This is a genomic window from Janibacter sp. YB324, assembly GCF_014217915.1.
Classification (GTDB): domain Bacteria; phylum Actinomycetota; class Actinomycetes; order Actinomycetales; family Dermatophilaceae; genus Janibacter; species Janibacter indicus.
The window spans coordinates 450109-563799 of sequence record NZ_CP060120.1 but is presented as its reverse complement, the minus strand read 5'-3'; the positions used below and the strand labels follow the sequence as shown (position 1 = coordinate 563799).

104 protein-coding genes, 4 tRNA genes and 2 pseudogenes (2 of these 110 cut by a window edge) are annotated in these 113691 nt (G+C 71.6%); 27 read left to right on the top strand and 83 right to left on the bottom strand.

Annotated features, from left to right (window positions below):
• Both H7A72_RS02775 and rpoB read right to left on the bottom strand, forming a co-directional pair.
• Positions 1–1815, bottom strand: a pseudogene (locus H7A72_RS02775) (DNA-directed RNA polymerase subunit beta') (it extends 2062 nt beyond the left edge of the window).
• A gap of 138 nt (positions 1816–1953) precedes the next feature.
• Complete coding sequence (gene rpoB, locus H7A72_RS02770) at positions 1954–5436, bottom strand: DNA-directed RNA polymerase subunit beta (protein ID WP_185221560.1); 3483 nt, start codon at positions 5434–5436, stop codon at positions 1954–1956.
• 367 nt (positions 5437–5803) lie between these two features.
• On the opposite strand from rpoB, the gene H7A72_RS02765 reads away from it, so the two are divergent.
• Positions 5804–7060 carry a phosphatidylserine/phosphatidylglycerophosphate/cardiolipin synthase family protein gene (locus H7A72_RS02765; protein ID WP_185221559.1) on the top strand — a complete coding sequence of 419 codons (1257 nt, stop codon included), beginning with the start codon at positions 5804–5806 and terminating at the stop codon, positions 7058–7060.
• Between the two features lie 84 nt (positions 7061–7144).
• On the opposite strand, the gene rplL is transcribed toward H7A72_RS02765, so the two are convergent.
• From rplL to H7A72_RS02730, 7 genes are all read right to left on the bottom strand, one after another.
• Positions 7145–7537 carry a 50S ribosomal protein L7/L12 gene (gene rplL / locus H7A72_RS02760; RefSeq protein ID WP_007929164.1) on the bottom strand — a complete coding sequence of 131 codons (393 nt, stop codon included), beginning with the start codon at positions 7535–7537 and terminating at the stop codon, positions 7145–7147.
• Positions 7538–7610: 73 nt separating this feature from the next.
• The gene (rplJ, locus tag H7A72_RS02755) at positions 7611–8231 is read right to left on the bottom strand and encodes a 50S ribosomal protein L10 (protein ID WP_185221558.1); all 621 of its coding nucleotides are present in this window, start codon (positions 8229–8231) and stop codon (positions 7611–7613) included.
• A 311-nt stretch (positions 8232–8542) separates the two neighbouring features.
• Positions 8543–9286, bottom strand: coding sequence for a 50S ribosomal protein L1 (rplA, locus tag H7A72_RS02750; RefSeq protein WP_185221557.1), 744 nt, complete (start codon positions 9284–9286; stop codon positions 8543–8545).
• Between the two features lie 65 nt (positions 9287–9351).
• Positions 9352–9786: a 50S ribosomal protein L11 gene (gene rplK, locus H7A72_RS02745; protein WP_084450009.1), complete on the bottom strand. Its 435-nt coding sequence runs from the start codon at positions 9784–9786 to the stop codon at positions 9352–9354.
• 85 nt (positions 9787–9871) lie between these two features.
• On the bottom strand, positions 9872–10741 hold the full coding sequence (nusG, locus tag H7A72_RS02740) for a transcription termination/antitermination protein NusG (RefSeq protein ID WP_185221556.1): 870 nt from the start codon (positions 10739–10741) through the stop codon (positions 9872–9874).
• Positions 10742–10814: 73 nt separating this feature from the next.
• The gene (gene secE, locus H7A72_RS02735; RefSeq protein WP_072623745.1) at positions 10815–11072 is read right to left on the bottom strand and encodes a preprotein translocase subunit SecE; all 258 of its coding nucleotides are present in this window, start codon (positions 11070–11072) and stop codon (positions 10815–10817) included.
• Between the two features lie 55 nt (positions 11073–11127).
• A tRNA-Trp gene (locus tag H7A72_RS02730) sits at positions 11128–11200 on the bottom strand.
• Between the two features lie 158 nt (positions 11201–11358).
• On the opposite strand from H7A72_RS02730, the gene H7A72_RS02725 reads away from it, so the two are divergent.
• From H7A72_RS02725 to H7A72_RS02710, 4 genes are all read left to right on the top strand, one after another.
• Entirely contained in the window at positions 11359–12657 is a 1299-nt protein-coding gene (locus H7A72_RS02725; protein ID WP_185221555.1) for an aminotransferase class I/II-fold pyridoxal phosphate-dependent enzyme, read from the top strand.
• 2 nt (positions 12658–12659) lie between these two features.
• Entirely contained in the window at positions 12660–13169 is a 510-nt protein-coding gene (locus H7A72_RS02720; RefSeq protein ID WP_185221554.1) for a DUF5709 domain-containing protein, read from the top strand.
• Complete coding sequence (locus H7A72_RS02715) at positions 13166–14221, top strand: adenosine deaminase (RefSeq protein ID WP_255494293.1); 1056 nt, start codon at positions 13166–13168, stop codon at positions 14219–14221. Before H7A72_RS02720 ends, H7A72_RS02715 begins: the two co-directional genes overlap by 4 nt.
• A 136-nt stretch (positions 14222–14357) precedes the next feature.
• Positions 14358–15851, top strand: coding sequence for a S8 family serine peptidase (locus H7A72_RS02710; RefSeq protein WP_223277753.1), 1494 nt, complete (start codon positions 14358–14360; stop codon positions 15849–15851).
• 81 nt (positions 15852–15932) lie between these two features.
• Here H7A72_RS02710 and H7A72_RS02705 read toward each other — a convergent pair whose 3' ends face one another.
• From H7A72_RS02705 to H7A72_RS02665, 9 genes are all read right to left on the bottom strand, one after another.
• Positions 15933–17009 carry a UDP-N-acetylmuramate dehydrogenase gene (locus H7A72_RS02705; RefSeq protein WP_185221553.1) on the bottom strand — a complete coding sequence of 359 codons (1077 nt, stop codon included), beginning with the start codon at positions 17007–17009 and terminating at the stop codon, positions 15933–15935.
• Entirely contained in the window at positions 17009–17434 is a 426-nt protein-coding gene (locus tag H7A72_RS02700; protein ID WP_185221552.1) for a MaoC family dehydratase, read from the bottom strand. Before H7A72_RS02700 ends, H7A72_RS02705 begins: the two co-directional genes overlap by 1 nt.
• 2 nt (positions 17435–17436) lie before the next feature.
• A complete protein-coding gene (locus tag H7A72_RS02695) occupies positions 17437–17883 on the bottom strand; it encodes a MaoC family dehydratase N-terminal domain-containing protein (protein ID WP_084450002.1) in 447 nt (148 codons plus the stop codon).
• A 98-nt stretch (positions 17884–17981) separates the two neighbouring features.
• Positions 17982–18152 (bottom strand): 50S ribosomal protein L33, encoded by a 171-nt coding sequence (rpmG, locus tag H7A72_RS02690; RefSeq protein ID WP_084450001.1) that lies wholly within the window; start codon positions 18150–18152, stop codon positions 17982–17984.
• Between the two features lie 172 nt (positions 18153–18324).
• A tRNA-Met gene (locus tag H7A72_RS02685) sits at positions 18325–18398 on the bottom strand.
• A gap of 39 nt (positions 18399–18437) precedes the next feature.
• A tRNA-Thr gene (locus H7A72_RS02680) sits at positions 18438–18510 on the bottom strand.
• A gap of 116 nt (positions 18511–18626) precedes the next feature.
• Entirely contained in the window at positions 18627–20222 is a 1596-nt protein-coding gene (locus H7A72_RS02675; RefSeq protein ID WP_223277752.1) for a choice-of-anchor I family protein, read from the bottom strand.
• A 57-nt stretch (positions 20223–20279) separates the two neighbouring features.
• Positions 20280–20711: a thioesterase family protein gene (locus H7A72_RS02670; RefSeq protein WP_223277751.1), complete on the bottom strand. Its 432-nt coding sequence runs from the start codon at positions 20709–20711 to the stop codon at positions 20280–20282.
• Between the two features lie 102 nt (positions 20712–20813).
• A tRNA-Tyr gene (locus H7A72_RS02665) sits at positions 20814–20899 on the bottom strand.
• 68 nt (positions 20900–20967) lie between these two features.
• On the opposite strand from H7A72_RS02665, the gene H7A72_RS02660 reads away from it, so the two are divergent.
• Positions 20968–21462 (top strand): YajQ family cyclic di-GMP-binding protein, encoded by a 495-nt coding sequence (locus H7A72_RS02660; protein WP_072623735.1) that lies wholly within the window; start codon positions 20968–20970, stop codon positions 21460–21462.
• A 30-nt stretch (positions 21463–21492) separates the two neighbouring features.
• Here the strand turns inward: H7A72_RS02660 and H7A72_RS02655 are convergent, their stop codons facing one another.
• From H7A72_RS02655 to H7A72_RS02610, 10 genes are all read right to left on the bottom strand, one after another.
• On the bottom strand, positions 21493–22842 hold the full coding sequence (locus H7A72_RS02655; RefSeq protein ID WP_185221550.1) for an MFS transporter: 1350 nt from the start codon (positions 22840–22842) through the stop codon (positions 21493–21495).
• Positions 22843–22946: 104 nt separating this feature from the next.
• Positions 22947–24608, bottom strand: a complete 1662-nt coding sequence (locus H7A72_RS02650) for an AMP-binding protein (RefSeq protein ID WP_185221549.1) — start codon at positions 24606–24608, stop codon at positions 22947–22949.
• Positions 24609–24623: 15 nt separating this feature from the next.
• The gene (locus H7A72_RS02645; RefSeq protein WP_185221548.1) at positions 24624–27824 is read right to left on the bottom strand and encodes a carboxyl transferase domain-containing protein; all 3201 of its coding nucleotides are present in this window, start codon (positions 27822–27824) and stop codon (positions 24624–24626) included.
• Between the two features lie 7 nt (positions 27825–27831).
• Positions 27832–29028: an acetyl-CoA C-acyltransferase gene (locus H7A72_RS02640; protein ID WP_185221547.1), complete on the bottom strand. Its 1197-nt coding sequence runs from the start codon at positions 29026–29028 to the stop codon at positions 27832–27834.
• Positions 29029–29087: 59 nt separating this feature from the next.
• On the bottom strand, positions 29088–30191 hold the full coding sequence (locus H7A72_RS02635; RefSeq protein ID WP_185221546.1) for an acyl-CoA dehydrogenase family protein: 1104 nt from the start codon (positions 30189–30191) through the stop codon (positions 29088–29090).
• Positions 30188–31375 (bottom strand): acyl-CoA dehydrogenase family protein, encoded by a 1188-nt coding sequence (locus H7A72_RS02630; protein WP_084449989.1) that lies wholly within the window; start codon positions 31373–31375, stop codon positions 30188–30190. Before H7A72_RS02630 ends, H7A72_RS02635 begins: the two co-directional genes overlap by 4 nt.
• Complete coding sequence (locus H7A72_RS02625; RefSeq protein WP_084449988.1) at positions 31368–32585, bottom strand: acyl-CoA dehydrogenase family protein; 1218 nt, start codon at positions 32583–32585, stop codon at positions 31368–31370. Before H7A72_RS02625 ends, H7A72_RS02630 begins: the two co-directional genes overlap by 8 nt.
• Before the next feature lie 17 nt (positions 32586–32602).
• Positions 32603–34129: a class I adenylate-forming enzyme family protein gene (locus tag H7A72_RS02620; protein ID WP_185221545.1), complete on the bottom strand. Its 1527-nt coding sequence runs from the start codon at positions 34127–34129 to the stop codon at positions 32603–32605.
• Complete coding sequence (locus H7A72_RS02615; protein ID WP_223277750.1) at positions 34126–34944, bottom strand: SDR family oxidoreductase; 819 nt, start codon at positions 34942–34944, stop codon at positions 34126–34128. Before H7A72_RS02615 ends, H7A72_RS02620 begins: the two co-directional genes overlap by 4 nt.
• Complete coding sequence (locus H7A72_RS02610; protein WP_185221544.1) at positions 34944–35705, bottom strand: SDR family oxidoreductase; 762 nt, start codon at positions 35703–35705, stop codon at positions 34944–34946. Before H7A72_RS02610 ends, H7A72_RS02615 begins: the two co-directional genes overlap by 1 nt.
• A gap of 107 nt (positions 35706–35812) precedes the next feature.
• On the opposite strand from H7A72_RS02610, the gene H7A72_RS02605 reads away from it, so the two are divergent.
• A complete protein-coding gene (locus H7A72_RS02605; RefSeq protein WP_072623725.1) occupies positions 35813–36283 on the top strand; it encodes a MaoC family dehydratase in 471 nt (156 codons plus the stop codon).
• Here the strand turns inward: H7A72_RS02605 and H7A72_RS02600 are convergent.
• The 3 genes from H7A72_RS02600 to H7A72_RS02590 are packed head-to-tail and all read right to left on the bottom strand — an operon-like array spanning position 36273 to position 38745.
• Positions 36273–36782 carry a thioesterase family protein gene (locus H7A72_RS02600; protein WP_084449985.1) on the bottom strand — a complete coding sequence of 170 codons (510 nt, stop codon included), beginning with the start codon at positions 36780–36782 and terminating at the stop codon, positions 36273–36275. The genes H7A72_RS02605 and H7A72_RS02600 overlap by 11 nt on opposite strands.
• Entirely contained in the window at positions 36779–37732 is a 954-nt protein-coding gene (locus H7A72_RS02595) for an NADPH:quinone oxidoreductase family protein (RefSeq protein ID WP_185221543.1), read from the bottom strand. The genes H7A72_RS02600 and H7A72_RS02595 overlap by 4 nt, the downstream gene beginning before the upstream one ends.
• Before the next feature lie 11 nt (positions 37733–37743).
• Positions 37744–38745 carry an NADP-dependent oxidoreductase gene (locus H7A72_RS02590; RefSeq protein WP_185221542.1) on the bottom strand — a complete coding sequence of 334 codons (1002 nt, stop codon included), beginning with the start codon at positions 38743–38745 and terminating at the stop codon, positions 37744–37746.
• A 135-nt stretch (positions 38746–38880) separates the two neighbouring features.
• Between H7A72_RS02590 and H7A72_RS02585 the strand changes: the two genes are divergently transcribed.
• Positions 38881–39666, top strand: coding sequence for an SDR family oxidoreductase (locus tag H7A72_RS02585; RefSeq protein WP_185221541.1), 786 nt, complete (start codon positions 38881–38883; stop codon positions 39664–39666).
• 18 nt (positions 39667–39684) lie between these two features.
• On the opposite strand, the gene H7A72_RS16580 is transcribed toward H7A72_RS02585, so the two are convergent.
• The 4 genes from H7A72_RS16580 to H7A72_RS02565 form a co-directional block, all read right to left on the bottom strand.
• On the bottom strand, positions 39685–40095 hold the full coding sequence (locus H7A72_RS16580) for a TetR family transcriptional regulator C-terminal domain-containing protein (protein WP_223277749.1): 411 nt from the start codon (positions 40093–40095) through the stop codon (positions 39685–39687).
• Positions 40096–40374: 279 nt separating this feature from the next.
• Positions 40375–41394: a phosphotransferase family protein gene (locus H7A72_RS02575; RefSeq protein ID WP_185221540.1), complete on the bottom strand. Its 1020-nt coding sequence runs from the start codon at positions 41392–41394 to the stop codon at positions 40375–40377.
• On the bottom strand, positions 41391–42611 hold the full coding sequence (locus H7A72_RS02570; protein ID WP_185221539.1) for an acyl-CoA dehydrogenase family protein: 1221 nt from the start codon (positions 42609–42611) through the stop codon (positions 41391–41393). The genes H7A72_RS02575 and H7A72_RS02570 overlap by 4 nt, the downstream gene beginning before the upstream one ends.
• A 39-nt stretch (positions 42612–42650) precedes the next feature.
• Positions 42651–43319: an HAD family phosphatase gene (locus H7A72_RS02565; protein ID WP_185221538.1), complete on the bottom strand. Its 669-nt coding sequence runs from the start codon at positions 43317–43319 to the stop codon at positions 42651–42653.
• 155 nt (positions 43320–43474) lie between these two features.
• On the opposite strand from H7A72_RS02565, the gene H7A72_RS02560 reads away from it, so the two are divergent.
• The 3 genes from H7A72_RS02560 to H7A72_RS02550 are packed head-to-tail and all read left to right on the top strand — an operon-like array spanning position 43475 to position 46240.
• The gene (locus H7A72_RS02560) at positions 43475–44773 is read left to right on the top strand and encodes an MFS transporter (RefSeq protein ID WP_185221537.1); all 1299 of its coding nucleotides are present in this window, start codon (positions 43475–43477) and stop codon (positions 44771–44773) included.
• Entirely contained in the window at positions 44770–45582 is an 813-nt protein-coding gene (locus H7A72_RS02555) for an enoyl-CoA hydratase-related protein (protein WP_185221536.1), read from the top strand. Before H7A72_RS02560 ends, H7A72_RS02555 begins: the two co-directional genes overlap by 4 nt.
• A gap of 55 nt (positions 45583–45637) precedes the next feature.
• On the top strand, positions 45638–46240 hold the full coding sequence (locus tag H7A72_RS02550; protein WP_185221535.1) for a dienelactone hydrolase family protein: 603 nt from the start codon (positions 45638–45640) through the stop codon (positions 46238–46240).
• A gap of 3 nt (positions 46241–46243) precedes the next feature.
• Here the strand turns inward: H7A72_RS02550 and H7A72_RS02545 are convergent, their stop codons facing one another.
• The 3 genes from H7A72_RS02545 to H7A72_RS02535 are packed head-to-tail and all read right to left on the bottom strand — an operon-like array spanning position 46244 to position 49152.
• The gene (locus tag H7A72_RS02545) at positions 46244–47203 is read right to left on the bottom strand and encodes a phosphotriesterase (RefSeq protein ID WP_185221534.1); all 960 of its coding nucleotides are present in this window, start codon (positions 47201–47203) and stop codon (positions 46244–46246) included.
• Between the two features lie 55 nt (positions 47204–47258).
• The gene (locus tag H7A72_RS02540) at positions 47259–48599 is read right to left on the bottom strand and encodes an MFS transporter (protein WP_185221533.1); all 1341 of its coding nucleotides are present in this window, start codon (positions 48597–48599) and stop codon (positions 47259–47261) included.
• A gap of 28 nt (positions 48600–48627) precedes the next feature.
• Positions 48628–49152: a methylated-DNA--[protein]-cysteine S-methyltransferase gene (locus H7A72_RS02535; RefSeq protein ID WP_185221532.1), complete on the bottom strand. Its 525-nt coding sequence runs from the start codon at positions 49150–49152 to the stop codon at positions 48628–48630.
• Positions 49153–49231: 79 nt separating this feature from the next.
• Between H7A72_RS02535 and H7A72_RS02530 the strand changes: the two genes are divergently transcribed.
• On the top strand, positions 49232–50221 hold the full coding sequence (locus H7A72_RS02530; protein WP_223277748.1) for an NADPH:quinone oxidoreductase family protein: 990 nt from the start codon (positions 49232–49234) through the stop codon (positions 50219–50221).
• Between the two features lie 77 nt (positions 50222–50298).
• Here the strand turns inward: H7A72_RS02530 and H7A72_RS16575 are convergent, their stop codons facing one another.
• Both H7A72_RS16575 and pepN read right to left on the bottom strand, forming a co-directional pair.
• Positions 50299–50853 (bottom strand): ERAP1-like C-terminal domain-containing protein, encoded by a 555-nt coding sequence (locus H7A72_RS16575; RefSeq protein ID WP_223277747.1) that lies wholly within the window; start codon positions 50851–50853, stop codon positions 50299–50301.
• Entirely contained in the window at positions 50772–52778 is a 2007-nt protein-coding gene (gene pepN, locus H7A72_RS02525) for an aminopeptidase N (RefSeq protein WP_223277746.1), read from the bottom strand. Before pepN ends, H7A72_RS16575 begins: the two co-directional genes overlap by 82 nt.
• A 134-nt stretch (positions 52779–52912) precedes the next feature.
• On the opposite strand from pepN, the gene H7A72_RS02520 reads away from it, so the two are divergent.
• Together H7A72_RS02520 and H7A72_RS02515 are read left to right on the top strand one after the other, a co-directional pair.
• Entirely contained in the window at positions 52913–55231 is a 2319-nt protein-coding gene (locus H7A72_RS02520) for a molybdopterin cofactor-binding domain-containing protein (protein ID WP_185221531.1), read from the top strand.
• Positions 55232–55241: 10 nt separating this feature from the next.
• A complete protein-coding gene (locus tag H7A72_RS02515; RefSeq protein ID WP_072623712.1) occupies positions 55242–55718 on the top strand; it encodes a (2Fe-2S)-binding protein in 477 nt (158 codons plus the stop codon).
• Between the two features lie 25 nt (positions 55719–55743).
• Here H7A72_RS02515 and htpX read toward each other — a convergent pair whose 3' ends face one another.
• The 12 genes from htpX to H7A72_RS02455 form a co-directional block, all read right to left on the bottom strand.
• The gene (gene htpX, locus H7A72_RS02510; protein WP_185221530.1) at positions 55744–56595 is read right to left on the bottom strand and encodes a zinc metalloprotease HtpX; all 852 of its coding nucleotides are present in this window, start codon (positions 56593–56595) and stop codon (positions 55744–55746) included.
• 24 nt (positions 56596–56619) lie between these two features.
• A complete protein-coding gene (locus H7A72_RS02505; RefSeq protein ID WP_185221529.1) occupies positions 56620–58116 on the bottom strand; it encodes a proton-conducting transporter membrane subunit in 1497 nt (498 codons plus the stop codon).
• Positions 58113–59597 (bottom strand): NuoM family protein, encoded by a 1485-nt coding sequence (locus tag H7A72_RS02500; RefSeq protein ID WP_185221528.1) that lies wholly within the window; start codon positions 59595–59597, stop codon positions 58113–58115. Before H7A72_RS02500 ends, H7A72_RS02505 begins: the two co-directional genes overlap by 4 nt.
• A complete protein-coding gene (locus H7A72_RS02495; protein WP_185221527.1) occupies positions 59594–61438 on the bottom strand; it encodes an NADH-quinone oxidoreductase subunit L in 1845 nt (614 codons plus the stop codon). Before H7A72_RS02495 ends, H7A72_RS02500 begins: the two co-directional genes overlap by 4 nt.
• Positions 61438–61659: an NADH-quinone oxidoreductase subunit K gene (locus H7A72_RS02490; protein ID WP_223277745.1), complete on the bottom strand. Its 222-nt coding sequence runs from the start codon at positions 61657–61659 to the stop codon at positions 61438–61440. Before H7A72_RS02490 ends, H7A72_RS02495 begins: the two co-directional genes overlap by 1 nt.
• 75 nt (positions 61660–61734) lie before the next feature.
• A complete protein-coding gene (locus tag H7A72_RS02485) occupies positions 61735–62241 on the bottom strand; it encodes an NADH-quinone oxidoreductase subunit J (protein WP_185221526.1) in 507 nt (168 codons plus the stop codon).
• Positions 62238–62771 carry an NADH-quinone oxidoreductase subunit I gene (locus H7A72_RS02480; RefSeq protein ID WP_084449965.1) on the bottom strand — a complete coding sequence of 178 codons (534 nt, stop codon included), beginning with the start codon at positions 62769–62771 and terminating at the stop codon, positions 62238–62240. Before H7A72_RS02480 ends, H7A72_RS02485 begins: the two co-directional genes overlap by 4 nt.
• The gene (gene nuoH / locus H7A72_RS02475; RefSeq protein WP_185221525.1) at positions 62768–63724 is read right to left on the bottom strand and encodes an NADH-quinone oxidoreductase subunit NuoH; all 957 of its coding nucleotides are present in this window, start codon (positions 63722–63724) and stop codon (positions 62768–62770) included. Before nuoH (H7A72_RS02475) ends, H7A72_RS02480 begins: the two co-directional genes overlap by 4 nt.
• Entirely contained in the window at positions 63721–64881 is a 1161-nt protein-coding gene (locus H7A72_RS02470) for an ATP-binding protein (protein WP_185221524.1), read from the bottom strand. The genes nuoH (H7A72_RS02475) and H7A72_RS02470 overlap by 4 nt, the downstream gene beginning before the upstream one ends.
• Positions 64882–64943: 62 nt before the next feature.
• Positions 64944–65468, bottom strand: coding sequence for an NADH-quinone oxidoreductase subunit C (locus H7A72_RS02465; protein WP_185221523.1), 525 nt, complete (start codon positions 65466–65468; stop codon positions 64944–64946).
• Between the two features lies 1 nt (position 65469).
• Positions 65470–66051, bottom strand: a complete 582-nt coding sequence (locus tag H7A72_RS02460) for an NADH-quinone oxidoreductase subunit B (RefSeq protein ID WP_185221522.1) — start codon at positions 66049–66051, stop codon at positions 65470–65472.
• A gap of 9 nt (positions 66052–66060) precedes the next feature.
• Positions 66061–66417 (bottom strand): NADH-quinone oxidoreductase subunit A, encoded by a 357-nt coding sequence (locus tag H7A72_RS02455; protein ID WP_084449960.1) that lies wholly within the window; start codon positions 66415–66417, stop codon positions 66061–66063.
• Between the two features lie 130 nt (positions 66418–66547).
• Here H7A72_RS02455 and H7A72_RS02450 point away from each other — a divergent pair, with 130 nt between their 5' ends.
• From H7A72_RS02450 to H7A72_RS02430, 5 genes are all read left to right on the top strand, one after another.
• Positions 66548–68227 (top strand): M20/M25/M40 family metallo-hydrolase, encoded by a 1680-nt coding sequence (locus H7A72_RS02450; RefSeq protein ID WP_223277744.1) that lies wholly within the window; start codon positions 66548–66550, stop codon positions 68225–68227.
• Entirely contained in the window at positions 68224–68652 is a 429-nt protein-coding gene (locus tag H7A72_RS02445; RefSeq protein WP_185221521.1) for a DUF4870 domain-containing protein, read from the top strand. Before H7A72_RS02450 ends, H7A72_RS02445 begins: the two co-directional genes overlap by 4 nt.
• Positions 68653–68665: 13 nt before the next feature.
• Positions 68666–69115, top strand: a complete 450-nt coding sequence (locus tag H7A72_RS02440; RefSeq protein WP_185221520.1) for a hypothetical protein — start codon at positions 68666–68668, stop codon at positions 69113–69115.
• A 123-nt stretch (positions 69116–69238) separates the two neighbouring features.
• A complete protein-coding gene (locus H7A72_RS02435; protein WP_185221519.1) occupies positions 69239–71116 on the top strand; it encodes a 2-oxoacid:acceptor oxidoreductase subunit alpha in 1878 nt (625 codons plus the stop codon).
• Positions 71113–72213: a 2-oxoacid:ferredoxin oxidoreductase subunit beta gene (locus H7A72_RS02430; RefSeq protein ID WP_084449957.1), complete on the top strand. Its 1101-nt coding sequence runs from the start codon at positions 71113–71115 to the stop codon at positions 72211–72213. Before H7A72_RS02435 ends, H7A72_RS02430 begins: the two co-directional genes overlap by 4 nt.
• A 25-nt stretch (positions 72214–72238) precedes the next feature.
• On the opposite strand, the gene H7A72_RS02425 is transcribed toward H7A72_RS02430, so the two are convergent.
• Both H7A72_RS02425 and H7A72_RS02420 read right to left on the bottom strand, forming a co-directional pair.
• Positions 72239–73549 carry a D-arabinono-1,4-lactone oxidase gene (locus H7A72_RS02425; protein ID WP_185221518.1) on the bottom strand — a complete coding sequence of 437 codons (1311 nt, stop codon included), beginning with the start codon at positions 73547–73549 and terminating at the stop codon, positions 72239–72241.
• Positions 73546–74703, bottom strand: coding sequence for an alanine racemase (locus H7A72_RS02420; protein ID WP_223277743.1), 1158 nt, complete (start codon positions 74701–74703; stop codon positions 73546–73548). The genes H7A72_RS02425 and H7A72_RS02420 overlap by 4 nt, the downstream gene beginning before the upstream one ends.
• Positions 74704–74757: 54 nt before the next feature.
• Between H7A72_RS02420 and H7A72_RS02415 the strand changes: the two are divergent.
• The 3 genes and pseudogenes from H7A72_RS02415 to rarD all read left to right on the top strand — a co-directional run bounded on the left by H7A72_RS02415 (position 74758) and on the right by rarD (position 78650).
• Positions 74758–76895, top strand: a pseudogene (locus H7A72_RS02415) (PhoX family phosphatase).
• 250 nt (positions 76896–77145) lie between these two features.
• The gene (locus tag H7A72_RS02410) at positions 77146–77670 is read left to right on the top strand and encodes a class F sortase (protein ID WP_185221516.1); all 525 of its coding nucleotides are present in this window, start codon (positions 77146–77148) and stop codon (positions 77668–77670) included.
• A 41-nt stretch (positions 77671–77711) separates the two neighbouring features.
• A complete protein-coding gene (gene rarD, locus H7A72_RS02405; RefSeq protein ID WP_185221515.1) occupies positions 77712–78650 on the top strand; it encodes an EamA family transporter RarD in 939 nt (312 codons plus the stop codon).
• Positions 78651–78678: 28 nt separating this feature from the next.
• Here rarD and H7A72_RS02400 read toward each other — a convergent pair whose 3' ends face one another.
• From H7A72_RS02400 to H7A72_RS02320, 17 genes are all read right to left on the bottom strand, one after another.
• Positions 78679–79683 (bottom strand): polyprenyl synthetase family protein, encoded by a 1005-nt coding sequence (locus H7A72_RS02400; RefSeq protein ID WP_185221514.1) that lies wholly within the window; start codon positions 79681–79683, stop codon positions 78679–78681.
• Between the two features lie 2 nt (positions 79684–79685).
• Positions 79686–81251, bottom strand: a complete 1566-nt coding sequence (gene nuoN, locus H7A72_RS02395; RefSeq protein ID WP_185221513.1) for an NADH-quinone oxidoreductase subunit NuoN — start codon at positions 81249–81251, stop codon at positions 79686–79688.
• Positions 81251–82906, bottom strand: a complete 1656-nt coding sequence (locus H7A72_RS02390; protein ID WP_185221512.1) for an NADH-quinone oxidoreductase subunit M — start codon at positions 82904–82906, stop codon at positions 81251–81253. The genes nuoN and H7A72_RS02390 overlap by 1 nt, the downstream gene beginning before the upstream one ends.
• Positions 82906–84789 (bottom strand): NADH-quinone oxidoreductase subunit L, encoded by a 1884-nt coding sequence (gene nuoL, locus H7A72_RS02385; RefSeq protein ID WP_185221511.1) that lies wholly within the window; start codon positions 84787–84789, stop codon positions 82906–82908. The genes H7A72_RS02390 and nuoL overlap by 1 nt, the downstream gene beginning before the upstream one ends.
• A 9-nt stretch (positions 84790–84798) precedes the next feature.
• Positions 84799–85098 carry an NADH-quinone oxidoreductase subunit NuoK gene (gene nuoK / locus H7A72_RS02380; protein WP_072623687.1) on the bottom strand — a complete coding sequence of 100 codons (300 nt, stop codon included), beginning with the start codon at positions 85096–85098 and terminating at the stop codon, positions 84799–84801.
• Positions 85095–85862, bottom strand: a complete 768-nt coding sequence (locus H7A72_RS02375) for an NADH-quinone oxidoreductase subunit J (RefSeq protein WP_185221510.1) — start codon at positions 85860–85862, stop codon at positions 85095–85097. The genes nuoK and H7A72_RS02375 overlap by 4 nt, the downstream gene beginning before the upstream one ends.
• A complete protein-coding gene (gene nuoI, locus H7A72_RS02370) occupies positions 85859–86458 on the bottom strand; it encodes an NADH-quinone oxidoreductase subunit NuoI (RefSeq protein ID WP_084449947.1) in 600 nt (199 codons plus the stop codon). The genes H7A72_RS02375 and nuoI overlap by 4 nt, the downstream gene beginning before the upstream one ends.
• Positions 86451–87833, bottom strand: coding sequence for an NADH-quinone oxidoreductase subunit NuoH (nuoH, locus tag H7A72_RS02365; RefSeq protein WP_072623684.1), 1383 nt, complete (start codon positions 87831–87833; stop codon positions 86451–86453). Before nuoH (H7A72_RS02365) ends, nuoI begins: the two co-directional genes overlap by 8 nt.
• Entirely contained in the window at positions 87830–90214 is a 2385-nt protein-coding gene (locus H7A72_RS02360) for an NADH-quinone oxidoreductase subunit G (protein WP_185221509.1), read from the bottom strand. Before H7A72_RS02360 ends, nuoH (H7A72_RS02365) begins: the two co-directional genes overlap by 4 nt.
• Complete coding sequence (gene nuoF / locus H7A72_RS02355) at positions 90211–91530, bottom strand: NADH-quinone oxidoreductase subunit NuoF (protein WP_185221508.1); 1320 nt, start codon at positions 91528–91530, stop codon at positions 90211–90213. The genes H7A72_RS02360 and nuoF overlap by 4 nt, the downstream gene beginning before the upstream one ends.
• Positions 91527–92384, bottom strand: coding sequence for an NADH-quinone oxidoreductase subunit NuoE (gene nuoE / locus H7A72_RS02350; protein ID WP_185221507.1), 858 nt, complete (start codon positions 92382–92384; stop codon positions 91527–91529). Before nuoE ends, nuoF begins: the two co-directional genes overlap by 4 nt.
• A complete protein-coding gene (locus H7A72_RS02345) occupies positions 92384–93736 on the bottom strand; it encodes an NADH-quinone oxidoreductase subunit D (RefSeq protein ID WP_185221506.1) in 1353 nt (450 codons plus the stop codon). The genes nuoE and H7A72_RS02345 overlap by 1 nt, the downstream gene beginning before the upstream one ends.
• Entirely contained in the window at positions 93736–94551 is an 816-nt protein-coding gene (locus H7A72_RS02340; protein ID WP_185221505.1) for an NADH-quinone oxidoreductase subunit C, read from the bottom strand. Before H7A72_RS02340 ends, H7A72_RS02345 begins: the two co-directional genes overlap by 1 nt.
• The gene (locus H7A72_RS02335; protein ID WP_084449941.1) at positions 94548–95135 is read right to left on the bottom strand and encodes an NADH-quinone oxidoreductase subunit B family protein; all 588 of its coding nucleotides are present in this window, start codon (positions 95133–95135) and stop codon (positions 94548–94550) included. The genes H7A72_RS02340 and H7A72_RS02335 overlap by 4 nt, the downstream gene beginning before the upstream one ends.
• Before the next feature lie 19 nt (positions 95136–95154).
• On the bottom strand, positions 95155–95517 hold the full coding sequence (locus H7A72_RS02330) for an NADH-quinone oxidoreductase subunit A (protein WP_185221504.1): 363 nt from the start codon (positions 95515–95517) through the stop codon (positions 95155–95157).
• A gap of 81 nt (positions 95518–95598) precedes the next feature.
• On the bottom strand, positions 95599–96909 hold the full coding sequence (locus tag H7A72_RS02325; protein WP_185221503.1) for a geranylgeranyl reductase family protein: 1311 nt from the start codon (positions 96907–96909) through the stop codon (positions 95599–95601).
• A 95-nt stretch (positions 96910–97004) separates the two neighbouring features.
• Positions 97005–97697: a demethylmenaquinone methyltransferase gene (locus H7A72_RS02320; protein WP_072623676.1), complete on the bottom strand. Its 693-nt coding sequence runs from the start codon at positions 97695–97697 to the stop codon at positions 97005–97007.
• A 41-nt stretch (positions 97698–97738) separates the two neighbouring features.
• On the opposite strand from H7A72_RS02320, the gene H7A72_RS02315 reads away from it, so the two are divergent.
• Positions 97739–99040, top strand: a complete 1302-nt coding sequence (locus tag H7A72_RS02315) for an isochorismate synthase MenF (protein WP_185222263.1) — start codon at positions 97739–97741, stop codon at positions 99038–99040.
• Here H7A72_RS02315 and menD read toward each other — a convergent pair.
• The 7 genes from menD to H7A72_RS02280 form a co-directional block, all read right to left on the bottom strand.
• The gene (gene menD, locus H7A72_RS02310) at positions 99037–100758 is read right to left on the bottom strand and encodes a 2-succinyl-5-enolpyruvyl-6-hydroxy-3-cyclohexene-1-carboxylic-acid synthase (protein WP_084449938.1); all 1722 of its coding nucleotides are present in this window, start codon (positions 100756–100758) and stop codon (positions 99037–99039) included. The two genes, H7A72_RS02315 and menD, sit on opposite strands and share 4 nt — an antisense overlap.
• A gap of 48 nt (positions 100759–100806) precedes the next feature.
• Positions 100807–102261, bottom strand: coding sequence for a hypothetical protein (locus tag H7A72_RS02305; RefSeq protein WP_185221502.1), 1455 nt, complete (start codon positions 102259–102261; stop codon positions 100807–100809).
• On the bottom strand, positions 102254–102571 hold the full coding sequence (locus H7A72_RS02300; protein ID WP_072623673.1) for a hypothetical protein: 318 nt from the start codon (positions 102569–102571) through the stop codon (positions 102254–102256). Before H7A72_RS02300 ends, H7A72_RS02305 begins: the two co-directional genes overlap by 8 nt.
• 89 nt (positions 102572–102660) lie before the next feature.
• Complete coding sequence (locus H7A72_RS02295) at positions 102661–103650, bottom strand: o-succinylbenzoate synthase (RefSeq protein WP_185221501.1); 990 nt, start codon at positions 103648–103650, stop codon at positions 102661–102663.
• A complete protein-coding gene (locus H7A72_RS02290; protein ID WP_084449934.1) occupies positions 103647–104054 on the bottom strand; it encodes a VOC family protein in 408 nt (135 codons plus the stop codon). Before H7A72_RS02290 ends, H7A72_RS02295 begins: the two co-directional genes overlap by 4 nt.
• Positions 104055–104063: 9 nt before the next feature.
• Positions 104064–105056, bottom strand: coding sequence for a GTP pyrophosphokinase family protein (locus tag H7A72_RS02285; protein WP_185221500.1), 993 nt, complete (start codon positions 105054–105056; stop codon positions 104064–104066).
• A gap of 37 nt (positions 105057–105093) precedes the next feature.
• The gene (locus H7A72_RS02280; RefSeq protein WP_072623669.1) at positions 105094–105927 is read right to left on the bottom strand and encodes an oxidoreductase; all 834 of its coding nucleotides are present in this window, start codon (positions 105925–105927) and stop codon (positions 105094–105096) included.
• Positions 105928–106019: 92 nt separating this feature from the next.
• Between H7A72_RS02280 and H7A72_RS02275 the strand changes: the two genes are divergently transcribed.
• Genes H7A72_RS02275 through radC form a run of 4 tightly spaced genes read left to right on the top strand, consistent with a single transcriptional unit; the run spans position 106020 to position 109496 of the window.
• On the top strand, positions 106020–107441 hold the full coding sequence (locus tag H7A72_RS02275; RefSeq protein ID WP_185221499.1) for a GntP family permease: 1422 nt from the start codon (positions 106020–106022) through the stop codon (positions 107439–107441).
• A 44-nt stretch (positions 107442–107485) separates the two neighbouring features.
• Positions 107486–108442 (top strand): 1,4-dihydroxy-2-naphthoyl-CoA synthase, encoded by a 957-nt coding sequence (locus H7A72_RS02270; RefSeq protein ID WP_185221498.1) that lies wholly within the window; start codon positions 107486–107488, stop codon positions 108440–108442.
• Complete coding sequence (locus H7A72_RS02265; protein WP_200811147.1) at positions 108442–108786, top strand: DUF3024 domain-containing protein; 345 nt, start codon at positions 108442–108444, stop codon at positions 108784–108786. Before H7A72_RS02270 ends, H7A72_RS02265 begins: the two co-directional genes overlap by 1 nt.
• 53 nt (positions 108787–108839) lie before the next feature.
• Positions 108840–109496 (top strand): DNA repair protein RadC, encoded by a 657-nt coding sequence (gene radC / locus H7A72_RS02260; protein WP_223277742.1) that lies wholly within the window; start codon positions 108840–108842, stop codon positions 109494–109496.
• On the opposite strand, the gene H7A72_RS02255 is transcribed toward radC, so the two are convergent.
• From H7A72_RS02255 to hsdR, 5 genes are all read right to left on the bottom strand, one after another.
• The gene (locus tag H7A72_RS02255) at positions 109480–110607 is read right to left on the bottom strand and encodes a restriction endonuclease subunit S (protein WP_223277877.1); all 1128 of its coding nucleotides are present in this window, start codon (positions 110605–110607) and stop codon (positions 109480–109482) included. The two genes, radC and H7A72_RS02255, sit on opposite strands and share 17 nt — an antisense overlap.
• Before the next feature lie 11 nt (positions 110608–110618).
• Positions 110619–112115 (bottom strand): class I SAM-dependent DNA methyltransferase, encoded by a 1497-nt coding sequence (locus tag H7A72_RS02250; protein ID WP_223277741.1) that lies wholly within the window; start codon positions 112113–112115, stop codon positions 110619–110621.
• Positions 112112–112852, bottom strand: coding sequence for a nucleotidyl transferase AbiEii/AbiGii toxin family protein (locus H7A72_RS02245; RefSeq protein ID WP_185221496.1), 741 nt, complete (start codon positions 112850–112852; stop codon positions 112112–112114). Before H7A72_RS02245 ends, H7A72_RS02250 begins: the two co-directional genes overlap by 4 nt.
• 113 nt (positions 112853–112965) lie before the next feature.
• Positions 112966–113562, bottom strand: coding sequence for a hypothetical protein (locus tag H7A72_RS02240; RefSeq protein WP_072623663.1), 597 nt, complete (start codon positions 113560–113562; stop codon positions 112966–112968).
• Between the two features lie 49 nt (positions 113563–113611).
• Positions 113612–113691, bottom strand: partial view of an EcoAI/FtnUII family type I restriction enzme subunit R gene (gene hsdR / locus H7A72_RS02235; RefSeq protein ID WP_185221495.1) — the final stretch only. The gene runs 2317 nt beyond the window's last position; 80 of the gene's 2397 nt are visible here — the last part of the coding sequence; the start codon falls outside the window, past its right edge; the stop codon is at positions 113612–113614.

The window sequence follows — 113691 nt, the reverse complement described above, 5'->3', positions numbered from 1 at the left end:
TCGGCCGTCGTCGCAAAGGCGCGACGGTGCTCGGTCTCCAGCTCCACCTCGGAGGAGAGGTGGAACAGACCGATGACCATGTCCTGCGTCGGCATGGTGACGGGGCGACCGTCGGCCGGCTTGAGGATGTTGTTGCTCGAGAGCATGAGGATCCGGGCCTCGGCCTGGGCCTCCGCGCTCAGCGGCAGGTGGACGGCCATCTGGTCACCGTCGAAGTCGGCGTTGAAGGCCGTGCAGACGAGCGGGTGGATCTGGATGGCCTTGCCCTCGACGAGCTGCGGCTCGAAGGCCTGGATGCCCAGACGGTGCAGCGTGGGCGCGCGGTTGAGCAGCACGGGGTGCTCGGTGATGACCTCTTCGAGGACGTCCCACACGACGGAGCGCTGACGCTCGACCATGCGCTTGGCCGACTTGATGTTCTGGGCATGGTCGAGGTCGACGAGCCGCTTCATGACGAAGGGCTTGAACAGCTCGAGCGCCATGGCCTTGGGCAGACCGCACTGGTGCAGCTTCAGCTGCGGTCCGACGACGATGACCGAACGGCCGGAGTAGTCGACGCGCTTGCCGAGGAGGTTCTGACGGAAGCGACCCTGCTTGCCCTTGAGCATGTCCGACAGCGACTTCAGCGGGCGGTTGCCCGGGCCGGTGACCGCACGACCGCGACGACCGTTGTCGAAGAGGTTGTCGACGGCCTCCTGCAGCATCCGCTTCTCGTTGTTGACGATGATCTCGGGCGCGCCGAGGTCGAGCAGTCGCTTGAGGCGGTTGTTGCGGTTGATGACGCGGCGGTAGAGGTCGTTGAGGTCGGAGGTGGCGAAGCGGCCACCGTCGAGCTGGACCATCGGGCGCAGGTCCGGCGGGATGACCCGCGTCCAGGACCATGCCAGCCGGCTTGTTGTCGGTGGTGAGGAAGGCGGTGACGACCTTGAGGCGCTTGAGGGCGCGGGTCTTCTTCTGACCCTTGCCGGTGGCGATGATCTCGCGCAGCTTTTCGGCCTCGGCCTCGAGGTCGAAGGTCTCCAGACGCTTCTGGATCGCCGCGGCACCCATGCCGCCCTCGAAGTACAGACCGAAGCGGTCACGCATCTCGCGGTAGAGGACCTCGTCGCCCTCGAGGTCCTGGACCTTGAGGTTCTTGAAGCGGTCCCAGACCTGCGCGAGGCGCTCGACCTGCTGGTCGGCCCGCTTGCGGATCTGGTTCATCTCGCGCTCGGCGGAGTCGCGGACCTTGCGCTTGGCGTCGGACTTGGCGCCCTCGGCCTCGAGCTCGGCGATGTCCTTCTCGAGCTTCTGGGCGCGGGTCTCGACGTCCGCGTCGCGGCGGTTCTCCAGCTCGCGCTTCTCGGCCTCGATCTGCGCCTCGAGCGAGGGCAGGTCGCTGTGCCGCTGGTCCTCGTCGACGCTCGTGATCATGTAGGCGGCGAAGTAGATGACCTTCTCGAGGTCCTTCGGCGCCAGGTCGAGCAGGTAGCCGAGGCGGCTCGGGACACCCTTGAAGTACCAGATGTGGGTGACGGGGGCGGCCAGCTCGATGTGGCCCATCCGCTCACGACGCACGCCGGCGCGGGTGACCTCGACGCCGCAGCGCTCGCAGATGATGCCCTTGAAGCGGACTCGCTTGTACTTGCCGCAGGAGCACTCCCAGTCCCGGGTGGGGCCGAAGATCCGCTCGCAGAACAGGCCCTCCTTCTCGGGCTTGAGGGTGCGGTAGTTGATGGTCTCGGGCTTCTTGACCTCGCCGTGGCTCCAGTTGCGGATGTCCTCCGCGGTGGCCAGGCCGATGCGCAGCTCGTCGAAGAAGTTGACGTCCAGCACTTCGTGCTTCCTTCTCTCGTTGTCGAGGATGACTCGATAAGTTCTGTGGCCCGGTGACGATCACGAAGGGCGACCGTCTGGGCTTCTGGAGGGTGCTCGGGGGACCCGGACCGGGGCGGGCCCGGGTCCCCCGGGCTCTCAGACCTCTTCGACCGAGCTCGGCTCGCGCCGGGACAGGTCGATGCCGAGCTCCTCGGCGGCGCGGAAGACGTCGTCCTCGTTGTCGCGCATCTCGATGGTGCCGCCCTCGGAGTTGAGGACCTCCACGTTGAGGCAGAGGGACTGCATCTCCTTGATGAGCACCTTGAAGGACTCCGGGATCCCCGGCTCGGGGATGTTGTCGCCCTTGACGATGGCCTCGTAGACCTTGACGCGACCGGTCACGTCGTCGGACTTGATGGTGAGCAGCTCCTGGAGCGCGTAGGAGGCGCCGTAGGCCTCGAGGGCCCACACCTCCATCTCGCCGAAGCGCTGGCCACCGAACTGGGCCTTACCACCCAGCGGCTGCTGGGTGATCATCGAGTACGGACCCGTGCTGCGGGCGTGGATCTTGTCGTCCACGAGGTGGTGCAGCTTGAGGATGTACATGTAGCCGACGGACACCGGGTCCGGGTAGGGCTCACCGGTACGGCCGTCGAAGAGGTTGGCCTTGCCGGAGCGGTCGATGAGCCGCACGCCGTCGCGGGTCGGGGTCGTCGAGTCGAGCAGACCGGTGATCTCCTCCTCGCGGGCACCGTCGAAGACGGGGCTGGCGACGCGCGTGTTGGCCGGGGCCTGGCGCGCGTCCTGCGGGATCATCTCGGCCCACTCGGGCTCGCCCTCGATCTGCCAGCCGCGGCTGGCGGCCCAGCCCAGGTGCAGCTCGAGGATCTGACCGATGTTCATGCGGCCGGGGACACCGAGCGGGTTGAGCACGACGTCGACCGGGGTGCCGTCCTCGAGGAAGGGCATGTCCTCGACAGGCAGGATCTTGGAGATGACGCCCTTGTTGCCGTGACGGCCGGCGAGCTTGTCACCGTCGGTGATCTTGCGCTTGTTGGCGACGTAGACGCGCACCAGCTGGTTGACGCCCGGGGGCAGCTCGTCGCCCTCGTCCTTGTCGAAGACCTTGACGCCGATGACCGTGCCGGTCTCGCCGTGCGGGACCTTCATCGAGGTGTCGCGGACCTCGCGCGCCTTCTCGCCGAAGATCGCGCGGAGCAGACGCTCCTCGGGGGTCAGCTCGGTCTCGCCCTTGGGCGTGACCTTGCCGACGAGCAGGTCGCCGTCGCGCACCTCGGCACCGATGCGGATGATGCCGCGCTCGTCGAGGTCCGCGAGGACCTCCTCGGAGACGTTGGGGATGTCGCGGGTGATCTCCTCGGGGCCGAGCTTGGTGTCGCGGGCGTCGACCTCGTGCTCCTCGATGTGGATCGAGGAGAGGACGTCGTCCTGCACCAGACGCTGGCTGAGGATGATGGCGTCCTCGTAGTTGTAGCCCTCCCAGGGCATGAAGGCCACGAGCAGGTTGCGCCCGAGGGCCATCTCGCCACCGTCGGTCGCGGGACCGTCGGCGATCAGCTGGCCGGCTTCGACGCGGTCACCCTCGGAGACCATGACGCGCTGGTTGTAGCTGTTGCCCTGGTTGGACCGGGAGAACTTCATCATCTTGTACGAGCGCGAACCGCCCTCGTCCTGCGTGACGGTCACCAGGTCGGCGGAGACCTCGGTGACGACACCCGCCTTCTCCGCACGGACGACGTCACCCGAGTCGAGCGCCGCACGGTGCTCCATGCCGGTCCCGACGAAGGGGGCCTCGGCCTGGACGAGCGGCACGGCCTGACGCTGCATGTTGGCGCCCATGAGCGCGCGGTTGGCGTCGTCGTGCTCGAGGAAGGGGATCATCGCGGTCGCGGCGGAGACCATCTGGCGCGGCGAGACGTCCATGTAGTCGACGTCCTCGGCCGGGATCTGGTCGACCTCGCCACCCTTGGTGCGGGCGAGGACCCGCTCCTCGGCGAAGGTGCCGTCGTCGAGGAGGACGGCGTTGGCCTGGGCCACGATGACCTTGTCCTCCTCGTCCGCCGAGATGTAGACGATCTCGTCGGTGACCCGACCGGCCTCGACCTTGCGGTACGGGGTCTCGATGAAGCCGAAGGCATTGATCCGGCCGTAGCTGGCCAGCGAGCCGATCAGACCGATGTTGGGACCCTCAGGGGTCTCGATCGGGCACATGCGGCCGTAGTGCGACGGGTGGACGTCACGGACCTCCATCTGCGCGCGGTCACGGGAGATACCGCCCGGGCCCAGCGCGTTGAGGCGACGCTTGTGCGTCAGCCCCGACAGCGGGTTGTTCTGGTCCATGAACTGCGACAGCTGGCTGGTGCCGAAGAACTCCTTGATGGAGGCGACGACCGGCCGGATGTTGATGAGCGTCTGGGGCGTGATCGCCTCGACGTCCTGGGTCGTCATCCGCTCGCGCACGACGCGCTCCATCCGCGACAGGCCGGTGCGGACCTGGTTCTGGATGAGCTCGCCGACGGAGCGCAGACGACGGTTGCCGAAGTGGTCGATGTCGTCGGTCTCGACCGGCACCTCGAAGGGCTCGCCGTCGCGGACACCCGGGAGCGTCGGCTGGTCGGCGTGCAGGGCGACGAGGTACTTGAGCGTCGCGACGATGTCCTCGAGCGTGAGCACCGAGGAGTCGAGGTCGGCCTCGACACCGAGCTTGCGGTTGACCTTGTAGCGGCCGACCTTGGCCAGGTCGTAGCGCTTGGGGTTGAAGTAGAGGTTGTCGAGCAGGTTCTGCGCGGCCTCACGGGTCGGCGGCTCGCCGGGGCGCAGCTTGCGGTAGATGTCGAGCAGCGCGGCGTCCTGGTCCTCGACGGTGTCCTTGTCGAGGGTGGCGCGCATCGACTCGTAGTCGCCGAACTCCTCGAGGATCTCCGCGGAGGTCATGCCCAGGGCCTTGAGCAGGACGGTGACCGACTGCTTGCGCTTGCGGTCGACGCGGACGCCGACCATGTCGCGCTTGTCGACCTCGAACTCGAGCCACGCACCGCGGCTCGGGATGACCTTGGCCGAGTAGACGTCCTTGTCGGAGGTCTTGTCGGGGGTGCGCTCGAAGTAGACGCCCGGGCTGCGCACGAGCTGCGAGACGACGACGCGCTCGGTGCCGTTGATGATGAAGGTGCCGCGCTCGGTCATGAGCGGGAAGTCACCCATGAAGACCGTCTGGCTCTTGATCTCGCCGGTCTCGGCGTTCATGAACTCGGCGGTGACGAAGAGGGGCGCGGAGTAGGTCTGGTCGCGCTCCTTGCAGTCGTCGACGGAGTACTTCGGCTCCTCGAAGCGGCTCTCCCGGAAGGAGAGGCTCATCGAGCCGGAGAAGTCCTCGATCGGGGAGATCTCCTCGAAGATCTCCTCCAGCCCCGGGTGCTCGGGGACGTCACGTCGACCGGCGTCGAGAGCGTCGGCGAGACGCTCCTGCCACTTCTCGTTGCCCAGGAGCCAGTCGAAGCTCTCCGTCTGGAGGGCCAGGAGGTCGGGGACCTCGAGGGGCTCGCGGATCTTTGCGAAGGACAGACGGCCACTGGCCGTCCGTGCGGTGGACATCGGGGAAGCGGTGCGCGAGGCAGCCAAGGATGGATCCTTCCACGGGCCTTGAGAGTCGGGCGGTGCCACCGGGCCCAGATCGCGTCCCGGCGGGCTCTCGACACCCTCGGGAACGAGGGGGTGTGAGCGGTCCGACCGGGGTCACGACAGGAACAAGGCAGCGCAAAGCGACAGCGTAGTCCACAAACACACAAGTGTCCAACCCGGTCGAGCCGACGGCTCGACGGTGGTCCACGGCGCCTCTCCCGCAGACGCGGTGGGGCCGGATCAATCGACGCCATGAGGATGGACGACGGCAACCGCCACGTCAAGGCACGTCCCCGGCGGGTCGCGAGCCGGTGCCCCGACCTGGCCGGCGGGATCCCCCCTTCGGCCCGGGCCCTAGGGTGGGGCCATGAATGCGCGCTCGATCCGCCGACGCCGACGCCGGCTCGAGGTGCGACGTGCGGTCCGGCGCACGGCCGGCGCCGTCGTCGCGACCCAGCTGCTCACTGCCGCAGGCCTGCTCGTCTTCGACAGCCAGCGCCGCAAGGACCGTCCGGACAAGGAGTTCCCGCACCAGCAGGGCGGTCCGGTGCCCGTCCCCGGCGGCGACGTGCGCATCTACACCTTCGGCGAGCACCTCTTCGAGGACATGCTCGCCGACATCGACGCGGCGCAGGAGCGCATCTACTTCGAGACCTACATCTGGAAGGACGACGCCATCGGGCAGCGCTTCCGGGACGCGCTCGTCGCGGCCCACGAGCGCGGCGTGCGCGTCTTCGTCGTCTACGACACCTTCGCCAACCTCGTCGTCCCGCGCCGCTTCTTCCAGTCGCTGCCCGAGGGCATCCACGTCAAGCGCCACCCGCTCGTCACCGGGGGCCTGAACTTCTTCCACCCCAGCCACTGGGGACGCAACCACCGCAAGCTCCTCGTCGTCGACGAGACGGCCGCCTACCTCGGCGGCTACAACATCGGCCAGGACTACGCCAACCGCTGGCGCGACACCCACGCCCGCTATGCCGGCGACATGGTCGTCGAGCTCGAAAATGCCTTCGTCGACTACTGGAACATCTACGACGGCAGCCCCGCGCTCCCCCAGCCGAGCCGCCGCACGTGGAGCCGCGACATGCGCATCCACCGCAACCTGCCGGCCGACATGGTCTACCCGATCCGCAACATGTACCTCGAGGCGATCGACCGGGCGAGCGAGCGGGTGTGGCTGACGACCGCCTACCTCATCCCCGACGACGCCTTCATCCGCAGCCTCGTCAACGCCGCCGAGCGCGGGGTCGACGTGCGCGTCATCGTGCCGCACTTCAGCAACCACATCGTCGCCGACTGGCTCAGCCGCGTCGCCTACGAGCGGCTGCTGCGCGGCGGGGTGCGCCTGCTGCGCTTCGAGAATGCCATGGTGCACGCCAAGACGGCGACGATCGACGGGCTGTGGTCGACCATCGGCACCGCCAACATCGACCGGTTGAGCCTCGCGGGCAACTACGAGGTCAACATGGAGATCCTCGACGCCGACGTCGCCGCCCGGATGGAGGAGATCTTCACCCTCGACTCGGGCAACACCACCGAGCTGACCCTCGAGGAGTGGACCCGTCGCCCGCTCATCAGCCGGGTCACCGAGGGCATCCTCTCCCCCTGGCGCCCGCTGCTCTGACGAGGCACACGCCGAAGGGCGGGTCGCACCAGGTGGTACGACCCGCCCTTCGGCAGATCAGTGCTCGTCAGTGACGAGCCGAGATCACTTGAGCTCGACGGTGGCGCCGGCGCCCTCGAGGGCCTCCTTGGCCTTCTCCGCGGCGTCCTTGTCGACCTTCTCGAGGACGGGCTTGGGGGCGCCGTCGACGAGGTCCTTGGCCTCCTTGAGGCCGAGGCTCGTGAGCGCGCGGACCTCCTTGATGACCTGGATCTTCTTGTCGCCGGCCGCGGCGAGGATGACGTCGAACTCGTCCTGCTCGGCGGCGGCGTCGCCACCGGCGTCGCCACCGGCGGCCGGGGCGGCACCCGCGACGGCAACCGGGGCCGCGGCGGTGACCTCGAAGGTCTCCTCGAACTGCTTCACGAACTCGGAGAGCTCGATGAGGGTCATCTCCTTGAAGGCCTCAAGGAGCTCGTCGGTGCTGAGCTTCGCCATGATGGGCGTCCTTTCTGATCAAACGTGTGTGCCGAAAGTGGCGGGGTCGTGCAGTGGCCGTGAGGCGGGTGCCTCAGGCCTCGTCGCCACCCTCGGGGGTGGTCTCGGTGGAGGCGTCGGCCTCGGCGGCCGGCTCCTCGGTGTCCGCAGCGGGGGCGTCGGTCGCGACCGGGCCCTGCTCCTCGACCTTCGCGCGCAGCGCGTCGACGACGCGAGCCGTCTGCGCGAGCGGCGCGTTGAAGAGGTACGCGGCCTGGGTGAGCTGGGCCTTCATGGCGCCAGCCAGCTTGCCCAGGAGAACCTCGCGGGACTCGAGCTTCGCGAGCTTGTCGATCTCCTCCGGCGTGAGCGGGTTCCCGTCGAGGATTCCGCCCTTGATCACCAGGAGAGGGTTGTCCTTGGCGAAGTCACGCAGACCCTTGGCAGCCTCGACGGGGTCGCCCTCGACGAAGGCGATCGCGTTGGGGCCGACGAGCTGGCCCTCGAAGGCGGACTCGACGCCCGCCTCCTTGGCAGCGCGCTCGGTCAGCGTGTTCTTCACCACGGAGTAGGTGGCGTTGCCACGAAGCTTGCTGCGCAGCTCGCCGAGCTGCGCCACGGTCAGACCGCGGTACTCCGTGATCACGGCCGCGCTGGAGCTGCGGAACTTCTCCGCGAGCTCGGCGATGGCGGCGTCCTTCTGGGGGTTCGCCATGCGGGCCTCCTTCTCGTGTGGTGCCACCGGGGCCCGGAACGAGAAAAGGAGCCCCGGCGCAGGCACGGGACTCCGGCACGCACGTCACGAGGACGGGTGCGAATCAAGTGGCCTGCGCGGGTCGCCCGCTCTCGCGGAACCTTGGGTCACGATCACGTGGATCACGACAACCGGCGGTCAATGGTCGGGAGCAACAGTACGGCAGGTGGACCGGTGGGGACAAATCGTCGCCGGCGCAGCCTGGCGGACATGACGAAGGGGGTCGCACCCGGGCGGGTGCGACCCCCTTCGAGGTCACGCGAGGGCGTGGGTCACTCCGCGGCGGGGACCTCGTCGGCCGCCACCGGGGCGGTCTCCTCGAGGAGGTTCTTGACCCGCGAGGAGTCCAGGACGATGCCCGGTCCCATGGTCGTGCTCAGCACGGCCTTGGTGATGTAGCGGCCCTTGGAGGCGGACGGCTTGAGACGCAGGATCTCCTCGAGCGCCGTCTGGTAGTTCTCCACGAGCTGCTTCTCGTCGAAGCTCGCCTTGCCGATGATGAAGTGCAGGTTGGCGTGCTTGTCGTTGCGGAACTCGATCTTGCCGCCCTTGATGTCGGCAACGGCCTTGGCCGTGTCCATCGTGACGGTGCCGGTCTTGGGGTTGGGCATGAGACCACGGGGGCCCAGGACCTTGCCGAGACGGCCGACCTTGCCCATGAGGTCCGGGGTGGCGACGACGGCGTCGAAGTCCATCCAGCCGCCCTGGACCTTCTCGAGCATGTCGTCGGACCCGACGAAGTCGGCGCCGGCCTCACGGGCGGCGTCGGCCTTGTCGCCATTGGCGAAGACGAGGACGCGGGCGGTCTTGCCCGTGCCGTGCGGGAGGTTGACCGTGCCGCGGACCATCTGGTCGGCCTTGCGGGGGTCGATGCCGAGACGGAAGACGACCTCGACGGTCTCGTCGAAGCTCTTCTTCGCGCCCTCCTGGGCGAGGCGGACGGCCTCGAGGGGGGCGTAGGCGAGATCGCGGTCGACCTTGTCCGCCGCGGCGCGGTAGCTCTTGCTGCGCTTCATGGGTACTCCTTGGGTGGTGGTGGAGGTGTGGTGCGGGCCAGCGCAGGCCCTCCCACGGGTCGGGCTCAGATGCCCGGGGTCTCGATGCCCATCTGACGCGCGGTGCCGGCGATGATCTTCATCGCGGCGTCGATGTCGTTGGCGTTGAGGTCGGGCATCTTGGTCTCGGCGATCTCGCGCACCTGGTCCTTGGTCAGCGAGGCGACCTTGACCTTGTGCGGCTCACCGGAGGCCTTCTTGACGCCCGCGGCCTTCTTGATCAGCTCGGCGGCCGGCGGGGTCTTGGTGATGAAGGTGAAGGAGCGGTCTTCGTAGACCGTGATCTCGACCGGGACGACGTTGCCGCGCTGGTCCGCCGTGGCGTCGTTGTACGCCTTGACGAACTCCATGATGTTGACGCCGTGCTGACCCAGCGCCGGACCGACCGGCGGGGCGGGGGTGGCGGCACCAGCCTGGATCTGCAGCTTGATGTAGCCGGAGACCTTCTTCTTGGGGGGCATGCGATGTTCCTACTTCCGTGTTGTGGGCCGACGCCGTGGGCGATGACCCGGTTGCAGATGCGCCGCCAGTCGGCGACGCGGCTTCTCAGAGCTTGGCGACCTGGTGGAAGCCGAGCTCGACCGGGGTCTCCCGGCCGAAGATGGAGACGAGGACCTTGAGCTTCTGGCTCTCGGGGAGGATCTCGGAGATCGTCGCCGGCATGGTCTCGAAGGGCCCGTCCATGACGGTGACCGACTCGCCGACCTCGAAGTCGACGTCCACCGGGGCGGCGGGGGCGGACAGGCCGTCCTGCGTCGGGGCGGCCCCGGCGGCCGCCGGGGCGGCGGCCTTCTCGAGGTCCGCGGGCTTGATCATCGTGAAGACCTCGTCGAGGCTCAGCGGCACCGGGTCGTGCGCATTGCCCACGAAGCCCGTGACACCCGGCGTGTGCCGCACGGCGCCCCAGGACTCGTCGGTGAGGTCCATGCGCACGAGGACGTAGCCGGGCATGCGCGGCTGCTTGCGCACCTTCTTCTGACCGGACTTGATCTCGGTGACCTCGTCGATGGTGACGGCCACCTCGAAGATGTAGTCCTCCATGTCGAGGTTGGCGACACGGGTCTCGAGGTTGTGCTTGACCCGGTTTTCGTAGCCCGCGTAGGTGTGGATGACGTACCAGTCGCCGAACTTGCCGGCGAGCTCGTCCTTGAAGGCCTGGACCGGGTCGGCGCTGTCCTCGGGGAGCACGTCACCGTCGGCGTCGCTCTCGCGGGCCTGCGGCTCGGCGGGGGCCTCGTCGGCCTCCTCCGCAGCGGCCTCCTCGAGGGCCTCGTCGGCGGCGCGGGCGTCGTCGGCCTCCTGTGCCGAAGGGAGGTCCGCCGGCGGCTGCGCAGCGTGCTCGGCCTGCTCGGCGGCGATGACGCTCGAGGTGCCCTCGGTGTCCTGGGACTCGGGGGTCGGGGCCTGCTCGGACATGACCTGTTTCCTCACTTCAGCTTCGTACGTCGGCGCGGGAGCGCGCCCGGTCTGCGGGTGTGGTGCGGCGGCGTCAGCCGCCGAACACCCAGAGCACTGCCCGGGTGAACGCCGCGTCCAGGCCCGAGACGATGAGCATCATCACGGAGACGAAGACGATGACCACGAGCGTGTAGTTGATCAGCTCGGACCGGGTCGGCCGGACGACCTTGCGGAGCTCGTCGAGCACCTGGGCAAGGAAAAGGCCGATGGAGCCGAAGAAGCGAGAGATCGGGTTGCCGCCCTTCGGCTCGCGCCGCGCCTTGGTCGGCTGCGCTCCGAGCTGGCTCACGTCGTCTCTTCTCCGTCGGGGTCTCACCTGGCTGCGCAACGGGTGTCGTGCAACGCAGGGCAGGAGGGACTCGAACCCCCAACCGCCGGTTTTGGAGACCGGTGCTCTACCAATTGAGCCACTGCCCTTCGGAAGGTCGCGTTGGGGGCGGCCTCCCGTGGCCGTCTCGGACCGTCTCCCCCGATGTGCGGGCACGCCGGAGAGTCTGGTCCAAGTCAACCGAGGGATCACTGTACGTCACGGAGGCACCGCACCGCGAACCCACGCGAGGTGGAAGACTGACGGCGTGACTTCGACGCCCGACGCTCGCCCCCTGTCCGACCTCTCCGCGCAGGAGCTGCACGCCCTCGCGCAGACCCAGCGCGAGGCCCACGCCGCGCAGGCCGCCAAGGGCACCAAGCTCGACGTGACGCGCGGCAAGCCCAGCTCCGCACAGCTCGACCTCGCTGACCCGATGCTCTCCCTCCCTTCGGCCACCACGGACCGCGCCGGCACCGACGTGCGCAACTACGGCGGCCTCACCGGGCTGGCCGAGCTGCGCGAGATCTTCGCCGAGCTGCTCTGGGTCGAGCCCGAGCAGATCGTCGCCGGCGGCAACTCCTCGCTGACGATGATGCGCGACGTGCTCGTCGACCTGCTCCTCTTCGGGGCCATCGACTCCCCGCGCCCCTGGGCCAAGGAGGACAAGGTCACCTTCATCTGCCCGGTGCCCGGCTACGACCGCCACTTCGCGCTCCTCGAGGACCTCGGCATCGAGATGGTCACCGTGCCGATGACCGACGAGGGCCCCGACGTCGAGGAGGTCGCCCGCATCGCCGGCTCCGACCCGTCGGTCAAGGGCATCTGGATCGTCCCGACCTACGCCAACCCGACCGGTGCGGTCGTCAGCCACGAGGTGGCCAGCCGGCTGGCGGGCATGGAGACCGCGGCGCCCGACTTCAAGATCTTCTGGGACAACGCCTACGCGGTGCACCACCTCACCGAGGACGAGGCCAAGAGCGCCGACGTCATCACGCTGGCCTCGGGCGCGGGCCACCCGCACCGCGCGGTGATGTTCGCCTCGACCTCCAAGATCACCTGGGCCGGCGCGGGCGTGGCCTTCCTCGCCTCCTCGGTCGAGCAGGTCGCCTGGTACCTCGAGCACCTCGGCAAGGGGTCGATCGGCCCGGACAAGATCAACCAGCTGCGCCACGTCGAGTTCTTCGGCGACGCCGACGGGGTGCGGGCGCACATGCGCAAGCACGCCAAGATCATTGCGCCGAAGTTCGCCGAGGTCGACCGCGTCCTCACCGAGCGGCTCGGCGGTCGCGGCGTCGCGACGTGGAACCGCCCGACGGGCGGCTACTTCGTCAACCTCGACGTCCTGCCCGGCACCGCCTCGCGGGTCGTCGCGCTGGCCAAGGAGGCCGGGCTCTCCCTCACTCCTGCGGGGGCGTCCTTCCCCCACGGCACCGACCCGCAGGACACCAACATCCGCCTCGCCCCGACGATGCCTCCGATGTCGGAGCTCACCGAGGCGATGGAGACGGTCGCGACCTGCGTCCTGCTCGCAGCCGCGGAGCACCTGGAGACCACCAAGGAGTGATGATGAGCGAACGCGAGGACCTCGACACCGACCTGACGAGCTACAGCCTCGACGACGAGGACCAGCTGCAGCCGGGCGACAGCCTCATGGGCACCGGCGCCGGAGACGAGGACGCGCTCGACGCGGGCTACTCCCCGCCCGACTCGGCCCGCGGCTCCTACGCCCACGGCGTCACCGCGGCGGAGCAGCGCGAGGGCGAGAGCATCGACCAGCGGCTCAAGCAGGAGGATCCCGACACCCGGTGGGGTGACCCGGACGAGCCCGGGCGTCGCGGCGACGACCGCGTGGGCGGCGACGACCCGGACTCGATCGCTGCCGAGGACGACTGGATCGGCGACCAGGAGGTCGGTGACGCCCGCGCCGGACGACTCGTCAGTCCCGACGAGGGCAGCCACGCCGACGTCGACGACCAGGCCTGGGGACGCGACGTCGGGGTCGACGGCGGCGCCGCCTCGGCCGAGGAGGCCGCCGTGCACGTCATCGACGGCCGGGCCGAGGAGGAGGAGGACTGACCTCCTCGACCCGCGACCTGCGGGCCCTGCCCAAAGCCCACCTGCACCTGCACTTCACCGGCTCGATGCGGGTGGAGACCGTCCGGGACATGGCGGCCGCGCAAGGTCTGCGGTTGCCCGACTCCCTTCGCTCGGCCTATCCCCCACGACTGTCCGCGGCCGACGAACGGGGGTGGTTCCGCTTCCAGCGGCTCTACGATGCGGCCCGCCACTGCGTGCGCGGCGAGGCCCAGATGCGCCGGATCGTGCGCGAGGCGGCCCTCGACGACGGCGCCGAGGGCTCGCGCTGGCTCGAGATCCAGGTCGACCCGACGTCGTACGCCCCCTTCGTCGGTGGCATCACCCCCGCGATGGAGGTGGTCCTCGACGAGGCCCGCTCCGTCAACGCCACGGCGGACGAGACGGGGTCGGCGCGGGTCGGCGTCGTCATGGCGGCCAGCCGCATCCGCCACCCCCTCGAGGCGCGCACCCTGGCCCGGCTCGCGGCCCGGCTGGCCGACCGAGGGCCAGAGGGGGTCCTCGGCTTCGGCCTGTCCAACGACGAGCGCCGCGGGTCCACCCCCGACTTCGCCCCGGCCTTCCGCATCGCCGAGCGGGCCGGGCTGATGCTGGTGCCGCACTCGGGCGAGCTGCTCGGCCCGGACGCCATCGCCGAGACCCTCACGAGCCTGCGCCCGCAGCGGCTCGGGCACGGCGTGCGCAGCACCGAGGATCCTCGCGTGCTCGAGGCGCTCGTCGCCGCCGATGTGGCCCTGGAGGTCTGCCCCGGGTCCAATGTCGCTCTCGGGGTCTACCGCGAGGAGCACGACGTGCCGCTGCGCACGGTGCTCGACGCCGGCGCCACGGTCGCGCTCGGCGCCGACGACCCGCTGCTCTTCGACTCGCGCCTCCTCGCGCAGTACGAGACCGCCCGGTCGGTGCACGGCCTCGACGACGCGCAGCTCGCCGAGCTGGCGCGCGGCTCCTTCCGCGCGAGCCGCGCCCCGCGTGAGGTCGTCGACTCCGCGATGGCCGACATCGACGAGTGGCTGGCGACTCCCCCTTCGTCCTGAGCCAGCCGGGCCCTGACGAAGGGAGATCTGCCGAAGATCCTGCGGCGTTCGACGCGCACGACGCGTGATCTTCTGCCAAGATCGCCGGTGCCGCGGCTCGATCCCCGGCCCGCGGTCACCAAGGGAGGAAATGCACATGGCTTCACGCATGCGACCGCGCGGCGCTCGACTGGCGGCTGCTGCCGCCGTCGTCGGCCTCGGCGTCATCGGCGCCCAGTCGGCCACCGGAGCGACCCAGGACGAGCCGGTCTCGACCCCGGTCCCGATCTCGACCCCTGAGGGTCAGATCTCCAGCTACGTCATCAACACCAAGATCGTCAGCCCCGGTCAGGTGCGCAAGGTCGAGCGTGCGGTCCAGTCCGCCGGCGGGGTCGTCGTGCAGTCCTGGCCGCAGATCGGCGTCGTCGTGGCCCACTCGACCAAGGCCGACTTCCGCACCGCCGTGGCCTCCGCGGCCGGCAGTGCGGTCGAGTCGGTCGGCCCGACCCGGTCGGTCGCCGTCAGCGAGGGCACCCCGGCGGGCGCCCAGGCCCCGTGGGGCCCGGGCAAGGGCCAGCTGAAGAAGGCCCTGACGAAGAAGGGCGACGTCTCCGAGGGCACCGCCGCCACGAGCACCGACCCGCGCGAGGGCGAGCAGTGGGACATGCAGATGATCAACGTGCCGCAGGCGCACGAGATCACCACCGGCTCCCCTGACGTCACCGTCGGCGTCCTCGACTCGGGCATCGACCCCGACCACCCGGACCTGGCCAACCAGATCGATCGCGCCAACTCGGTCGGCTGCACCGACGCGGGCCGCCCGGCGACCGGCGAGTCCGCCTGGGCCCCGACGACGAGCGACCACGGCACCCACGTCGCCGGCACGATCGGCGCCGAGCGCAACGGCGTCGGCATCGTCGGCATCGCCCCGGGGGCGAAGATGGCCTCGGTCAAGGTCGTCAACGACGACGGGTTCATCTACCCCGAGTACGCGGTCTGCGGCTTCATGGAGGCCGGCCTCAAGGGCATGGACGTGACCAACAACAGCTACTACGTCGACCCCTTCGAGTTCTGGTGCGGCGACCAGCCCGAGCAGGCCCCGGCCCTGGAGGCTGTGCGTCGCGCGGTCGACTGGTCGACGGAGCAGGGCACCGTCCACGCGGCGGCCGCCGGCAACAGCGCCTACGACCTGTCGAACAAGACGACGAACGCCTCGAGCCCCAACGACGGGACCTCGGTCGAGCGCATGATCAACAGCTCGTGCAAGGACATCCCGACCGAGCTCGACGGGGTCGTCACCGTCTCGTCGATCGACCGCCAGGGCAAGCTGTCCTCCTTCTCCAACCGCGGTCTCGGCTCGATCGACGTCGCCGCTCCCGGCAGCTCGATCCTCTCGACGATCGTCCGGGACAACGGGTGGGGCCTCAAGAGCGGCACCTCGATGGCCTCGCCGCACGTCGCCGGTGTCCTGGCCCTGATGAAGTCGGCCCACCCGACGTGGGGCCCGGAGAAGATGATCAGCGAGCTGCGGGCCCAGGCCACCGACACCCCGTGCTCGAGCACCACGCGAGGCGCCGAGTGCGTCGGCACCCCGCAGGAGAACTCCTACTACGGCGACGGCATCGTCGACGCCTACGCGGCCGTTCGCTGACCCACGCACCGACGCACGACGAGGGCCCACGGTCGACCCGACCGTGGGCCCTCGCCCGTGCCCGACCACTCGGGCGGGCGGCTACAGCTCGTGCCCGACGAAGACCGGTTCGTTGACCAAGGTGACGCCGAAGGCCTCGCGCACCCCGTCACGCACCTCGCGGGCGAGCGCGGCCACGTCGGCAGCGGTGGCCGTGCCTCGGTTGGTGATGGCCAGGGTGTGCTTGGTCGACAGGGCCGCCGGCCCGGGCATGTGGTGCCCCTTGCCGAAGCCCGCCTTGTCGATGAGCCAGGCGGCGCTGGTCTTGGCCCGCCCCTCCCCGGCCGGGAAGACCGGCGGGACCGGACCGTCCGCGCCGAGCCGAGCGACCGCGCGCTCGACGAGCGCGTCCATCTCGCCCGTCGTGAGGATCGGGTTGGTGAAGAAGGAGCCGCAGCTCCACGTGTCGTGATCGGTCTCGTCGAGGACCATGCCGCGGTTGCCGCGCTGCACGAGCACGGCGTCGCGGGCCGCCGCGAGCGGCACCCGCTCCCCCTGCTCGACCCCGAGCTCGCGCGCCAGGTCGGCGTAGGCGACCGGCGCGGAGAGCCCACCGAGACCGAGGCGGAAGGTCACCTCGAGGACGACGTAGCGCCCGGTCTGCTTGAAGACCGAGTGCCGGTAGGTGAAGTCGCACGCCGCGTTGTCGAACCCGACCTCGCGGCCCTCGTGGCGGTCCCAGGCGAGGACCCGCACGATCGTCTGGGCGACCTCCTGACCGTAGGCGCCGACATTTTGCACCGGGGTGGCACCGGCGAGACCGGGGATGCCGGAGAGCGCCTCGATCCCCGACCAGCCCTCGGCAACGGCCCGGGCCACGACCTCGTCCCAGACCTCACCGGCGGCGACGGTGACCTCGACCGCCTCGCGGTCGGGCGTCGGGGTGACGTCGACTCCCTTCGTCATGATGCGCACGACGGTGCCGCGGAAGCCCTCGTCGGCGATGACGAGGTTGGACCCGCCGGACAGCAGGAGGAGAGGGGTACCCGCGTCGTCGGCGGACCGCACCGCGTCGACGACCTCGGCCGAGGTCGTCGCGGTGACGAGGGTGTCGGCGGGGCCGCCGACACGCATCGTCGTGTGCGGCGCCAGGGCGGCGCCGTGCTCGCTCGTCGCCATCAGTCGAGCTGTGCGACGGCTCGGCAGCGGCCGAGGACCTTGTCGTCGCCGCAGGTCACGGTGAGCTCGACGGTGACCTGCCGGGTCTGCGCGTCGAGCGACCGCACCGCGCCGGACACCTCGATGGCCGCGCCCCCGTCGTGGGGGACGACGACCGGCTTGGTGAAGCGGGTGCCGTAGTCGACGACGCGGCCGGCGTCGCCGACCCAGTCGGTGACGACCTGGACCGCGGCACCCATGGTCCACATGCCGTGCGCGATGACGTCGGGCAGGCCGACGGCCTGCGCGGTGCGCTCGTCCCAGTGGATGACGTTGCGGTCGCCGGAGGCTCCGGCGTAGTGCACGAGGGTGGCCCTCGTGACCGGGATGGTGCGGCTGGGGAGGGCCTCGCCCTCGCTCACCTGCGAGAACTCGCGCACGGCCATGGTCACTCTCCTCCTCGCACGACGATCGTCGACAGGCTCGTCGCGACCGGCTCGTCGTGGGCGTCGATGATCTCGCTGCGCATCGTCACCATCTGGTGGCCGCCGGCGGCGCGGATCGCGTCGATGTGCAGCACGCCGCGCAGCTCGTCGCCCGCGACGATCGGTCGGTGGTGGGTGAAGCGTTGCTCGCCGTGGACGACGCGCGTGTAGTCGACGCCGGCCTCGGGGTCGGCGACGAACTGGCGGTCGGTGCGCTGCCCGGGGATGACGGCGAAGGTCGGCGGGGCGACGAGGTCGGCGTAGCCGGCGGCCCGCGCGGCCTCGACGTCGGTGTGGATCGGGTCGGTCGCACCGACGGCCGCGGCGAAGTCGCGGATGTGCTCACGCCCCACGTCGAAGGGGGGTGTGGGCTCGTAGCTGCGCCCCTGGAAGTCCTCGTTCACGGCCATGCGGTCAGTCTAGGCGGGCACCTCGTGCACGACGACGCGGCCGCTCGAGCAGGTGCTCGGGCGGCCGCGTCGGGAAGCGTGCAGGTGCTGCTGGGACCTCAGCGGGTCTCGCGGTGCGCGGTGTGCTTGCGGCACCGCGGGCAGAACTTCGCCAGCTCCATGCGGTCGGGGTTGTTGCGGCGGTTCTTCTTGGTGATGTAGTTCCGCTCCTTGCACTCCGTGCACGCCATGGTGATCTTGGGGCGGACGTCGGCGCTCTTCGTGGCCACGGTAAGAACCTGCTCTCAGACACTTCGGGTGGTACTCGCCTGGCGCCGGTCTGCGCTGGGCGGGAGGTGTGTGGTGCGTTGCCACCTCGGGGGCACAACACAACGACGCACAAGAATAGTCCACGGGGCGGCCCCACCGGAAATCGGTGGTGGTCGCACCCGTGGCACTGCGTAGCGGGAGCGGGACTCGATCCCGCGACCTCACGATTATGAGTCGTGCGCTCTAACCAGCTGAGCTACCCCGCCGTGGCGGTCGACCTGCGCGCGCGGCGCGGGCCGAACCCGAGCCCCCTGTCGGAATCGAACCGACGACCTTTTCCTTACCATGGAAACGCTCTGCCGACTGAGCTAAGGGGGCAGGTCCTCCGGCGCTCGGGGAGATCCGGTGGACAACCTCGGGAGAGATTACACGGCAAGTGCCGTGGTCATGAAATCGGGGGCCCGACCGAGGTCTGCCGGGCCCCCGACCACGGGTCAGCGGGGGCCGTCGACCTGCCAGATCGTCGTCGTCCCGGAGACCTCGTTGCCGACGAGCAGCAGCGGCTCGCCCGTCGGGCTGTCCACCGCGGGGATGAAGTGCACGCCCTCGGGACCCAGGTCGCCGGCCGTGCCGGCCTCCGGGTCACCGGAGAAGTCGCGGTTCTTGGCATACCCGACGATCTCGGCGCCGGTCGGGTCGGTGACGTCGACGACGGCGATGCCGGAGTCGCGCTCGAGCCCGAGGAAGGCGTAGCTGCGGCCACCGATCGTGCCGATGTCCAGGCCCTCCGGCTCCGGCCCCTTGGCATCGCTGCGGCTGTCGAAGGAGTCGTTGTCGTCGTGGCCGGAGTTGAAGTGCTCGGGGTCGCGCTCAGCGACGAGCTGCTCGAGCGCGTCACCGCTGTCCCAGACCTGCGAGCCGTCGGCGCCGAGGATGCTCACGGAGCGCCCGCCGAAGGAGTGCAGCTCCGTGTACCCCTCGTCGCTGCGCGGCGAGGTGGTCGTCACCGTGAGCCGACCGAGCGACTCGTCGGCCTGGACCGCCTCGGCGTCGGGGAAGTCCGTCGGGTCGAGGTCGAGGTCCTTGACCCGCTCCTCCTCGGCGAAGCAGTCGTACTCGCGGGCATCGCCCTCGTTGGCCGTGACGACGTACTCGGCGCCGTCGCCGGCGCTGTAGGCCACCGCCCCGTCGGGCATGTACATGCCCTTGACCGGGTGGGAGTCGATGGCGATCGCGTCGTCCTTGTCGGACGCGTCGATGCCCTGCCCCTCGGCCGAGTGGTCCTTGAGGCCGAGCGGGACGATCTGCGTCACCCGCGCCGCCTGCAGGTCGACGACCGCGACCGAGTTGGCCTCCTGCAGGGTGACCCAGGCGGTGCGGCCGTCGGCGCTCGTCGCGACGTACTCGGGCTCGAGGTCCTGGGCGACGGTGGCGTTGGGGCCGAAGAGGCGTACGCCGGCTGCTTCGAGCTTCTTGGCTCGGCCGTTGAAGGAGGTGAAGTCGGCGGTGCGCACCTTGGCGCGGGCAACCCCCTTCGACACGTCGATGACCGAGATGCTGCCCTCGGGGTCGACCTGACCAGCGCAGTAGCCCTCGGGCTCGCCCTCGTTGGCGACGACGACGCGGCGGCCGTCGGGGGTGAAGGTCACCATGTCGGGCAGCGAGCCGACGGTGACGGTGCGCTCGGTCGTGAGGGTCTCGGCGTCGAAGAAGGAGACGCTGCCCGCGTCGGTCTTGTCGTCGGCCTGCTCGGCGACGACGACCAGGCCGTCGTGGACGTCGACCGAGTTGGCCCCGGGGGTGTCGAGGGTGCCGACCTTGGTCGGGCCGGTCGGGTCGGCGATGTCGAGCACGTCGACCGTGCCGGCCTGCGCGTTGACGACGAAGGCGCGCTGGGTCTGCGGGTCGTGGGCGACGATCTCCGAGGCTCCCTCGTCGAAGGCGCCGGTGGCGAAGGTGCCGAGCGGGGTCAGGGTGACGTCGTCGCCGGGGATGGCGGAGGCGAGGCTCGCGCCGAAGGGGGCGACGAGGGCGGTGGACATGACGAGGGCCAGCGCGGCGATGCGCGGCCGGGGCAGGGGTGCGGTCATGGCGGGGAACCTAGGCAGCCCCTCCCCTTCGCAGCCGACGCGTGGATGAACGGGCGCTTAAGCCTCGGCGACCAGTGAGTCCAGATGTGGTCGCAGGTCGGTCGGGATCTGCACCGGGCGTCGCGACACCGCGTCGACGAAGACGTGCGCCCCCGTCGTCAGGGCGACGAGCTCGCCGTCGCTCGCCCGCAGCAGCGCGCACTCCCAGCGCACACTGGTGCGGCCGACGGACAGCGTGCGCAGCCCGACCTCGAAGGAGTCCGGGTAGGAGATCTCGGCGAGGTAGCGGCAGCCGGTCTCGGGGATGAGGTTGATGACGTCACCGCCGGCCGCGACGTCGAAGCCGTGCGCCTTGAGCCAGTCGTTGATGACCGTGTCCATCACCTCGTAGTGCACGGCGTTGTTGACGTGGCCGAAGACGTCGTTGTCGTTCCACCGGGTGGGCACCGTCGTCCAGTGGCCGTAGGCAGCGCGGTCGAAGGGGGTCACCCGGCCCATCCTGCACCCGCGCCGGTCATCGGGACGAGGCCACCTGCTCCGACGACGCGAGCCCCGGGCCGGGTTACCGGCTCGGGGCTCGCTGTGCACTGCTGGTGGCAGGTGAAGGATTCGAACCTTCGTAGGGATAACCCGACGGATTTACAGTCCGTTTCCATTGGCCGCTCGGACAACCTGCCGTGTGCGTCTGAGAGGATAGCAAGTCGATCGCCCAACAGCAGAATCCACCCCGAGGAGCGCCCCGGACATGGCCAGCAGCAGCTTCGACATCGTCAGCAAGGTCGACCGCCAGGAGGTCGACAACGCCCTCAACCAGGCGGCCAAGGAGGTCTCCCAGCGCTACGACTTCAAGGGGGTCGGCGCCTCCATCGCCTGGAGCGGCGAGAGCATCGTCATCAAGGCCAACACCGCCGAGCGGGTGCTCGCGGTCCTCGACGTCTTCGAGTCCAAGCTCGTGCGCCGTGGCGTCTCGCTGAAGAACATCGACTTCGGCGACAAGGAGCCGCAGGCCTCCGGCAAGGAGTACGTTCTCTCCGGCCCGACCAAGGAGGGCATCGACCAGGACAACGCGAAGAAGATCTCCAAGATCATCCGCGACGAGGGCCCGAAGGGGGTCAAGCCGCAGATCCAGGGCGACGAGCTGCGGGTCACCGGCAAGTCCCGCGACGAGCTCCAGGAGGTCATCTCGTTGCTCAAGGGCAAGGACCTCGACGTCGCGCTGCAGTTCACCAACTACCGCTGACGACGCCACGCGCGACGCGCGTCGTGCGGGTCAGACCGCGACGGGCGCGACGTCCTCGTCGGGGTCGACCACCGGGTGGCTCGCGTCGTGCGTGGCGAGCAGCACCTTGAGCAGCGGCACGCAGAGCAGCCCGAGCGTCGTCGCCGCGATGAGCACCCACAGGCCGGCCGAGGGCGAGCCCGTCGCATTCTCCGCGAGGCCGAAGGCGTAGGGCCCGACGAAGCCACCGGTGAGGCCGATGGTGTTGACGAAGGCCAGGCCCGCTGCTGCCGCCACTCCCCCGAGCCGCGCCATGAGCGTGGACCAGTAGAGCGGCTGGACGCCGACGATGAAGAGCATCGTCGCGCTGAGGATGATCATCTGCGCCACGCCGTTGTCGACCGCGACGAAGGCCAGGGCCATGACGATCGCGCCTGCCGTCGCGTAGCCGATGAGCCGCACCTCGGTCCCGGGGTTGCGCGCCAGGACGCGCGGCACGACGAGCAGACCGATGACGGCGCCGATGCCGACCACCGCGGAGATCAGGCCGATCATCACGCTGTCGGTGACGTCCATCGCCTCGACGATCGAGGGCACGAAGAAGATCACGCCGTAGGTCGCGATCTGGTTCATGAAGTAGATCGCCGCGATCGTCAGCAGGAAGGGCTTGGACATCGCGCTGCGCACGATCGCCCCGGGCCGCTCGACGTGCGCCTCCTCGCCGACCGCGCGCCGGGTCAGCTCGCTCGCCTCGTCGTCGCTCAGCCACCTCGCCCGGCTCGGCGAGTTGGGCAGGACGAGGAAGATGAGGATGCCGAGCAGGACCGTCGGGATGCCCTCGAGGACGAAGAGCCACTGCCAGCCGTGCAGGCCTCCGACGCCGTCCATCTTCATCAGTGCGCCGCCGATGGGGTTGGCGACGATGAAGGCGATCGACCCCGCGAGCAGGATGAAGCTGACCGCCTTGGCGCGGTCCTTCTGCGCGAACCACGTCGTGATGAGGTACATGATCCCGGGGTAGAGGCCGGCCTCGGCCGCACCGAGCAGCAGACGCAGGACGTAGAAGATCGCCGGGCTGGAGATGAACATCATCGCCATGGTGATCAGGCCCCAGGTGACGGCGATCCGGCCGATCCAGACCTTCGCGCCGATCCGGTGGAGGATCAGGTTGCTCGGCACCTCGAAGGCCGCGTAGGTGAGGAAGAACAGCCCGGCCCCGAGCCCGTAGGCCGCGGCGTCGATGCCGGCGTCGACCTCGAGCGAGGACTTCGCCAGGCCGACGTTGGTCCGATCGACGAAGGCCATGAAGTAGGCCGCCATGAGCAGCGGGACCAACCGCACGAAGGCCTTGCGGGTGGCTCGCGCGTGCACCGCGTCCGACGCCGTTGTCGGTGATGTCATGTGAACTCCTGTATCTGAAGGATGATTCACATTCATATTGAACTTGGATTCAAGTCGTGTCAAGGGTCACATCGGTCAGCGGTCGGCCCGTGGGACGAAGGGGGTCACCCCCGGGCCGCGACGACCTCGCCGGCCCGCTCGAGCAGCTCGCCCTTGCGGATCTTGCCGGTGTCGGTGAGCGGGAAGGCGTCGAGCACCTCGACGAGCGGGACCTTGTAGGTGGCCATCCGCCCGCGCGCCCACTCCTCGATCTCGGGCCCGCTCGCACCCGACGCGGTCACGAAGGCCACCGGGCGCTCGCCGGTCTCGGGATCCGGTGCCGGCACCACGGCGACCGTGGCGACATCGGGGTGGTCGACGAGCAGGGTCTCGACCTCGGCGGGGAAGACGCTCATGCCGCTCACCTTGATCATGTCCTTGGCCCGCGCCAGGTAGTGCAGGCAACCGTCCTCGTCGAGGAACCCGGTGTCGCCCGTGTGCAGCCAACCATCGCGCAGCTGCCGCGCCGTCGCCTCGGGGTTGCGCCAGTAGCCCGTGGTGATCGAGGGGCTGCGCAGGATGATCTCGCCGGGCTCGCCCAGCGACATCGGCTCGGCGCTCACGGGGTCGACGACGAGGACGTCGGTGCCGGGCACGGGCAGGCCGCAGAAGACCGGTGTCGTCGTCAGGTCGTGGTCGTCGGTCTGGAAGCCGTGCGGCACGACGTCGACGGTGTGGCTCTCGGTGAGCCCGTAGGAGCCCTCGCGCAGAAGCGAGTGCTCGCCGATGACCCGGGCCCACTGCCGACGCACCTCGGGCGTGAGCCTGCGGATGAAGGACATCGCCATCGGCGCGGTGAAGCTCGAGAGGTCGCGGTCGGCGATGTCGGGCAGGTCGAGGATCGCCAGGTAGCTCTCGACGGTCGCGGCCGTCGTCGTCACCCCGTGCCGCTCGACGAGGTCGACCACGGCCGCCGCGTCCCAGCGCGAGAGCAGGATGCTCGTGCCGCCCATGACGAGCGGGATGAGGATGCCGAGGTCTTCGCCGGCGATCCAGAAGACGGGGACGAAGCACAGCGAGACGACCTCGCGCCCCAGCGCATTGGCCCCGGCGCCGCTCACCGCCGTGTAGACCATGTGCCGCTGGGTGTGCTCGCACCCCTTGGGCAGGCCGGTCGTGCCCCCGGTGTAGTTGAGGGCGGCGAGCGCGTCGAGGTCCGTGGCCGGCGCGACGAGCGGGTCCGCGGCCAGGGCGTCCTCCCAGGCCACGACGTCGACCCCCGCATGACGAAGGGAGCCCACCTCGCCTCCCACGACGACGACCGTCGTCACCCCGGCCTGCGCCGCTGCCGGCAGCAGCCGCTCGGCGAGGCTCGCGTGGGTGACGACGACGCTCGCGCCGCTGTCGGTGAGCTCGTGGACGAGCTCGGCGTGCTGGAACATCGCGTTGACCGGGACGTGGACGCACCCGGCACGCAGCGTGCCGAGGAAGGCGAGCACGAACTCCGTGGAGTTGCCCAAGTGGACGCCGACGCGCTCGCCGGGGGCCACCCCCTTCGTCCGCAGCCACCCGGCCCACCGCGCATGCAGCGCGGCGACGTCGGCATAGGTGAGCACCTCCTCCCCCATGACCACGGCATGGTGGTCCGGCTGCTCGACCGCCCACCGGTCGACGTACTCGGGCACGGTGAGGTCGCCGAGGGGGTGGACCACCTCGCGGGGCGTGTCGGCCGGGCGCACCCGCTCCTGCCGGGCTCGCACGTCGGCGAGGTGCTGCGTGTACTCCATCGGGCACTCCTTGGCTCACCAGGTGTCGACGTACCCCCGTGGCACGTCGGTGGGGTCGGCCGTACCCATCGCGGTGACGATCCACCGACGGGTGTCGACCGGGTCGATGACGTCGTCGAGCTCGACGACGGCCGCGGCATTGACCGCACGCCCGCGCTCGTACATCTGCGCGAGGAGGTCGGCCTCGAGCTCGGCACGCTCCGTCGGGTCGGCGACGGCCTCGAGCTCGCGGCGAAAGCCCAGGCGCACCGCTCCCTCGAGCCCCATGCCACCGACCTCGCCGGTCGGCCACGCCAACGTCGCGGCGGGACGGTGGAAGCCGCCGGCGGCCATCGCCTGCGCCCCGAGGCCGTAGGCCTTGCGCAGGACGACGGTGACCATCGGCACCCGCAGGTGCGAGCCGATGACGAAGAGCCGCGCGAAGTGCCGCACCGTCGCGGTGCGCTCGTGGTCGGGGCCGACCATGAAGCCCGGTGTGTCGCAGAGGGACACGACCGGCAGCTCGTGCGCATCGCACAGCTGGAGGAAGCGGGCGAGCTTGTCGGCGGCGGGGGTGTCGATGGCGCCGCCGAGGTGGCGTGGGTTGTTGGCCACGAGCCCCATGGGCCGGCCTTCGATGCGCACGAGTGCGGTGACGACGCCCGGTGCGAAGCCGGCCCGCAGCTCGAGCACGGAGTCGTCGTCGGCGAGCGTCTCGATCGCGCGGCGCACGTCGTAGGCGCGCACCCTGCTCTCCGGCACGACGTGGCGCAGGTGCCGCTGGTCCGGCGCGCTCCAGTCCTCGCGCGGCCCCTGGAAGTAGCCGAGGTAGCGCCGGGCGACGGCGACCGCCTCGGCCTCGTCGTCGACGACGACGTCGACGACTCCGTTGCTGCCCTGCACCTCGATGGGTCCGACCTCCTCGGGCGGGAAGACGCCGAGGCCGCCGCCCTCGATCATCGCGGGGCCCCCCATGCCGATCGTCGAGTCGCGGGTGGCGATGATGACGTCGCAGCAGCCCAGGAGGGCGGCATTGCCGGCGAAGCACCGCCCGGCCGCGATGCCGATGGTCGGCACGAGCCCGCTGAGGCGGCCCATCGTCGCGAAGGTCGGCACGTCGAGCCCGCTGGCGACCGTCGTGTCGGTGTCGCCGGGGCGACCTCCGCCCCCTTCGGCGAAGAGCACGACGGGCAGGCGCTGCTGCTCGGCGATCTCGAGGATGCGGTCGGTCTTCTTGTGGTTGAGGTAGCCCTGGGTCCCCGCGAGGACCGTGTAGTCGTAGGCGAGGGCGGCCACCCGCGCGCTCGAGCCGGGTGCCGTCGCCACCCGCCCGATCCCGGTGACGATGCCGTCGGCCGGGGTGGTGGCGATGAGCTCCTCCTCGCTGCGGCGCGCCCGCTGGGCGGCGACGGCGAGCCCGCCGTACTCGACGAGGGTGCCCTCGTCGAGTAGGTCGGCGAGGTTGTCCCTCGCGGTCCGCCCGCCCCGGGCGTGCCGCTTGGCGATCGCCTCGGGGCGGGCCGCGTCGAGGCGTCGCTCCTGCCGCTCGCGCAGGCGGGCCAGGTCGGCCCGCTCCGCGTCGAGGTCGAGGCCCTCGTCGACGGCGGCCGCCTCCTCCCCCACCGACGAAGGGAGCATCCGCACCAGCAGGTCGCCGGCAGCCGTGGTGGCCCCCGGCCGTGCACCCACTGCCGTGATCGTGCCGGAGGCAGGGGCGGTGACGACGTGCTCCATCTTCATCGCCTCGACGACGAGCAGGGGCGCGCCGAGCGCGACCTCGTCACCGGCCTCGACGACGACCTCGAGGACGGTGCCGGTCATCTCGGCGCGCACCTCTCCCGAGGCCGCGTCGTCGTCCGACGACGCGCAACCGTCGACCGTCGTGAGCAGCCCGGTCTCGCCGATCCACCCGGTCGTCACCCGCCAGTGCGCCACGTCGTCGTGGGCGAGCAGCTCACGCAGCAGGGGCAGGGTCGTCTCGACACCGTCGACCGAGCACTCGAGCGCGGCCCGCCGCGCCTTGTCGAGCGCGCCGGCCAGACCGCCGTGGCTGTGGGTGACGAGCTTGGCGACGAGGGAGTCGAAGGACCCGTCGACGCGGGTGCCGTCGACGAGGTGGGTGTCGACCCGCACGCCGGGGCCGCTCGGCCAGCTCGACCCGGCGACGACCCCGTGGGCGGGCAGCAGCTCACCCGAGGAGCCGAACCGCTCGGCGGCCACCCGCAGCTCGACCGCGGACCCGCGCACCGCCGGCGGCTCCGTCAGGCCGAGGTCGCCGAGGGTGCGCCCGGCGGCGAGCGCGAGCTGGGTCAGGACGAGGTCGACGCCGGTGACCATCTCGGTCACGGGGTGCTCGACCTGCAGGCGCGGGTTGACCTCGATGAAGAACCACCGGGTCGGGTCGTCGGCATCGAGGAGGAACTCGACGGTCGCCAGGCCGCGGTAGCCGCGACCGGTGAGCAGCCGCACGGCTGCCTCGTGCAGCGCCGTGCGCACGTCGTCGGGCAGGTCCGGTGCGGGAGCGACCTCGACGACCTTCTGGAAGCGGCGCTGGAGGGTGCAGTCGCGCTCGCCCAGGTGGGTGACTCCCCCTTCGCCGTCGGCCGCGACCTGCACCTCGACGTGCCGGGCGCGCTCGACGTAGAGCTCGGCGAAGAGGTCACCGGAGCCGAAGCTGCGCTCGGCCTCGGACCGGGCGCGCTCGAGCGCCGGGGCGACCGGCTCCCCCGCCGGCACGGCCCGCATGCCGCGGCCGCCACCACCGGCGGCGGCCTTGATCATCACGCCCCCGGGCAGCTGCTCGCGGGCGAAGGCCTCGACCTGCTCCGGTCCCGCGCCCACGGCCGTCGCGGGCAGGACGGGCACGCCGGCCTCCTGCGCGGCCGCCCGGGCCCGGCCCTTGTCGCCGAAGAGCTCGAGCAGCCCCGCGTCGGGGCCGACGAAGGTCACGTCGGCCGCGGCGCAGGCCCGCGCCAGCTCCGGCGACTCGCTGAGGAAGCCGTAGCCGGGGTGGAGCAGGGTGCACCCGTGCTCCCGGGCCCCTGCGACGAGGGCCGCGGCGTCGAGGTAGGCCGCCGGGCCCTCGCCGGGGAGCACGTGGACACCCGACGCCAGGCGCGCGGCGAGGCCGTCGGCCTCGGCCCGGGTCACGGCGACGACCGCCTCCAGCCCGGCCTCCCGGGCCGCACGCACGATGCGGACGGCGATCTCACCGCGGTTGGCGACGAAGACACCCACGTGCGGCTCAGAAGATCTCGAAGAGGCCGGCCGCGCCCATGCCGCCGCCGACGCACATCGTCACGACGCCGTAGCGGGCACCGCGCCGCTTGCCCTCGATGAGGACGTGGCCGGTCATGCGGGCGCCGGACATGCCGTAGGGGTGACCGATGGAGATCGCGCCGCCGTTGACGTTGTACTTCTCCGGGTCGATCCCGAGGGTGTCGCGGCAGTAGAGCGCCTGGACCGCGAAGGCCTCGTTGAGCTCCCACAGGCCGATGTCGTCGACGGTCAGGCCGTGCTGCTTGAGCAGCTTCGGCACGGCGAAGACCGGGCCGATGCCCATCTCGTCGGGCTCGCAGCCGGCGACGGCCATCCCGCGGAAGGCGCCGAGCGGGGTCAGGCCGCGACGAGAGGCCTCCTCGGCCTCCATGACGACCGCGGCGGACGCGCCGTCGGACAGCTGCGAGGCATTGCCCGCGGTGATGGAGAAGCCCTCGGTGCCGTCCTTGGCGAGCACCGGGCCCAGCTTGCTCAGATCGGCGAGCTGGGTGCCGGGGCGGTTGCCCTCGTCCTTGGCCAGGGTCACCTGCTGCGAGCCGATCTCGCTGGTCGCCTTGTCCTTGGTGAGCATCGTCGAGGGCAGCGGGACGATCTCGTCGTCGAAGGCGCCGGCCTCCTGCGCCGCAGCGGTGCGGCGCTGCGACTCCAGGGCGTACTCGTCCTGCGCCTCGCGGCTGATGCCGTAGCGGCGGGCGACGACCTCGGCGGTCTCGAGCATCGACATGTACGTCGCCGGCACGTGCTCGACGAGCCACGGGTCCTGGGCGCGGTAGGTGTTCATGTGCTCGTTCTGCACGAGCGAGATCGAGTCGACGCCGCCGCCGACGGCGACCTGCTGGCCGTCGACGATGACCTGCTTGGCGGCGGTGGCGATGGCCATGAGGCCGCTGGCGCACTGGCGGTCGACGGACATGCCGGCGACGGTGACGGGCAGGCCGGCCCGCAGCGCCGCCTGCCGGCCGATGTTCATCGCGGTCGAGCCCTGCTGGAGGGCGGCGCCGATGACGACGTCCTCGATCTGCTCGCCCTCGACGCCGGCGCGCTCGACGGCGTGCCGCACGGCGTGGCCGATGAGCTCCTGGGCCTGGGTGTCGTTGAAGGCGCCGCGGTAGGCCCGGCCGATGGGGGTGCGGGCGGTGGAGACGATGACGGCTTCGCGCATGGTCACTCCTGGTCTGTGGGTGGGGGTGGTCGAAGGGGGTCGCAGGTCGAGTCTGTCGCTCAGCACGCCGGCAGGTCCACGAGCTCCGCGAGGTCGCTGCGGTGCCGGTCGGGAGTGCCCAAGGCCAGTTGGTCGGACTTGGCGCGCTTGAGCCGGGTGTGCACCGCGGCCTCCCACGTCATGCCGATGCCGCCATGAAGCTGCAGGGCCTCCTCAGCGGCGCGCACGGCGGCGTCGGAGCAGAAGGCCGCCGCAGTAGCCGTGGCGATCCGTCCCTCCACCGCGTCCTGAGGTGCGACGGAGGAGCCTCGAAGGGCGCCATCGGCCAGCGTGCCGGCGGCATGACGTGCCGCGGCCTGCGCGCCCACGAGCAGCAGGTAGAGGTCGGCCAGGCGGTGCTTGATCGCCTGGAAGGAGCCGATCGGCCGGGCGAACTGCACCCGCGTCTTGGCGTACTCGACCGTCGTCTCGAGGCACCACTGCGCCACGCCGAGCTGCTCGGAGGCGAGCAGGGCCGCGCCGGCCGCCAGGCCGGCGTCGACGGCGGCGCGCGCCGCGTCGCCGGAGGCGATCTCGGTGCCCTCACCGGTGAGCGTCACCCGGGCGAGCGGCCGGGTCATGTCGAGCGAGGTGATCGGCTCGAGCTCGACCTCGTCCCGACCCACCGCGCGAAGGGAGGTCACTCCCCCTTCGTCGGTGACGGGCACGAGGAAGAGGTCGGCGGTCAGCGCACCGGCGACCGGGGAGACCACATGCTCGACCGGGGTCCACGCGCCACGGCGCGCGGTCCACGGCAGGGCGAGGGTCGCGACGACCTCGCCGGACGCCAGGCGCGGCAGGTGCGTCTCGTCGCCGGCCCAGAGCAGGGCGCTCGTCGCGACGACGGCGCTGGTGAGGAAGGGCGTGGGCGCGACCGCGCGGCCGAGCTCCTCGAGGACGACGGCGGCCTCGCGGGCGCTCGCGCCGACCCCACCGAGGGGCTCGGGCACGAGCAGGCCGGCGACGCCGAGCTGCTCGGCGAGGGTGCGCCACAGCGCGGTGACATCAGTGTCGGGCTCGTCGGCCAGACGGGCGGGCAGCCCCTCGTCGAGGGACCGCTGGAGGGTCGAGCGGACGCTGTCGCGCAGCGACTCCTCGACGTCGGTGTAGAGCAGGTCGGTCATCGCGGCACGTCCTTGAAGGCGACGCCCTTGTCGGGGCGGTGGTCCGGGGGCAGGCCGAGCACCCGCTCGGCGACGACATTGCGCATGATCTCGCTCGTCCCGCCCTCGATGGAGTTGCCCTTGGCCCGCAGGTAGCGGTAGCCGGGGCCGTGGCCGAGGAAGGAGCCGCCCTCGGGGCGGACCATGGTCCAGTCGTGGTACTCGAGCCCCTCCTCGGGGGCGAGCTCGAGGGCGAAGCCGCTCACCTGCTGGGCCTGGTGGGCGAAGGCGAGCTTCATGGCCGAGCTCTCCGGCCCGGGCTGCCCGGCCTCGAGGCCCTGGCGCAGTCGCTCGCCGGCGAGCCGGGTCACCTCGGTCTCGACCCACCAGTGCATGAGCTCGGCGTGTGTGCCGGGGGTGCGCACCGTGGGGTCCTCGCGCCAGCGCTGCGTGACCAGGCCGATCTGGCCGGCCTCGCGCTCGGTGCCGGCGCTGATGGCGACCCGCTCGTTGTTGAGCGTCGTCGTGGCGACGCGCCACCCCTCGCCGACCTTGCCGACACGGTTGCGGTCGGGCACGCGCACACCCGAGAGGAAGACCTCGTTGAACTCCGCCTCGCCGGTGATCTGGCGCAGCGGGCGCACCTCGACGCCGGGGTCGGTCATGTCGACGAGGAAGTAGGTCATCCCGGCGTGCTTGGGCACCGAGGTGTCCGTGCGGGCCAGGAGGATCGCGAAGTCGGCGTTGTGCGCACCGGAGGTCCACACCTTCTGCCCGTCGACGACCCAGTCGTCGCCGTCGGGCACCGCGCGCGTGGCGACCCCGGCGAGGTCGGACCCGGCCCCCGGCTCGCTGAAGAGCTGGCACCAGATCTCCTCGCACGCGAAGAGCGGCCGCAGGTAGCGCTCCTGCATCTGCGAGGTGCCGAAGGCGAGGATCGTGGGGGCGGCCATGCCGAGGCCGATGCTGTTGCGTCCGACGTCGGGACGCGGTGCCCCCGCCGCCTCGAGCAGGGCGTCGACCTCGAGCTGTCGGCCGCGGGCCAGGCCCAGGCCACCGCGCCCCCGCGGGAAGTGCACCCACGCGAGGCCGGCGTCGAACTGCGCGCCGAGGAAGTCAGCGGGAGGCGTCGTCTGCGGGTCGTGGCTCGCGAGGAGCTCCTCGACCCTGCGCTGCAGGTCAGGGCTCTGCTGCTGATCAGGCATGTGCGGTCAGCCTCCGGATCTCGTGGCGGGCCAGCGCATTTTTGTGGACCTCGTCGGGGCCGTCGGCGAAGCGCAGGGTGCGCACCTGGGCGTACCACTCCGCGACGGGGAAGTCCTGGCTCAGACCACCGGCGCCGTGGACCTGCACCGCCTTGTCGACGATCCACTCGACCGTCGCCGGGGCGGCGATCTTGATCGCCTGGATCTCGGTGTGCGCGCCCTTGTTGCCCACCGTGTCCATGAGCCAGGCGGCCTTGAGGGTGAGCAGCCGCAGCTGCTCGATGCGCACCCGGGACTCGGCGATCCAGTCGCGGATGACGCCCTGGTCGGACAGCGGCTTGCCGAAGGCGACCCGGCTCGCCGCCCGCTCGACCATGAGCTCGAGCGAGCGCTCGGCGATGCCGACGAGGCGCATGCAGTGGTGGATGCGGCCGGGGCCGAGACGGGCCTGGGCGATGGCGAAGCCCGCGCCCTCCTCACCGATGAGGTTGCTCGCCGGGACGCGCACGTCGGTGAAGTCGATCTCGGCGTGACCACCGTGGTCGCGGTCGTCGTAGCCGAGGACCTTCATGCCACGGCGCACCTCGACGCCGGGGGTGTCCCGCGGCAGGAGGATCATCGACTGCTGCCGGTGACGGTCGGCCGACGGGTCGGTCTTGCCCATGAGGATGAAGACCTTGGCGTTGGGGTTCATCGCGCCGGAGATGTACCACTTGCGGCCGTTGATGACGTACTCATCACCGTCGCGCACGATCGAGGTCTCGATGTTGGTCGCGTCCGAGCTGGCCACGCGGGGCTCGGTCATCGCGAAGGCCGAGCGGATCTCGCCGGCGAGCAGCGGGGTGAGCCACTGCTCCTGCTGCTCGGGGGTGCCGAACATGTGCAGCACCTCCATGTTGCCCGTGTCGGGCGCGGCGCAGTTGGTCGCCACCGGGGCGATGTGCAGGCTGCGGCCGAGCACCTCGCACAGCGGCGCGTACTGGAGGTTGGTCAGGCCGGCGCCGTCCTCGCCGGGCAGGAAGAGGTTCCACAGCCCCTGGCTGCGGGCGGCCTCCTTGGCCGGCTCGATGATCGGCGGCGGCGCCCACACGTCGGGCGCGGCGTCGAGCTGCTCCTGGTAGGTCGCCTCGATCGGGTAGACGTGCTCGTCCATGAAGGCGGTGAGCTGCTCACGCAGCTCGAGGGTGCGGGCGTCCAGCGCGAAGTCCACGGGTCGCTCCCTTCGGGTCAGGTGGTGGGGGCGACGACCCGGGCGGGCCGCTCGCCGGAGGTGGCGATGGTCGGTCGGTCGAGAGCCCGCTTGAGGATCTTGCCGGTGGCCCCCTTGGGCAGCTCCTCGACGAGCTGGTAGATCCGGGGGACCTTGTAGGCGGCGAGCCGCTCCTCGAGCCAGGCACGCAGGGCGGCCGGCTCGATGTGGGCACCGGGCTGCGGGGTGACGACGGCGGCGATCTCCTCACCGAGTCGCTCGTCGGGCACGCCGATGACGGCGGCCTCGCGGATGTCGGGGTGGCCGTAGAGGACCTCCTCGATCTCGCGGGGGTAGACGTTGTAGCCGCCGCGGATCACGAGGTCCTTCTTGCGGTCGACGATCCACAGGTCGCCGTCCTCGTCCATGCGACCGATGTCGCCGGTGAGGAACCACTCCCCCTCGAAGACCGCGGCGGTCGCGTCGGGGCGCTGCCAGTAGCCGCTCATGACGTAGGGGCCGGCGATGGCCACCTCGCCGGTCTCGCCGGGAGGCAGCTGGTTGCGGTCGTCGTCGAAGATCGCGAGCGCACCGCCGGGCAGGGCCCGGCCGACGCTCATCTCCTTGCGCGGGAGGTCGGCCCGGTTGAAGGTCGCGGCACCCGCGGTCTCGCTCAGGCCGTAGCCGTCGAGGACGACCGCGCCGAAGCGCTCGCGGAAGGCCTTGGCCACCTCGAGCGGCAGCGCCGCGCCTCCCGAGCAGGCCAGGCGAAGGGAGGTCAGCTCCTGCGGGGTGACATCCGTGTCCGCGTGGAGCATGGCATTCCACATCGTCGGGACCCCGGCGACCGCGGTGAGCTGCTGGTCGGCGGCCATGCGCAGCAGGCCCGCCGGGTCGAAGGGCCGCTGCAGCGACAGGCACCCACCGGCCGTGTAGACGGTGAACATCACCGAGGACTGGCCGAAGACGTGGAAGAGCGGCAGGGCCGTGCCCATGCTCTCCCGCGGCCCGAGGTCGAGCGCCTCGGCGAGCGAGGCACCGCAGCCGAGGAGGTTGCCGTGGGTGAGGATCGCGCCCTTGGGAGCACCCGTCGTGCCCGAGGTGTAGAGCAGCACGGCCGGGTCGTCGGTGCCGACGGACGCCGGGTCGGGTGCCCCCTCGGGCGGCGGCACGCACCCCGGCTCGAGGACCCAGGTGTCGAGACGGCACTCCCCCGCGGTCGCGGTGAGCGCCTGCGAGCCCTCGTGCCAGCCGATGGCAAAGGAGCAGCCCGCGTCCTGCACGAAGTGGGTCAGCTCGCGCTGGGTGCACAGCGGGTTGACCGTCACCGCGGTCGCCCCGAGGGCGAGGACGGCGTGGTAGGTGAGGACGAACTCGGCACTCGTCGGGACGACGACGAGGACCCGGTCGCCGGGGTGCACACCCCGGCGGGTCAGCTCCTCCATCGCGCCACGGATCCCCGTGCGCAGCTGCTCGAAGGTCCACGCGCGCTCGCCCTCACGCAGGGCGGGGGCGTCGGGCGTCGTGTCGGCCCAGCGCCACATGAGCTCGGCGGTGCCGCTCATCGCGTGCTCTCCCTCAGGTGACGCTGGTAGCGCTGCATGCCGCCGATCCACCGGTCGTGGTCGTCGACCTTGCGCCGGAGGAACTCGCGCACGTCCTCGTGCGGGGTGATGAGGAAGCGGCCCTCGGCGACGGCGGCGAGCACCTGGTCGGCGACGTCACTCGGGGCGAGCACCTCACCGGCGCCGGTGACCGCGGCCGCGGCGACCCGGCCCCCTGCGTCGTCACCGGACGTCATGCCGCTGCGCAGCAGGTCGGTGTCGACACCCATCGGGCACAGGCAGCTGACCCCGATGCCGTCGTCGCCGTAGGTCACGGCGAGCCACTCGGCGAAGGCGACGGCACCGTGCTTGGAGACGGAATAGGTCGCCGACCCGATCTGAGTGAGCAGCCCTGCGGCAGAGGCGGTCGAGACGAAGTAGCCCGTGCCGCGCTCCACCCAGCCGGGCACGAGCTGGCGGGCGGCGCGCACGTGCGCGAGGAGGTTGACGTCGAGCGCGGCCTGCCACTGGGCGTCGGTGGCCGAGAGACCGAGGCCGTCGCCGATGCCGGCATTGGCGAAGAAGAGGTCGACCGGGCCGTGGGCCTGCTCGGCAGCAGTGATCATCGCGGCGATGACCTCGTCGCTCGAGGCGTCGCCGGCCACGGCGACCGCGCCGAGGCGCTCGGCCGTCGCGACCACGCGGGCCTCGTCGAGGTCGGAGACGACGACGTGCGCACCCGCGTCGACGAGGGCCTGCGCGATGGCGGCACCGATGCCGCCGGCGGCGCCGGTGACGACCGCGACCTTGTCCTGGACCTGCATCGGGACGCCCATCAGTCGCACGGCCCGCCGGCGACGTAGAGGACCTGACCGGTGGTGAAGCCGGCCCCCTCGCTCGCGAAGAAGGAGACGGCGTGCGCGATGTCAGCCGGGACGCCCGTGCGGGCGACCGCGGCGGAGGCACTCGCCTGCGCCTTGAGGTCCTCGAAGGAGATCCCGATGCGCTCGGCGGTCTCGGCGGTCATCTCGGTCTCGATGAAGCCCGGGGCGATGGCATTGGCCGTCACGCCGAACTTGCCGAGCTCGATGGCCAGGGTCTTGGTGAAGCCCTGCATGCCGGCCTTGGCCGCCGAGTAGTTGACCTGGCCGCGGTTGCCCTGGGCCGAGGTCGAGGAGAGGTTGACGATGCGGCCGTGGCGCTCGGCCGTCATGTGTGCCTGGCAGGCGCGGGTCATGAGGAAGGCCCCCCGCAGGTGGACCGCCATGACCGCGTCCCAGTCGGCGACCGACATCCTGAAGATCAGGTTGTCGCGGATGATGCCGGCGTTGTTGACCAGGACCGTCGGCGGGCCGAGCTCGTCGACGATGCGCTCGACGGCCGCGGCGACCTGCTCCTCGTCGGAGACATCGGCCCCGACGGCCAGGGCCCGACCCCCGACGGCGGCGATCTCCTCGACGACCGGCGCACAGGCGCTCTCGTCGAGGTCGAGGACGGCGACGGCCATCCCGTCGGCGGCCAGGCGACGGGCGACGCCCGCACCGATGCCGCGGGCGGCACCCGTGACGACGGCGACGCGCTGCTGGTCTGTGGTCATGTGAGAACTCCTGTGGTCTCGACTACCGGATGACCTCGACGCTACTTGAAGCCGGGTTCAAGTTCAACTAGGTTCGAGGGACCAGATCGTGACCGAAGGAGCTCACCGTGACCCAGACCGCGCAGCACCGCCCCACGTCCGTGCAGGACCTCAAGGACCTCGTCGGCACCCGGCTCGGCCCGACCGAGTGGCACGTCGTCGACCAGGCGAAGATCGACGCCTTCGCCGACCTCACCGGCGACCACCAGTGGATCCACGTCGACCCGCAGCGGGCGGCCGACTCCCCCTTCGGCTCGACGATCGCGCACGGGCTCTACAGCCTCTCGCGCACGCCGGCCTTCCTCGAGGAGCTCATGGCCTTCGACGGCTTCGCGCACAGCCTCAACTACGGCTACGACAAGGTGCGCTTCATCCACCCGCTGCCGGTGGACTCGCGCATCCGCCTGGTCGCCGAGCTGACGTCGGTCGAGGAGACCGGCCCGGGCGCGGTCAAGGTCGTCACGACCCTCACCGTCGAGGCCGAGGGCATCGACAAGCCGATCCTCGTCGCCGAGTCGATCGGTCGCTTCAGCTCCTGACCCCGATGGCCCCGCACGTCGGGGCCGGCCACGGCAGCGCCGCGTGGGCCGCCACGAGCTCGTCGATCCGCTCGGCGATCGTGGGGGCCCACGCGCATGCCCGGCGGGTCGTCAGGTCGACGTGCGCCTCGAGGACCTCGAGAGAGTTGGCCACGCGCCCGGTCGTGCGGTCGACGACGAAGGAGATCGCGTGCATGACCTTGTCGCCACGGGCCACCCAGCGCAGGTGCACGCTCACCTCGTGGCCGACGTGCACCTCGCCGAGGAAGCGCAGGTGCTGCTCGACGCTGAACATGCTCCACCCGGTCTCGGCCCGGTAGGCATCGTCGACGCCGAGCGCCGTGAGCGCCGCCTCCGCGCCGCGCAGGTGCAGGTCGTAGTAGCGGGCGACATTGACGTGGCCGTTGACGTCCTCCCACTCCGGCGGAGCCGTCTCGACGATCACCGCCGGGAGGGCGAGGACCTCCTGGACCGAAGGGAGCGGCGCTGCGGTCGTCATGGGAGCAGCAGCACCTTGCCGGTGACCTGCCGGGTCTCGAGCGAGGCGATGGCCTCGGCCGCCTCCGCCAGCGGGTAGGTCGCACCGAGCACCGGGTCCAGGGCCCCGCTGCGCAGGTGCGGCAGCATCGCCTCCCACTCGGTGCCGATGTGACCGGGGCGGGACATCGCGTAGGCGCCCCAGCCGACGCCGACGACGCTGATGTTGCCCAGCAGCAGCCGGTTGACCTTGACCTCGGGGATGGCACCGGCGGTGAAGCCGATGACGAGCAGGCGACCGTGCTCGCGCAGGGCCCGCAGCGAGTCGGTGAAGCGGTCACCGCCCACGGGGTCGACGACGACGTCGACGCTCGCCCGGCCCACCGCGTCGAGGAAGCCGTCGGCCAGGACGACCTCGTCGGCACCCGCGGCCCGGGCGATCTCCCCCTTCGCCTCGGTGGAGACGACACCGATGACCTTGCCGGCGCCGAAGGCCTTGGCCATCTGGATCGCGGCGGTGCCGATGCCGCCGGCTGCGCCGTGCACGAGGACGGTCTCGCCCTCGGCGAGGTGACCGCGCTCGACCAGCGCGAAGTAGACGGTGGCGTAGTTGAAGGTGAAGGCGGCACCCGACTCGAAGCCGACCTCGTCGGGCAGGTGGAAGGTCAGGTCGGGCTGCGCCTGGGCGACCTCGGCGAAGCCCCCGAGCATCGTCAGTGCCGCGACGCGGTCACCGGCGGCGAAGCCGCTGCCCTCGGGCGCGGCGGTGACGACACCGGCCACCTCGGCCCCCGGGACGAAGGGGAGGTCGGGCTTCATCTGGTAGAGCCCGCGGGTCTGGAGCAGCTCGGGGAAGGCCACACCGGCGGCCCTGACCTCGATCGTCACCAGACGCGGGTCGGCCGGTGCGGGGACGTCGACGAGCTCGACGGCCTGCGGCCCGTCGAGGGAGGAGATGTGGATGGCGCGCACGTGCTGTCCTTTCAGACCTTGAGGAGGAGCTTGCCGGTGTTGACCCCGTCGAAGAGGCCGAGGAGGGCGTCGGGGAAGGCGGCGACGCCGCCCTCGAGGATCGTCTCGGTGGCGACAAGACGCCCGTCGCGGATGAGCTCGCTGATGCCGGCGATCGCCTCGTCGTAGCGGGCCTCGTAGTCCATGACGACGAAGCCCTGCATGCTCGCGCGGAAGACGAGCAGGGCCATGTAGCGCCGCGGGCCCTCGGCGAGGGTCTCGTCGTTGTAGGTCGAGATCGCGCCGCAGATGGCGATGCGCGCGCCGTGGGCGAGGTTGGCCAGGGCGGCGTCGAGCAGCTCGCCGCCGACGTTGTCGAAGTAGACGTCGACGCCGTCGGGGGCGGCTCGACGCACCTGGCGCAGCAGGTCGCCCTCGCGCCGGTCGATGACCTCGTCGAGGCCGAGCTCGCGCAGCCAGGCGACCTTGTCGGGGCCGCCGGCGACACCGATGACCCGGCACCCCTTGGCCTTGGCCAGCTGGGCGACCGTGGACCCCACGGCGCCGGCCGCGGCCGAGACGAGGACCGTGTCACCGGGCTGGGCCCGACCGACGTCCTCGAGTCCGAACCACGCGGTCATGCCGGGCATGCCGAGCGCGCCGAGCCAGGTGCTCATCGGGGCGACGTCGAGGTCGAGGTGGGTGACCCCCGTGCCGTCCGAGATCGCGTACTCCCGCACCCCGAAGGTGCCGCTCACGACGTCACCGACGGCGAAGTCGTCGTGCTGGGAGGCGATGACGGTGCCGGCGCCGAAGGCCCGCATGACGGCACCGATCTGCACCGGCGGCAGGTAGGAGCGCACGTCGTTGAGCCAGCCGCGCATCGCCGGGTCGAGCGAGATCTGCTGCAGCTGGACGAGGAACTCCCCCGGCCCCGGCTCGGCGACCTCGGTCGTGGCGAGCTCCCAGGTGCTCGCATCGGGGCGGCCCTGCGGGCGGGCGGCGAGACGGATCTCCTGCGAGGTCCGGGACATGTGAGCTCCTGTGGTCGACGTGCCGGTGTGGCGCCAGCCTGTCACAACGTGAATCTGGCTTCAACTACTGTTGAACCCTGATTCAGGTCACGCTACGGTCGACGGGACAACCCCCCTTCGAGCGTCAGGACCAGCATGGACCTCACCGCACTCTTCTCCCTCGAGGGCCGCGTCGCCCTCGTCACCGGCGGCAGCCGCGGCATCGGCCGGATGATCACCGAGGGACTGCTGGCGCAGGGCGCCACGGTCTACATCACCGCGCGCAAGGAGGAGGCCTGCCGGGCCACCGCCACCGAGCTGTCGCAGCAGTACGGCGAAGGGCGCTGCGTCGCCCTGCCCTGCGACGTCTCGACGACCGCCGAGATCGCTGCGCTGCTCGACGCCTTCCGCGAGCACGAGGACCACCTCGACATCCTCGTTAACAACGCCGGCGCGGCGTGGGGAGCGGACTTCGACGAGTTCCCCGAGAGCGGCTGGGACAAGGTCATGGACCTCAACGTCAAGGCGCCCTTCTTCCTCACCCAGGCCGCCAGGACCCTGCTGCTCGCCGGCCGCGAGCGCAGCGGCCACCTGGCCAAGGTCATCAACATCGCCTCGATCGACGGGCTCTCGCTCAACCCGCTGGAGACGTACAGCTACCACGCGAGCAAGGCGGGGGTCGTGCACCTGACCAAGCGCCTGGCGGTCCGGCTCGCGCCGGAGGGCATCGTCGTCTCGGCGATCGCGCCGGGCGCCTTCGCGTCGTCGATGAACAAGGAAGCCCGCGACGAGGAGGAGGCGACCGCCGCCCAGATCCCCTCGGGCCGGATCGGGCGCGACGAGGACATGGCCGCCGCCGCGGTCTACCTGGCCTCCGATGCCGGCGACTACGTCGTCGGCAGCACGCTGACCGTCGACGGCGGGGTCAACATCGCCCGGTGAGGCCGCGGGTCCTGCGCGTCAGTCGGCGCGCAGGGCCGGCTCGGTCAGGCCGAGGGCATTGGTCCACAGCCGGGTCGCCGTCGCGACGACGTCCTCGACCGTCTCGGGACCACCGATGACGAAGACGTCGTAGGCCAGGCGGGCGACCATGCCCGACAGGGCCATCGCCGCGAGCTCGGGGTCGACGTCGCGGTCGGCGAGGCCGCGCTCCTGCAGGTCGCGGATCGCCCGGGAGTTGCGGGCCACGAAGGCCTCGCTGCGCGCGCGACGCATGTCGCGGAAGCGCGGGTCGACCGCCGCGACCTGCTGGAGCAGGACGTTGAGCTTGGCATTGCGGCGGAAGGCCTCGAAGTAGGCACGGTTGCTCGCGGCGATGATCGCGATCGGGTCGTCGGTCGCCTCGATCCGACCGGTGCCGGGGTGGAGCATGTCGCTCTGCGCCTCGTGCAGGACGGCCGCCAGGACCTCGTCCTTGCTCTCGAACCACGTGTAGAAGCTGCCGATCGAGCACTTGGCCTCGGCCGCGATGTCGACGAGCCGCGAGTCGACGTAGCCGTCACGCTGAAGACCGTGCGCGCGGCCGCGATGAGGGCGTCGCGGGTGCGCTTGCCCCGCGCGGTCTGGGGCAGGGTCCCCAGCTTGGCCGCGTCGACGAGGTCGGGCACCTCGGGGGCGGCAGGTTCGGTCTCGCTGGGCATGGCGGACACCCTAGTCCGCCTCGTCGAGGACGACGTGCGCACACGCGACGAGCTCGTCGACGGCCTCGGCGGGGATGCGCCCCATCGCCGTGAGGTTGCGCGGGTCGTCGAGCTGTCGGCGGCGCACCCCCTCGAGGATGATCGCGAGCTTCCACAGGCCCAGGCCGTGCCAGAAGGGCACGTGGGTGAGGTCGCGGCCGGTGACCTCCGCATAGCGCTCGACGAGCTCCTCCCGCGTGGCGAAGCCTTCGACCATCGAGGCGTCGAAGCGCATCGTCGGCGGGTCGCCCGGCTGCGGCCAGTAGGCGAGCACGGTCCCGAGGTCGGCGAGCGGGTCACCGAGGGTGCACAGCTCCCAGTCGAGGATCGCCCGCACGCTCGCGTCGTCGGGGTCGACGATGAGGTTGCGCAGGTGGCAGTCGCCGTGGACGAGGGCGACCTCGCCAGGCTCGGGCTCGAGCGTCCGCAGGCGCTCGGTGAGGCGCTCGAGCTCGGGCAGCTCGCGGGTGCGCGAGAGCTCCCACTGCCCCGCCCACCGCTTGAGCTGGCGGGCGGCGTAGGGCTTGTGGCTGGCCAGGTCGGCGAGCCCGACGGCGTCGAGGTCGACGCCGTGGATCCGGCCGAGCGTGTCGACGAGCGAGAGCCCGATCGCGTGCCGCGCCGCCGGCGAGAGCGCCTCGGCGTCGGCGCGCTCGTCGACGACCGTGCCGTCGACGTGCGAGACCGCGAGGACCGGCACGTCGGTGACGGCCGGGTCCTCGCACAGCCCGAGCACCCGCGGCAGCGGGACGTCCGTGCCCTGCAGCGCGGAGAGGATCCGGTGCTCACGGGCCACGTCATGGGCCGAGGCGAGCAGCTCACCCAGGGGCGGTCGCCGCAGGACGAGACGAGCCCCCTTCGCGTCGGTGACGAGATAGGTGAGGTTGGACTGGCCCAGGCCGACGCGCTCGTACGTCAGGGGCGCCTGCAGGCCGACCCCGAGACCGACGAGCCAGCCGGTCAGCGCGTCCTCGCGCAGCCCCTCGGTCACTTCTTGCCCCACTCCGGGCTGCGGCGGCGGTACTCGCGGCGGGCGATGGTCATCTTGTGCACCTCGTCCGGCCCGTCGGCCAGACGCAGGGTGCGCATGTGGGCGTACCACTGGGCCAGCGGGAAGTCGTCGCTCACGCCGCCGCCGCCGTGCACCTGGATCGCCCGGTCGAGGACCTTGAGCGCGACATTGGGCGCCGCGACCTTGATCGCCGCGATCTCCGTGCGGGCGACCTTGTTGCCCACGGTGTCCATCATGTGCGCGGCCTTGAGCGTCAGCAGGCGGGCCATCTCGATCTCGATCCGGGCCTCGGCGACCCAGTCCATGATGTTGGCCCGGTTGGCGATCGGCTCGCCGAAGGTCACCCGCGACTGGGCACGGTCGATCATCAGGTCGAGGGCGCGCTCGGCGACGCCGATGGCGCGCATGCAGTGGTGGATGCGGCCGGGGCCCAGGCGGGCCTGGCTGATCATGAAGCCGTCGCCCTCGCCGGCGAGCAGCGCCTCGCGCGGCACGCGCACGTGGTCGAACTCGACCTCGGCGTGGCCCTCGCGGTCCCAGTAGCCGAAGACCGGCAGGCCGCGCAGGATCTTCACGCCCGGGGCGTCGATCGGGACGACCATCATCGACTGCTGGCGGTGGGTCGGGGCGTCCGGGTCGGTCTTGCCCATGACGATGAGGACCTTGCAGTTCTTGTGCAGGGCGTTGGAGGTCCACCACTTGCGGCCGGTGATGACGTACTCGTCACCGTCGCGGACCATCCGGGTCTCGACATTGGTCGCGTCGGAGCTGGCGACGGCCGGCTCGGTCATCGCGAAGGCGGAGGCGATCTCGCCCGCGAGCAGGGGCCCCAGGTAGCGCTCCTTGTGCTCGTCGGTGCCGAAGAGCGTGAGCACCTCCATGTTGCCCGTGTCGGGGGCATTGCAGTTGATCGCCTCGGGAGCGATCTCGATGCTGCGCCCGGTGATCTCGGCGAGGTGGGCGTACTCGAGGTTGGTCAGGCCCGGCCCCCACTCGGGGTGGGGGTGGAAGAGGTTCCACAGGCCCTGGCTGCGTGCCTCGGCCTTGAGGTCCTCGAGGACCTGCGGGTGGTGGTTGGCGTCGCCGGAGGCGCGCATCTGCTCGCGGTAGACGCTCTCGGCCGGGTAGACGTGCTCGTCCATGAAGGCGAGCAGCCGGTCGCGGTAGTCCTGGCCGCGGTCACTGAGGTCGAACATCGTGGAGTCCTTTGGTGGGTGGATCAGAGGCGAAGGGGGTCACGCTGCGGTCGCCGTCGGCAGGCCGAGCGCGGCCCGCACGCGCGGGATGGTCTCGTCGGCGGTGCGGTGGTGGATCCCGTCGATGCCCAGGCGGGCGGCGCCGACGAGGTTGTGCTCGAGGTCGTCGACGAGGACGCACTGCCCGGGGGCGACCCCGAGCCGCTCGCAGGCGATCCGGTAGATCTGGCGCGAGGGCTTGCGCACCCCGACCTGGCCGGAGATGACGGTGACGTCGAAGAGCTCGTCGAGGTCGACGCGGGCGTAGCAGTCGCGGCCGAGGGAGTTGGAGACGAGGGCGACGGGCACCCCTGCCGCGCGGACTTCGCGGACGAGGTCGACCATCGGCTCGTCGAGGTCGAGGTGCTCGGCGAGGCGGGCGAGCAGCCCCCGGGGCTCGACGCGGCCCCCGGCCTCGACGAGCGCGGCGGCGAAGGCGTCCTCGAAGCCCTCGTCGTCGAGGCGGCCGACCTCGTGCTCGCCCAGCGCGGCGCGGGCGCCCTCATGGGTGGCGAGGACGCGCAGGCCTGCGTCGGGGTCGAGCCCTGCGTCGTCGGCGAGCGCCCCGAAGGCCCGACGGAGGGGGACGGTGAGCACTCCCCCGAAGTCGATGAGCAGCGCCGCGGCACAGGGAGTCTCGCCCGCTCCGGCATCCGACGTCGTCGTCATGGTGCGCATCCTCTGGTCGGTCGGCTCTGGTCGTCCGTGGTCCTCACAGGTATACTTGAACTCGGATTCATATACAAGCCGACGAGGGAGTCGACATCGCCACCGCTGCCGCGCCCGCCACGCCGCCCCCGGCTGCCCTGGCGAGCGCGATCGCCGTGCTCTTCGGCATCACCGGCCTGGGCAGCGCAGCCGTCGCCGTCGCCCTGCCCACGCTCGCGACCGACCTCGACCTCACCGCGGGCCGGGCCGCCCTCGTCGTCAGCTGCTACTCCCTCGCCCTCGCCGTCGGCAGCGCCGTCTGCGGCCGGGTCAGCGACCTGCTCGGCATCCGGCTGCCCCTGCTCGTCGGGGTGGGCGTCATGGTCACCGCCGCGTGCGCCGGTGCGCTCGTCGACAGCCTGCCGGCGCTCGTCGCCACCCGCACCCTCCAGGGGCTCGGTGCCTCGGCCGTGCCCGCCCTCACCCTCGCCGCGGTGCAGGCCCTCTTCGCCGGCGATGCCCGGGCGCGGGCCCTGGCGACCTATGCCGGGGTGGGCGGCACGGTCAACGCGCTCGGCCCGGTCATCGGGTCAGCGCTCGTCGACCCCTTCGGCTGGCGCCCGGTCGTCGCCATCCCCCTCGTGACGCTCGCCTTCGTCCCGGTCGTCTGGCGCCACCTGCCCACCGATCGACAGCCGAGCGCCACCCTCGACCCGGCGGGCGTCCTGCTCGTCGGGGCCGCTGCGATCGGCGCGGTGATGTCCCTGCAGGCGGCGACGCTCGGACCGACGGTCGCCGTCGGCGGCGGCGTCCTGCTGCTCGTCGCCGCACCGGCCGCCGTCCTGCGGGCGCGACGCGTCCCCTTCGGCGTCGTGCCGCAGGCGCTCGTGCGCAGCAGCGCCGCCCGCCGCTCCCTGCTCACCGCGGCGAGCCTGTCGTCGGCGTGGTTCGGCATGCTCGTCGCCGTGCCGACGAGCCTGGCCGCCCGCGGCTGGACCGGCGTGCAGGTCGGTCTGATCCTCCTGCCCGCCGCCGCGCTCGGGGTCGTCGCGCCCCGCATCACCGGACCGGCACTGCTCCGACTCGGTCCCGTCCGGGGCCAGCTCGTGGCGACCACCGGCGTCACCGCCGCCGTTCTCGTCGCCACCCTCGGCACCGTTCTCGCCCAGCCGGTCGTGCTCGTCGTCGCCACGCTCGCGCTCATGCTCTCCTTCGGGCTCGGGCAGCCGGCGATGACCGCACTCGTCGCCGACTCCGTGCCCACCCGCATCCGGGGCAGCGCCCTGGGCCTGCTCACGCTGTGCTTCCTCCTCGGCGGCAGCCTCGGCGCCGCCGCGGTCGGCGGGCTCGGCGACGTCATCGGCTGGCCCCGCTCGCTGCTGCTCCTCGCCCTGCTGCCGGCGCTCGGCGCGCTCGCCTTCGCCCGCCCCCTTCGTCACGCCGTGCCCGACCCAATCCCCCAGGAGATGCCATGACCAGCCCCACCGACCACGTCCTGCTCGACCTCACCGACGGCATCGCGACGATCACCCTCAACCGGCCCGACCGGCGCAATGCCATGTCGCCGGCGATGGTCGAGCGCCTCGGGGAGCTGCTCGCGCAGACCGAGGCCGACCCCGCGGTGCGCGTCCTCGTCCTCACCGGGGCCGGGCGCGCCTTCTGCTCCGGCGGCGACGTCCAGCAGTTCGATGCCGACGGGGGCGAAGGGGGTGGCGCCACCGAGGTCGACCCGGCCGCCGTCGCGGAGCAGCTGCGCCACCAGGAGATGACCGTCGGGCGGATCCACGCCTTCGCCAAGCCGGTCGTCGCCGCCCTGCCGGGCGCGGCCGCGGGCGCCGGGCTCGGCTTCGCCCTCGCCGCCGACCTGCGCATCGGCACCCAGCGGACCGTCGTCGCGACGGCCTTCGCGAGCATCGCCCTGTCCGGGGACTTCGGCGTCGCCTGGCTGCTCGAGCGACTCGTCGGGCCGGCGACCGCCCGCGAGCTGATGTTCTTGGGCCCGCGTCTCGACGGGCAGGCCTGCCTCGACCTCGGGCTGCTCAACCGGCTCGTCCCCGAGGAGGAGCTCGAGGCGCGCACCCGTGAGCTCGCCGGGCAGCTGGCGGCCGGCCCGGCCGGCACGCTCGCGAGCATCAAGCGCAACCTCCTCGAGGCGCCGGGGCAGACCCTCTCGGAGTCGATGGCGGCCGAGGTGCCGCGGCACAAGGCGTGCGGCCTGACCGCCGACCACGTCGAGGCGGCCCGGGCCTTCGTCGAGAAGCGGCCGCCGGTCTTCACGCGCTGACCGGACGGCGGCTCGCTGACGCGACGTTGTCGGCGCCCGGGTCTACGGTCGGGACATGGCACAGGTACTGCTCTTCCCGTCCGTCCTCGGTGTGCGTCAGGGCATCACCGACCTCGCCGACGCCCTGACCGGCGCCGGCCACAGCGTGACCACCGTCGACCACCTCGAGGGCGTCACCTTCGACGACTACCCGACCGCCGCAGCCCGCTCGCAGGAGATCGGCTTCCCCGCGCAGATGGCCTACGCGCTCGAGGCCGCGCGAGCCGTCGAGGGCCCTTTCGTGGCCGTCGGCTTCTCCAACGGCGCCGCGATGGCCCAGTGGATCGCCGCCCAACGCCCGGCCGATGCCTGCGGCGTCATCATGGTCGGCGGCGGCATGCCCATGCGCCACCTCGAGGCGACGTGGCCGCCCGGGGTGCCGGGGCAGGTGCACGTGACGGCCGGCGACCCCTTCCACGAGGAGAACCGGCAGCTCGACCCGATGGTCGACGAGCAGCTCCAGGACGACGTCGAGCACGCCGGCGGCGCCTACTCCTACGTCGAGTACCAGGGGGACGGCCACCTCTTCAACGACCCGACGCTGCCGGCGGAGTACCAGCCCGAGGAGGCGCGCATCCTCACCCGACGGGTCATCGAGTTCGTCGACGAGGTGGGCTGAGCCTCACTCGAAGTAGCGCCACGGGTTGGCGACGAGCATCGTGTCGATGTCCGCCTCGCTCGCGCCGCCCTCGAGGAGCGCGGGCAGCACGTCCTGGCTGATGTGACGGTAGTTCCAGCGCGGGACGACCTGCCGCTTCGCCTCCTGGTCGAACCAGTCGATGAAGCACGACGCGTCGTGCGCGAGGACCATCCGCTCGGCGTACCCGCGCCGCAGCAGCTCGAGCACCGTCGCGATGCGGTCCTCGAAGGGCAGCAGCACGTCGAGGCCGAAGCGGTCCATGCCCAGGAGGGAGCCGGCGTCGGCGACCTTGCACAGGTAGTCGACATCGGTCGAGTCGCCGCTGTGACCGATGACGACCTTCGTCAGGTCGGCCCCCTCCTCGGCGAGCACCTGCTGGGTGACCAGCCCCGACTGCGTGTGCGGGTTGGTGTGCACGGTGATGGGGGCGCCGGTCTGCACGTGGGCCTGGGCGACCGCGCGCATGACCCGCTCGACGCCGGGGGTCAGGCCCTGCTCCTCGATGGCGCACTTGAGGAAGCCGGCGCGGACCCCCGTGTCGGCGATGCCCTCGGTGAGGTCCTTGACGAAGAGCTCGGTGAGCGGCTCCGGCACGTCGAAGAGCAGCCCCGGCCCGGTGTAGTGGAACTGGAAGGGGATCTCGTTGTACGTGTAGACCCCGGTCGCGACGACGACGTTGAGGTCGATCTGCTCCGCGACGCGCTGCACGCGGGGCAGGTACCGGCCCAGGCCGATGACCGTCGGGTCGAGGATCGTGTCGATGCCCAGGCCCTTGAGCTCGGACAGCTGGGTCACGGCGTCGGCGACCTTGGCGTCCTCGTCCCAGTCGGACTGGTAGTTCTGCCGGTACTCTTCCCCCACGACGAAGATGTGCTCGTGGGCCAGCACCCGGCCCAGGTCGGCGGAGTCGATGCTCCCGGTCACGGTGGGGACGGCGGCCATGCTGACTCTCCTTCGAGTACGGGTGGCCCGAGACTATGCCCACCTGAACCTCGTTTCAAGTATCGAGCGCGCGTCCTCGCGTCTCGGGCAGGAGGAAGGCCGCCGCGGCCGCGACGACGAAGGCTGCGGTGAAGATTGTGAAGACGAGGACGTCGCCGCCACCTCGCTCGAGGAGCACCGGCACCACGAGCGGCGCGGCGATCGAGGCGAGTCGCCCGAAGCCCGCAGCCGCACCGGCTCCCGAGCCGCGCACCGCCGTCGGGTAGATCTCGGGCGTGATCGCGTAGAGGGCGCCCCAGGCTCCGAGGTTGCAGAAGGAGAGGGCCGAGCCCGCGACGATGATCGACGTCGCCGAGTCCGACTGTCCGAAGAACCACGCGGCCACCGCCGAACCCAGCAGGAAGAGGGCGAGCGTCGAACGCCGACCCCAGGCCTCGACGAGGACCGCCGCGAGGGCATAGCCCGGCAGCTGGGCGAGCGTGATGACCAGCGTGTAGCCAAAGGAGGTCGTCACGTCGTGGCCCCGCGCGACGAGGAGCGAGGGGATCCACAGGAAGGCGCCGTAATAGCTGAAGTTGACCCCGAACCACACGAGCCAGATACCCAGGGTGCGGCGGCGCAGCTCGCGCGACCACAGGCCCGGCGCCGCCTGCGGGACCGGCTCGGCGACCGCAGCGGGCACCCCCTTCGTGCTCGTGGGCGGCGGGTCCGCCCCCGCCGACTCCTCGAAGCCGCGGACCACCCGCTCGGCCTCCTCGTGCCGGCCGCGGCGCTCCAGCCAGGCAGCCGACTCCGGCAGACCGAAGCGCACGACGAGCGCGTAGACCGCGGGGACCAGCCCGAGGGCGAGGCCCCACCGCCAGCCGTCGTCGCCGCGCGGCACGACGTAGAAGCCGATGACCGCCGCGAGGATCCAGCCGAGCGCCCAGAAGGACTCCAGTGCCACGACGAGGCGACCGCGGATGCGCGTCGGGGACAGCTCGCTGACGAGGGTCGAGGCGACCGGCAGCTCGGCGCCCAGCCCGAGGCCGACGACGAACCGCAGGACGAGGAAGGCCGCGAGCCCACCGACGAGGGCGGACGCGCCGGTGGCCAGCCCGTAGACGAGCAGGGTCGTCGCGAAGACCGCGCGCCGACCGAAGCGGTCAGCCAGCCACCCGCCGACGGTCGCGCCGATCGCCATGCCGATGAAGCCGACCGTGACGATCCACGACCGCTCGCCCGTCGTGAGGTCCCACTGGTCGGCGAGGACGACGATGACGAAGGAGATCAGCCCGACGTCCATGGCGTCGAGGGCCCAGCCGGTCCCCGACCCGACGAGCAGGCGGGTGTGGCGGCGGGTGTACGGCAGCGCGCCGAGGCGCTCGGCCCGCGACGGGGTGGGGGTGGTGCTCATGCGGCGACGGTAGCGTCGACGCCGTCGCTCAGAAGAGCGCGTCCCGCTCGCCGGCGCTCGGCTCCTCGAGGGCGAGCAGGGTGCGCTTGCGCTCCAGGCCGCCGGCATAGCCGGTGATCGACCCGTCCGCACCGATGACCCGGTGGCACGGCACGACGATCGAGATCGGGTTGGCCCCGACGGCGCGGCCGACGGCCTGGGCCGCGCCACCCGTCTCCCGGGCGAGGTCGCCGTAGGTCACGGTCCGCCCGTAGGGGATCCGCTCGAGCAGCGCCCAGACCTGCCGGTGGTGCTCGCCGCCGCGCAGCTCGTAGGCGACGTCGAAGTCCGTGCGCTCCCCCGCGAGGTACTCGCGCAGCTCGTCGGCGAGCGCGGCGAGGAGCGGCTCGTCGCCGAGCTCGACCTGCGGGCCGTGGTCCGCGCCGTCGGGCAGCGTCCAGTGACCCGGGAAGTACAGCCCGACGAGGACGGCACCCCCACCACCGCTCGCCTCGTCGACGACGGCGGTGAGGTCACCGAGGCTCGTGGGCAGGAGGGCGTGCCGCGTGGTCATGTGGTTGATCATCGTGGAAGTGCTCACACCCTGCAGACGCGCCGGCCCGCCAGCATGTGAGGTCGGTAGCCTCCGCGACATGACGATCCACGCATGGCAGGCCCAGCAGCTGGGCGACCCCTCCGAGGTGCTTCGCCTCGTCGACCTGCCGGAGCCGACCCCCGGACCCGGTCAGGTGCGGGTCGCGGTGCGCGCCAGCGCCGTCAACTTCGCCGACACCCTGATGTGCCGGGGCGAGTACCAGGTGCGGCCGGAGCCTCCCTTCGTCCCGGGGCTGGAGGTCTGCGGCGACGTGCTCGAGGTCGGCGAGGGCGTCACCCACGTCGCCGTCGGCGACCGCGTGCTCGGGGGCACGGCGGTGCCCGCCGGGGGCTTCGCGACCCAGTGCCTCATGGACGCGGCCAGCACCTTCGCCGCGCCGGCCGGGCTCGACGACGCCGCGAGCGCGGCGCTGATGATCAGCTACCAGACCGGCTGGTTCGGCCTGCACCGCCGGGCCCACCTGCGCGAAGGGGAGACTCTCCTCGTCCACGCCGCCTCCGGTGGCGTCGGGTCGGCCGCGGTCCAGCTCGGCGGGGCCGCCGGCGCCCGGGTCATCGGCGTCGTCGGTGGCGCGGACAAGGTGACGATGGCCCGCGAGCTCGGCTGCGACGTCGTCATCGACCGCCGCGAGCAGGACGTCATCGAGACGGTCAAGGAGGTCACCGACGGGCGCGGCGCCGATGTCGTCTACGACCCGGTCGGCGGATCGGCCTTCACGCAGAGCACGAAGTGCATCGCCTTCGAGGGACGGATCATCGTCGTCGGCTTCGCCAGCGGCCGGGTCCCCGAGCCGCGGCTCAACCACGCGCTGGTGAAGAACTACACGATTCTCGGGTTGCACTGGAGCCTCTACCAGCAGCACGACCCGCAGTCGGTGCTCGACGCCCACGCCGAGCTCGTGCGCCTGGCCGACGCCGGTCAGATCGCCCCGCTCGTCGCCGAGACCTACGACTTCGCCGACACCCCGGCCGCACTCGCCCGCCTCGCCGGCGGCTCGAGCACCGGCCGGATCGTCATCACCGCCTGAGACCTTCGCATTGCCCTACGGCAATGCGGACCAAGGCTGCATTGCCGTAGGGCAATGCAGCCTTGGTTCGCCATTCCTCAGGGTCGTGCGGCAGGGAAGGCGCGGCGGGAGGCCAGGGCCTCCTCGAGCTCGGACTGCGCGTCGACGATCGCGCGGCGCACACCCTGGTCGATGTCGGTGCGCGCCAGAGTCGCTCGCGACAGCTCGAGGGTGCGCTCGCTGACGAAGCGTGACGGGTAGGCCATCGTCGCGACGCGCGCGAGGGCGTCCTCGCCCAGCCACGCGCTCATCGGCGGGATGTCGGCGAAGTAGCGCTCGACGTAGGGCTCGACGAGGGACCGGTCGGCCGGCCCCCAGAAGCCCGCAGCGATCGCGACGAGCTCGTGGTTGCTGCGCTCGCGGTTGGTCGTGAGGTCGGCCCAGGCCGCAGCCTTGCCGGCCTCGGTGGGGATCGCGGCGCGGGCGGTGAGCGCCCCGAGCTGACCGGTCATCGTGCGGTCCTGCGCGAGCGCCTCGTCGACCTCGTCGCCGGTCAGGATCCCGCGGCGGGTCAGCTGCCCGATGAGGATCCACCGGAAGTCGGCATCGCCCTCGAGCCCGACAGGCAGGTCACGCCCGTGCGCCCACGGCACGAGGCGCCCCCTCGACGTCGTCGGTCGTGCGGGCGACGAGCCGCGCAGCGTGCAGCGCGAGCGAGGAGCCCGGCTCGGCCGTGGCGAGCACCTGCTCGCCGACCGCGGTCATCCGGGCCCGGGCGGCGTCCTGCTCCTCCTCGGGGCAGCAGCACTCGGATGACGCGGTTGGTCAGGTGCATGCCGGCGCGGGAGAAGATCGAGTCGTTGGTCTCGGTGACGAGTGCGGCCTCGGCGAGCTCGACGAGCAGTCGCGGGTCGACCTGACCGAGCGCGGCGCCGTCGCGCAGGCCGACCCAGATGACCGCACGCGCCTGGGCATCGGTCATCGCCGGCAGCTCCGTGCGCAGCGCGGCGAGCGACTGCTCGTCGAGCAGCGGGGTGGCCCAGGTGCGGTCGCCGGCATTGGGCAGCACGAGCGGTGCGGTCAGGTCGACGCCCGCGACGGGAGCCGAGTCGGTCTCGAGGGTGAGCGTCGTGCGAGAGCTCTCGACCCCGCCCGAGTAGGTCGCGATGTCGAGGGCGTGCGGGCGCTGCGCGGGGCGGTCGGCCGGCGCCCGTCGGGTCACGGTGCCCGCCGCGCGGTCGACGGCGATCGTGTCGACGCCGGAGGCCTCGAGCCAGGCGGCGCTCCACGCCGCGAGGTCGTGGCCGCTGGCACGGGACATCGCGGCGAGGAAGCCGGCGAGCGTGCCGTTGCCGAAGGAGTGCTCCGTCAGGTAGTCGCGGATCCCCTCGAGGAAGGCGTCGTCGCCGATGAACTCGATGAGCTGGCGGATGACGGCCGCGCCCTTGGCGTAGGAGATGCCGTCGAAGTTGGCCAGGGCCGACTTCGCGTCGGGCGCCGGCGACCCGGCGACCGGGTGGGTCGAGGGCGAGCGCTCGGCGCCGTAGCCCCAGGACTTGCGCGACATCGTCGAGTCGACCCAGGCCTCGGTGTACTCAGTCGCCTCGACGAGGCAGCGGTGGGCCATGTACTCGGCGAAGGACTCGTTGAGCCACAGGTCGTCCCACCACTGCGGGCTCACGAGGTCGCCGAACCACATGTGGGCCATCTCGTGGCTGATCGTGTTGGCCCGCGTGAGCAGCTCGTCGCGGCCGACCGCCCCACGGAAGAGGTAGGCGTCGCGCACGACGACGCACCCCGGATTTTCCATCGCGCCGGCGTTGAACTCCGGCACGAAGACCTGGTCGTAGTCGTCGAAGGGGTAGCGGATGCCGAAGATCGAGTGGAAGTAGTCGAAGCTGCGCCGGGTCACCTCGAGCATCTCGGGCGCGTGCTCCTGAAGCTGCTGCCGAAGGGAGCGTCGCGCCCACAGCCCGAGGCGGATGCCGTCGTGCTCGTCGGTCACCGAGACATAGGGTCCGGCGCACAGGGCCACGAAGTAGGTCGACAGCGGCTTGGTCTGCGCGAGGTGCCACACCCCACCGTCGGCGATGGTGCCCGAGCCGTTGCCGATGACCTGCCACTCCGGGGGCGCCTTGACGCACACCGCATAGGGCGCCTTGACGTCCGGCTGGTCGATGCACGCGAAGACCGCCGGGGCGGCATCGAGGAAGAGGTGGCTGAAGACGTAGTCCTCGCCGTCGGCGGGATCGGTCGCCCGGTGCAGCCCCTCGCCGTCGTGGCTGTAGGCCATGGTCGCCTCGACCTCGACGACGTGCTCTCCGGCCGTGACCGCCAGCGGCAACCTCCCTTCGCGAAGGGAGGTGACGTCCAGGTCCGCGCCGTCGATGGTCGCGCGGTGCAGGGTCTCGGGCTTGACGTCGATGAAGGTCTGACCGTCGCCGCTCGCGGTGAGGTGGATCCGGGTCACCGACCCGAAGGTCTGCGCCCCCCGGTCGAGGTCGAGCTCGACCTCCATGAGCGACACGGTGAGCAGGTCTGCGCGGGCGACGGCTTCGTCGCGGGTCAGGGAAGGCACACCGGCATCCTGTCACCCCCTTCGCCCGAAGGGGGCGGTCACATGGTGGACGTCGCGGGCTCTCCGGTCGCGGGGCTCCCCCCACGGGTGTCTACTGCTCGGTAGCGACAACGCCGTCGACCACGGGAGGCACCGTGACCGAAGTCCAGCCCACCACCGAGAGCACCACGTCGGGCCCCAGCCGTCGAGCCTTCATGGGCTATGTCATCGCCGGGGCGACCCTCGTCACCGGGGCCGAGATGAGCACGGGTGCCCCCTCCGCCGAGGCGGTGGTCCCCACCCCGCCGCAGCCGCCGGAGATCCTCGACCTCAACGACCTGCTCACCCTCGCCGCGGCCCCGACGGCCGCACTCATCACCGTGACGATCGGCACCGACGGGCGCGCCTCCTTCGCCCTGCCGCGCGCAGAGGTGGGCCAGGGCATCGTCACGTCGACCGCGATGATCATCGCGGAGGAGCTCGACCTGCCCGTCGACCGCGTCGACGTCACCCTGGCGCCGGCCCGCCCGGAGCTGCTCTTCAACCAGCTGACCGGCGGGTCCAACACGACGATCTCCACCTACACGCCGATCCGGATCGCGGCCGCCCTCGCCCGGCAGCAGCTGCTCAAGGCGGCTGCGGCGGCCCTGGGCGCCACGGTCGAGTCCCTGACGATCAAGGCCGGTGTCATCACCGACGCCCTGGGCAATGCGCTGACCTTCGGCGAGCTGTCCAGCAAGGCGGCCGCCACGACGACGACCCGCGCCTCGGTGACCCTCAAGGACGCCTCCGACCGCACCGTCGTCGGCACCCCGCAGGGGCGCACCGACGCCCGGGCCGCGGTGACCGGCACCAAGACCTTCGCCATGGACGTCAAGGTCCCCGACGCGCTGCCGACGATGGTCTGCCGCCCACCGACGCACAACGGTCGGCCGGTCGCCCTGCGCAATGCCGCCGAGATCGAGGCCATGCCCGGCGTCACCGACGTCGTCAAGGTCGCGACCGGCATCGCCGTCCGGGCACGGACCTTCGGTCAGTGCATCGATGCGATCCAGCGGATGGACGTCGAGTGGGAGGGCGGCAAGCTCGCCGGCGAGTCCGACACCACGATCCTCGAGGGCCTGAAGAAGGCCCAGCTGCCGATGCTCACCCCGAAGGTCTCGCTGCTCGCCAAGAAGCTCGACGCCTCCTTCACCTTCCACTTCCGCAGCAACTCCTCGCTCGAGCCCAACTGCGCGATCGCGGACGTGCGCTCGGACTCGGCGACGGTCTGGGGCTCGCTGAAGTCACCGGTCGTCGCCCAGGAGAACATCGCACTCGAGCTCGGCCTACCCGTCTCCAAGGTCAAGGTCCACGTCACCCAGGGCGGTGGCTCCTTCGGGCGCAAGCTCTTCCACGACGCGGCCCTCGAGGCCGCGCGGATCTCCCAGGCGATGGGCAAGCCGGTGCGCCTCATGTGGCACCGGGCCGACGAGCCGCGCCAGGGGCGCCTGCACCCGATGGCGACCTCCCGGATCCGGGCGGCGTACCTCGGCGGCGAGGTCCTCTCCTTCGAGCAGAAGCACACGAGCGTCACGACCGACTTCGGCCACGGCCTCGGCGACATCATCACCAACCACGCGGCCAAGCTGCCCGTCGGCCAGCTGACCTTCGCGCAGACGATCTTCGCGCTCACCCAGGAGCTGCCGTACAACTTCGGCGTGGTGACCCAGTCGCTGCAGGAGACCGACTCCCGCTTCAACACCGGGAGCATGCGGCAGATCTACTCCCCCGACGTGCGCTGCGCCAACGAGCTGGTCATCGACGAGCTCGCGCGCAAGATGCGCCTGGACCCGCTGGCCTTCCGGCGCAAGTTCCTCCGGGACAAGCGGGCCGAGGCCGCCCTCGACAAGGTCGCCGAGATCGGCGACTGGGGCCGCTCGATGCCCGAGGGCACGGCGCAGGGCATCGCGATCCACAAGGAGTACAAGGGGGTCACCGCCTGCCTCGTCGAGATCGACTGCCGTCCCGAGACCGTGGGCCGCACGATCCGCGATGCCGTCACGGGCCCGCGCGTCACCAAGGTCGTCTTCGCCGTCGACGCCGGCCTCGTCATCAACCCCACGGGCATCGAGGCCCAGATGCTCGGCGGGGTCATGGACGGCATCGGGCTGGCGCTCACCACCAGCTGCCACCTCGACGAGGGGCACTTCCTCGAGGCCAGCTGGGACAACTACTTCTACACGCGGCAGTGGAACGTCCCCCCGGAGATCACCGTCGAGATCATGCCCTCGGACTCGGAGCAGCCCGGCGGCGCCGGGGAGGCGGGCGTCGCGTCGAGCTTCGCCGCGATCGCGTGCGCCTACGCCCGGGCGACCGGCCGGATGCCCACTGAGTTCCCCATCAACCACGCCGACCCGATCACCTTCGACGTCAAGAGCTTCGTGCCGTCGGTGCCGCAGTCGCCGACCGACGGCCTCGACCACACCCGCTGAGGAGCCCGCCATGCCCAGTCACACCTTCGTCCTCAACGGCGAGAAGGTCACCGTCGACGTCGAGCCCGGCGTGCGTCTGCTGTGGGTCCTGCGGGACGTGCTCGGGGTGACCGGCCCCAAGTACGGCTGCGGGATCAACGTCTGCAAGGCGTGCACGTCGCACATCAACGGCAAGGCCTTCAACCCCTGCGCCGTCCCGGTCGACCAGATCAAGGAGACCGACGAGGTCACGACGATCGAGGGACTCGCCGACACCGTCGACGGCGACCTGCACCCCATGCAGGAGGCCTGGATCGAGCACGACGTGGCGCAGTGTGGCTACTGCCAGCCGGGCCAGATCATGGCCGCGGTCGCCCTCGTGCGCAAGGTCCAGCGTGAGGGCCGCGCGGTCACCGAGGCCGACCTCGACACGATCCGCAATGTCTGCCGGTGCGGGACCTACCCGCGCATCCGCGACGCGATCAAGGACGGCGCGCAGCGCATGTGACCCTCCCGTCGCGTCGCCCGGCGGGTCACCGCAGGCGGTGTCCCCCGGCCATGCCCTCGAGCCGGGCGATCCGCTCGGCCATCGGCGGGTGCGTCGACAGCAGCTTGGAGACGTCGGCCGCCCGGAAGGGGTTGGCGATCATCATGTGGCTGGCATTTTGCACCTGGGGCGTCGGCTCGAGCGGTGCCGCCTGGACCCCGCGCTCGAGCTTGCGCAGCGCCGAGGCGAGGGCCAGCGGGTCTCCGGTGAGCGCGGCGCCGTCCTCGTCGGCGTCGTACTCGCGGGTGCGCGAGATCGACATCTGGATGACCATCGCGGCGATCGGCGCGAGCAGGGCGATGGCGATCGCCGCAATGGGGTTGCGGTCACGGTCGCCGAACCACAGCGCGATCGAGGCGACCGAGGAGATGACACCGGCGATGGCCGCGGCGATCGAGCCGGTGAGGATGTCGCGGTTGTAGACGTGCATGAGCTCGTGGCCGAGGACGCCGCGCAGCTCGCGCTCGTCGAGGATCTGCAGGATGCCCTCGGTGCAGCACACCGCGGCATTGGCCGGGTTGCGTCCGGTGGCGAAGGCATTGGGCGCCGCCGTCGGGCTGACGTACAGGCGCGGCATCGGCTGGCCGGCGCGCTGGCTCAGCTCCTGCACGATGCGGTACATCTGCGGGTACTGCTGCGGGTCGGCCGGCTGGGCCCGCATCGAGCGGATCGCCAGCTTGTCGGAGTTCCAGTACGAGTAGGCCGTCATGCCCACACCCAGGAGGGCGAAGACCCACACGTAGCGGGCCCCGCCGATGGCATAGCCGACGAGGACGAGGAGACCGATGATGCCGCCGAAGAGCGCGGCGGTCTTCAGCCCGTTGAAGTGGTTGTGCATGTCACGACCAACGCCGGGAGGGGGTCACGGCGTTCCCGTTCCCAGCAACATCACAGGGAAGACGGTCGCGGCGAGCAGGACCAGGCCCGTGACGACGGCCAGGGCGCTCGCCGCCCGCTCGGTGCGCTCCGGAGGGGTGGCCACCTCCGGCGGCAGGAGGATCAGCGCGACCCACCGCAGGTAGACGGCCAGCCCGATGACGGCGGCGACGACGGCCGGCAGCGCCACCCACCACAGGCCGCCCTCGGCGAGCGGGCGCAGCGCGAGCACCTTGGCGAGGAGCCCGGCGACCCCCGGAGGCAGCCCGGCGAGGGTGAGCAGCGCGAGGGTGAGCACCGCGGCGTGCACGGGCCGACGACGCAGCAGACCTCGGTCGTCCTCGAGGCGGCGGGCCCCGTCGGTGGACAGCGCCGCGACGACGGCGAGCGCGGCGACGACCGCGACGACGTAGACGGCGAGGTAGCCGACGGCGGCCGCGGTGTCGCCGGCCACGAGCGGGGCGAGGACCCACCCGCCCTGGGTGACGCCGGACCACGCGATGAGCCGAAGGGGGTCCTGCGCCCCGAGCGCGAGCACGGCGCCGCCGATCATCGAGACCACGGCGAGGACGCCGAAGGCGGGGATCGCGGCATCGCGCACGCTGGCCGCACCGTCGGCGACGGCGACGAGCGCGGCCGCGGCCGCGACGGTGGAGACGCCGGCGAGGAGCATCGTCACCTCGAGCCCGGCCCGTGGGTAGGTCGCGGGGGCCCAGGCGTGGAAGGGCACGAGCGAGAGCTTGAAGCCGACCGCTGCGAGGAGCATGACGACCCCGAGCGTGAGGATCGCGCGGGAGCCGTCGTCCTGGCCCGCGGCCCAGGAGGCGACCCCACCGAGGCGCAGGCTGCCGGTCGCGGTGACCCACAAACCGCACCCGAGGACCGCGACGGCGAAGGAGACCACCGAGGTCGTCACGAGCTGCATCGCGCCGCTGTCGCGGCCGCCGCGCAGGACCGCCAGCGCGACGATCGGCAGGGTGGCCAGCTCGAGACCGACGAGCCAGGTGCCGAGGTCGTGGGCAACCGCGACGGCGCTGGCGCCGGTCACGGTCGCAAGGAGCAGCGCCACCTCGACCCCCGGGTCGGGCCGGTGCGTCCGGTCGGCGTCCTGCGAGGGCACGCCGCGCTCGCGCGCGAGCAGGACGAGGACGACCAGCCCGGCCGCGGCGGCCAAGGCCTGCAGCAGCGCCCCGGTCTGGCTGACGCGCAGCAGGCACTCGCTGGCCACCATCCCGGGCGGCGCGGTGACCGCGAGGGCTGGGTCGCCGGGCTGGCACAGGGTGGAGACCTCACCACCACCGGACGCCCGCACCCGCAGCCAGATCGCCGAGGCGAGGGAGAGCAGGAGCACGAGCGCGGCGAGCAGTGGCGCCGGCAGCCGCCGACGGGGGGCCACGACGTCGACCGCCAGGACGGCGATCGCCCCGAGCGCGGGCGCGAGGACGGGCGCGGCGACGGCGACGTCGAGCTGCGGCGCGCTCATCGGGTCACCACCGCGCCCAGAGCAGGATCGGTCACGGCGAGGACGAGACCGGGGGCGACGCCGAGGGCGACGACGACCAGCGCGAGGACCGCGCCGGGGACGAGCTCGCTGCGGGCGAGCTCGGCTCGGCTCGTCGCGGGCCGGTCGGCGTCGTCGCTGCCCTCGCCGAGCCAGACGAGCCGGGCGACACGCAGCGAGTAGGCGGCGGCGAGGGCGGCTCCGACGGCGGCGACGACGGCACAGCCGACGAAGAGCGGCACCGGGCGCCCGTCGGCCGGCGACAGCGCGGCCACGACCGCGACGATCTCGCCCCAGAAGCCCGCGAGCCCGGGCAGCCCGAGCCCGGCGGCCAGACCGGTGAGCAGCAGCAGCCCGGTGACCGGCGCCTGCTCGCGAAGGGGGGACCGCGCCGTGCCGAGGTCGTCGTCGCCCCAGCGGTGCTTGAGTCCGCCGACGACGAGGAAGAGCAGGGCCGAGATCACCCCGTGGGCGAGGTTGGCGTAGAGGGCGGCCGCGACGCCGGTCGCGCTGCCGGTGGCCAGCGCCAGCGCGACGAAGCCCATGTGCGCGATCGACGACCAGGCGATGAGCCGCTTGAGCTCGCGCTCGACGAGGCAGACGAGTCCGCCCCAGACGATGCCGATGGCGCCGCACACGGCCAGGACGGGCGCGACCCGGGCGAAGCCCTCGGGCACGGTCGCGAGCGGCAGCCGGACCAGACCGTAGGTGCCCATCTTGAGCAGGACGGCGGCCAGGACCATCGACCCGGCGGTCGGTGCCGTCGTGTGGGCCATCGGCAGCCAGGAGTGGAGCGGCCACACGGGGACCTTGATCGCCAAGCCGAGGGTGAGCAGCACCGCGACGGTCACCTGCACCCCGGTGCCGAGCCCCTGCCCGCGACCGGCGCCGAGGGCGACGAGGTCGCCGGTGCCGGCGCGAGAGACGAGGAGCAGCACCCCGAGGAGCATGAGGGTGGAGCCGAGCCCGGTGTAGAGGACGAAGCGTGCCCCGGCCTCGCGACGGGCGGCCGGGTCGCGGTCGTCGCCGAAGCGGGTGATGAGCACCCACATCGGCACGAGCACGAGCTCGAAGGCGACGACGAAGAGCAGCGCGTCGCGGGCGGCGAAGGTCCCCACGGCACCGGCGAGGGTGATGAGCAGGGCACCGACGAAGGTCGCCGCGCTGCCCCCTTGTGGGGTGTCGGCGAGCACGGTCGAGCAGGCCGCGGCGGTGACGCCGGCGGCGAGGAGCGCGAGCGGGCCGCTGATGCCGTCGAGGGCGAGGTGGACCCTCAGGTCGAGGGCGGGCAGCCACGGGATGTCGATCACGGCGCCGCTGCCCCACGCGACGGCGACGAGCGCCGCGGTGACGAGCGACCCGGCGAGTCCGACGCGGCAGGCGACGCGGCCGGACAGCTCGGTGCCGGCGCCGAGGAGGACGGCACCGACAAGCAGCGGCAGGACGCAGGCGAGGCCGATCACGAGTCCCCCAGCAGGACGAGGCCGGTGACGACGGCGACGAGCAGCACGCCGCCACCGAGCAGGGCCAGGCCGTTGGCCGGGCGGGCCCGGCGGTGCGCCTCGGTGCCCAGGCCGCTCGCCCCGAGGACACCCCAGGCCGCGGCGCGCGCATAGGTGTCGACGACACCGCGGTCGAGGAAGGCGACGAGCTCGCCCAGCGCGGTCACCGGGCGCACGACGAGCGCGCGCTGGGCCCGGTCGACGCCGAGCCCGCTGCCGACGTGGCGCCCGGGGGCACCGGCGACGAGCCGCTGCTGCCAGCCGGTGTGGTGCAGCCCCCAGCCGATGGCGATGCCGATGAGGACGAGGAGGAGCACGACGACGAAGAGCGCGAGCGGCACGTGCCCGGCATCGGGCAGGCGCGGGCCGAGGGCCAGTCCGCCGAGGACGCTCGCGACCGCGAGGACGACGAGGATCGCGGCGACGGCGGTCGGCATGACCGCCCGCTCGCGCACCCGCCCCGCGTCGCCGAGGGTGACGACGAGCAGGGCCCGGGTGGCGTAGGCGGCGGTCACCACGGCCGTGGTGAGCAGGGAGACCAGGACCAGTCCGGCGACCGGTCCCCGCTCCCCCACGCCCTCGCCGACCGCGGCGACGACGTGCTCCTTGGTGAGGCCGCCGAGGACGAGCGGGATGCCGGCGAGCGAGACGAGACCGGCGGCCCACGCGCCGAGGGCCACCGGGTGGGCGCGGCCGCTGCCGGCGAGCGCGCTCGCGGCGGTCGAGCCGCGGGTGCTCGCGAGCCAGCCGACGGTGAGGAAGAGCAGCGCCTTGAAGATCGCGTGGCCGTAGAGGTGCCCGAGCGCGGCTCCCGAGGCGGGTCCGGACCCGGCCGCCGCGAGGGGCGCGAGCATGACGCCGACCTGACTGATCGTCGACCACGCGAGCAGCCGCTTGAGGTCGGGCTCGACGAGCGCGCACACGGCCGCGAGGAGCATCGTCACGGCGACCGACAGCCCGAGGAGGGTGCGGGCGGGGTCGGCGAGCAGGAGCACCGGCAGCAGCTGGGTCAGCACAACCGTGCCCGCGGCGACCATCGTCGCGGCGTGGATGAGGGCGGAGGCGGGGGTGGGGCCCTCCATCGCATCGAGGAGCCAGTGGTGGAAGGGCAGCTGCGCGGACTTGCCGAGCACGCCGATGACGACGAGCACGAGGGCGATCGACCTGGCGCCCGGGTCGGCCGCGGCCGAGGTCCAGTGGTCGATGACCTCGGCCCGCGCGCTCGTGCCGGCACCGGCGACGAGCACCGCGGTGCCGAGGAGCAGCCCGATGTCGGCCACCCGGGTGACCATGAAGGCCGCGTGCGCGGCCCGCCGGGGCTGCGGCCGACGGGACCAGTGCCCGATGAGCAGGTAGGAGCACCAGCCCATGACCTCCCACCCGACGACGGTGAGCAGCAGGTCGGCGGAGAGGACGACGAGGACCATCGCCGCGCTGAAGAGCGCCACCGTCGCGTGGAAGACCCCGCGCCGGTCGTCGTCGGCGAGGTACCAGGCCGCGTAGGTCTGCACGAGCGCGGTGACGAGGGCGACGACGAGGACGAGGAAGGCGCTCGTCGGTGACAGCGCGACGGCGAGCGGCAGGTCGAGATCGCCCATGACCAGCCCGGGTCCGCTCGCGAGCTCCTCGGCGAAGGGGGCACCGCTCACCCCGGCGGGTGCGCCGGCGAGTGCGATGACCGACAGCACGAGCGTCGCGACCGCACCGGCGACCCCGGTGAGCGCGGCGAGAGGACCGCTGCGGGCGACGAGGAGGATCAGCACCGCCGCGGCGCAGGGCAGTGCGACGAGGGACCAGGCCATCACTCGGCGTCCTCGGCGAGGTCGATGTGGCCGCGTCGCCGGTAGGCGGCGACGATCACGGCGAGCGCCACGACGACCTCGGCCGCCGCGATGGTGATGACGAAGAGGGTGAGCACCTGCCCGGACCAGCTCGGGTCGGGGCCGAGGGCCCCGGCGGTGACGAGGAGCAGACCGCCGCCGGCGAGGAGCAGCTCGGCACCGACGAGGACGAGCACGGGCATTGCGGCGGGCGAGCACGCCGTAGAGGCCGAGCGCGACGAGGACGCTGGCGAGCGCGTAGGGGCCGGCTGCGTGGATCATCGCTCCTCCCGGTCGGAGGTCAGCCCGGAGACGGCGAAGGCCCCGACGAGGGCGGCGAGCAGCAGCAGCGAGAGCAGCTCGAAGGGCCACACCCACGTCGAGAAGATCTGCCGGGCCAGCTCCTCGCTGCCTCCCGGGCGCACCTGCGTGCGGGTCGCGGTCGGCAGCAGCACCGCCGCGACGAGCGCGCCGGTGCCGGCGCCGACGAGGGCCGCGAGCGCCCGGTGGGCGCGGCTGGTCGAGTGCTCGGTGCGGCGCCCGATCGGGGCGCGGGTCAGCATGAGCGCGACGATGACGAGGACGACGACCGCGCCGACGTAGACGAGCACCTGCACGAGCGCGACGAGCTCGGCGCCGAGCACGAGGTAGCACCCGGCGAGACCGAGGAGGGCGACGACGAGCCACAGCGCCGCGTGGACGACCTGCCGTGTGGTCACCGCGAGCGCGGCGGCGGCCGCGGTGATCAGCCCGGTCGTGGCGAAGGCGAGGTCGAGCCCGGTCATCGGCGACCCTTGCGGGCGGGCTTGTTGGCGGCGGCCACCTCGGGGGCCTCGGCGGCGCCCGGGTCGAGCTCGGGCGGTGCCGGCACGTCGGCGGCCCACTGCCCGAGGCGCTCCTTGTCGTGGAGCAGGTCGCGGATGTCGGTCTCGGCGTACTCGAACTGCGGGCTCCAGAAGAGCGCGTCGAAGGGGCAGACCTCGATGCAGATGCCGCAGTACATGCACAGCGAGAAGTCGATGTCGAAGCGGTCGAGGACATTGCGCTGACGGGCGCGCCCCCCACCACCAGGTGGGACCTCCGCGACGGTTTCTTTGTGCGAGTCGATGTGGATGCACCAGTCGGGGCACTCACGGGCGCAGAGCATGCACGAGGTGCAGTTGCTCTCGACGAGGGCGATGACGCCCCGGGAGCGGGCCGGCAGCTCCGGTGCGACGTCGGGGTACTCGGCGGTGTGCGGCGGGCGCATCATCTGCCGGGCGGTCGTCGCCATGCCCTTGACGAGCCCGGGGACGAGGCTGCGGTCGTTGCTCATGCGGTCATCACCACTCCCACGGCGGTCAGGGCGAGCTGGGCCAGGGCCAGCGGGACGAGGACGGTCCAGGCGAGGCGCTGCAGCTGGTCCTCGCGCAGCCGCGGCCAGGACACCCGCATCCAGATGATGAGCAGGACGACGAGCCCGCCCTTGAGCAGGGTCCACAGCCACCCGAGGTGGTCGGCGAAGGGCCCCTGCCAGCCGCCGAGGAAGAGGATGCCGAAGAGCAGCCCCATGACGACCATGCCGGCGTACTCGGCGAGCATGAAGAAGGCGAAGCGCAGCCCGGTGTACTCGGTCCACGGCCCCATGACGACCTCGCTGTCGGCGATCGGGGCGTCGAAGGGGGGACGCTGCAGCTCCGCGGTCGCGGCCACGACGAAGACGATCGCGCCGGGCAGCTGCCACAGCAGCCACCACGGGGACCAGGCCTCGACGACCCCGGCGAGGGAGAGCGTGCCGGCGGCCATCGCCACCGACGCGACGGAGAGCACGAGCGGCAGCTCGTAGGCGAGCAGCTGTGCGGCCGAGCGCATCCCGCCGACCAGGGCGTACTTGTTGGCGCTGGCCCAGCCGGCCATGAGGGTGCCGAGCACCCCCACCCCGGTGACCGCGAGGACGAGCAGGACGCTGCCGGGCACCTCGGCCCCCGCGACACCGGGGTGGATCGGCAGCAGCGCCATGGCGATGACGTAGGGCACGAGCGCGACCGCCGGGGCGAGGCGGAAGACGGCCCGGTCGGCGGCCGCGGGGGTGATGTCCTCCTTCTGGACGAACTTCACCCCGTCGGCGACCAGCTGCGCCCAGCCGTGGAAGCCGCCGGCGTACATCGGGCCGAGCCGTCCCTGCATGTGGGCCATGACCTTGTGCTCGGTCTGGCCGGCGACGAGCGGGAGCACGAGCACGGCGGCGAGCGCCGCGAGCGAGCGCAGGGTGACCTCGAGCAGGCTCATCGGCTCCTCCCTTCGTCCACATCGGCACTCTCTCGCACGAAGTCGCGGAACCCGGGGACGGTGAAGCTCAGCAGGCCGTGTCCTGCGACCTCGACGAGTCCCTTGTCCATGAGGGAGCGCCGAGCCATCCCGAGGGATCCGGTGGTCACGCCGAGGGTGGCGGCGATGTCCCCACGCCGGACGACGGGCTCGTCGGCACCGGCCATGGCGGTCAGGAAGCGTTGCTCCGAGGGCGATGCCTTGGACCACCGGCTGCGGTAGAGCGCGTCGAGGTCCTCGGCGATCCCGGCCCGGGCCGAGTCGACGTGGTCGATGGTGAGGACCGCGCCCGCGTCCGGCCGCCCGGCCGCCCGCCACACCCCGTCGGCGTGGAGCTGCACGAAGTAGGGATACCCCTGGGTGCGCTGGACGACCTCGGTGACCGCTGCCGTCTCCCACGAGACCCCGAGTGCTGTGGCGGGCGCGGTGACGGCCTCGCGTGTCGCTGCTTCGTCGAGCGAGCCGAGCTGCCGGTAGGCGAAGCGCTCGGCGAAGCTGGCGGCGTCGGTGACCACGTCCTCGGTGTGCCCGAGCCCCGCGCAGACCAGCGCGATCGGCACGCCCTCGGGCTCGGCCTGCAGGTGCTGCCAGGCATAGGCGAGGGCTTGGATCCCGTTGCGGTCCGCGGCCTGCAGCTCGTCGACGAAGATCACCGCGCCGGCCCCGGCGTCGTCGAGTACCTCGCGGGCGGTGGCACGAAGCAGGTCCTCGAGCCGGCGCACGACCGTGGCGCCCTCGCCCGGCGCGAAGGTGGCCTCCACCTTGGCCCCGGGGAGGCCGACGCTCACGCCGATCTCGCGCAGCCGTGAGGCCACCGTGTGAGGCTGCCAGCGCAGGGGGCCGAGCCCCAGTGCCTCGACGAGCGATGCCACCAGGTCACCGTGCCCGGCCGTTACGAAGACGGTGGCGTGACCGGCGGCCTGCGCCTGACGCTGGGCCTCGCGCAGCAGGGAGGTCTTGCCGACCCCACGCGGCCCCACGAAGACGTGGACCCGGCCGGCGAGCCGACGCCGGGCGGACATGGCAGCCAAGAGATCCGCCACCCGGTCGAGATGGTCCGCGCGCCCGGGGACGTCGTGCGCGATCTCCCCCGGGGTGTAGGGACTCGGCTGGACCATGGCTGGACCTTACAGGTCTTTACAGTTGGGCGAACTGTAAAGACCTGTCCTCGTCAGCGTGCTCATCCCTGCCCCCACTCGGGCCCGGGCACGCCGGGCGCGGTGACCCGGCGCCGGCTCGGCGACTTGCTCGAGTGGCCCTCGCCCGGCTCCTTGCCGCCGGGCCAGGGGCGGGTGGCGCGGGAGGCCAGGACGAAGGACTTGCGCAGCGGCGTCCCCTCGAAGCCCTCGGGCAGCAGCAGCGGCCGCAGGCCCAGCCCGGTGCCGTCGACGAAACCGTCGAAGTCCTGGCCGAACATCTCGTGCGTCTCGCGCTCGTGCCACGCCGCACCGGCGAAGACGCCGGTGATGCTGTGCACGCTCTCGCCGAGGGGCACCCGGGTGCGCAGCAGCGCGGTGCGCTGGTCGCGCTCGGGCGTCGGTCGCGGGTCGATGAGGTGACAGACGACGTCGAGACCGGGGTGGTCCTCGCGGTCGGTCTCGTCGACCGCGCTCAGCCAGTCGAAGAAGGTGTAGCCGCGGTCGCGGGCGTCACGCACCGCGCGCAGCCACTCCAGCGGCGTCACGGCGAGGTCCTCCTGGGGCACGTCACGCTCCCTTCGTCGGTCGTCGCAGCAGGCCACGACGCACCTCACCGGCACCGGCGGACCTGTGGCCGGCGTAGCGGGCGCGCAGACCGGGCGTCGACAAGGACTCGGCGGCGATGCGGTCCTGGAGGGTGAGGATCCCGTGGAGCAGGGCCTCGGGGCGCGGCGGGCAGCCGGGGACGTAGACGTCGACCGGGACGAGCTGGTCGACGCCCTTGGTCACCGAGTAGGAGTCCCAGTAGGGGCCGCCGGAGTTGGAGCAGGCACCGAAGGAGATGACGTACTTGGGCTCGGGCATCTGGTCGTGCAGCCGGCGGATCGCCGGCGCCATCTTGTCGGTCACCGTGCCGGAGACGACCATGAGGTCGGCCTGCCGCGGGCCGGGGGCGAAGGGGATGACCCCGAGCCGGATGAAGTCGTGCCGGGCCATCGACGCCGCGATGAACTCGATGGCGCAGCAGGCCAGCCCGAAGTTGAAGACCCACAGGGAGTAGCGCCGGCCCCAGTTGAGAACGACCTTCATCGGCTTGGGGGCGTGGGCGCCCACGGGGCCCACGCGCGGCATCGGCAGGTCGGTGCTCATCGGGTCACCTCACGTCCACCGCAGCAGCCCGCGCCGCAGCGCGTGGGCCAGGCCGAGGAGCACGACCCCGATGAAGATCGCCACCTCGAGCAGGCTCACCGGGCCGAGGTCGGTGCGCAGCACGAGTGCCCAGGGGAAGAGGTAGACCGCGTCGACGGCGAAGATCACGTAGAGGAAGGCATAGGCGAGGTAGCGCACCCGGGTCTGCGCCCAGTCCTGCCCGACGGGGTCGACGCCGGACTCGTAGGTCGTCAGCTTGGCGCGGGTCGGGGCGGCCGGGGCGAGCAGCCGCCGGGCGGTGTAGGCCGCGACGACGAGCAGCACACCCACGACGAGGGTGCCGGCGACGACGAGGTATCCATCCACGTCCCGCACCCTATCCGCGCCGCCCGTCGAGAGAGCGGACCCCAAAGCCCCCAAAGCGTCGGTGGGCCCCCCTAGGTTCACTCCCACACCGGCGGGCGACGGCGCCCGCCGGACGACCGGAGGAAACATCGTGCGCTCACGTACCGCTGCCGCTACCGCGGCCGCCGCGACCGCGGCGCTGGCACTCACCACCCTCGCCAGCAGCCCGGCCCAGGCAGACAACCCCAACAACAGCAAGAAGATGACCCGGGCGGTCACCGTGGACAACGTCCACGACCACCTCGAGGCCTTCCAGGAGATCGCCGACGCCAACGACGGGAACCGCGGTGCCGGCACGTCCGGCTACGAGGCCAGCGCGCAGTACGTCGAGAAGACCCTGCGCGACGCCGGCTACACCACCGAACGCCAGTACTTCGACTTCATCTACGAGGAGACCCACGCGGCGAGCCTCGACGAGATCTCCCCCGAGGCGCGCTCGGTCGAGCACGTGCCGATGTCCTACAGCCAACCCACCCCGGCGGGCGGCGTGACCGCCGAGCTCGTCGCGCCGAGCAACCCGCTCGGCTGCACCGCCGACGCCTACGCGGGCGTCGACGTCGCCGGCAAGATCGCCGTCGTCAGCCGCGGCGAGTGCGCCTTCGGCGACAAGGCCGCGGCCGCCGATGCCGCGGGCGCCGCCGCCGTCATCGTCTACAACAACGCGCCCGGCGCCCTCAACGGCACGCTCGGCGGGGTCAACCCCGACAGCGCCCCGGCCACCGGCGTGACCCAGGAGGAGGGCCAGACGATCCTCGACAAGATGTCCGCCGGCCCGGTGACGATGAAGCTCGTCATCGACAAGACGCTGGAGGAGCGCGAGACCTTCAACGTCCTCGCCGAGACCGACACCGGCCGCGACGACAACGTCGTCATGCTCGGCGCCCACCTCGACGGCGTCCACGACGGCGCCGGCATCAACGACAACGGCTCGGGCAGCGCCGGCATCCTCGAGACGGCCGTCCAGCTGGGCAAGGTCAACAAGCTCAACAACAAGGTCCGCTTCGCCTGGTGGGGCGCCGAGGAGCTCGGTCTCCTCGGCTCCGACCACTACGTCGCCGACCTGCAGGCCAACGACCCGGCCGCGGTCGACGACATCGCGACCTACCTCAACTTCGACATGATCGCCTCGCCCAACCACATCATCGGGGTCTACGACGCCGACGAGTCGACCTACGAGGCCCCGGTCGAGGTGCCCACGGGCTCCGCCGCCACCGAAAAGGTCTTCACCGACTACTTCGACAAGGGCAACCAGGCGTGGGTCGACACGGAGTTCTCCGGTCGCAGCGACTACTCGGCCTTCATCGCCGCGGGCGTGCCCGCGTCGGGCCTCTTCACCGGCGCCGACGGGGTCAAGACCCCCGAGGAGGTCGAGAAGTTCGGTGGTGAGGCCGGCGTCATCTACGACCCGAACTACCACACCCCCGCCGACGACATCACCAACATCAACATGGATGCCCTCGACATCATGAGCGACGCGATCGCCCACGCGACGATCACCCTCGCGCAGTCGACCAAGGACATCAACGGCAAGTCCAGCCCGCGGCAAGTCCGGCAAGCCGGCGCCGACCGTGCTGCCCGAGGGCGTCGACGCGGCCTGACCGCAGGCACGCCCCCGACGGGGGTGCCCGGCCAGGTGCCGGGCACCCCCTTCGTCGTGCACCCGGCGTCGGGCGAAGGGGGGATGTCCCCCGCACCGTCTCGGCGGCGGGCCGCATTGGCTCACGGGCCGCGAACGGGCAGAGTCGGGGTGAGACCACAGGAGGACACATGAGCGAGCACCCGCAGACCCCACCCCCGCACGAGCCCCCGGCCCAGCAGGCCCCGCCCCCCGGCTACGCCCCCACCCCGATGTCGCCGACCGAGGAGCGCAACCTCGGGATGATCGCCCACCTCGTGCCGGCGGTGCTGCTGCCGCTGAGCGCAGGCACGCTCGGCTTCGTCGGGTCCCTGATCATCTACCTGATCTACAAGGACCGCGGGCCCTTCGTGCGGGCCCATGCGGCCAACAGCCTCAACGTCCAGATCATCACGGCGATCGCGCTGCTCCTGTCGAGCGTGCTGATGATCGTGCTCGTCGGCTTCCTGCTCTACCCGCTCGTCATCGTCGTGGCGACCGTCATCCACGTCCTGGGTGCGGTCAAGGCCAACAACGGCGAGTGGTGGACCCCGCCGCTGACGCCGCAGCTCGTCAAGTGAGCGACGCACCCCGGTGACCCGGCGGGCGAAGGGGGTCGTCGTCGCCGGGCACGGGGTGGCCTCCGGCCGGACGGGCGACTCCCCCTTCGCCGCGGGGACGATCGAGCTGCAGGCGCCGCACTTCCGCGCCCGCGGGCTGGACCTGGCCCCCTTCGTCATGGCGACGGTCAACCTGGACCTCGCCCCGCACCGGCTCGCCCTGCGGCAGCCGCGGTGGACCTTCGTCGACGTCGACTGGACCGACGTGCACCCGCCGGAGACCTTCTCCTTCGTCGAGTGCACGGTGACCCGTGACGACGAGCAGGTCGACGGGCTGGTCTACCACCCGCACCCCGAGACCAAGCCGATGCACCACCAGCCCTCGACCGTCGTCGAGCTGCTCCTGCCGCGGCTGGCCGCACTCGCCACGGGCGAGGAGCTGTGGCTGCGCCTCGACCCGCGGCAGGCCGCCCTGGTCACATAACAGCGCGTTATCCATCTCATAACGTGACCGATTGGTTCGCGAGGAACTCCCCGACCTACCATGGAAGGACGTCCGGGGAGCGCCCGCGACATGACCGACCTGCGAGGGGCACGACCACCCATCATGAGCAGTACTGCGACGACCCAGGCCAAGGACCGCGTCATCATCCGCTTCGCCGGCGACTCCGGCGACGGCATGCAGCTGACCGGCGACCGGTTCACGGCCGACAGCGCGGCGCTGGGCAACGACCTGTCGACCCTGCCCAACTTCCCCGCCGAGATCCGCGCCCCCCAGGGGACGATCCCGGGCGTGAGCTCCTTCCAGCTGCACTTCGCCAGCTGGGACATCCTCACCCCCGGCGATGCCCCCGACGTCCTCGTCGCGATGAACCCCGCGGCCCTCAAGGCCAACCTCGCCGACGTCCCGCGCGGCGCGACGATCATCGTCAACACCGACGAGTTCAGCACCCGCAACCTCAAGAAGGTCGGCTGGGCGACCAGCCCCCTCGACGACGACACGCTCGAGTCCTGGCACGTGCACGCCCTGCCGCTCACCTCGATCACCGTCGAGGCCCTCGCCGAGTTCGACTCCCTGACCCGCAAGGAGAAGGAGCGGGCGAAGAACATGTTCGCCCTCGGCCTGCTGTCGTGGATGTACTCGCGGCCGATCACCGCCACCGAGGACTTCCTCACCTCGAAGTTCGGCGCCAAGCCCGACATCCTCGCCGCCAACCTCGCCGCGCTGCGCGCCGGGTGGAACTACGGCGAGACGACCGAGGACTTCGCCGTCCCCTTCACCGTGGCGCCGGCACCGACCCCGCCCGGCACCTACCGCAACATCACCGGCAACTCCGCGCTCTCGCTCGGCCTCGTCGCCGGCGCCCACCGTGCGGGCCGCCCGCTCGTGCTCGGCTCCTACCCGATCACGCCGGCGAGCGACATCCTGCACGCCCTCTCCGGCTACAAGCGCCACGGCGTGACGACGGTGCAGGCCGAGGACGAGATCGCCGGCATCGGCGTCGCGCTCGGCGCCTCCTTCGGCGGTGCGGTCGGCGTGACGACGACCTCCGGGCCGGGCGTCGCCCTCAAGTCGGAGACGATCGGCCTCGCGGTGAGCCTCGAGCTGCCGCTCGTCATCGTCGACGTGCAGCGCGGCGGGCCCTCGACCGGTCTGCCGACCAAGACCGAGCAGTCCGACCTGCTGCAGGCGATGTTCGGCCGCAACGGCGAGTCGCCGGTGCCGATCATCGCGCCGCAGACCTCGGCCGACTGCTTCGACGCGGCTCTCGAGGCCGTGCGCATCGCGACGGTCTACCGCACGCCGGTCTTCCTGCTCTCCGACGGCTACCTGGCCAACGGCTCCGAGCCGTGGCAGGTCCCGCAGGTCGCCGACCTGCCGGCCTTCCCCGTCGAGCTGGCCACCGAGCCCAACGCGACGGACGCCAAGGGCAACCCGACCTTCCACCCCTACGTCCGCGACGAGGAGACCCTCGCCCGGCCGTGGGCGGTGCCCGGCACCCCCGGCCTCGAGCACCGCATCGGCGGGATCGAGAAGGACGCCGTCACCGGCAACATCTCCTACGACCCCGACAACCACGACCTCATGGTCCGCACCCGCCAGGCCAAGGTGGACAAGATCGCCGACTCCATCGGTGACCTCGAGGTCGACGACCCGAGCGGTGACGCCCGGGTCCTCGTCCTCGGCTGGGGCTCGACCTACGGCCCCAACCTCGCCGCGGTCCGCCGCCTGCGGTCCGCCGGCAAGAGCGTCGCCCACGCGCACCTGCGCCACCTCAACCCCTTCCCGGCCAACACCGGTGAGGTCCTCGCGCGCTACGAGCGCGTCATCGTGCCCGAGATGAACCTCGGTCAGCTGGCGATGCTGCTGCGCGCGAAGTACCTCGTCGACGTCCGGTCCCACACCTCGGTCCGCGGTCTGCCCTTCAAGGTCGCCGACCTGGCCGAGGTCATCGACGCTGCCCTCCAGGAGGTCACGGCATGAGCATCGATCTCGGCATCCCCACGGTGGCGTCCGGCACGGCCGGCGTCCCGGCCCTCCCCGAGGGCGAGAAGCAGACCCGCAAGGACTTCGCCTCCGACCAGGAGGTGCGCTGGTGCCCCGGCTGCGGTGACTACGCGATCCTCGCGGCCGTCCAGGGCTTCCTGCCCGAGCTCGGCCTGCGGCGCGAGAACATCACCTTCGTCTCTGGCATCGGCTGCTCCTCGCGCTTCCCCTACTACCTCGACACCTACGGGATGCACTCGATCCACGGCCGCGCCCCGGCGATCGCGACCGGGCTGGCGACGAGCCGCCCGGACCTGTCGGTGTGGGTCGTCACGGGTGACGGCGACGCCCTCTCCATCGGCGGCAACCACCTCATCCACGCGATGCGGCGCAACGTCAACATGACGATCCTGCTCTTCAACAACCGCATCTACGGCCTGACCAAGGGCCAGTACAGCCCGACCTCGCAGCCGGGCCTGGTGACCAAGTCCTCCCCCATGGGCTCGGTCGACGCCCCCTTCAACCCCGTCTCGCTGGCGCTCGGTGCCGAGGGCACCTTCGTCGCGCGGACCATGGACTCCGACCGCAAGCACCTCACCGAGGTGCTCAAGGCGGCTGCGGCACACCGCGGCACGTCGATCGTCGAGATCTACCAGAACTGCCCGATCTTCAACGACGGCGCCTTCGAGCTGATCAAGGACGTCGAGCAGCAGAAGGCACGTCTGGTGCACCTGCGTGACGGCGAGCCGGTCGCCATCGGCGACGAGGGCGAGCGCGAGCTGCTGGTCCGTGGCGAAGGGGGGTCCGTCCGCTTCGTGCCGGAGGCCGAGGTCTCCGAGCAGGGACTGGCCGACCACGTCGTCGTCCACGACGTCACCCTCTCCGACCCGAGCCAGGCCTTCTCGATCAGCCGGCTCGACTCCGAGTCGATGACGCACGTGCCGATGGGCATCTTCCGCGCCGTCGACCGCCCGACCTACGACGACCAGACCCGCGCGCAGGTCGAGTCCGCGGTCGACCTCGCCGGCGGCCCGGCCACCGACGACGACCTGCAGGACCTGCTCCACGGCAAGGACACCTGGACCGTCGAGTGACCGCATTGCCCTACGGCACTGCAGATCAGGGGCCGAGGACCCGGTCCAGGTAGTCGTTGGCCAGGACCCGGCCGGGGTCCAGCCGGTCGCGCAGGGCGACGAAGTCGCCGTGCCGCGGGTACAGGGCCGACAGCCGCTCGGCGTCGAGGGTGTGCAGCTTGCCCCAGTGCGGGCGGCCGGCGTGCGCCGCGACGATCTCCTCGAAGGCTCCGAAGTAGGCCGTCGGGTCGGCGCCCCGCACGTGCTGGTGCACCGCGACATAGGCGTTGGCGCGCTCGTGGCCGGTCGAGAGCCAGATGTCGTCGGACGCGGCGACGCGCACCTCGACGGGGAAGCTGATCGGCTCGCGTCGCCGCTCCACCCACGCGTGCAGGTCGGTGAGCACGTCGGCGACCGCCTCGCGCGGCACGGCGTACTCCGACTCGACGAAGCGCACGGTCCGCGGCGTCACGAAGACCTCGTGCGAGACCGCGGTGTAGGAACGCTGCGACAGCGCCCGGGCGGCCACGGCGTTGAAGGGCAGCACCGCCCGCGGCACGTGGGCCAGCACGCGGTTGACCGCGCCGAAGACGGTGTTGGACAGCAGCTCGTCGTCGAGCCGGCGACGCCACTCGGGCAGCGGCTCGTCGACCTCATCGGGCACGAGGTCGTTGGCCTTGGTCTGCACCCGTCGCGTGCCGGGGAACCAGTACATCTCGAAGTGCCGGTGGGCGTCGAAGAGCTCCTGGATGCGCGGCAGCACCCCGTCGAGCTCGTCGGGCGACTCCACGGCGCGCAGCCGGTAGGCCGGCAGGCAGGCGAGCTCGATCTCGGTGACGACGCCGAGCGCGCCGAGCCCGACCCGCGCCGCCCCGAAGAGCTCCGGATCGCTCTCGTCGACCCACCGCTCCTGCCCGTCGGGCGTGACGAGCCTCAGCCCGACGACGCCTGCGGCCAGGCCGGGCAGCCCGGCGCCGGTCCCGTGGGTGCCGGTCGACGTCGCACCGGCGAGCGTCTGGGCGTCGATGTCACCGAGGTTGGGCATGGCCAGGCCGAGCCAGTCGAGGGCCTGGTTGAGGACGCGAAGGGGGGTCCCAGCCAGCACCCGGACCCGCCCGGTGTGCCGGTCGGCCGAGACGATGCCCGACAGGTGGTGCAGGTCCAGGCGCAGGTCGTCGGCCTGCGCGACGGCCGTGAAGGAGTGGCCGCTGCCGACGGGGCGGATGCGCCGCCCTTCGCCCGCCGCGGAGCGGACCGCCTCGGCCACCTCCTCGGGGGTGCGCGGGGCCAGCGCCTCGGCGCTGTCGGTGACGTTGCCGGCCCAGTTGGACCACGTGTCACGGCGACGGGACCTCATCCGAAGCACCGCCCTTCGCCGCGGTAGGTCGGCACGACGTCGACGACCTCTCCCCCGCTGATGACGACGTAGTCATCGAAGCGCTCGGCGAGCTCGCCCGCCTTGGCATGCCGCCACCACACCCGGTCACCGATCGCCAGGTCGCGAGCAGCCTTGCCGCGCAAAGGAGTCTGCACCTCACCGGCGCCCTCGGTCCCGACGAGCGAGAGCCCGGCGGGGTGCACCGGCGTCGGCACCCGGGAGTCCCCCGCGGGCCCGGACGCGATGTAGCCCCCGGAGAAGCAGGTGACGACGTCGCGCGCCGGCCGGCGGACGACGGGCAGCGCGAAGCCGACCGCGGGCTGCGGCCTGAAGGCGTCGTAGCCGTCGAAGAGCGTCGGCCCGACGAGGCCTGACCCGGCGGCGAGCTCGGTGAGCGCGGGGTCGGTGCCGGTCACCTCGAGCGAGCCGGTGCCGCCGCCGTTGACGATCGTCAGCGGTCCGGCGACCGCCTCGACCGCCTCCCGCACGGCACCGCGCCGGCGGCGCAGCGAGGCATCGCTGCGCCGCTTGACGAGACGCACCGCCGCGGAGCTGTCGGGCAGCCCGGCGATCTGGGCGTCGTAGAACATCAGGCCGATCACGCGCAGGCCCGCCCCCTGCGCGGCGCGCGCCACAGTGGCGGCGACCCGCGGCGAGCGAAGGGGGCTGCGACGCACCCCGAGGTGCGCCGGCCCGACCCGCAGGGAGGCGTCGACGTCGACGACGACCCGCACCGGCGCGCCGTGCGGCAGCCACCGGCGCAGCGCGTCGACCTGCTCGCGCGAGTCGACGGCGATGCTCACCTGCTCCAGGGCCCGCTCGTCGGCGGCGAGCGCCTGCAGCGCCTCACGATCGGTCGTCGGGTAGGCGACGAAGAGGTCGTTGACACCGTGGCCGGCGAGCCACAGCGCCTCGGGCAGGGAGTAGGCCATGACCCCGGCGAAGCCGGGCGTCGCCAGGGCCCGCTCGAGCAGGTGGCGCACCCGGATCGACTTGCTCGCCACCCGGATCGGGCGGCCACCGGCCCGTCGCACGAGGTCGGCGGCATTGGCGTCGTAGGCATCGAGGTCGACCACGGCGAAGGGGGCGGACCTCCCCTTCGTCGCACGGTCCCAGGTCGCAAAGTTGGTCACCTGACCCACATTACCCACGGGAGCGACCGTTCGACTGCGCGTCACCTGCCGGTCATGTCGAGGCCGCCCGACGTGACCCGGGCCTCCCTAGGTTGCTGGGGTCCCTGTCATGTCACCCGCCCTCGGCGGGATCCTCGGAGGAAATCGATGACGCCCCCTCGAAACGACCGCACCCTGCTGCCCCTGGCCGCCGGCCACCGTGACGGCGGCCGCTCCGCGGCCACCTGCATCTGGAAGTGCAACGACGCGTGCAGCAAGCCGGTCCCCAACACCTCGGACAACGAGTACTTCGGTGACGTGGTGGCCTCGTCCCGTCGCTCGGTGCTCAAGGCCGGCGGCGCCGCTGCGGCCCTCGCCGGCCTGACGACGGTCGCCACGGGCGCGGCCACGCCCGCCGCGGCCGCCGGCCCGGGCAAGAAGGCCCCCTTCGGCTTCACGCCCATCGACCCCGTGCCCGCCGGCACCGACGAGGTCGTCGTCCCCGAGGGCTTCCAGTGGGCCCCGATCATCGCCTGGGGCGACCCGGTCCTCGCCGGTGCCCCCGCCTTCGACTTCGACCGCCAGAGCGCCGCCGCGCAGGCCGGCCAGATGGGCTACAACTGCGACTACGTCGGTGTCGTGCGCACCCGGGGTCAGAACAACGCCGTGCTCGTCGTCAACAACGAGTACACCAACAACGCCCTGATGTTCCACGACTACACGACCTCGGCCGCGATGACCGACGACCAGGTCCAGATCACGATGAACGCCCACGGCATGACCGTCGTGGAGATGTCGCGCAAGAACCCCCACAGCAAGTGGGTCTACACCAAGGGCGCCCCGCTCAACCGGCGGATCACGGCCGAGACCCCCTTCGAGCTCGTCGGTCCGGTCCGCGGCCACGACCTCGTCAAGACCTCCGCCGACCCGGCCGGCACGACCCCGCTCGGCACCTTCGGCAACTGCGCCGGCGGCACCACCCCGTGGGGCACGATCCTGTCCGGCGAGGAGAACTTCAACGGCTACTTCACCCAGCCGGCCGCCCCGACCGACGACCTGGTCGGGCAGGCCGCCAAGCGCTACGGCCTCGCCGGTGGCAGCAAGAGCCAGCACAACTGGGACCGCCTCGACCAGCGCTTCGACCTGACCCAGGAGCCCAACGAGGCGCACCGCCACGGCTGGATCATCGAGGTCGACCCGAGCGACCCGACGAGCACCCCCCGCAAGCTCACCGCCCTCGGGCGGATGAAGCACGAGGGCGCCAACGTCGTCATCGCGCGGGACGGCCGCGTCGTCGCCTACATGGGTGACGACGAGCGCTTCGACTACATGTACAAGTTCGTGTCGAAGGCGAAGTACCGCAAGAACGACCGCGCCCACAACCTCACGCTCCTGCACGAGGGCGACCTCTACGTCGCGAAGTTCGTCGGCGACGGCTCCGCCGACGGCGAGCACGACGGCACCGGCCAGTGGCTGCCGCTCGTCGTCGACGGCGAGTCCGAGGTCGACGGCATGAGCGTCGAGGAGGTGCTCACCTTCGTGCGGGTCGCCGCCGACAAGGTCGGCCCGACGAAGATGGACCGCCCCGAGGACGTCGAGGTCAACCCGGTCAACGGCCGCGTCTACGCCGCCCTGACCAACAACTCCGCCCGCACCCCCGCGCAGGTCGACGAGGCCAACCCCCGGGCCAACAACAAGCACGGCCAGGTCCTCGAGATCACCGAGGACCGTGGCGACCACACCCGCACGACCTTCACCTGGAAGCTCGTGCTCGTCTGCGGCGACCCGAATGACCCGCAGACCTACTTCAACGGCTACGACACGTCGCAGGTCAGCCCGATCTCCTGCCCCGACAACGTCGCCTTCGACGGCGATGGCAACCTCTGGGTCGCCACCGACGGCAACGCGCTCTCGGCCACTGCGACGGCATGTACCTCATGCCGCTCGAGGGCAAGCACAAGGGCCACCTGCAGCAGTTCCTCTCGGTGCCGGCCCACGCCGAGTGCTGCGGCCCGCTCATCGAGTGGGACGACCGGGTGGTCTTCGCGGCCGTGCAGCACCCGGGCGAGTCGGACGGCGCCACCACCGCCGCCCCGACGAGCACCTTCCCCTACCGCGGCAACACCCAGCCGCGCCCCTCGGTCATCATGATCTGGCCGGAGGCGAAGGGGGGCCACGGCAAGGGCCACGGCAAGGGCAAGGGCAAGAACTGAGCCCGGTCATCCCGTCCCGGTGGGCCGTTCGCGATCCTCGCGGGCGGCCCACCGCCGTCCCGTGACAAGGTGAGCCCATGGCCCTCCCCCGCCGCAGCGCCCTCGCCGCCGGCACCCTGCTCGCGCTCGCCGTGGCCGCCTGCTCCGACGAGGAGTCGTCGGGGTCAGGGTCGAGCACGTCGAGACGCCGTCGACCACCTCGGGCACGACACCGAGCGCGTCGAGCACGTCGACCTCGGCCGACCCGACGGTGGACGTCACCGCGAGCCCCGACCCGACCCAGCCGGCCGACGCCCGCGACGCGGGGCTCGCCGACGTCGACGACGGCGCCGAGGCGATCAGCCTGGCCATCCCGGCCGTCGGCCTGCGCACCCCGCTCGAGGCCCAGGGCCTGCGCGGTGGCGTGGTCAACCCCCGCCCCGGTCAGGTCATCTGGTTCACCGGCTACGAGCGGGTGCGCCCGGGCGCGACCGGCACGAGCGTCTTGGCCGGGCACGTCGTCTCCGGCGGCGCGCCGGACCGCTTCGCGGCGCTCGAGCAGCTCGAGGTCGGCGACGGTGTCGTCCTGGGCTACCCCAGCGGGACCGAGGTGCGCTTCGAGGTGACGAGCACCGACATCGTCGACAAGCAGGAGCTGACGAGCGACCCGTCCGTCTGGGGCCGCAACGACGACACCCGCCGGATCGTGCTCATCACCTGTGACGACCGGCTGGGCTTCCGCGAGGACGGTCACCGCACGGCCAACTTCGTCGCCGTCGCCGAGCTGCCCGACTGACGGCTGCCGAGGGCATCCGCGCCCGGGAGTAGCCTCGCCGGGTGACACCCTCTCGCGATGGCCGCGGCGTCCTCGCCGCCTGGCTCGCCTACGGCATCTGGGGCCTCTTCCCGCTCTACTTCCACGCGCTGCGCCCCTCCGGGGCCGTGGAGATCCTCGCCCACCGGATCGTGTGGACCTTCGTGCTGTGCGTCGTCGTGCTGCTGCTGCGCCACGAGCTCGTCGCGCTCGCCCGTCGGCTGCGCGGCCGGCTGGCGCTCGGCGTGGGCATCGCCGCCTACCTCATCGGGATCAACTGGTTCGTCTACGTCTACGCCGTCGGGACCGGGCGCACGAGCGAGGCCGCGCTCGGCTACTTCCTCAACCCCATCGTCACCGTGGCCCTCGGCGTGCTCGTGCTGGGCGAGCGGCTGCGGGTGCTCCAGTGGATCGCCGTCGGCGTCGGTGCCGTCGCAGCGCTCTACCTCACTCTCGCGGGCGGCGGGCTGCCCTGGATCTCCCTCGTCCTGGCCCTGTCCTTCGGCGGCTACGGGCTGACCAAGAAGCGCCTGGGCGCCAGCCTGCCCGCCCTGCACTCCCTCTCGGCCGAGACCGTCTTCCTCATGCCGGCGGCGCTCGGCCTGCTGTGGTGGCTCACCGCCGCGGGCGACTCGACCTTCACGGTCGACGCCCCGTGGCACCCGCTGCTGCTCGTCGCCGCGGGCGCGATCACCGCCGTCCCGCTGCTCCTCTTCGCCGAGGCGGCCCGCCGGATCCCCCTCGTGACGATCGGGCTGATCCAGTTCATCACGCCGGTGCTCCAGCTCGTCGTGAGCGTCACGGTGCTCAGCGAGCACCTCGAGCCGGCACGCTGGGTCGGCTTCGCGATCGTCTGGGTCGCGCTGGCCTTCCTCACCGTCGACTCGGTGGCCTCGGCCCGCAGGCGGCGGCGTCCCGCCGACGACAAGTGCGAGTCCCTGGAGCCCGTCGAGCCGGTCTGAGACGCGGCCGGCGAAGGGAGCGGACGCGTCAGCCGACGCGGTGGATGACGCCGTCCATGAGCGCGATGAGCGCGGTCTTGGCGTCGCTGTCGGGCAGCGCGTCGAGGGAGGCGGTCGCCCGACGGCCCACCTCGAGGGTCTCCTCGCGGGCGGCGGCCATGCCCGGGTGCACCCGCAGCAGCTCCAGCGCCCGCTCGAGCCGCTCGGGCTCCTTGAGCTCGGAGCGCAGCAGCTCCTGCAGCTCGGCATCGGCGGGGTCGGTGGAGGCCAGGGCGTTGAGCACCGGCAGGGTGCGCTTGCCCTCGCGCAGGTCGGTGCCCGGCGTCTTGCCCGTCTCGCCGGACTCGCTGGCGATGTCGATGAGGTCGTCGGCCAGTTGGAAGGCCATGCCCAGCTGCTCGCCGTACTCGGTGACGAGCTCGACGACCTCGGGACTGCAGCCGCTGTACATGGCGCCGTAACGGGCGGCCGTCGCGACGAGGACACCGGTCTTGTCGGCGAGGACCCCGAGGTAGTACTCGCGCGGGTCGGCACCCTCGGGGCAGGGCCGGTCGTCGCGGATCTGCCCGGAGCACAGGCGGATGAAGGTCTGCGCCTGGATCTTGACCGCATCGGCCCCGAGGTCGGCGATGATGTCGGACGCGGTGCCGAAGAGCAGGTCGCCGACGAGGATCGCCGTCGAGTTGTCGTAGCGGGCGTTGGCGCTGGGGGCGCCCCGGCGCAGGTCGGCCTCGTCCATGACGTCGTCGTGGTAGAGGCTGGCCAAGTGGGTCAGCTCGACCCCGGCCGCCGCGGCGACCACCCGGTCGTCGATGCCCTCGCCGAGCTCGGCGACGAGCATCGTGAGCACCGGCCGGAAGCGCTTGCCCCCGGCGCGAGCCAGGTGGAGGTTGGCCTCGGTGATGAAGTCGTCCTCGTTGCGGGTGCGCTCGACGATCAGCGCCTCGACCCGCTCCAGCCCCTCGGCCAGCCGGGAGCTCAACGCGTCGCTGGCCTCCGGCAGGGAGAGGACAGGGGGCGTTGCGCTGGTCATGGTCACCTCGGGATGAAGACGCTGGACTGCTCGGCCAGCTCGAGGAGCGGGCCGGGGAAGACACCGAGCACGATGGTGGCGACGACGCCGATGCCGATGACGACGAGGGACAGCGTAGCCGGGGCCGCGACGGTGACCTCACCCGCCGGTTCGGTGAAGAACATCAGCACGATCAGCCGCACGTAGACGAAGGCGGTGATGGCCGACATGAGCACGCCGATGACCACGAGGACGACCCCCGCGAGACCGCCGTGCTCGATGGCCGGCATGAAGGCGGCGACCTTGGCGGTGAAGCCCGAGGTCAGCGGAATGCCGGCGAAGCCGAGCATGAAGAGCGCGAAGGCGCCCGCCAGGTAGGGGTGCGTGCGCCCGAGCCCCGCCCACTGGGACAGGTGGGTGGCCTCGGCACCGCGCTCGCGCACGAGGTTGACGACGGCGAAGGCGGCGATCGTCGTGATGCCGTAGGCGACGACGTAGAAGAGCACTCCCTCGATGCCGCTGCGGTCGAAGGCGATGAGCGCGACGAGGATGAAGCCGGCGTGGGCGATCGAGCTGTAGGCGAGCAGCCGCTTGATGTCGGTCTGGGTCACCGAGAGCACCGCGCCGACGACCATCGTCAGGGCCGCAATGACGATGACACCCATCCGCCACTCCCAGCGGGTGGTCTCGAGACCCACGTAGACCAGGCGCAGCAGCGCACCGAAGGCGGCGGCCTTGGTGCACGCGGCCATGAAGCCGGTCACCGGGGTCGGGGCGCCCTGGTAGACGTCGGGGGTCCAGGAGTGGAAGGGGGCGGCGCCCACCTTGAAGAGCAGGCCCACGAGCACCATGACGACACCCGGCAGGAGCAGCCCCTCGAGGTCACCGGTCGAGGTGGTCGCGGCCGCCGCGATCTCGGCCAGGCCGATCGACCCGGCGTAGCCGTAGAGCAGCGCTGCGCCGAAGAGGAAGAAGCCGGACGAGAAGGCCCCGAGGAGGAAGTACTTCAGCGCCGCCTCCTGCGAGAGCAGGCGCCGACGCCGGGCCAGCCCGGACATGAGGTAGAGCGGCAGCGACAGCAGCTCGAGCGCGACGAACATCGTCAGCAGGTCGTTGGACGCCGGGAAGAGCAGCATGCCGGCGAGCGCGAAGAGCGCGAGCGGGAAGACCTCGGTCGTCGACCAGCCCTTGCGGGCGGCCTGCGCCTCGAGGTTGGAGCCCGGGCTCGCGGCACCCATCGGGGTGAAGGCATCAGCGGTCTCGCCGCCGAGGCGGTCGGCCATGACGAAGAGGCCGAGCAGCCCGAGGAGGAGCAGGGCACCCTGCATGAAGCGGGTCGGCTCGTCGACGGCGACGGTGCCGCCCACGCTGACCCCGGTCTCGTCGCCGGTCATGAAGACCAGCGCGGCGAAGGAGAGCACGAGGGTCGCGACCGAGACGACGACCTGGGTGACGTGTCGGGCGGGCCGCGGCGCGAAGGCCTCGACGAGCACGCCGACGAAGCCGCCGACGAGGAGCACGATCATCGGCGAGAGGGCCCAGTAGCTGATCTCGACGGCCTCGAAGGCCGCGGGGACGGTCAGGGTCATCAGTGGTCACTCCCGGAGGTCGAACCGGCGTCGGCGGGGACGGACGGGGCCGGGTCGCTGACGCCGACGATCTGCAGGGTCCGCTCGACCGCGGGGTCGAGGGTGTCGAGGACGGGTCCCGGGAAGAAGCCGAGCACGACGAGGGCGACGACCACCGGGGCCACGACGGCCTTCTCGCGCCAGCCGAGGTCCCGCAGCGGTGCCGTCAGGCGAGCCGGCGTGACGCCCTCGTCGAGGTCGGCACGCACGTAGGGCAGCTCGGCAGCCGCGGGGGCCTCCCCTTCGCCCCGGTCCGTGCCGGCGCCCTCGGGGTCGACGACCGGGGGCGGCCCGGTGAAGATCCGCTTGTACATGAGCAGCACGTAGATCGCGGCGAGGACGACGCCCCACACGGCGAAGGCGGTGGCCACCGGCTGCGTCGACCAGGACCCGGCGATGACGAGGAACTCCGAGACGAAGGTCGACAGGCCCGGCAGCGACAGGGTCGCGAGGCCGGCGACGAGGAAGGCCCCGGCGAGCCACGGGGTGGCTCGCTGCCAGCCGCCGTAGTCGTCGATCCGCTGGCTGCCGCGGCGGGCGATGAGCATGCCCGCGACGAGGAAGAGGCCGGCGGTCGCGAAGCCGTGGTTGACCATGTAGAAGTTGGCGCCCGACTGGGCGACCGAGGTGAAGGCGAAGATGCCCAGGACGATGAAGCCGAAGTGGCTCACCGAGGTGAAGGCGATGAGGCGCATGATGTCCCGCTCGCCGATCGCGAGGATCGCGCCGTAGAGGATCGAGAAGACCGCGAGGGTGACGACGACCGGCGTCGCCCACTGGCTCGCCTCGGGGAAGAGCTGGAGGCAGAAGCGGATCATCCCGTAGGTGCCGACCTTGTCGAGCACGCCGACGAGCAGGGTCGCGACGGCCGGACGGGAGGCGGCGGCCGCGTCGGGCAGCCAGGTGTGGACCGGCCACATCGGCGCCTTGACGGCGAAGGCGATGAAGAAGGCGATGAAGATCCAGCGCTCGGTGGCGCCGCCGATCTCCAGCCCGGTGAGCCGCTCGACGAGGAAGCCGTCGTCGCCACCGGGGCCCTGCAGGTAGAGGGCGATGACGCCGACGAGCATGATCAGCCCGCCCGCGAGGGAGAAGAGGAGGAACTTCATCGCCGCGGCCTGGCGGCGGGCGCCGCCGTACATCCCGATGAGGAAGTAGACCGGGATGAGCATCGCCTCGAAGAAGACGTAGAAGAGGAAGACGTCGATCGCCGCGAAGACGCCGACCATGAACGGCAGCAGCGACAGCAACAGCGCGAAGTAGCCCTTGTGCCAGGTGCCGCCCTCGGGGACGTCGTCCCACGCGGCGAGGATGCACACGGGCACGAGGACGAGGGCCATGAGGATCAGGGCGAGCGAGATGCCGTCGACCCCGAGGGCGTAGCTGACGCCCAGCTGCGGGATCCACTCGTGGCGCTCGACCATCTGGAACTGCTCGCTGCTGCCCCGGGTGAAGCTCGTCGCCGTCGCGGCGATGCCGATCACCAGGGTCAGCAGGGCGACGCCGAGGGCGATGGGCCGGGCGAGCAGCGCACTGCGCGAAGGGAGGACGGCCACCACGAGCGCGCCGACGGCCGGCACGGCCATGAGCAGGGTGAGCCAGGGCAGGTTGTCCATCAGTTGATCACCCACAGGGCTGCGAGGAAGGCGACGACGCCGGTGAGCATCGTCAGGGCGTAGGAGCGCGCGTAGCCGTTCTGAGCCGTGCGCAGCCAGGAGGAGATGCTCTCGATCGACCGGCTCAGGCCGCCGACACCGGCCCCGTCGACGCCCTCGACGTCGGCGGAGACCAGGCCGCGGGTGAGCGAGATGCCGGGCCACTGGAGCAGGGTCGCGTTGAGCTCGTCCTGGTAGAGGTCGGCGCGGGCGGCGCGGGTGAGCGCGCTGCCCTCCGGCGCGACCTGCGGGACCTCGCCGCGGCCGTAGACCAGCCAGGCCCACACGGCGCCGACGGCGACGACGACGAGGGTGGCGCCCATGAGGACCGGGATCGGCAGGACCGGCTCGTGGTGCTCGACGTGGCCGAGGACCGGCTCGAGCCAGGTCGTGATCGGGGCGACCGTCGCGAGGACGAGACCCAGCAGGGCCGAGCCCACGGCCAGGACCATCATCGGGATCGTCATCGTGAGCGGCGACTCGTGCGGGTGGACATCATCGGTCCAGCGCTTCTTGCCGTGGAAGGTCATGAAGAACAGCCGCGACATGTAGAAGGCGGTGATGCCGGCACCGAGGAGCGCGGTCAGGCCGAAGACCCACGGGCGCCAGCCCTCGCCGACGAAGGCGGCCTCGATGATCTTGTCCTTGCTCCAGAAGCCGGCGAAGGGGGGAACCCCGAGGATCGCCAGCCAGCCGAGGCCGAAGGTCACCCAGGTGATCTTCATGACCGTCGACAGCCCGCCGAAGCGGCGCATGTCGACCTGGTCGCCCATGCCGTGCATGACCGAGCCGGCCCCGAGGAACATCCCGGCCTTGAAGAAGCCGTGCGTCACGAGGTGGAAGATCGCGAAGGCGTAGCCGACCGGGCCCAGGCCCGCGGCGAGCATCATGTAGCCGATCTGGCTCATCGTCGAGGCGGCGAGCGCCTTCTTCATGTCGTCCTTGGCGCAGCCGACGATCGCCCCGTAGACGAGGGTGATCGCGCCGACGACGACGACCGCGAGCTGGGCGTCGGGTGCGGCGTCGAAGATGTGGTGGCTGCGCACGACGAGGTAGACGCCGGCGGTGACCATGGTCGCGGCGTGGATGAGCGCCGAGACGGGGGTCGGGCCGGCCATGGCGTCACCGAGCCAGGACTGCAGCGGGAACTGCGCGGACTTGCCGCACGCGCCGAGCAGGAGCAGCAGGCCGATCGCCGTGAGGGTCCCCTCTCCGGCACCGCCGACTGCGGCGTCGACCGCAGCGAAGTCCACCGTGCCGAAGGTCGCGAGCATGATCGACATCGCGAGGATCAGGCCGACGTCACCGATGCGGTTGGCGATGAAGGCCTTGTTGGCCGCGGTCGCGTAGGCGGGGTTGTGGTTCCAGAAGCCGATGAGCAGCCACGACGCCAGGCCCACACCCTCCCAGCCGACGAAGAGCAGCAGGTAGGAGTCGGCGAGGACGAGCAGCAGCATCGACGCCACGAAGAGGTTGAGGTAGGCGAAGAAGCGCCGCTTGTCGGGGTCGTGCTCCATGTAGCCGAGCGAGTAGACGTGGATCAGCGAGCCGACGAAGGTGATGAGCAGGACGAAGGCCATCGACAGCGGGTCGACGAGCAGCCCGGCGGTGACGTCGATGTTGCCCGCCGGCACCCAGTCCCACAGGTGGATCGAGTGGGCGCGGTCGTGCGGGTCGGCGCCGAGCATCGAGACGAAGACCGCCGCGCCGACGAGAAAGCTGCCCCACGACAGGAGGGTCGCGAGCAGCGGGCCGAAGGAGTCGGTGAGGCGTCCGCCGAGCAGGAGCAGGGTCGCGCCGAGGAGCGGCAGGGCGACGAGGAGCCAGGCATATTCGGTGATCACGAGGGCCCCTTACAGCTTCAGCAGGTTGGCGTCGTCGACGGAGGCCGACCGGCGGGCACGGAAGACGGCCATGATGATGGCCAGTCCGACGACGACCTCGGCTGCGGCCACGACCATGACGAACATGGCGATGACCTGGCCCTCCACGGAGCCGTGCATCCGGGCGAAGGTGACGAAGGCGAGCGATGCGGCGTTGAGCATGAGCTCGACGCCCATGAAGACGATGATCGCGTTGCGGCGCAGCAGGACCGTCGCGCTGCCGATGACGAAGAGGATCGTCGCGAGGTAGATGTAGTTCATCGGGCTCACGGCTGCTCACCTCCCTCGGTCGTGGTCTCGGAGTCCTCGAGCTGGCGGTAGCGCGTCGGGGTGGTCACCTGGTCGCGGGCGACGAGGACGCGGTTGAGCGAGAGCTTGGAGATGCTGCCGTCGGGCAGCAGCGCCGGGGTGTCGACGGCGTTGTGGCGGGCGTAGACACCCGGCACCGGGAGACCGGCGAGGTGCTTGCCCTCGCGGAAGCGCCGCTCCATCCACTCGCGCTGGGTCGGCTTGGCGATGATCCGCTCGCGGTGGGCGAAGACCATGGCGCCGATCGCGGCGACGGTGAGCAGACCGGCCGTCACCTCGAAGAGCCAGACGTACTTGCCGAAGACGAGGTAGGCGATGGCCTCGACGTTGCCGGGGTCGGCGTTGACCTCGGCGAGCGTCGGGTCACCCTCGTAGACGACCCGACCGATGGCCGAGAAGAGCACGGCGAGCGCCACGACCGAGACGAGCAGCGTCAGCAGGCGCTGGCCGCGCAGGGTCTCCACGAGCGACGAGGAGTGGTCGACGCCGACGAGCATGACGACGAAGAGGAAGAGCATCATCACCGCGCCGGTGTACACGAAGATGTGCACGACGCCGAGGAAGTGCGCCTCCTGCAGCAGGTAGAAGACGCCGAGGACGATCATCGTCGTCACCATGCCGATGGCGGCGTGCACGGCCTTGCGGGCGAAGAGCAGGGCGAGGGCTCCGGGGACGGCGATGCAGCTGAGCACCCAGAAGACGACTGCCTCACCGGTGCCGGTCATCGGGTCTCCTCCGTGCTCGCGTGCTGCTCGACCCACTCGCGCTGCTCGGGCGTCGCCGTGGCGACCTTGCCCTGGTAGTAGTCGCGCTCCTCCATGCCCTCGACCATCGGGTGGGGCGCGGGCAGCATGCCCTCCTGGAGGGGGGCGAGCAGCTGCTCCTTGGTGAAGATCAGGTCGGCGCGGTTGTTGTCGGCGAGCTCGTACTCGTTGGTCATCGTCAGGGCGCGCGTCGGGCAGGCCTCGATGCACAGCCCGCAGAAGATACAGCGCAGGTAGTTGATCTGGTAGATATGCCCGTAGCGCTCGCCGGGGCTGAAGCGCAGACCCCGCTCGTCGTCGTTGCCACGGCCCTCGACGAGGATCGCGTCGGCCGGGCAGGCCCACGCGCACAGCTCGCAGCCGACACACTTCTCCAGACCGTCGGGGTGCCGGTTGAGCTGGTGGCGGCCGTGGAAGCGCGGCTGGGTGGGCCACTTGACCTCGGGGTACTCCTGGGTGGCGACCTTGCGAAACATCGTCGCGAAGGTCACGCCGAACCCGGCCACGGGGGCGAAGAGCTCGGAGAAGAACCCTCCCTGGGCGTCGTCGTCAGCCACGGTGCTCCTCCTCGGAGGTGGGGGTGGACGCAGGCTTGGTGTCGATCGCGGTGCCGCCGCGCGGCGCCTCGACGAGTCGCTGGCCGGGCAGCGGGGGCACGGGGTAGCCCTCGGCCCACGGGTCGATCTCGTCGGGGACCTCGGCGGCGGCCTCGGCCTCCTTGGCCCGCTGCTCGACCTTGGTCTCCCAGATCCACGTCGAGCCCAGGACGAGGACCGCGAGGACCCCGACGATGATCAGCGACGAGACGGGGAACTCGCGGCCGAAGAGGCCCACGGTGCCGTCACCGAAGAAGCCGGCGTCGGCGCCGCGGATGAAGGCCACGGCGATGACCCAGGCGACGGTCACCGGGATGAGGAACTTCCAGCCGAAGCGCATGAACTGGTCGTAGCGGGTGCGGGGCAGGGTGCCGCGCAGCCAGACGAAGAAGAACATGAACATCCACAGCTTGAGCGAGAACCACAGCAGACCCCACCAGCCGGTGTTGAGCATGCCGTCGCCGATCGCGGCGATGCCGGGAGGCGCCTGCCAGCCGCCGAGGAAGAGCGTCGTCGCCAGGGCCGAGACGGTGAACATGTTGATGTACTCGCCGAGGAAGAACATCGCGAAGCGCATGCCCGAGTACTCGGTGAAGTAGCCACCGACGATCTCACCCTCGCCCTCGGCGAGGTCGAAGGGGAGGCGGTTGGTCTCGCCGACCATCGTGATGACGTAGATGACGAAGGAGACGCACGCCGGGACGATGTACCAGAGGTCACTCTGGGCGGCGACGATCTCGCTCGTGCTCATCGAGCCCGCGTACATGAAGACGGCGACGAGGGCCAGGCCCATGGCGATCTCGTAGGAGATCAGCTGGGCGGTGGCTCGCAGGCCGCCGAGGAGCGGGTAGGTCGAGCCGGCCGACCAGCCGCCGAGGACGATGCCGTAGGCGGCGACGCCCGCGACCGCGAGGACGAGCAGCGCGGCGACCGGCAGGTCGGTCAGCTGCAGCGGGGTGTGGTGACCGAACATCCACACCATGCCGCCGAGCGGCATGATCGAGAAGGCGACGAAGGCCATCGACGCGAAGATCACCGGCGCGATGGTGAAGATCAGGGCGTCGGCTCCCTTGGGGCGCACGTCCTCCTTGAACATCGACTTCATGCCGTCGGCGAGGGTCTGCAGCAGGCCGAAGGGGCCGTTGCGGTTGGGGCCGGGGCGCTGCTGCATCCGGCCGATGATGCGCCGCTCGAACCAGATGACGAGCAGCACCGACAGCAGCAGGTAGACGAAGAGGAAGAGCGCCTTGACGAGCGAGAGCCACACCGGGGTGTCGCTGAAGTCCGCCGCCACGGGCTTGTCCGCCGCCGCGGCGAGCAGGGTCAGGCCGGTCATGCCGCACCTCCCTTGGTCACGGAGACGATCGCTCCGGCTCGACCGGAGAGGCTGCGCAGGTCGCAGCTCTCGGAGTTGGTCGGGAGCCAGATGACGTGGTCGACCATGTCGTGCACGAGGACGGGCACGGTGACCCGCACGTCGTCGGAGCTGACGGTCACGAGGTCTCCCTCGACCACACCCAGGCCCTCGGCCGTCGCCGGCGACACCAGGGCGCGCGGAGCGCGGGCGGTGCCGGCGAGGAAGGGTTCGCCGTCCTGCAGCGACCCCTTGTCGAGCATGAGGTGCCACGTGGCCAGGACCAGCTCACCGGGCCCGGGCTGCGGCACCGGCGAACGGCGCACGCGGGGCGGGTAGCCGGTGGCGCGCGGCGCCGCCGAGCCCTCCATGGAGCGTCGGGCCTCGGCCGTCGTGCGGGTGCCGAGGAACTCGCCCATCTCGTCGGCGAGCATGTGCAGCACCCGGTGGTCGGGCAGGGCCGTGGTCGACAGGCACGCCTCGAAGGGCCGCACCCGCCCCTCCCAGTTGATGAAGGCGCCCTCCCGCTCGGCGTGCGGCGCCACGGGGAGGACGACGTCGGCGTGCTCGGTGACGCTGCTCGGGCGGATCTCCAGCGACACGACGAAGGCGCGCTCCAGGGCGCGCGAGGTCAGCTCCTCGGGCAGGCCGGTGTCGCGGATGTCCACGCCACCGACGACGAGGCCGCCGATGGTGCCCTCCGCGGCGGCGTGGATGATGCCGGCGGTGTCCTTGCCCCCTTCGCCCGGAAGGCAGCCGGCCTCGATCGCGCCGCGCTCGCCCGCCCTGCGCGGGATCCACGCGAGCCGGGCGCCGGTCGTCCCGGCGAGCTCGGCGGCCGCGGCGAGGGCCCCGGGGACGGTCGCCAGGCGCTCGCCGACGAGGATGATCGGCCGCTCGCCACGCAGCGCGGCGTGGGCTGCGGTGAGGGCGTCACCGTCGGAGCCGGGACCCACCTCGCCGGTGAGCGCGGTGAGCACCTCGGTCTCGGTGCCGGGCGCGGAGGGGATGAGCCTCCCGCCGAGCTTGTCGAGGCCGCGGGTGGCCAGCGGCGCGACGGAGTAGACGGTGGTCCCGGCCTTGCGGTGGGCCTTGCGCAGGCGGAGGAAGAGGATCGCGCTCTCCTCCTCGGGCTCGAGCCCGACGAGCAGGACCGACGAGGCCCGCTCGAGGTCGGTGAAGGTCACCCCGCCCGTGTCGGGGGTGGTGCCGACGACGTGCCGGAGCAGGAAGTCACGCTCCTCGTCGGAGTGCGGCCGGGAGCGGTGGTCGATGCTCTCGGTCCGCAGGACCGAGCGGGCGAGGGCGGCGTAGGCATGGGCGTCCTCGGCCGTGCCCCGGCCGCCGACGAGCACGCCGTGCCCCTGCGCGGCCCGCAGGCCGTCGGCCGCGGCGGCCAGGGCCTCCCGCCAGGAGACGACCTGCAGCTCGCCCTCGGCGTCGCGCACCATCGGCAGCTCGAAGCGGTCACCCAGGCTCGCGTAGGCGAAGGCCCAGCGGCCCTTGTCGCAGTTCCACTCCTCGTTGACCTGGGGGTCGTTGCCGGCCATCCGGCGCAGCACGCTTCCGCGTCGGTGGTCGGTGCGAAGGGAGCAGCCGTCGGCGCAGTGCTCGCAGACGTCGGGCGTGGAGACGAGGTCGAAGGGCCGCGCCCGGAAGCGGTAGGCGGCGCCGGTGAGCGCGCCGACCGGGCAGATCTGGACCGTGTTGCCCGAGAAGTAGGACTCGAAGGGCTGCTCCTCGTAGATGCCGACCTGCTGCAGCGCCCCGCGTTCGACGAGGGCGATGAAGGGGTCGCCGGCGATCTGGTCCGAAAAGCGGGTGCAGCGGGCGCACAGCACGCAGCGCTCGCGGTCGAGGAGGACCTGCGAGGAGATGTTGATCGGCTTGGGGTAGGTGCGCTTGACGTCCTCGAAGCGCGAGGTGGCCCGGCCGTTGCTCATCGCCTGGTTCTGCAGCGGGCACTCGCCGCCCTTGTCGCAGACCGGGCAGTCGAGCGGGTGGTTGATGAGGAGCAGCTCCATGACGCCCTGCTGCGCCTTGTCGGCGACCGGCGAGGTGTGCTGGGTGCGCACCTGCATGCCCTCGCTCACGGTCATCGTGCAGCTGGCCTGCGGCTTGGGCATCGGCTTGACGTTGCCCTCGCGGTCGGGGGTCGCGACCTCGACGAGGCACTGGCGGCAGGCGCCGACGGGCTCGAGGAGCGGGTGGTCGCAGAAGCGCGGGATCTGGATCCCGGCCTCCTCGGCCGCCCGGATGACGAGGGTGTCCTTGGGCACGGCGACCGCGATGCCGTCGATGCTGAGGTGGGTCAGCTCGGGGGCCTCGGGTGCCTGCTTGTCGGTGGCGTCTGTGACGGTCATGCGGTCACCTGTGCGGTCTCGTGGTGGAAGAGCGTCGAGGCGGCCGGCGGGAAGAGCTCGCTCGCCGGGGTGTGGCACCCGGCCTCGAACTCCTCCCGGAAGTACTTGACCGCCGAGGTGATCGGGCTGGTCGCACCGTCACCGAGGGCGCAGAAGGAGCGGCCGAGGATGTTGTCGCAGATGTCGACGAGCTTGTCGATGTCCTCGGGGGTGCCGTGACCGTGCTCGATCCGCTCGAGGATCTGGGCGAGCCACCACGTGCCCTCACGGCAGGGGGTGCACTTGCCGCACGACTCGTGCTTGTAGAAGTCGGTCCAGCGGCTCACGCAGCGCACGACCGAGACGGTGTCGTCGAAGATCTGCAGCGCCCGGGTGCCGAGCATCGAGCCGTGGGCGGCCACCGACTCGAAGTCGAGCGGCACGTCGAGGTGCTCGCTCGTGAAGATCGGCGTGGACGAGCCACCCGGCGTCCAGAACTTCAGCGGGTGGTTGGGGTCGCGCATGCCGCCGGCCATGTCGATGAGCTCGCGCAGGGTGATGCCGAGCGGCGCCTCGTACTGCCCGGGCCGCTTGACGTGGCCGGAGAGGGAGAAGATGCCGAAGCCCTGGGACTTCTCGGTGCCCATGTCGGCGAACCACTCGGCGCCCTTGCGCATGATGATCGGCACCGAGGCGATCGACTCGACGTTGTTGACCACGGTCGGGCGGGCGTAGAGGCCGGCGACCGCCGGGAAGGGGGGCTTGAGCCTCGGCTGGCCGCGGCGCCCCTCGAGGGAGTCGAGCAGGGCCGTCTCCTCGCCGCAGATGTAGGCACCGGCACCGGCGTGCACGGTGACGTCGAGGTCGAAGCCGGTCCCGAGGACGTCCTTGCCGAGGTAGCCGGCCGCGTAGGCCTCCTCGACCGCGCGCATGAGGCGGCGGTAGACGTGGACGACCTCGCCGCGCAGGTAGATGAAGGCGTGGTTGCAGCCGATGGCAAAGGAGGTGATCGCCACCCCCTCGAGGAGGAAGTGCGGCGCCGCCATGAGCAGCGGGATGTCCTTGCACGTGCCGGGCTCGGACTCGTCGGCGTTGACGACGAGGTAGCGCGGGCCGCCGTCCGGCGGGGGCAGGAAGCCCCACTTCATGCCGGTCGGGAAGCCGGCGCCGCCGCGGCCGCGCAGGCCGGAGTCCTTGGCCGCCTGGACGAGGTCGGCCGGGTCGCTCTCGAGCGCCTGCCGCAGGGCGGCGTAGCCGTCGTGCTCCTCGTAGGTCGCGAGGGTCCAGGACTGCGGGTGGTCCCAGAACTTCGTGAGGATCGGGGTCAGCGTCGTCACTTGTCGGCCTCCGTACCATCGCTCGTCGGCCGCTCGTCCGGCGCATTGGCCGGGGTGTCGACGGATGTCTGCTCGCCGGCGGCCATGCCCTCGGTCGTCGTGCCGGTCGCCACCGGCGCGGTCTGGGCGTCGCCCCCTTCGCCCGGTGCGGTCCAGCCCTCGCGTCGGGCCACCTCGAGGCCACGAAGGGAGGCCGCCCCGGCTCCCACGCCCTCGTCGGCGAGCCCGTCGGGGAAGCCGGCGAGCACCCGGGAGACCTGCGTGAAGGTGCACACGCGGCTCGGGCCGCGGGTCGGTGCGACCGGGACGCCCGAGCGCAGGTCGTCGACGAGGCGCACGGTCGACTCCGGGGTCTGGTTGTCGAAGAACTCCCAGTTGGTCATGACCACCGGGGCGTAGTCGCAGGCGGCATTGCACTCGATGCGCTCGAGGGTGATCTTGCCGTCCTCGGTCGTCTCATCGTGGCCGATGCCCAGGTGCTCGCTGACCGTCTCCCAGATCTGGTCGCCGCCCATGACCGCGCACAGCGTGTTGGTGCAGACCCCGACGGTGTAGTCGCCGTTGGGGTGGCGCTTGTACTGGGTGTAGAAGGTCGCCACGCCGGAGACCTCGGCGGTCGTCAGGCCCAGCGTCCGGGCGCAGAAGTCGATGCCGCGTCCGGTGACGTAGCCGTCGACGCTCTGCACGAGGTGCAGGAGCGGCAGCAGCGCCGAGCGCGGCTGGGGGTAGCGCGCCACGACCTGCTCGGCCTCGGCGGACAGCCGCTCGAGCACCTCCGCGGGGTAGGGCTCCTTGCTCTCCGAGGGCACGTGTAGGTGCCCCGAGGCGGTCTGCTCTCCGTAGTGGTTGACCATCAGCGGTCCACCCCTCCCATCACCGGGTCGATCGAGGCGACCGCGACGATGACGTCGGCGAGGTTGCCCCCTTCGCACATGGCCGCGACGGCCTGCAGGTTGTTGAAGCTCGGGTCCCGGAAGTGCGCCCGGTAGGGGCGGGTGCCGCCGTCGGAGACGACGTGGCAGCCCAGCTCGCCCTTGGGCGACTCGACGGCGACGTAGGCCTGCCCCGGCGGGACGCGGAAGCCCTCGGTGACGAGCTTGAAGTGGTGGATGAGGGCCTCCATCGAGGTGCCCATGATCTCGCGGATGTGGTCGAGGCTGTTGCCCATGCCGTCACCGCCCACCGCCAGCTGCGAGGGCCAGGCGACGCGCTTGTCGGCGACCATGACCGGCCCGGGGTTGCGCTGCAGCTCGTCGGTGACCTGCTCGACGATCTTCAGGCTCTCGCGCATCTCGGCCAGGCGGATGGCCAGCCGGTCGTAGGCGTCGGCACCGGTGCGGGTGATGACCTCGAAGTCGTACTTGTCGTAGCCGCAGTAGGGCGTGAGCTTGCGCAGGTCGTGCGGCAGCCCGGTCGAGCGCAGCACCGGTCCGGTGATGCCCAGGGCGGTGCACCCGGTGAGCGAGAGCTCGCCGACGCGCTTGGTCCGGCCCTTGAGGATGGGGTTCTCCAGGAGCAGCTTCTCCAGCTCGCCGATGCCCTTGCGCACCTGCGGGACCATCTCGCGGATCTTGTCGATGGCGCCGTGCGGCAGGTCTTGGGCGACGCCACCGGGGCGGATGTAGGCGTTGTTCATCCGCAGGCCGGTGATGTTCTCGATGACCGACAGGATCCGCTCGCGCTCACGGAAGCTGATCGTCATGATCGTCGTCGCGCCCATCTCCATGCCACCCGTGCCGAGGCAGATGAGGTGGCTGGAGATGCGGGTCAGCTCCATCATGAGCACCCGGATCGCGCTGGCCCGCTCGGGGACCTCGTCGGTGATCCCCAGGACCTTTTCGACGGCGAGGCAGTAGGCGGCCTCCTGGAACATCGGCGTCAGGTAGTCCATGCGCGTGCAGAAGGTCACCCCCTGCGTCCACGTGCGGAACTCCATGTTCTTCTCGATGCCCGTGTGGAGGTAGCCGATGCCGGCCCGGGCCTCGGTCACCGTCTCGCCGTCGAGCTCGAGGATGAGGCGGAGCACGCCGTGCGTCGACGGGTGCTGCGGGCCCATGTTGAGGACGATGCGCTCCTCGGGGTTCATCCCGAGCTCGCCCATCTCCTGGTCCCAGTCGCCGCCCTGGACGTTGACGATCCGGCCCTCGGCGAGGTCGTCGGCGCCCGGCGTCGCGTGGACCCGGCCGCCCTGCGTGTGCGTAGCCATCAGTTGTACGACCTCCGCTCGTCGGGCGGCGGGACGGTGCCGCCCTTGTACTCCACCGGGATGCCGCCCAGCGGGTAGTCCTTGCGCTGCGGGTGCCCGGCCCAGTCGTCGGGCATGAGGATCCGGGTGAGCGACGGGTGCCCGTCGAAGACCACGCCGAACATGTCCCACGTCTCGCGCTCGTGCCAGTCGGCGGCGGGATAGGTCTCGACGATGCTCGGGATGTGCGGGTCGGCGTCGGGGGCGGTGACCTCGACGCGCAGTCGGCGACCGCCGTGGGTGATCGACAGCAGGTGGTAGGCCACGTGCAGCTCGCGCCCGCTCTCCTGCGGGAAGTGCACGCCGGAGACCGACATGCACATCTCGAAGCGCAGGTCGGGGCGGTCGCGCAGGGCTCGCATGACGACCGGCAGGTCCTCGCGGGCGACGTGCAGGGTCAGCTCGCCACGGTGGATGACGACCCGCGCGAGCAGGTCGCCCCCGGTCGCGTCGGCGAGGGTGTCGACGACCTCGTCGAACCAGCCGCCGTAGGGGCGCTCGCTCGCGCCGGGGAAGGCGACGGTCGTCTTGAGCCCGCCGTAGCCGGAGGTGTCCTGGCCCTGGCGGGCACCGAACATGCCGCGTCGCTCGTCGCGCACCACGGGGGCGTGCGCGGGGTCGACCTCGCCGGCACCCTCCCCTTCGACATTGCTGTACTCGACCGGCTGGTTGCCGCCGGTGAGCGCCTGGGTCGAGGGGAAGCCCTTGTTGGCGGTGCCGCTCAGGCCGACGCCGTCAGGGTGGACGCCCTCGGCGGGCTTGTCGATCTCGCTCATGCCAGGAGGTTCCTTCCGAGCAGGCCCTCGTGGTCGTGCGTCGGGGGCTGCAGCTCCGTCGGGGTGGCGCCCAGGGCCGCCTGCTCGGCGGCGCGGGCGGCGGCGACCCGGTTGACCCCGAGCGGGGTGCTCTGGATCTGCTGGTGCAGCTCGATGATGGCGTTGAGCAGCATCTCGGGGCGGGGCGGGCAGCCGGGCAGGTAGATGTCGACCGGGATGATGTGGTCGACGCCCTGGACGATCGCGTAGTTGTTGAACATCCCGCCGGAGCTGGCGCACACACCCATCGAGATGACCCACTTGGGGTTGGCCATCTGGTCGTAGACCTGACGCACGACCGGGGCCATCTTGTTGCTCACCCGACCGGCGACGATCATCAGGTCGGCCTGGCGCGGCGTCGCCGCGAAGCGCTCCATGCCGAAGCGCGCCAGGTCGTAGTGCGGCGTGCCGACGGCCATCATCTCGATGGCGCAGCAGGCCAGGCCGAAGGTGGCCGGCCAGATCGACGCCTTGCGCATGTAGCCGGCGAGATTTTCGACCGTCGTCAGGGCGATGCCCGACGGCAGCTTCTCCTCGATCCCCATTGATCCGTCTCCGTCCTCGTCAGTCCCACTCGAACCCGCCGCGGCGCCATACGTAGGCATCCGCGATGAAGAACGCGTTGAACAGGAAAAGCACCACGGCAGCGAGGGTGAAGGCCCCGAGCTCGTCGAAGGCGACGGCGAAGGGGTAGAGGAAGAGCGCCTCGATGTCGAAGATGATGAACAGCATCGCGGTCAGGTAGTACTTGACCGGGAAGCGGCCGCCCTCGGCGGCCTGCGGCGTGGGCTGGATGCCGCACTCGTAGGCCTGGGCCTTGGCGGCGTTGTAGCGCGCCGGGCCGACGACCAGGCTCGTCCCGACGGACACCAGCGCGAAGCCGAGCCCGAGGGCGAAGAGGATGAGCAGCGGGATGTACGGGTTCATCACTGCCCCTGCCTTTCTGACGTCATGTGATGCAGGCCATGTCCAATCCTAGGGGTGACCTGCGCCACGCCAGCAGCCGACCTACGCATTGGGGGCCACCCGTGTCATGAGCTGGACGAGACGGTCGTCGAGACCGCCCCCCTTCTCCTCCGGAAGGTTGGCCATGAGCTTGAGCATGAACTTCATCAGGGTCTGGCGGGGCAGCCCGTACTTCGTCGCCAGACGCATGATCTCCGGCTTGCCGATGAGCTTGGCGAACTGCGCGCCCAAGGTGAAGTAGCCGCCGTGCATGGCCTTCATCCGGTCGACGTAGGAGAGCAGGACGCGCTCGCGGTCGGCCGCCGTCGGGCGGGCCAGGGCCTGCACGATCGTCTCGGCGGCCGCGTGCCCGGCCTCGAGCGCGTAGTCGATGCCCTCGCCGTTGAAGGGGTTGACCATGCCGCCGGAGTCACCGACGAGCATGAGCCCGTCGGCGTAGAGCGGCTGCCGGTTGAAGGCCATCGGCAGGGCCGCCGCGGTGATCTCACCGCTGATCGTGCCCTCGTTGATGCCCCACTCGGCCGGCATCGTCTCGACCCAACGACGCATGACGTCCTTGTAGTCGGTGCGCCCGAAGGCCTCGGAGGTGTTGAGCACGCCGAGGCCGATGTTGGAGCGTCCGTCACCCAGGCCGAAGAGCCAGCCGTAGCCCGGCATGAGGATGCGCCCCCCTTCGGGCGTCGTCGACCACAGCTCGAGGTGGCTCTCGAGGTACTCGTCGTCGTGGCGGGGGGTCTCGTAGTAGGCCCGCACGGCCACGGCCATCGGCCGGTCCTCGCGCTTCTCGCGGCCCATCTTCACCGACAGGCGGGAGGAGACCCCGTCGGCGGCGACGACCACCGGGGCCCGGTAGGTCTCGGTCTCGCCCGTGGCGCGACCGCGCTCGTCGACGACCTTGGCGACCACTCCGACGATGCGGCCGCTCTCGTCGCGGACCGGCTCGGAGACGTTGCGGCCCTCGAGCAGCTCGGCGCCGGAGGAGGCGGCGTGCCGGGCGAGGACCTCGTCGAGGTCCTGCCGCGCCCGGACCATGCCGTAGCCCGGGAAGGAGGTCACGTCGGGCCAGTCCAGCTGCAGACGCATGCCGCCGCCGATGATCCGCAGGCCCTTGTTGTGCGCCCAGCCGTCGGTCTCCGACAGCGGGATGCCGAGGTTGATCAGCTGGCGCACCGCGCGAGGGGTCAGCCCGTCACCGCAGATCTTGTCGCGCGGGAAGCACGACTTCTCCAGCAGCACGACGTCCTTGCCGGCCTTCGCCAGCCAGGCCGCGGTGGCGCTGCCCCCCGGGCCGGCTCCGACGACGATGACGTCGACACTGCGGTCTCCGTCGGCCGCAGGCAGTTCACTGGTCACGAAACTTCCTCAGCTGCTTGTGAAGCATTTCACGATCGCGGGTGACACTACCCGGCAGGAACTTCACGGGTCACACAGGTAGACCTAACCCGACGTCAGCTCTTGGTGGCTCGGTGCAGCGCGACGATGCCCCCGGTGAGGTTGCGCCACTCGACCCCGCCCCAGCCGGCGCCGGAGATCATCTGCGCCAGCGGCTCCTGCGCCGGCCAGGTCTGGATCGACTCGGCGAGGTAGACGTAGGACTCGGGGTTGGAGCTCAGCCGCCGCGCCACGGGCGGGAAGGCGGCCATGAGGTACTCGGAGTAGATCGTGCGGAAGGCCCGGTTGACCGGCTGGCTGAATTCGCAGATGAGCAGGCGCCCGCCCGGCGTGGCGACCCGGAGGAACTCGCGCAGGGCCACCTCCGGCTCGACGACGTTGCGGAAGCCGAAGGACATCGTCACCACGTCGAAGGACGCGTCGGCGAAGGGCAGCCGGGTCGCGTCGGCCGCGGTGAACTCCAGCTCGGGGCTCTGCTTGCGGCCCTGGCGCAACATGCCGAGGGAGAAGTCGGCCGAGGCGACCTGCGCGCCGGCCTCGCGCAGCGGGATCGACGAGGAGCCGGGGCCGGCCGCGATGTCGAGGATCCGCTCCCCCGGTTGCGGGTCGATGGACTGCACGACCGCCCGACGCCACAGCCGCGTCTGACCCAGCGACATCACGTCGTTCATCAGGTCGTACTTCGCGGCGGTCTCGTCGAACATCGCGGCGACGTCCTTGGGGTCCTTCTGCAGGGTGGCGCGGCTCATGTCCTCATCCTCGCACCCGCCGCCGTAGGCTGATGCCCGACATGTCTTCCCCTTCGCCCGCCGACGCCTCCACCCCGCGCGGCGTCCCCCACCCCGCTCTCGTCGTCCGCACCATCGCCGTCCCCACGGCACGCGTCGCGGACCTGCTCTCGCTCCTCCCTGAGCCCGAGGACGCCGGCGACGTCGTCTCGTGGGTGCGCAAGGGCGAGGGCTTCGTCGGCTGGGGCCGGGTGGCCACCTTCACCGCGAGCGGGCCGGAGCGCTTCGAGCAGGCCCAGGAGTGGTGGCGCCAGGTGACGGCGGAGGCGATCGTCCGCGACGACGTCGACGAGCCGGGCACCGGACCGATCGCCTTCGGCTCGATGGCCTACTCGCGTCGCTCGGGCACCGAGTCCGTCCTCGTCGTCCCCGAGGTCGTCGTCGGCCGCCGCGGCGACCTGGCCTGGGTCACGACGATCACGACCGACGCGACCGTCCCCGCCGCCGACGAGCCGCTCGACCGGCAGCCCGCGCCGCAGGGACCTGGTGCGGTCGAGTTCGCCGACCTCGACCTGGCCGCCGACCGCTGGGCCGAAGCCGTCGACGAGGCGGTCTCCCGGATCAACGCCGGCGACCTCGACAAGGTCGTGCTCGCCCGGTCCGTGCGCGCCACCGCCACCCGGCGCATCGACCCGCGCTGGGTGCTCGCCCGGCTGGCCGACGACTACGACACGACGTGGGTCTTCGCCGTCGACGGTCTCGTCGGCGCCACCCCCGAGATGCTCGTGCGCCTCGAGCGGGGCCTCGTGACCTCGCGGGTGCTCGCCGGCACGATCCGGCGCACCGGCGACGACAGCCACGACCTGGCCCTCGCCGGGTCCCTCGCCCGCAGCAGCAAGGACCTCGAGGAGCACGAGTACGCCGTGCGTTCGGTCGCCGACGCCCTCGCCGCGCACACCTCGTCGATCAACGTGCCGGACTCCCCCTTCGTCCTGCACCTCAACAACGTCATGCACCTGGCGACCGATGTCGCGGGCGTCGTCGACGACGACTCCACGTCGCTCGCGCTGGCCGCGTCGCTCCACCCGAGCGCCGCCGTGTGCGGCACGCCCACCCTCCTCGCCGACGACGTCATCGGCGAGCTCGAGCAGATGGACCGGGGCCGCTACGCCGGCCCCGTGGGCTGGATGGACGCCTCTGGCGACGGCGAGTGGGGCATCGCCCTGCGCTGCGGCGCCTACGAGAGCGCCGGCTCGCTGCGGCTCTACGCCGGCTGCGGCATCGTCGCCGGCTCGGTCGCCGCCGACGAGGTCGCCGAGTCGGTGGCCAAGCTGCTGCCGATGCGCACCGCCCTGGGCGGTTAGTCCCGCCCGCCCAGCGCCGCCACGACCGTCTCGCGGGCCAGCCGCCCCGCCTCGCGGCGCGCGGCCCCGTCGACCGGCACCCGCACGACCCGGATCCCCTCGCTCGGGCGCGCGACGAGCGCGGTGAGCTGCTCCACCGACGTCGCCGTGGTCGCCGGTACCCCGTGGGCGGCGCAGAGCACCTCGATGTCGGTGCCGGTCGGCGTCGTGAAGAGCCGGCGCATGGGTCCGGCGAGCTCGTCGGCGCCGTACTCGAGCGTGGTGAAGATGCTCCCCCCGTCGTCGTCGACGACGACGACTGTCAGGTCCGGGCGTGGTTCGTCGGGGCCGACGAGCAGGCCGTTGGCGTCGTGGAGGAAGGTCAGGTCACCGAGCACGGCCACCGTCGGGCCGCTGCGGGAGAGCGCCAGGCCGGCGGCGGTCGAGACGCAGCCGTCGATGCCGGCGAGGCCGCGGCTGGTGACCACCTCGACCGCGTCGCGCACGCGCGCGACCCCGTGGCCGAGGTCGCGGGCCACGCTGCTGCTCCCGAGGAAGAGCGCCGCCCCGTCGGGCACCGCCTCGTGTATGGCGCGGGCCACGGCGGGCCCGTCGAGGTCGTCGCCGGTCGGCGCGAGCGCAGCGGCGACGGCCTCGCCGGCCGCCAGCCACTCGCGGGCGAAGGGGGTCGGCTCCTGGCCCTCGCCGTCGGTCCGCAGCGCCGCGAGGGGATGGACGGCCGCAGCCGCGTGGGTGGCGTCGGCCCACCCGCCGGCGCCGGGCTCGCCGCTCGTGACGACCTCGACCCGCAGACCGGGGGTGCGGGTCAGCGCGGGGACGGCCCGGCCGAGGGTGGGACGGCCGACGACGACGACGCGCGAAGGGAGGTGCTCGCCCACCCAGTCGGTCGCGGCGAGCAGCCGGTCACCGTGTGGGAGCACCAGTCGGCCCGTGCCGGGGCCCGGCTCGGCGATGACGGGGGCTCCGTGGTGGTCGGCCCACGCCAGGGCCGCTGCCCGGTGCTCGACGGTCGGTAGCTCCCCGACCACGACGAGGGTGCGGGCGTCGTGCACGAGCGGGGCCCCGGGTCCGTCGAGGACCGCCGGGGGCGCGGCCAGCGTGACCCACGGCGCGTCGTCGGGGCGGCCCGCGAGCGCCGGGTGCGGGGCGACGGCGAGAGCACCGGGCGCGAGCGGGTCGCGGTAGGGCAGGTCGAGGTGGACCGGCCCGGCCGTGCCCGCACCGCCGAGCGCCCCGGTGGCGGCGGCGACGGCCCGGGCGGCTGCCGTGCGCCACGCCGGCGCCTGCCGGTCGGGGTCCGCGGGCGTCTCGAGCTCGAGAGCGAGGCGCACCGTGTCACCGAAGACCCCTGGCTGGACGGTCGCCTGGTTGGCCCCGACACCGCGCAGCTCGGGCGGGCGGTCGGCCGTGAGCAGCAGCAGCGGGACGGCACCGTGGTGCGCCTCGAGGACGGCCGGGTGGAGGTTGGCGACCGCGGTTCCGCTCGTCGTGACGACGGCTGCGGGGCGGCGCGAGGTCTTGGCCAGGCCGAGCGCGAGGAAGGCCGCGCTGCGCTCGTCGACCCGCACGTGCAGCCGCAGCCGCCCGGCGGCGTCGAGGTCGTGGGCGGCGTAGGCCAGCGGCGCCGAGCGGGACCCCGGGCACAGGACGAGCTCGCGCACCCCGAGGCGGACGAGCTCGTCGAGGAGCACGCGGGCACCGGCGGTCGAGGGGTTCACGCGCCCGATCCTGCCACTGGAGCCCGCCGGGCCCGACGACGACGGCGCTCATCGGCGCACGACGTCGTAGTCGGTGGTGACCGTCGTGGCCAGTGGCGACCCGACGAAGGGGGCCGCCCCGTCACGCCAGGCCTGCACCGACGGGTCGTCGCTCGCGTCGACCTGTCGGGCCGTGTCGACGTAGGCCGCGTTGTCGTGCGCCTGCGACGACCGAGCGTCGGCTCCGAGGTCGTCGGCGAGCGACCTCTCGACGGTGACCCAGTCGCGGCGGTCGGGGTTGTCATCGCCCTCGAGACCGGGCACGAGGTCCTCGTCGTGCTCGAGGCTGAGCACGCTGACCCCCTCGGGCACGGTGAGCGCCGCGACGGGCGCCCCCGAGGTGACGACGTGGGTGACCCGGTGGAGGGAGCGGAAGGTCGGGTCGGCGGCGAGCGCCGCCGCCGTGAGCCCGCCCTGGCTGTGCCCGGTGAGCATCACCCGGCTCGCGCTGCTCGTGTCGCCCGCGCGGCGCCGGGCGTCGTCGAGGGCACGGGCGACCGCCTGCATGATGAGCGGGCGCCGGCCGGCGACGAGCAGCGCATTGCTCGTCATGTCCCACGGGTTGTCGCCCGCCCGGGGGTCGAAGGTCTGCGTGCCCGGGACGTCGACGACCCAGCTCCAGCTGCCGTCGGGCCCCTGGATACCGGTGACCCGCACGCGTCGGCCACCCGAGGTCGGACCGTGGTTGGAGACCAGGTCGGCGACACCGGTGGGCGGCCGGCCCGCGGCCGACGGCCGTGCGCTCACGGTGACCGACCGGCCCGACTCGTCGAGGGCGATGCCACGGGAGGCGGCGAGCACGACACCCAGCGCGTCGCGCTGGTCGCGCGGCGGGTAGGGCACCCCCGCGGCACCGCTGCGCCACGCGAGCAGCACGCCGAGCGCGGGCAGGCCCTCGCCGAGACCGATGAGCAGTCCGTCGAGACCGTCGGCGGCTGCCGGGACGAGCCACGGGTGGTCGAAGAGGATCTCGTCGACCTCCTGCCCCAGCCCGAGGCCGATCGCGACGGCCGCGTCGCGCCCGGCGGGGGTCGACAGCACGACGGCCGCCACGGGCGCGACGGCAACCGCGGCCCCGAGGACGGTCGGCGCGACGGACCGGCCGACCCAGCGACCCACCTCGGTCGCGACGCCGTCGGCGAGGGCCTCGACGGCCTGCTCGCCCTCGCGGTAGGCCCGGACCGCGGCCCGTGTCGCCACACCCGTGGCGGCGACGTCGACCGCCAGACCCGCGGCTCCGGTGGGCCCGACGCAGGTCAGGACGGCGCGCTGCACGGCGAGGTACTCCAGCGGCGCCGTGAGCGCCGCGAGCTGCAGTCTCGGGTCGAGTCCGACGAGGCCCACGGCGACGGCGACCTCACCGACCTCCGTCGCGACCCGACCCAGCCCGTCGGCCGCGGCCTCGAGCTCGTCGAGCGCCACCGACAGTCCCCCCACGCCACCGCGGACCCGGATCTCAGCCACGACCGATCGCCCCGACCGGCCAGTCACCGACGGTGATGTCGACGTCGCCGAGCAGGTCGAGCCGCCGTCGCGCGGCCGCCTCGAGATCGCGGACCAGACCCGCTGCCTCACGCAGGCGGCGAGCGAGCGCCTGCAGGTCGCTCGCGTGCTCGCCGACCCGGTCGCGGTGCAGCGTGGCCGCCTCGCCGCGCCAGGTCGTCGACGTGGCGACGCGCGCCTGGGTGGCGCACACGTCGACACGCCCCGCCGCCCGCTCGAGACGGGCCGCGACGTCGGTCAGGTCGACGGGGGTGAGGGTCGAGATCTCCATGCCCGAAGCCAACCGGCTGACGGGGCGGGAGGGGCCCCCTTCGTCGTGGCTGTGGACCGTGGGACCCAGGCCACCGGGTGTGTGGACCGTCAGCCCCGCGCTGCGTGCGTGGCCCGGACCCTCTCGCGCCACCACGCCACCCGCTCCGGAGGCGCCGCGTGCGCCGCCAGCCGGTCGGGGTCGACGACGACGTCACGCACCCCCAGCGCACCGGAGACCGGCACCATCGGGTCGGCGGTGACGTCGGCCGTGAGCAGGGCGCCGGTGCCCAGTCCGCAGGCGTGCTCGAGCCGTGGGAGGGCCGCGGCGAGGGCGACGCCCGCGCGCAGCCCGATGCTGGAGTCGATGGCCGAGGAGACGACCGCGGGCAGCCCGCAGTCCTCGACGATGCGCAGGGCGGAGCGGACCCCGCCGAGCGGCGCGACCTTGACGACGACGACGTCGGCGGCGCCGAGCCGGGCGACCTCGAGGGGGTCCTCCGCCTTGCGGATCGACTCGTCGGCCGCGACCGGCACCGCCAGCCCACGGCGGGCCAGCTCGACCCGCAGCCGGGCGAGGTCGCGGACGTCGGCGCACGGCTGCTCGACGTACTCCAGACCGAAGGGGGCGAGCGCCGCCACCGCGTCGACGGCCTCGGTGAGCGACCAGCCGCCGTTGGCGTCGACGCGCACCCGGGCGTCGGGACCCATGACGTCGCGGACGGCCGCGACCCGGTCGAGGTCGTCGGCGAGCGCCTGCCCGCGCTCGGCGACCTTGACCTTGGCGGTCGTGCAGCCGTCGTAGCGGGCGAGCACCCCGACCACCTGCTCGGCAGCCACCGCGGGGACCGTGGCGTTGACCGGCACCTCGGTCCGCAGCGGGGTCGGCCACCCGGCCCACGCCGCCTCGATCGTGGCGTCGAGCCACCGGGCGGCCTCGGGCGGGGCGTACTCGACGAAGGGGGCGAACTCCCCCCAGCCGGCCGGTCCCTCCACGAGGGCGACCTCGCGCTCGGCCACCCCGCGAAAGCGGGTGGCGAGGGGCAGGACGACGACGTGCAGCCCGTCGAGCAGCTCGTCGACGGTGACGGCCACGGTCATCGGTCGCGGCTGGAGAGCACGCAGAACTCGTTGCCCTCCGGGTCGGCGAGCACGGTCCACGTCACCTCGTCGTCGTCCTGACCGACGGCGGCGCGGGTCGCTCCCTTCGCCAGGAGCGCCTCGATCTCCGCGTCGCGGTCCTGGCCGATGTGCGGGGCGAGGTCGATGTGCAGCCGGTTCTTGACGCTCTTGCCCTCGGGCACCGGGACGAAGCTGAGCATCGTGCGACGGGCCAACCAGGTGGCCGTCTCGTCGACGGGGTCGGGGCTCGCCTCCGGCGGGAGCACCTCGCACTCGTGCTCGTCCTCGTAGCCGATCCGCCACCCGAGGACGTCGGCCCACCACCGGGCCAGGGCCCGGTGGTCCCGGGCGTCGACGGTCAAGGAGTACAGGTGCAGGGCCATGCCCCGACGTTAGTCCGCGAGGCGAGCCAGCCGGGCGCGCAGGAGGGCGAGCCGGTGGGCATTGCCGTGGAGCGCGATGTAGCGCTCGCCGTAGACCGACAGCAGGGCGTCGTCGAGGCGGCGCACCGCACCGGGCGGGTAGCGGTAGCCCATGTGGTGGTCGATGGCGGGGACGTCGACCTCGCGCAGCACCTCGCGCAGCTCGGACAGCGAGCTGATGCCGAGCTCGAGGAGCAGGCCGCTGATCCACGCGTAGTGGTCGGTGCGCGACCAGCCGGCATCGGTGAACTGCCCGGCGAGGAAGGCCGCGAGGTCGGTCGGGCTGATCCGCGGGTCGTCGTCGTCGCCGTCGGCCGGCGAGGTCAGCTCGTCGCGGTGGCGGTCACGGATCGCGGAGAACTGCTGGTCGGCCAGCTCGAGCAGGCCGGCGGCGAGGGTGAAGCGACGGTCGAAGTCGGGGGCGTGCTCGGCCGAGACCGAGCCCTTGTAGCGCACGTCGTGCTCGAACTCGGCCCACGCGTGCTGGAGCACGGTGCGGATCTGCACCGACGCCGGCCGCGCGGGCGGGATGCCCGGCTCGTCCCGGTCCTCGCCCAGCCCCACGAGCAGGTGCCGGCTGGAGTAGCCGAAGCGTCCGGCCGCCGCCGTCTCCTGGCCCATGTCGCGGTCCTCGTGGACCTCGAGCTGCGAGGAGAGCAGCTGCGCGACCGCGTCGACGTCGGCGAGGACATAGGTGACGACCCGCACCCCGACCTGGTCGGTGATGTCGGTGAGCGGCTTGGGGTGGGCCATCCGACCACCCGGCAGGCGGCGGGCGGCCTTGCCGGCGAAGGACTCGACCGACTTCGTCCGACCGGTGACGGTCAGGTAGTTGATACCGGCGTCGTCGAGCAGCCGGGTGACGAGCGTGACGTAGGCGTCGGTGACGCCGCGCAGCTCGTCGAAGCTCGCGGCGTACCGCTGGACTGCCCGGCGCACCCGGGTCGACTGCGTGGTCGCCATGGGGGACAGCCTGCCTCAGTCGGGCCCGCGCGCGACGTCAGCGACGGTGCGTGCCGAACATGCGCCCCATCACCGCGTCCATCACCGGGCTGGGCACGACCTTGGTCGCCGCGACCATCGCCCGGGCGGAGGCGGGCACCTGGTAGCGGCTGCGCGGGCGGCGCGCCGTCGCCGCGTGGACGATCGCGTCGACGACGACGTCGACGTCCGCCGCGTCGGCGCCGAACATCCTCTCGTGCGCCCGGGCCATCCGACGCGCCTGGGCGGCGTAGGCGCCCGATCCGGAGTACTCGGCGAGCGAGTCCGCCGCGATGTCGCCGAACTCGGTGCGGATCGCCCCCGGCTCGATGATCGCCACACGCACGCCGTGCGGCGCCAGCTCCATCCGCATCGCGTCGCTGAGGGCCTCGACCGCGTACTTGCTCGCGTGGTACCAGCCGCCGAGCGGCTCGCTGACGTGGCCGGCGACGGACGCGATGTTGATGATCCGTCCGGCGCCGGCAGCGCGCATGTGCGGCAGCACGAGCTGGCTCATCCGCGACAGCCCGAGCACGTTGACCTCGAGCTGGCGCCGGGCCACCTCGACCGGGACGTCCTCGACCGCACCGAAGACCGAGTAGCCGGCATTGTTGACGAGGACGTCGATGCGGCCGTGCTCGGCGATGACATCGTCGACGAGGGTCACCATCGAGTCGTCGTCGCTCACGTCGACGACGTGCGGGGTCACCCCCTTCGTGCGGAGGGACTCGAGGCGCTCGAGGCGACGGGCGGCCCCGACGACGGTCCACCCCGCCTCGGCGAGGGCGACGGCGGCGGCCTCGCCGATGCCCGAGGAGGCACCGGTGACCAGGGCGACGTGGGATTCGGTCATGGCTCCATCAGACGCGAAGGGGGTCGACGGCGCCACCTCGGGTCGTGGACCGGAGGTGTGACCGTGCTCACGGACGCGTAGGGTCGACTGCCGTGGACATCGCACTGACGCTCGCCGCGATCGCCCTGGCGATCGTGCTCATCCTCCGCTTCAAGGTCGACCCGGTGATCTCGCTGATCATCTCGTCGGTCTTCCTCGGCCTGTCGGCGGGGGTGGGGCCGGCCGACACCGTCGCGGCGATCACGACCGGCTTCGGCGAGATCATGGGCGAGGTCGGTCTGCTCATCGGCTTCGGCGTGCTCATCGGCTCGCTCCTGCAGGCGACGGGCACCTTCCGGGCGCTCGTGGAGATCATCGCTCGCCGGGTCGGCCGCAAGCTCCCCTATGCGATGACCGCCGCCCTGTCGGCGATCTTCCCCTCGATCTACGTCGACGTGCAGGTCGTCCTCGCCTCTCCGATGGCCCGCCAGGCGGCACCGGTCGTCGACCGCCGCAAGGGCCTGCCGTGGCTCGCCGGCGCCATCGGCATCGGCATCTTCGCCGGCTACGTCTTCGTCGTGCCGGGTCTGGCTGCGGTCGCCGTCGCCGGGCAGCTGAAGCTCCCGCTCGGCGAGTACCTGATCTTCGGTGCGCCGATCGGCATCGCCACCGCGCTGCTCACCACCTTCCTCTTCCGCCTGCTGCTGCAGACCCGCTTCTGGGACGAGCGCACCGACGTCGACCCCGACGAGGAGGAGCACCCCGACAACCCGGGGCACGCCGCCTACCTCGCCCGCGGGGACCTCGGGCACGAGGGCACGGGCAGCTCCGCCGACGCCGACCTGGACGACCCGGACGCCGTGCCCGAGCGGGCGCTTCGTCTGCCGCTGCTGCTGCGCCTCACCCCGATCCTCGTGCCGCTCGTGCTCATCGCCTTCGGCGCCTTCATGGACCTTTTCGATGCGAGCAATGCGGCCATCGCCTTCGTCGGCGATGCCAACATCGCGCTCTTCATCGGCCTGCTCATCGCCTTCGTCATCGGCCGCTCGACGCTCGGCTCCGACGGCACCGAGCACGCCCTCTCGGGCGGCTTCCGCACGACCGGCGAGATCCTGCTCATCACCGGCATCGGCGGCTCGCTCGGCGCGGTCATCACCGAGACCGGCCTCGACAAGACGCTCGAGGGCCTCTTCTCCGCCGACGCCGGCGCACCGGTGCTCATCACCGTGCTGCTCGCGTGGTTCATCGCGGCCCTGCTGCACTTCGCCATCGGCTCGGTGTCGGTGGGGGCGATCACCGCCTCGGGCATCATCGGCCCGGTCGTCGCCTCGACCGGCGTCGCGCCGGTCGTCGTCGCGCTCGCCATCGCCTCGGGCGCGATGTTTGCCCTGCACGTCAACAGCAACTTCTTCTGGATGTTCAAGAGCCTGCTCGGCCTGTCGACCAAGGGCGCGCTCAAGACGCTCACCCTGGCGACCTCGCTCGGCGCCGTCGTCTCGCTGCCGATGGTCCTGCTCGTCAGCCTCGTCGCCTGACGGGGGCGGCCCCCTTCGTCCTCGCGGTGGTTAGGCTCGCCCCCGTGAGCGCACTGGACAACGTCAGCGAGACCTTCGACCCGCAGGCCTGGGAGGTGGTCCCCGGCTTCGAGGACCTCACCGACCTGACCTACCACCGCGCCAAGGACGTCGGCTGCGTGCGCATCGCCTTCGACCGTCCGGAGATCCTCAACGCCTTCCGGCCGCACACCGTAGACGAGCTCTACCGCACCCTCGACCACGCCCGCCGCACCCCCGACGTCGGCGTCGTCCTGCTCACGGGCAACGGCCCGACCCCGCGCGAGGGCAGCAGCGCGACGACCGAGGGCTGGGCCTTCTGCACCGGCGGCGACCAGCGCATCCGCGGCCGCTCGGGCTACCAGTACGCCGCCGACCCCGGTGGCGACGACTCCGCGGCCGGCATCGACGAGCGTCGGGTCAAGGCCGAAGGGGGGCGCCTCCACATCCTCGAGGTCCAGCGCCTCATCCGCACCATGCCCAAGGTCGTCATCGCACTGGTCGGCGGCTGGGCCGCCGGCGGCGGGCACTCGCTGCACGTCGTGTGCGACATGACCCTCGCCAGCCAGCACGCCCGCTTCAAGCAGACCGACGCCGACGTCGGCTCCTTCGACGGCGGCTACGGCAGCGCCTACCTCGCAAAGATGGTGGGGCAGAAGCGCGCTCGCGAGATCTTCTTCCTCGGTCGCGCCTACACCGGCCAGGAGATGTACGAGATGGGCGCGGTCAACGCCGTCGTCGAGCACGCCGAGCTCGAGACCCAGGCGCTGCAGATGGCCCGCGAGATCATGGCCAAGTCCCCCACCGCGATCCGGATGCTCAAGTTCGCCTTCAACCTCACCGACGACGGCCTCATGGGCCAGCAGGTCTTCGCGGGCGAGGCGACCCGCCTGGCGTACATGACCGACGAGGCGGTTGAGGGCCGCGACCAGTTCCTCGAGAAGCGTGACCCGGACTGGTCGCCCTTCCCCTGGCACTTCTGATGGGCGGAGTACTGCTGCCCGAGACCGACCTGCGCCGGATCGCGGCGTACTGCGGGGAGAAGTGGCCGGTGCGGTTCGCCGACGAGGTCCGGGCCGAGCACCACGTGCGGGGCCGCCACGTCACCATCTGCGAGACGCGCGCTCCCTGGGACGGCGAAGGGGACTGGACCCACCAACCCCTGGCTCAGCTGCGGTACGTCCCCGAAGAGCGGCGGTGGACGCTGCACTGGCCTGATCGCAACAGTCGCTGGCACGAGTACCGCGAGGGCACGGTCTTCAGCGGCTCGGCAGCCGAGCTGTTGGCCGAGATCGACGAGGACCCCACCAGCATCTTCTGGGGCTGAGGCCCTGTGGATGGCGCGGGGCGCGTCGTCGCCGACTGCTCTAGCGTCGACGGGTGCCCGATGACCGCCTGACCTCCGACCAACCGCGCGAGCGGCTCATGGCACTCGGGGCGGGCGCGCTGTCGGATGCGGAGCTCGTCGCGGTCCACCTCGGCACGGGGCGGCAGGGCGAAGGGGTGATGGCCCTGGCTCGGTCGCTGCTGACCGAGTGGGGCGGCGTCGGCGGGCTGGCGCGGGCAGACGTCGACGAGCTGTCACGGACGCCCGGCGTAGGACCCGCCAAGGCCTGCCGACTCGTGGCGGCCTTCGCCTTGGCCGATCGGATCACCTCTCACGAAGGCGCGGCGGTGACCACCTCGGCAGACATCGCCACGATCGCGGCGACCCGGATCGGCCGAGCGCGGACCGAACGGGTGCTGCTGGTGCTGCTCGACGGTCGTAACCGGGTCCGTCGCATCGAGACCGTCGCGAGCGGTGGTGCCACCAGCAGCCTGGTACCGGTCCGCGAAGTGCTGTCGATCGCCTTGCGTCACGACGCCGTGTCGGTCGCCGTGGCACACAATCATCCCGGTGGCGGGACCGAGCCCAGCGCCGAGGACGTCGCCGTCACGCGGCGACTGCGTCTCGCGTGCGGCGAGGTCGGCCTGCGCTTCCTCGACCACGTCATCGTCGCGGGAGATCGGTGGTGCAGCGTCACCGCATCGCGGTGAAGATCTCGTTGCGGGCGGCGGGGAGTAGCCCCTTCTTCAATGCAGTCATCTCGTTGGACAACTCGTGAGCTCGCACGAACCGGTCCCTGAGGGCATCGAGACGACCGACAAGGCTCCGCGGAGCGCGTCGAACATCGGGCACTTGCATCGCGAGCAGTGTCTTCAAGCTGAGTCTCGGCAGGTGGAGTTGGTTGGTTGCCGCCACAGACTGATCCAGTACATGAGCGCTGCGCAGAAGATGCCCCAAGAGGTCCGGGTCGACGCCATCCACTGGATCCAACACGAATTGCTCCACCGAGCACAGCCCAATCCGGTCTGCGACCCACACCTTGTTGAGGTATGGACGAAGGTATCCATAGGTCAGCTGACCCGGGCGGAACAGAAACTTCCGGCCCGACTCCTCGCCAATGGCGCGCGAACCATGCCGGATTCCGGAATGCGAGTGAACATGCTCCAGACCAACGAATTCAGCAGCTCCTTGCAATGGATCACCGGGGTGGACCGTCTCGGGGGCCACGGAGGCCAACTCGCCGACGGTCGTCATGGGCAATTCCGCAGCGATAATGGCCGCCGCTGACGCTCGGGGAAGGACGGTCATAGGAAACTTGCCCGCATGCGACTCCATCGACCTGCTGATCGACTGGACCCAGTCCAGGTGGGCGGCGATGCGGCGTTGCTCGTCGATGGGCGGGAGGGGGATCGTCAGGTTCTCGAAGAGCTTCTTGCCGAGCGTCCGGTTCCGCACCTGCGTGCCGGGACTCGCATATCGCAGCTGTTCGAGGCCTCGGTCGCTGACGAAGTAGTGAGACAAGTACCGGACATCGACTCGATCTGTCGTGGGCACGTAGGGAAGGAATCTGTTGGAAGCGACGTAGTTCGCCTCGGCCTCGGACGTCACTGCAACGGCGGCTTCCCACGCTTGGATGTTGCTGAGCATCAGCGACCCCACAGGGAAGGTGAAGTACCGAAGGCTGCCCATCTCGGTGCCGGCGACTTCTGGGCGGTGAAGAATCCCCCGGCCCCACGAATAGATGCCAATACGCTTGTACGACTCCGTCAGCGCCACCTCGATCGGTGTCCGCTGCAGCTCCAGCACGTCGCCTACGCGCACCCACTCAACACTCACTGCGCGAAGTCCTTGATCTCCTGCTCCAGCTGCTCGAGCAGGGTGAGCATCTCGCGCTCAGTCTCGATGAGCTCGGCGATCAGCTCGGCGGGTGGACGGTGCGTCAGGTCATCGGGCCGGTTCGGGTTGCGCAGGTCGAGGTTGTAGCCGGACTCGACGATCTCGGCCACGGGCACCTGCCAGGCCCGCTCGGTCTCCCTTCGTCCCTCTCGCTCGCGCCCGCCCCACCACGCGGCGCAGTCAGCGAACTCGTCGTACGCAAGCGGCTTGGTCTTCGTGTAGTTCTTGCGCCCCTCGGGCAACGGGTGCTCGTAGAACCAGACGTGGTCCTGCTGCGTCCCGCGGTCGAAGAAGAGCACATTGCTCGGGATGAGCGTGTATGGCGCGAACACGCCGTTTGGCAGGCGCAGCACGGTGTGGAGGTTGTAGTCCTTCATCAGCGCCTTCTTCACCCGGGCGCCGATGCCCTGGTCGAAGAGCACCGAGTTCGGCACGACGATGGCGCACCGCCCCTTCTTCGTGTCCAGGCGCGCCAGGACGGCCTGCAGGAAGAGCCACACCGTCTCGGCCGTCCGGAGCCCGCTCGGGAAATTGCCCTGAACCCCCTTTTCCTCCTCCCCACCGAAGGGCGGGTTGGTGAGGACGACGTCCACCCCGTCGTTGCGCATCTCGGCGATGGTGACGTCCAGGGCATTGGTCTGCACGACCGAAGGGCGGTCGATGCCGTGAAGCAGGAAGTTCATCTGCGCGAGCAGGTACGGCATCGACTTCTTCTCCGTGCCGCGGATCCCCTCCTGGACTGCCTCGAGCTGACGGGTGGTGGTTGCCTGCCGGCTCATGTGGTCGAAGGCCTCCACGAGGAACCCCCCGGTGCCCATGGCCGGGTCCAAGACCACCTCGCCCGGTTGCGGGTCGACCATCTCGGTCATGAAGCGCACGAGCGGGCGCGGCGTGTAGAACTCGCCCGAATCACCGGCGGCATCCCGCATCTCCTTGAGCATCGACTCGTAGAGGTGGGCCATGGTGTGGATGTCGTCCGCGTTGGCGAAGTCGATCTTGTCGAGCTGGGCGACGAGATCTGCCAGCAGGTACCCGCTGTGCATCCGGTTGGCGATGTACTGGAAGATCTGCGCCACGGTGTCCTTGGGGTCACCGGCGCGGCCCGAACCCCGCAGCTCGCGCAGATGCGGAAGCAGCTGCTCGTCGACGAAGGTGAGCAGGGCCGGTCCGGTCAGGTCTCCCTGCGTCCACTCGCACCACCGGTACCGGCCCACCACTGCCGGGACGTATTCGGGGTCCTTCATCTGGCGCTCCACCTCGACCTCGTCGAGGGCCCGCAGGAAGAGCAGCCACGCCAGTTGTGGCAACCGGTCGAGCTCACCGTTGAGACCGGCGTCCTTGCGCATGATGTTGCGCGACTCCTTGATCACCGACTGGAGTCGCGCACGGGTCGTCGGCGGCTGGCTGGACTTCTTGGTCCGGGGAGGGGTCACGCGGAGGTTCCTTCGTCATCGATGGCAGAGGCATAAAGGGTGGCCACCAGATCATGCGCGGCCGACAGGGAGAGGTCGGGCGGCCCATGGCCCCCGAGGAGCCGGGCCATGTCGTCGGCCCAGGTGGGCGGTGGCGAAGGGAGCGACGCCGGCGGCTGGGTCCGATCGCGAACGCTCCACACGACTGCCAACCGCGTGCCGAGACGCCGGGTGTCGACCAGCAGTCCCGCATCGACGAGCAGGACGAGGTCGACCAGATCCTTGACTCGGGAGGACGGGCGGTCGCCGGCGTACAGCCGCGAGTAGGCATGCAGCTTTTCTGCTGCGTGCTGGTAGACGTCCACGGCCGTGACGGCGACGGCCCCGCACGCCGGCGCCGCGATCGGGGCGCGGACCTCGATCAGCTCGGTCGCTCCCTCGACCTCGTCGAGCTGACCGACGAGGTCGAGCTTGATGTGAGCGAAGTGGGCACCGTCGACCAGCGCCTCGACGGGAACACGCCACGCCGGGCTGGTCGCCCCTTCGCCACGCAGCCTGCGTGGCGCTGCGGCACGGAAGGAGAACCCGTCATCGAAGTCACCACGCAAGGCGCCCTCGAGCGCATCAAGCAGGTCATCGGGATCGGACGCAAGAGCCAGCCAGCCCACGAGATCGATGTCCTGGGTGGTGCGGGCAACCTGTCCCAGGCGCACTTCCAAGCAGTACCCACCTTTGAGGACCAAGCCATGGGGAGCCAAGCGTGCGAGGAGTCGCTGGAAGACCAGCCCACGGCGCAGACGCTGCGGGTCCTCGGCGCGATCGTGGGCAGCGACTCGAATCCGATCGCCCAGGCCCTGGGCGCGTGGCGATGTCACCCGGCCCCGATCCGGGCAAGGACGTCCGGGAGGCGCTCCGCGGCCCGTCCGCCGCGGGACGTCGCACCCGAGGTCAGGCGCCTCGGGGTCACCAGCCCGCGCTCGAGTGCGTCGGCGACGGCGTCCTCGACGAACTCGAGCGGAGTGTCTGATCCGGCGACGTCGATCAGGGTGCGCAGGGGCGCGGTCACCCGCCACCCGGGGCGCTGCTCGATGTCATCGCTCGGCACCTCACCCCGATGCAGCACCACGGCGCTGTCGGACGCACGGAAGTCCGCCGGGACTGTCAGGTGGACCTGGGCGGGGTTGACGTCGGACAGGTCGTGGGCAGTCAGGGCCGACTCGTGGGACACCACCCCGCACCCACGGGACCAGACCGACCAACGGGCGTAGGCGTCGGTCGCCTCGCTGGGCCACCCCGGGAGCCGGAAAAGGGCCCGCTGCACACGCACCCAGTTGCCGTGGTCGGCGTGGTACTTCTGCGCTTGGTAGGAGTACCCGACCTCGAGGGCCTGAGCAGCCGTGAAGTAGCCAGCCTGCTGGAAGGCGAGCGCGCTCAGCTGCTGACGCAGATCCTGTCGAGAGCCGGGCACCGACGCAGCCTATCACCGACGAAACTCAACGAAATCTTTAGTTTTGCGCTCACGCCGACTCGTCCGTGTACAGCCACTCCTGCAGCTCGTCGATCGCAGCATGCATGTCCGCCGGGTCGCCAAAGGCCC

Excerpts from the sequence above, each read along its gene's own strand:
- nuoH (WP_185221525.1), bottom strand. The coding sequence starts at position 63,724 with ATGAGCCTGCTCGAGGTCACCCTGCGCTCGCTCGCGGCGCTCGCCGCC.
- H7A72_RS02330 (WP_185221504.1), bottom strand. The coding sequence starts at position 95,517 with ATGAACCCGTACATCCCGCTGCTCATCCTCTTCGCCCTCGGGCTCGGC.
- H7A72_RS02505 (WP_185221529.1), bottom strand. The coding sequence starts at position 58,116 with ATGAGCGCGCCGCAGCTCGACGTCGCCGTCGCCGCGCCCGTCCTCGCG.
- H7A72_RS02340 (WP_185221505.1), bottom strand. The coding sequence starts at position 94,551 with ATGAGCGAGATCGACAAGCCCGCCGAGGGCGTCCACCCTGACGGCGTC.
- H7A72_RS02675 (WP_223277752.1), bottom strand. The coding sequence starts at position 20,222 with ATGACCGCACCCCTGCCCCGGCCGCGCATCGCCGCGCTGGCCCTCGTC.
- H7A72_RS02590 (WP_185221542.1), bottom strand. The coding sequence starts at position 38,745 with ATGTCCCGGACCTCGCAGGAGATCCGTCTCGCCGCCCGCCCGCAGGGC.
- H7A72_RS02390 (WP_185221512.1), bottom strand. The coding sequence starts at position 82,906 with ATGGACAACCTGCCCTGGCTCACCCTGCTCATGGCCGTGCCGGCCGTC.
- H7A72_RS16580 (WP_223277749.1), bottom strand. The coding sequence starts at position 40,095 with ATGCTCCACCCCGGCACCGGTCGGATCGAGGCGACCGACGACCCGATC.
- H7A72_RS02620 (WP_185221545.1), bottom strand. The coding sequence starts at position 34,129 with ATGAGCGGCACCGCCGAGCTCATGTGGCGCTGGGCCGACACGACGCCC.
- H7A72_RS02375 (WP_185221510.1), bottom strand. The coding sequence starts at position 85,862 with ATGACCGGCACCGGTGAGGCAGTCGTCTTCTGGGTGCTCAGCTGCATC.
- H7A72_RS02615 (WP_223277750.1), bottom strand. The coding sequence starts at position 34,944 with ATGGGCGTCCCGATGCAGGTCCAGGACAAGGTCGCGGTCGTCACCGGC.
- H7A72_RS02295 (WP_185221501.1), bottom strand. The coding sequence starts at position 103,650 with ATGACCGTGGCCGTCACCGTCGACGAGCTGCTCGACGGGCTGCACGTC.
- H7A72_RS02695 (WP_084450002.1), bottom strand. The coding sequence starts at position 17,883 with ATGGCCGTGAACGAGGACTTCCAGGGGCGCAGCTACGAGCCCACACCC.
- H7A72_RS02640 (WP_185221547.1), bottom strand. The coding sequence starts at position 29,028 with ATGCGCGAAGCCGTCATCGTCTCCACCGCCCGCACCCCCATCGGCCGG.
- H7A72_RS02280 (WP_072623669.1), bottom strand. The coding sequence starts at position 105,927 with ATGACCGAATCCCACGTCGCCCTGGTCACCGGTGCCTCCTCGGGCATC.
- H7A72_RS02700 (WP_185221552.1), bottom strand. The coding sequence starts at position 17,434 with ATGGCCGTGCGCGAGTTCTCGCAGGTGAGCGAGGGCGAGGCCCTCCCC.
- H7A72_RS02630 (WP_084449989.1), bottom strand. The coding sequence starts at position 31,375 with ATGCCTGATCAGCAGCAGAGCCCTGACCTGCAGCGCAGGGTCGAGGAG.
- H7A72_RS02585 (WP_185221541.1), top strand. The coding sequence starts at position 38,881 with ATGGACCTCACCGCACTCTTCTCCCTCGAGGGCCGCGTCGCCCTCGTC.
- H7A72_RS02705 (WP_185221553.1), bottom strand. The coding sequence starts at position 17,009 with ATGGCGACGAGCGAGCACGGCGCCGCCCTGGCGCCGCACACGACGATG.
- H7A72_RS02445 (WP_185221521.1), top strand. The coding sequence starts at position 68,224 with ATGAGCGAGCACCCGCAGACCCCACCCCCGCACGAGCCCCCGGCCCAG.
- nuoH (WP_072623684.1), bottom strand. The coding sequence starts at position 87,833 with ATGACCGGCCTGACCCTGCTCGCCGCGGCGGCGGACAAGCCCGTGGCG.
- H7A72_RS02600 (WP_084449985.1), bottom strand. The coding sequence starts at position 36,782 with ATGACGACCGCAGCGCCGCTCCCTTCGGTCCAGGAGGTCCTCGCCCTC.
- H7A72_RS02460 (WP_185221522.1), bottom strand. The coding sequence starts at position 66,051 with ATGAGCACCGACCTGCCGATGCCGCGCGTGGGCCCCGTGGGCGCCCAC.
- rplK (WP_084450009.1), bottom strand. The coding sequence starts at position 9,786 with ATGCCCCCCAAGAAGAAGGTCTCCGGCTACATCAAGCTGCAGATCCAG.
- H7A72_RS02425 (WP_185221518.1), bottom strand. The coding sequence starts at position 73,549 with ATGAGGTCCCGTCGCCGTGACACGTGGTCCAACTGGGCCGGCAACGTC.
- H7A72_RS02435 (WP_185221519.1), top strand. The coding sequence starts at position 69,239 with ATGAGCAGTACTGCGACGACCCAGGCCAAGGACCGCGTCATCATCCGC.
- H7A72_RS02335 (WP_084449941.1), bottom strand. The coding sequence starts at position 95,135 with ATGGGGATCGAGGAGAAGCTGCCGTCGGGCATCGCCCTGACGACGGTC.
- nuoN (WP_185221513.1), bottom strand. The coding sequence starts at position 81,251 with ATGACCCTGACCGTCCCCGCGGCCTTCGAGGCCGTCGAGATCAGCTAC.
- H7A72_RS02430 (WP_084449957.1), top strand. The coding sequence starts at position 71,113 with ATGAGCATCGATCTCGGCATCCCCACGGTGGCGTCCGGCACGGCCGGC.
- H7A72_RS02540 (WP_185221533.1), bottom strand. The coding sequence starts at position 48,599 with ATGAGCACCACCCCCACCCCGTCGCGGGCCGAGCGCCTCGGCGCGCTG.
- htpX (WP_185221530.1), bottom strand. The coding sequence starts at position 56,595 with ATGCACAACCACTTCAACGGGCTGAAGACCGCCGCGCTCTTCGGCGGC.
- H7A72_RS02400 (WP_185221514.1), bottom strand. The coding sequence starts at position 79,683 with ATGACCAGCGCAACGCCCCCTGTCCTCTCCCTGCCGGAGGCCAGCGAC.
- H7A72_RS02570 (WP_185221539.1), bottom strand. The coding sequence starts at position 42,611 with ATGTTCGACCTCAGTGACCGCGGCCAGGACTACCGCGACCGGCTGCTC.
- H7A72_RS02315 (WP_185222263.1), top strand. The coding sequence starts at position 97,739 with ATGTCTTCCCCTTCGCCCGCCGACGCCTCCACCCCGCGCGGCGTCCCC.
- H7A72_RS02290 (WP_084449934.1), bottom strand. The coding sequence starts at position 104,054 with ATGGCCCTGCACCTGTACTCCTTGACCGTCGACGCCCGGGACCACCGG.
- H7A72_RS02555 (WP_185221536.1), top strand. The coding sequence starts at position 44,770 with ATGACCAGCCCCACCGACCACGTCCTGCTCGACCTCACCGACGGCATC.
- H7A72_RS02470 (WP_185221524.1), bottom strand. The coding sequence starts at position 64,881 with ATGGTCCAGCCGAGTCCCTACACCCCGGGGGAGATCGCGCACGACGTC.
- H7A72_RS02480 (WP_084449965.1), bottom strand. The coding sequence starts at position 62,771 with ATGAGCAACGACCGCAGCCTCGTCCCCGGGCTCGTCAAGGGCATGGCG.
- nusG (WP_185221556.1), bottom strand. The coding sequence starts at position 10,741 with ATGTCCGAGCAGGCCCCGACCCCCGAGTCCCAGGACACCGAGGGCACC.
- H7A72_RS02545 (WP_185221534.1), bottom strand. The coding sequence starts at position 47,203 with ATGGCCGCCGTCCCCACCGTGACCGGGAGCATCGACTCCGCCGACCTG.
- H7A72_RS02300 (WP_072623673.1), bottom strand. The coding sequence starts at position 102,571 with ATGGAGATCTCGACCCTCACCCCCGTCGACCTGACCGACGTCGCGGCC.
- H7A72_RS02265 (WP_200811147.1), top strand. The coding sequence starts at position 108,442 with ATGGGCGGAGTACTGCTGCCCGAGACCGACCTGCGCCGGATCGCGGCG.
- H7A72_RS02765 (WP_185221559.1), top strand. The coding sequence starts at position 5,804 with ATGAATGCGCGCTCGATCCGCCGACGCCGACGCCGGCTCGAGGTGCGA.
- H7A72_RS02530 (WP_223277748.1), top strand. The coding sequence starts at position 49,232 with ATGACGATCCACGCATGGCAGGCCCAGCAGCTGGGCGACCCCTCCGAG.
- H7A72_RS02655 (WP_185221550.1), bottom strand. The coding sequence starts at position 22,842 with ATGACATCACCGACAACGGCGTCGGACGCGGTGCACGCGCGAGCCACC.
- H7A72_RS02550 (WP_185221535.1), top strand. The coding sequence starts at position 45,638 with ATGGCACAGGTACTGCTCTTCCCGTCCGTCCTCGGTGTGCGTCAGGGC.
- H7A72_RS02720 (WP_185221554.1), top strand. The coding sequence starts at position 12,660 with ATGAGCGAACGCGAGGACCTCGACACCGACCTGACGAGCTACAGCCTC.
- H7A72_RS02635 (WP_185221546.1), bottom strand. The coding sequence starts at position 30,191 with ATGACCGACCTGCTCTACACCGACGTCGAGGAGTCGCTGCGCGACAGC.
- H7A72_RS02650 (WP_185221549.1), bottom strand. The coding sequence starts at position 24,608 with ATGGAGTACACGCAGCACCTCGCCGACGTGCGAGCCCGGCAGGAGCGG.
- nuoE (WP_185221507.1), bottom strand. The coding sequence starts at position 92,384 with ATGGTCAACCACTACGGAGAGCAGACCGCCTCGGGGCACCTACACGTG.
- H7A72_RS02515 (WP_072623712.1), top strand. The coding sequence starts at position 55,242 with ATGCCCAGTCACACCTTCGTCCTCAACGGCGAGAAGGTCACCGTCGAC.
- H7A72_RS02710 (WP_223277753.1), top strand. The coding sequence starts at position 14,358 with ATGGCTTCACGCATGCGACCGCGCGGCGCTCGACTGGCGGCTGCTGCC.
- H7A72_RS02360 (WP_185221509.1), bottom strand. The coding sequence starts at position 90,214 with ATGACCGTCACAGACGCCACCGACAAGCAGGCACCCGAGGCCCCCGAG.
- H7A72_RS02495 (WP_185221527.1), bottom strand. The coding sequence starts at position 61,438 with ATGGCCTGGTCCCTCGTCGCACTGCCCTGCGCCGCGGCGGTGCTGATC.
- H7A72_RS02565 (WP_185221538.1), bottom strand. The coding sequence starts at position 43,319 with ATGACGACGACGTCGGATGCCGGAGCGGGCGAGACTCCCTGTGCCGCG.
- rplL (WP_007929164.1), bottom strand. The coding sequence starts at position 7,537 with ATGGCGAAGCTCAGCACCGACGAGCTCCTTGAGGCCTTCAAGGAGATG.
- H7A72_RS02490 (WP_223277745.1), bottom strand. The coding sequence starts at position 61,659 with ATGCCCGTGCTCGTCCTCGTCGGTGCCGAGCTGCTCCTCGCCGGCGGC.
- H7A72_RS02535 (WP_185221532.1), bottom strand. The coding sequence starts at position 49,152 with ATGACCACGCGGCACGCCCTCCTGCCCACGAGCCTCGGTGACCTCACC.
- H7A72_RS02660 (WP_072623735.1), top strand. The coding sequence starts at position 20,968 with ATGGCCAGCAGCAGCTTCGACATCGTCAGCAAGGTCGACCGCCAGGAG.
- rplA (WP_185221557.1), bottom strand. The coding sequence starts at position 9,286 with ATGAAGCGCAGCAAGAGCTACCGCGCCGCGGCGGACAAGGTCGACCGC.
- H7A72_RS02285 (WP_185221500.1), bottom strand. The coding sequence starts at position 105,056 with ATGGCGACCACGCAGTCGACCCGGGTGCGCCGGGCAGTCCAGCGGTAC.
- H7A72_RS02485 (WP_185221526.1), bottom strand. The coding sequence starts at position 62,241 with ATGACCGGGCTCGACCTCGCCTTCGCCACGACCGGGCTGATCACCGCG.
- H7A72_RS02320 (WP_072623676.1), bottom strand. The coding sequence starts at position 97,697 with ATGAGCCGCGCCACCCTGCAGAAGGACCCCAAGGACGTCGCCGCGATG.
- H7A72_RS02345 (WP_185221506.1), bottom strand. The coding sequence starts at position 93,736 with ATGGCTACGCACACGCAGGGCGGCCGGGTCCACGCGACGCCGGGCGCC.
- rplJ (WP_185221558.1), bottom strand. The coding sequence starts at position 8,231 with ATGGCGAACCCCCAGAAGGACGCCGCCATCGCCGAGCTCGCGGAGAAG.
- H7A72_RS02610 (WP_185221544.1), bottom strand. The coding sequence starts at position 35,705 with ATGACCACAGACCAGCAGCGCGTCGCCGTCGTCACGGGTGCCGCCCGC.